A 113,762-nucleotide genomic window follows, 5' to 3' on the forward strand; every position below is an offset into this window, starting at 1 on the left:
GTCGGCCAAACAGCCAACCGAACCGCAAACCCTATTCGCACTAGCCGTCCACGACCTGGAGATATCAATGGCTAAGGAAGAGCTGATCCAGTTCGAAGGACTGGTCACCGAAATCCTCCCCGATGCCCGCTACCGCGTGCAGCTCGACGCCGGACACGAGATCGTTGCCTATACCGCCGGCAAGATGAAGAAGAACCGCATCAAGACGCTCGCGGGCGACCGCGTGACGGTGGAGATGTCGCCCTATGACCTCGAGAAGGGCCGGCTGATTTTCCGCCACAAGGACGAACGTCCCAGCACGCCGGGCGGACCGCCCCGTCCCGGACAGCGCGGCGGCCAATTCCGCCGCCGCTAGTCGGCTGCGGCGCGGGTTCGAATTCCGATCTGTAGATTGATCCGCCGTTGACATCGGCGGATCAAAAAATCGTGCGCGTCCGGATTGTTTCGAACCGTTGCTTCCGATAAAATGAATTAATCGATTTTCGGCCGGACGACATTGGCATCCACCGGTACAGCCGGTTCAGACACGCTGACGACCCTTCCAGAAATTCGATCCTAACCCTGCCCGCGCGAGCGGGCTCCGACATAGTGTTATCTGAGAGGGACTACCCCCGTGAGCATGGGAACCGTGAAGTGGTTTAACGCAACCAAGGGCTATGGCTTCATTCAGCCCGACGATGGCGGCCAGGACGTGTTCGTTCACATCAGCGCCGTGGAGCGCGCCGGCCTCGGCTCGCTCCGCGAGGGCCAGAAGATCTCCTACGAGATCGTGGCCGACCGCCGTTCCGGCAAGTCTGCGGCGGACAACCTGCGCGCTGCGGGCTGAGCCCGCCGGGCGCCGGCCCGATCAGCGAGCCAAAGCAAAAAGGCCGTGCGCAACGCACGGCCTTTTTTTCATGTCACGGGCGGCTGACAGATCTCAACACGTCGACGGCACGTTGTTGTAGGGCACGCAGGTGACCTGACGCGGCCGCGTGTAGGAGAGATCGCTCAGGGTTACGCTCGACTTCAACACGTAGCCGATGGTGGGCGTGTAAGTGTAGTTGGCTTCGCTCAGGATGAGATAGCTCGACGGAATCAAGAGTGCCGGGGGAATCATCGTGGTGACCGTGTCGCCGGCGTTCCGAGCCGAGGTCGCAAGCGTGGCTTGCGTCGCGCCGCTCGCAATCGTGCCGGCCCTGCTCCACTGGACCTTGGCGATGCTGTTGGCGTCGATGTAGATCTGGGAGATCGTGCCCTTCACGAGCGCAGCGTCGTAAGGCATGACGACGGAGATGCTTGCCGTGAACGTATCCTTCATGCCGGCATCATTGAGCGTGGTCGACTGCGAGGTCAAATCGGACAATGTCCGCGCGATCAACGTGATTTTGCGGTCGATCGCCACGGCGGACGAAAATTCCACGGTGCCGAAGAACATCACCAGCATCAGCGGTACGATGATCGCGAATTCGGTCGCCGCCAGGGCGCGCTTGTCGGCGACGAAGCCGCGCACGGAGCGGCGTGCATTCCTCCAGATGTTCGCAATCGCCCGCATCGGTCCGCCCAGATCCATCTGCATCAGAAGGGTTCGTTCTTGAACGCCACCGTCGCCACCATCAGCCGCTTGTTGCTGCATCCCGCGTTGTAGCCGAGGCCGGTGACGATGAGCGGCCATTGATAGAACAGGCGCACCACGACGACCTGGCCGGAGGTTCCGGCACTGTACTGCATCCCGGAGGGATTGAAGGTGCAGGAATTGCCGAAATTGGTGAGGCTGAGCGTCCCGAACGAGCTGGTGCTGACGACGTCGACGTACAGCTTGCTGCAATCGAACAGCGCCGGAATCTTGCTGCAGACGAAGGTCTTGAACGTCGTCTGATCGCATGCAGCGACTGTGTTGGGCGCGGACTGGCAGGCCGCCACCGAGCCGCCCTGCGCCTGAGCCTGGCCGGTTAGAATCGCGCGCGCGGAGTCCTGCGCGATGGTCTCGAGCACCTGGCTGGAGAAGAACATGAGCGCCGTCTCGAGGATCGCGAACAGCAGCGCGAAGAACATCGGTGCGACCAGCGCAAATTCGACGGCTGCGGAGCCGCGGCGGTTGCCGCGAAACCGGAGCAGCGCTTTCCGGAGCGTGAACCTCGTAGGTGCAGGCGATGGCATCTCGTCAAATTCCCCAGCGGCCGGCGATCATCTGCCCGTTCAATACCGGAAACTGATTGTCTAAGTGTTTCAGACGATCCGCTTCCGGCGGACCGCGCCGTTAACACCGCGTTAACCAGCGCCCGCAAGCGGGAGGAAGCACGGCATGCAACGAGGTGCCGCCCTCGAATCGAGCGGCTTGGCGGGATCGAGGCCCGCCCGTGGGCTAGTTTGGCTTGGCAGCCGCGCCGGCACCCGCACCTCCGCTGGCGCTGCTGCTCAGCGTACCGGCCTGGCTCATCGCGTTGTTGAAATAGGTGTCGCTGTCGCCGAGCGTCACGCGGCGCTGGCAAAGCGGCACGCAACTGTAGGACTCCCGCTCGACCCCGCGATAGACGGTGACGAGCCGGTCGCTCGGACCTTCGACCTGGATCTGGCGGTCCACCAGAATCTCGCCGCCGCGGTCGAGCGCGATGAAGTTGGTGGCCCCGTAGCCCTTTCCGGTCACGACGATCATGCCGCCGGGCTGGAGCGTGACGTCGGCGATCAGGGGATTGCCGACCACGATGGTCGCCACCTTGCCGGGCAGCCGCACCAGCTTGGCCTGGTCGACATTGACGGCGATGGTATCGGCGACGGGCTCGGCAAGGCCGGCGGCCGGCGAGGCCAGCACCGCAGCGGCAACCAGAACACAGACGCGCACATGACGGCGCAGCATTTCTTTACGCATACTCTTACCCCCGGGACGTCACAAACCGGCAGAAGCGACGAATACAGCGGAGCCGGTGCCCGACCCGGCTAACCTGCCTTTAATTCGTGAACGTTCCGCAAACTCGCCGCGTATTGTTTGAACGGACGGACATTTGCGGGGCCCGCCCCCTAAAGCGCGATGAGTTTTGGAATCGTCATCGCGCTTTAGGTTGTTGTTTACGCATGATCTTTCCGGAAAACTGCTTCGCCCTTTTTCGGATTATGCTTTAGTGCCGGAACGGATAGGCGAGCTGGCCCCCGATCTCCTTGGGCATGGCCGCTTCGTCCTTGCCGTAGTCCTGCGGCAGCCTGCCCTCCGGCATGCGGAAGGTGCCGAACAGCACGTCCCAGATCGGGAACGTTCCGGCAAAATTGGTGTCGCCGCCCTCTTCGAGGGAGGTGTGGTGCCAGCGATGGAAGACCGGCGTCGCCAGCACGTATTTGAACGGTCCGAAAGTCCAGTTCAGGTTGGCGTGCACAAAGGCTGAGTGGAAGGTGGTGAACGGGCCGACCCAGACCATGACGTTCGGGGAGATGCCTGCCATCAGCAGCACGACGTCGACGCTGATCGTCCCGAGCAAGAGATTGACCGGATGGAAGCGCGCCGCGGAGATCCAGCCGATCTCCTCCGACGAATGATGGATGGCGTGATATTTCCAGAAGCCGCCGTCGTGGAAAAGCCGATGCACCCAGTACAGCATGAAATCGGACAGCACCAGGAACAGCACGGCCTGCAGCCACAGCGGCAGCTGCGCCAGCGGACCGTGGCCATTGTCGTAAAAGGCGATGAGCTCGTCGGCGTCGTGGATGTTGAAGACGACGCTGGCGCCGACGACCAGCAGCCCGATCCGCATGGTGCGGGCGAACACCGGGACGAAGAACCAGTAGCAGATGTCGGTGACGATCTCCCGCTTGCGCCACCACGGCGCACCGGGATTGCAAGCCCAGAAATGCTCCAGCACGGTGAACACCGCCGCGAGCACGAAGGTGACCGGGATCACCTTGACGATGGTCTCGCCGAACATCAAGGCGACTTGCATGGGCAGGCTCGACATCGTCGCCTCTCTCCGCGAATTCCGCTGTAGCTCAAGGCCTACTCCGCGAAATTTAAGGGAGGGTGAAGCACGCGCCGCGTTGGCGGCGCATCCGGAACCGCAACGAATTTGCAGGTGCCGTCTTAAGGCGAAATTCACTCTGGGCAAAAGCATCGCGCCGGACGTGGGATTACCCGGTCGAATTAACTCTCCCGAAAGAGCTCGGCTCTCATGGTCGTCGCGTCAACGACAGCGCCGAACGAGGCGGTCCCCACCCAGACGGAGTTTTGTTCATGAAGAACTTGATTGCGCGTTTCGCGAAGGATGAATCCGGCGCCACCGCCATCGAATACGGCCTGATCGCCGCCGGCATCGCGCTGGCCATCATCACCGTCGTCAACAATCTCGGCACCACGCTGAACGCCAAGTTCAGCTCGATCAGCACCTCGCTGAAGTAAGCGGGTCCACGAACGACGGCAAAAGCCCCGGACCTCCGGGGCGTTTGTTTTTCTGAAGACGGCGAGTTCCAGTGGCGTTGCACGAGTTCAGAACCGATGCCGCGGTCGCGGCGCACGAGGCGGAAGCGGCGCAGGCCGGCTCGCCGGTCTATTGGATCTGCCTTGCGCTGCTGGTTGCGACGATCGCGCTCGCCGCACGTATTGCCAGCTTCTGGTGAAAGCGCGCTCGTGGGCCGAGGCCCGGGCGCGCCCGTGCCGCCGTTGTCGGTTTGTTTAGCATCGCGCGCTAGCATCGCCCGAAGCAGCTCCCGCGACAAACCCAGGCCTCAAGACGCAGCCCATGATTCTCGACCTTGCGCGCCTTCTGCTCTTCCCGGCCCTGATGGCGTTCGCCGCCGCGAGCGATCTCTTCACGATGACGATCTCGAACCGCGTATCGCTGGCGCTGGTGGCGGGCTTCTTCGCGCTCGCCCTCGCCGGGGGCATGGCACCTTACGAGATGCTGAGTCATGTCGGCGCCGGTGCGCTCGTTCTGGTCGTGGCCTTCACCTGCTTCGCCATGGGCTGGGTGGGCGGCGGCGACGCCAAGGTCGCTGCCTCCGTCGCGCTCTGGTTCGGCTTCCCACATCTGATGAACTTCCTGGTCTACGCCTCGCTGTTCGGCGGCGCGCTGACGCTGCTCCTGCTGCAGTTCCGACAATGGCCGCTGCCTTACGGGCTGGCAGGACAGGCCTGGCTCGCACGGCTGCACGCCAAGGAGAGCGGCATTCCCTACGGCATCGCGCTCGCGCTGAGCGCGCTGATGGTCTACCCGGAGACCGAATGGGTGAAGACGATCGACCTCGCTCGCCTCGCGCTGCGCTGAACGCCCCGGGTAAACCCGGCGTTAAGGCGATTTAGATACGCCTCATTAACCATGCTTTGACGAATAGCTGGTCAACTGCCGATCACGGCGGCGGCAGCGTCGCGGCGTATTGTTGGAAAGTTGAAGCGTATGAATAGGGCACGCATTGTCGTCCTGACGGTCGCCATCTGCGCCGGCGGCGTCGCCGCGTACCTGGCGAGCGGCTCCGACAATTCTGCGCCGCCTCCGGTTCCGGTCGCGCAGCTGCCGACCGTCGACGTCCTTGTGGCCAAGAACGACATCGGCCTCGGCCAGACCGTGAAGCCCGAAGACGTGCAATGGCAGACCTGGCCGACCGCGACCGCCAGCGCCACCTTCATCCGACGCAACGAGCGCCCCGACGGTGCGACCCAGGTGACCGGCTCGATCGCGCGCGCGCCTTTCATCCAGGGTGAGCCGATCCGCGACCAGAAGCTGGTCAAGGCCGAAGGTTCCGGCTTCATGGCGGCAATCCTGCCCACCGGCATGCGGGCGATCTCGACCGAGATCTCGCCGGAGACCGGCGCGGGCGGCTTCATCCTGCCCAACGACCGCGTCGACGTCCTGCTCACCCGCCGGCTCAAGAACCCGGATCAGAGCAGCGGCGCTCCCGACATCGTCACCTCCGAGATCATCCTGGCCAATATCCGGGTCCTGGCCATCGACCAGGCACCCAAGGAGAAGGACGGGCAGAACGCGGTGATCGGCAAGACCGTCACCCTCGAGCTCAATCCCGCGCAGACCGCAACGCTCTCCGCGGCTCGTCAGAGCGGCACGCTGTCGCTGGCGCTGCGCAGCATCGTCGACGTCAAGATGAGCGAGATCACGCTCGATGACTCCGCGCAGAAGCGCGACGGTGTCTCGATCATTCGCTACGGCATTCCAAGTCAGACGGCTAAGGCACGATGAAGACAGTCGACATCAAATACAGGGCAGATTCGGCGACGATGCGGACCTCACTGGTCCGCGCCCTGTCGTTTTCGGCCGCCCTCGCGCTGGCGCTCAGCCCGGCGATCGCCCCGGCGGTCGCCGCCGATTACCGCCCTGTGCCGCAGGCCGCGGCGGACGGCCAGATCAACGCGCGTTTCCTCTCGCTCGGCATCGGCAAGTCGGTCGTGATCGACCTGCCGCGCGACATCAAGGACGTGCTGGTCGCCGATCCCAAGATCGCCAATGCGGTGGTCCGCTCCGCACAGCGCGCCTATATCATCGGCGCCGCGGTCGGCCAGACCAATATCGTGTTCTTCGATTCCGCCGGGCAGCAGATCGCGGCCTACGACATCGCGGTGAAGCGCGACCTCAACGGCGTGCGGGCCGCACTGAAGCAGGTTCTGCCCAATTCGGACATCCAGATCGACGGCCTGGGCGACGGTATCGTCCTGTCCGGCACGGCCGCCAACCCTATGGAGGCGCAACAGGCCAACGAGCTCGCTGCGCGCCTGGCCGGCGGCGTCGACAAGGTGGTGAACTCGATCGTGGTGCGCGGCCGCGACCAAGTCATGCTCAAGGTGACCGTTGCCGAAGTCGCGCGTACGATCGTCAAGCAGCTCGGAATCGACCTCACCGCCAACCTCAACTACGGCACATCGGTGGTGAGCTTCAGCAACTCCAACCCGTTCACGGCCCTCGGCCGTAATCTGGTGGATGGCAACAATCTCACTGCGAGTTTCGGCGCGACGCCTTCGGTGCAGGCGACCCTGCGTGCGATGGAGAGCGCGGGCGTGATCAGGACGCTTGCCGAGCCGAACCTGACCGCGATCTCCGGAGAGTCCGCCACCTTTCTCGCCGGCGGCGAATTTCCGGTGCCCGCAGGTTATTCGTGCGATCCCGTCACGCGCGTCTGTACCACTCAGATCAGCTTCAAGAAGTTCGGCATCTCACTCAACTTTACGCCTGTGGTCCTGAGCGAAGGCAAGATCAGCTTGCGGGTGATGACCGAGGTCTCCGAACTGTCCAATGAGAATGCGATCACGCTGTCGCAGGCGGTGACCTCGAACACGGTCAACTCGCTGACGGTACCCTCAATCAAGACACGCCGCGCAGAGACTTCGCTGGAAATTCCGTCCGGCGGCGCGATGGCGATGGCCGGCCTGATCCAGCAGCAGACCAAGCAAGCTGTCAACGGAATGCCGGGGCTGATGCAGCTCCCGATCCTCGGCACGCTGTTCCGCAGCCGCGACTTCGTCAACAATGCAACCGAGTTGGTCGTGATCGTGACGCCCTATGTGGTCCGCGCGGTGGCGCCGAAAGACCTGTCGCGGCCGGATGACGGCTTCGCCCCGCCTGCGGATCCGCAGGCGCAGCTGATCGGCAATATCAACCGGATCTACGGCGTGCCGGGCCGGACCGAACCGGCCAAGAACTACCGCGGCACCTACGGCTTCATTACCGACTGAGGCGGAACGGGGATTTCACGATGATCACGAGACCACCCCAGCTTCGCAAGCGCGCCATCAGCCTCGGTGGCGCGCTCATCGGCCTCGCGCTCGCGGTCGGGGGCTGCCAGCACGACGAAGTCCTCACGGCGTCCATTCCCGACGACTACAAGCAGCGCCATCCGATCGCGGTCGAGGAGCAGAATCGCTCGATCGTCGTCTTCGTGGGTCATGCCCGCGGCGGATTAACCGCGGCCCAACGCGCTGACGTGATGGGCGTGGCATCGGCGTGGTTGCAAGAAGGCACCGGCGCGATTCGCATCGACGTGCCTTCCCATACGCCCAATGCTCGCCCGGTCGCCGATACGATGCGTGAGATCCAGGCGATGCTGGCGGCGGCAGGCGTTCCGCCGCGCGGCGTCAGCCTTCACCCCTACCAGCCGCAAGACAAGCGCTTCCTCCCCCCGATCCGGCTCACCTATTCCCGGATTGCCGCAGTCGCCGGTCCCTGCGGCCTGTGGCCGGAAGACATCGGACCCTCGATGAAGAACAAGCGCTGGTTCGAGAACAAGGACTATTACAATTACGGCTGCGCTTATCAGCGCAACCTCGCGGCCATGGTCGACAATCCGTCGGATCTTGAGCAGCCGCGGCCCGAAACTCCGTCATACACGCCGCGGCGCATCACCGGGTTCGAGAAGTATCGCAAGGGAACGACGACGGCGACCACCTATCCCGAGGCCGACAGGGCCAAACTCAGCGACACCGGCAAATGATCAGTTACGCGCGCCAGACACACGAAGAGCAGCCGGCAGCAGCTCCTCCGCCGGTCGAGGAGCATATTGCGCCTGCGCCGCGCGTCTCGGTTCAGGCCTTCTGCGAAACCGTGGAGACGGCCGCCGCGGTGCAGTCGGCCGGCGAGGATCGCCGTCTCGGCAAGGCTCACCTGAAGATCCAGATGGGCGGCATGGCGGCCGCGATCGAAGCCTACCGCTCGGCTCCCACGCCGAACGTGATCGTGCTCGAGAGCGACGGTCGCAACGACCTGCTGGGCGGACTCGACCAGCTCGCCACCGTCTGCGATGCCGGCACCCGCGTGGTGGTGATCGGCCGCATCAACGACGTCACGCTCTATCGCGAGCTGGTGCGCCGCGGCGTCAGCGATTACGTGCTCGCGCCGGTCGGCGCGATCGACGTCGTACGCTCGATCTGCAACCTGTTCTCGGCCCCCGAAGCCAAGGCAGTCGGCCGCATCATCGCCGTGGTCGGAGCCAAGGGTGGCGTCGGGGCTTCGACCATCTCGCACAACGTCGCGTGGGCGATCGCGCGAGACCTCGCGATGGACGCCGTCGTCGCCGATCTCGACCTCGCCTTCGGCACCGCCGGGCTCGACTACAACCAGGATCCGCCGCAGGGTATCGCCGACGCCGTGTTCTCGCCTGACCGCGTCGACACCGCGTTCATCGACCGCCTGCTGTCGAAATGCACCGACCATCTCAGCCTGCTGGCGGCGCCTGCGACGCTCGACCGGGTCTATGATTTCGGCACTGACGCTTTCGATGCCGTATTCGACACGCTGCGCTCCACCATGCCCTGCATCGTGCTCGACGTTCCGCATCAATGGTCGGGCTGGACCAAGCGCGCCTTGATCGGGGCGGACGACATCCTGATCGTGGCCGCCCCGGACCTCGCCAATCTGCGCAATACCAAGAACCTGTTCGATCTATTGAAGGCCGCCCGCCCCAATGACCGGCCGCCGCTCTACTGCCTGAACCAGGTCGGCGTGCCGAAACGGCCCGAGATCGCCGCCGCGGAGTTCGCCAAGGCAATCGAGAGCCAGCCGGTCGTCTCGATCCCGTTCGAACCGCAGATCTTCGGCTCGGCGGCCAACAACGGCCAGATGATCGCGGAGATCTCCGCCAACCACAAGTCGATCGAGATGTTCCTGCAGATCGCCCAGCGCCTGACCGGCCGCAGCGAGACCAAGAAGCAAAAGTCGTCCCTGCTTTCACCTCTGATTGAGAAGTTGCGGGGAAGATAAGCCGCCGCATGGAGTTGTTAAGTGTTCGGTAAGCGTAGCGGAACAGACACCGACCTTCGGGCGCCCAAGCCCGGCGCCGTGTCGCTCGAGCCTGCCCCGGCTCAGGCGCCGACGGTGTCGCGCGCTCCGCCTCCGCCGGCCGTCGCCTCGCCGCCGCTTGCGCCCGCCAAGGCTCCGCCGCCTCCGACCATGGAGAGCCGGCGTTCGGACAATTATTACGAGGTCAAGGCGACCATCTTCGGCGCGCTGATCGAGGCCATCGACCTCGCCCAGCTCGCCAAGCTCGATTCGGAGTCCGCGCGCGAGGAAATCCGCGACATCGTCAACGAGATCATCGCGATCAAGAACATCGTGATGTCGATCGCCGAGCAGGAGGAGCTGCTCGACGACATCTGCAACGACGTCCTCGGTTACGGCCCGCTCGAGCCGCTATTGTCGCGCGACGACATCGCCGACATCATGGTCAATGGCGCCAACACCGTCTACATCGAGGTCGGCGGCAAGATCCAGCGTACCGGCATCCGCTTCCGCGACAACCAGCAGCTTCTCAACATCTGCCAGCGCATCGTCAGCCAGGTCGGCCGGCGCGTCGACGAATCCTCGCCGATCTGCGACGCGCGCCTCGCCGACGGCTCCCGTGTCAACGCCATCGTGCCGCCGCTGTCGATCGACGGCCCCGCGCTCACCATCCGCAAATTCAAGAAAGACAAGCTGACGCTGGATCAGCTTGTCAAGTTCGGCGCGATCACGCCGGAAGGCGCCGAGATCCTTCAGATCATCGGCCGCGTCCGCTGCAACGTGCTGATTTCCGGCGGTACCGGCTCGGGCAAGACGACCCTGCTCAACTGCCTCACCAACTACATCGAGCACGACGAGCGCGTCATCACTTGCGAGGACGCCGCCGAGCTCCAGCTGCAGCAGCCTCACGTGGTGCGGCTGGAAACCCGTCCGCCCAACATCGAGGGCGAGGGCCAGGTCACGATGCGCGAATTGGTGCGCAACTGCCTGCGTATGCGTCCCGAACGCATCATCGTCGGCGAGGTCCGCGGACCCGAAGCCTTCGACCTGCTGCAGGCCATGAACACCGGCCATGACGGCTCGATGGGCACGCTGCACGCCAACAACCCGCGCGAGGCGCTGTCGCGCTGCGAATCCATGATCACGATGGGCGGCTTTTCCCTTCCGTCGCGAACAATTCGCGAGATGATCTGCGCCTCGATCGACGTCATCATCCAGGCCGCGCGCCTGCGCGACGGCTCCCGCCGCATCACCCACATCACCGAGGTGATGGGCATGGAAGGCGACACCATCATCACCCAGGACATCTTCCTCTACGACATGGTCGGCGAGGACGCCAACGGCAAGATCATCGGCCGGCACCGCTCAACCGGCATCGGCCGTCCGAAGTTCTGGGAACGCGCCCGTTATTACGGCGAGGAGAAGCGCCTCGCCGCGGCGCTCGACGCGGCGGAAGTCGCGCCGAAGACGTGAGCAGATTGGCAGCGCCATGAACATGCAGGTCCTCGCCCTCGCCTTCCTCGCCACCGCAGCAGTTGGTGGCATCGCCTGGGTATTCCTCTATCCGGTGCTGTCTGGGGAGCGAAAGGCGGAAAGCCGCCGTGCCTCGGTCGCGCGCGCCGAAGCGCCCACGGCCCGGCAGGCCGAGAAAACCCAGCGCTCTCGCCGCGAGCAGGTCGAGTCCACGCTGAAGGACCTCGAAGCGCGGCGCGCCCAGGAGAAGAGCGCTCCGCTCAGCGTCCGCCTGTCGCAGGCCGGGCTCGACTGGACGCCGCAGAAGTTCTGGACCTTGTCCGCCGTGGTGGCCGGCGTTTTTTTCGCGGCCGCTATGTTCGCGGGCGGGGGCCTGATCGGCGCCGCCGGTCTTGCCTTTGCCGGCGGCTTCGGCCTGCCGCGCTGGGCACTCGGCTTCCTCAAGAAGCGTCGCGAAACCAAGTTCCTGGCTGCACTGCCCGACGCGGTCGACGTGATCGTCCGCGGCATCAAGGCAGGCCTGCCCTTGTTCGAATCGATCAAGGTCGTAGCCGCCGATTCGCCCGAGCCGCTGCGCAGCGAGTTTCTGGCCATCATCGAGACGCAGGCGATCGGCATGCCGCTGGGCGAGGCCTGCGCGCGGCTTTACGAGCGCATGCCACTGCCGGAAGCCAATTTCTTCGGGATCGTGGTGTCGATCCAGCAGAAATCGGGCGGCAACCTCTCCGAAGCGCTCGGTAACCTGTCCAAGGTGCTGCGCGACCGCAAGAAGATGAAGGAAAAGATCCAGGCGATGTCGATGGAAGCCAAGGCCTCGGCCGGCATCATCGGCTCGCTGCCGCCGATCGTGATGTTCCTGGTCTATCTCACGACGCCGCAATACATCTCGGTGCTTTGGACTCATCCCACCGGCCAGCTGATGCTGGTCGGCTGCGTCGTCTGGATGTCGATCGGCATCCTGGTGATGAAGAAGATGATCAACTTCGATTTCTGACGGTGTCGCATGGTCGAATTCCTCGTCTCGAAACTGCACGACGTCCGTTTCATGACCATGCTGCTCGCGGCGATCGCCGCGAGCGCCACCGTCTATACGCTGGTGATGCCGTTGTTCGCCGGCGAGGGCCTCTCCAAGCGCATGAAGGCGGTGGCGAGCGAGCGTGAACGCATCCGGCAGCGCGAGCGTGAGCGTCTCAACAAGAGCGAGAAGGTTTCACTGCGCCAGACGCCGAAGCAACTCGTCTCCAAGGTGGTCGAGGACTTCAACCTGACCAAGTGGCTCGCGCAGGAGGCTGCGCGGGACAAGCTCATCATGGCGGGTTACCGCGGCCAGGCGCCCTACATCACCTTCCTGTTTGCCCGCATGGTCGCCCCGATCGTGTTCTTGATCGGCTCGGCCCTCTACGTGTTCGTGATCGGAAACATGCAACAGGCGATGCCGATCAAGATCGGCATCTGTATCGGCGCCGCCTATCTCGGCCTCCAGGCGCCGATGCTGTTCCTCAGGAATGCGATCTCCAAGCGCCAGCTCTCGATCAAGCGTGCGTTTCCCGACGCGCTCGATTTGCTCCTGATCTGCATCGAATCGGGCATGTCGGTCGAGATGGCATTCCGGAAAGTTGCGACCGAAATCGTGGGCCAGTCGATCGCGCTGTCGGAGGAGTTCACCCTGACCACGGCCGAGCTGTCCTACCTGCAGGATCGCAAAGTCGCCTATGAGAACCTGGCACGGCGCACCGGGCTCGAGGGCGTCAAGTCGGTGTGTCTGGCGCTGCAACAGGCGGAACGATACGGCACTCCGCTCGGCCATTCCCTGCGCGTCATGGCGCAGGAAAATCGCGACATGCGCATGAACGAGGCCGAGAAGAAGGCGGCCGCGCTGCCGCCGAAGCTCACGGTGCCGATGATCCTGTTTTTCCTGCCTGTGCTGTTCGTGGTCATTCTCGGACCCACCGCCATCAAGGTCACCGAGATGCAATGAGCCGGGCTGGACCGTACGGTCCGCCACCAAGGCCAGGAAGTCAGATGATCAGCCGGGCTGGCTCAGCGAAGCGACCGGCGTCCGCTTCGGCGCGCCGCGCGGGGCCTCGCTACGGCTCAGCATCTCCTTGAGATAGGCGACATTGGCCGCAGCTTGGTCCGGCGGCAGGTCCGCCTTGACGATGGTCTCCGCCTCCGCGAAGCGGCCCTGCAGGCCGACGACCAGGCCGAGGTTCTGCCGGACCCGGGCGCTGGCACGCGGCGAGGCATGCGCCTGCCGCAGCGCCTCTTCCGCCTTCGGCAGCTCTTTCGACAGCATGTAGGACAGGCCGAGGTTGGAGAGCACGCCGGGATCACCCGGTGCGATCTTGAGCGCGCTCGCGTAATAGGATCGCGCCTCCTCATGACGGCCCATCTGGTCGAGCGCGGTGCCCTGCACGGAGAGCAGGCGCCAGTCCGGATTGTCGGGCGAATGCGCCTTCGACAGCACGTCGAAGGCCTGCTGGAAATTGCCGTTGTCGGCGAGTGCGCGGCCGTACTGGGCAAGCAGCGCCTTGTTGCCGGGGTTGGCGATGGTCGCCTGCTCGAGCACGGCGGCGGCCTGGGCGCGCTGGCCGTTGGCGCGCAAGGCCTGTCCATAGGCGAGCGCGGCGTCGGCATCTTTGGGATTGGCGCGGTAGCGCTCGCCATAGGCTTCGACCGCACGCGCCGGATCGGTGGGCGCGCGATCGGCGGAGGCCGCGTCCGCCCGGGGGCCGACCGAGCCCGTCACCTCCGAGAGCTTCGACATCGCCGTGCAGCCGCCGAGGCTCATCGCCACCGTCGCGACCAGCGACGTCGAAGCAAGTAGCCGGGTAAGCCTGATCCGTTGACGCATGACGCTTTGACTCTCGAGCTGCTCGATCGAGCCGAACGTGTCAGCAGTAGAATGTTAACCCTAACGGCCGGTTAACAGCGCTCAGACGCGCTTCTCTCACGCCGGCGATGGTTGCGGCGGCGCTTTGCCGCCGAGGCCGAGATCGGGGCCGAGCGCCTGCACCTGCTGATCCAGCTCCAGCAGCAGTTGCAGCCTCTGCCGCCCCCGCCGCTGAACGTCGACACCTTCAGAAGGCAGCCGCGGCACCTGACGCAGGAAGTCGTTACAATTGATCAGGCCTCTCCCGTAGAGCTCATCGAGCTGAGCGCGATCGATGCCGAGCACGTCAGCGGATTGCTCGATCAATCGGCCGAGCAACGTTTTCACCGCGGCGAGCGCGTCGCTGTCGAATCCCGGCCGGGATCTCGCGGCCTTCTCGAGCTCCGCCCAGGCATGGGCCGAGACCATGTAGGTGTAGAGCGCTATCGCCCAGTTCGGCTCCGCCTCATCGTAAAAGCTGCCACGCATGAACAGCCGGCGGACGATCGCCGCGACCTGGTCGCGTTTCAGTGTGCGGGACGAGGCCGCCTCGATCGCCGACTGGACGGCCGGATCGCGCGAAAAATCCCGCCCCGCCGGCAGCCTGATGACGCCGCCCGGCAGGTTGGAATCGAGCGGCCTGAAGGCCGCATCGTTGCGGAGCCTCGTATAGCGGGTGATCGCGAAGCGGTGCTCGTTGCGGCCGGTATGGGACGCGGGGCCGAATGGACGAGGTTGAAACCGGCATCGTCGCCGGCTTGCCCGGTCGAGGACGGACAGGAGAGCACGTAGATCGTGCGCCAGAACGCCTCACCGCTCTCGCTCGACGTCGCACGCGGATCGGGGATGGAATAGCGGGTCAGCCCCTCGACATGGCGATGACCGTGCAGAACCAGATCGACATTGAGCGAGGTGGCGGCCTCGAGGAAGGTCGCGGGTGCGGCGAGATACATCAGCGGCTCGTCCGGCATGCCTAGAAAGCGCTTTCCTTCGCCGGTGGCCTGCGGCAGTGGGTGATGGTGCAGGGCCAGCACACGCACCAGATTTTCCGCCGGCTCGGCGTAGTCGGCGCGCCCGGCCGAACCGATGCTTCCCGCGACCTCGGCGCTCAGCCGGGCGGAATCGGCGACCATCGCCTTGTAAGCGCTCTCGTCGATCTTGCCGCTCGCGAGCGCCTTCAAGTTGGCGCGATTGGAATCGAGCAGCACCAGGTCGAGGCCTGCCTGACGGTAATAGACATTCTTCGCGGTCCGCGGCAGGTGCAGGTAATCGTAGGCGTCGTGACGGCCCGCACGCTGGTTCGGCCGCTTGACGTCGTGATTGCCTGCCACGGCTTGGATGTCGGTGAACAGCCCCGTCTGCCGGAAGCATGCGATGACGGCGAGCGCCTCGTCGAGCGCGCGCGGCGTTGGGTCGTCCACCAGATCGCCCGTGATCAGCAGGATGCGATCGGGAGCATTCGCGGCAGCCGCCATCTTCTCGCAAATCGCGGCCCTGAGCGTCTCGATGGCCGGAAGCAGCCGGCCCGACCCGTCCAGATGCAGGTCGGAAATCTGCGCAACAACGAACGATCTATCCATTTTGCGCCGCTCATCTGCATATGCTGCGCCGCCCAAACAATGAGAAAAATGCTTCGACGAGCAGATTCAGCCGTATCGACCCAACCTGGGCAGGCACCATGCCGCCGCGTGTCTGCGTTCGGGTTCATGCAGAACAAGCGACACAATCTAAAATGTTCGTCGATAATGCCACAACCGAAGCGCTAGTAAAGCCCTGCGGCCGTGGCGTTGCGAACGGCAGCTCTCGGCGTGAGATACGAGATTTGTCCGCGGACGGTTTCGTCGCGCCCGGTCGATACTCGATGGCAAGCCGCTCGCGGATCTCGTCGAGCGCATCGAACCGCATGCCCACCTTGCGGCGAGTAGCGGCTCGCTGAACGGTGACGGCAAAGCCGATTGCAGCGGCGGCCAAACTCTGCGAAGTCTCGTCCGTTCGCATGACTCGCCTGAACTGACGATCCGGACCCGCCAATGCCTTTCTTCGAGACGTCATCCACCGCCACCCCGATCACCTTCGTCACCAAATCGAGCTGGGATCAGGTCGCCGAAACGCTGCCGCCGGCGCAACGCCAATTCGCGCGTGCCAGCGCCTTCGCCGCCAAGCCGGGCAGCTATCTGGCGCTGCCCGCGACCGACGGCACCATTGCGCAGGTGCTGTTCGGGCTCGAGGAAGAGGATGCAAGATCGCGCGACCTGTTTCGGCCCGGCGCCCTGCCCGGCCTCTTGCCGCCCGGCACCTATCGGTTTGCCAATGCACCGCACGATGCGCGGCTGGCCGCGCTCGCCTTCGCATTGGGTTGCTACCGCTTTGCCCGCTACCGCAAGGCAGATCGCCCCGAGATCCGGCTGGTGCCGCCTGACAGTGTCGACGCGGCCGAGATCGAGCGGATTGCCGATGCGGCAATGCTCGCGCGCGACCTCATCAACACGCCGTCCAACGACATGGGCCCGGATGAGCTCGCCGCAGCTGCGCAAGCGCTCGCCGCCGAGTTCGGCGCGAGCTTTTCCTGCACCGTCGGCGAAGAGCTGGCAAAGAACTTTCCGCTGATCCACGCCGTCGGCATGGCCTCCAGCCGCGCGCCGCGGCTGATCGACATCGTCTGGGGCGATCCTGATCATCCCAAGGTGACGCTGGTCGGCAAGGGCGTCTGTTTCGATACCGGCGGGCTCGACCTGAAGCCGTCGAGCGGCATGCTGATCATGAAGAAGGACATGGGCGGCGCCGCCAACGTGCTGGCGCTGGCGCGCATGGTGATGGATGCGAAGCTGAAGGTGCGGCTGCGCCTGCTGATTCCGGCGGTGGAGAACGCCGTCGCCGGCAATGCCTTCCGCCCGCTCGATATCTTCACCTCGCGCAAAGGCATCACCGTCGAGATCGGCAACACCGACGCCGAAGGCCGCCTCGTGCTCGCCGACGCGCTGGCGCTGGCCGATGAGGAGAAGCCCGATCTGCTGATCGACCTGGGCACGCTGACCGGCGCCGCCCGCGTCGCGCTGGGGCCGGATCTGCCGCCGTTCTACACCCATGATGAGACGCTGGCTGCCGACCTCGCGCGCTGCGCGATGAGGGAGAACGATCCGTTGTGGCGCATGCCGCTGTGGCCGCCTTACGATGCCTGGCTGGACTCCAAGACCGCCACCATCACCAATGCACCCTCGGGCGGTTTCGCCGGCTCGATCACCTGCGCGCTGTTCCTGCAACGCTTCGTCGAGCACGCCAAGAGCTGGCTCCATGTCGACATCTATGGCTGGACGCCGTCGGCGAAGCCGGCGCGGCCCGAGGGCGGCGAATGCCAGGCCGCACGCGCCATCTACGCACTGCTGAGCGAGCGCTATGCCTGATCCAGGACACGACCCGAGGCTGACGCCGGCGCGGGGCGACCTTGCCGCCAAATATCTCGAAGGCAAGGTCGAGGCGCAGCGCTTCGTCGAGGGTGACGAGTTCGAGGTCGTCGAGCCGATCGCGCCCATACGCGAGCAGCCGTCCTCGAACGCGACGTTGATGACCGAAGCGCTGCGCGGCGAACGCGTCACCATCTACGACCGCAACGGCGAGGGTTGGGCCTGGGGCCAGCTCAGTAGCGATGGCTATGTCGGCTGGCTCCCGGATGCGGCGCTCGCAAAACCGTCGGCTGCCGCAACGCACTTGGTCGGCGCACTGCGGACGTTTGCGTTCCCCGGCCCCTCGATCAAGCTGCCGCCGGCCGACACGCTCGTGATGGGATCGAAGCTTGCCGTGGCGCGCGAGGACGGCAGCTTCGCCGTGACGCACGACGGCAGATATCTGCCGAGAACGCATCTCATCCCGCTCGATCATCGCGAGCCGGATTTCGTCGCGGTGGCCGAGCGCTTCGTCGGCACGCCCTATCTCTGGGGCGGCAAGAGCAGCTTTGGCATCGATTGCTCCGGCCTCGTCCAGGTCTCGCTGACATCAGCCGGGATCGGCTGCCCGCGCGACAGCGACATGCAGCTCGCCGGTCTCGGCCGCACGCTGGAGCCGCATGAGCGGAGCAGCTTGCAGCGCGGCGATCTGATCTTCTGGAAAGGTCATGTCGCCATCGTGCGCGACGCCACCACCATGGTTCACGCCAATGCGCATCACATGGCAACGGTGATCGAGCCGATCGAGCCGGCGATCGCGCGGATCAAGGCGGCCGGCAGCGAGGTCGTCGCGATCAAGCGGCTCTGACGGAGCGCTACGTCGCCACCGCCCCGTTCCCGGCCGTCTCCAGCCGGAACGCGGCCGCGAACAGCGCTCGGGTATAATCCGTCTTCGGATTCCTGAACAATTCGGCCGCCTGCCCCTCCTCGACGACCTTGCCGCCGCGCATCACGATGAGGTGGCTGGCGAGCGAGGCGACGACGCGCAAATCGTGCGAAATGAACATGTAGGTGAGCTCGCGCTTGCGCTGGAGCTCGCGCAACAGATCGACCATCTGCGCCTGGAACAGCATGTCGAGCGCGCTGGTCGGCTCGTCCAGCACGACGAAATCAGGCTCCAGCACGATCGCGCGCGCGATCGAGATGCGCTGACGCTGGCCGCCGGAGAATTCGTGCGGATAGCGGAAGCGCGTCTCCGGATTGAGTCCGACATCCTCGAGTGCCTTGACCACGCGCGCCTCGCGTTCCTCGCGCGAGAGCGCCGGCTGATGCACGGACAGGCCCTCGGCGATGATGTCGGCGACCGACATGCGCGGTGAGAGCGAGCCGAACGGATCCTGAAACACGATCTGCATGTCGCGCCGGAAGGGACGCATCTCCTTGAAGCGCAGGCCCTGGATGTCGTTCCCTAAGAACACGATGCGTCCGTTCGAGGAGATCAGCCGCAGCAGCGCCAGCCCCAGCGTAGTCTTGCCCGAGCCGGATTCGCCGACGACGCCGAGCGTCTCGCCCTTGCGCACGGCGACGCTGACACCGTCGACCGCCTTGATGTGACCGACCGTCTTGCGCATCAGGCCGCGCTTGATCGGGAACCAGACTTTTAGGTCATTGGCCGACATCACCACCGGCGCATTCGGCTGCGGCGGCGCCGGATCGGGCTTGGGCTCCGCCGCGAGCAGGTCGCGTGTATAGGGATGTTTCGGGGTCTTGAAGACCTGCTCGACCGGACCCTGCTCGACGATCACGCCGCCCTTCATGACACAGACGATGTCGGCGATCCGGCGCACGATGCCGAGATCGTGGGTGATGAACAGCAGGCTCATGCCGAGCCGCGCGCGGATCTCGGCGAGCAGCGCCAGGATCTGCGCCTGCACCGTGACGTCGAGCGCCGTGGTCGGCTCGTCCGCGATCAGAAGATCCGGCTCGTTGGCGAGCGCCATCGCGATCATCACGCGCTGGCGCTGGCCGCCGGAGAGCTGGTGCGGATAGCTGTTCAGCCGCGTCTCTGGATCGGGAATGCCGACCTGGGTCAAGAGCTCCAGCGTTCGCTTGCGGGCCTGCGCATTGCTGGTCGGATTGTGCAGCTGGATGATCTCGCCGATCTGCGCCTCGATCGTGTGCAGCGGATTGAGCGAGGTCATCGGCTCCTGGAAGATGATGGAGATGTCGCTGCCCCTGATCTCCCGCATCTGCTGCTCGGACTGGTCGATCAACTCCTGGCCCTTGAAGCGGATGCTGCCGGAGGGATGGGAGGCATTCGGATACGGCAGCAGCTTCAGGATCGAGAGTGCGCTGACCGACTTGCCGGAGCCGGACTCGCCGACCAGCGCGACGCATTCGCCGCGCTTGATCTGGAACGAGACCTTGTCGACCGCGAGCGTGGTGGCGCCGCCCTGGTGAAAGGCCACCGAGAGGTCGCGAACGGCGAGCAGGGGCTGGTTGATCGCATCCATGGCCTTACCTGAACGTCTTACGCGGGTCGAAGGCGTCGCGCACGGCTTCACCGATGAAGATCAACAGCGAGAGCATGATCGCGACCGAGAAGAAGCCGGAGAAGCCGAGCCACGGTGCCTGCACATTGGCCTTGGCCTGCGAGAGCAATTCGCCGAGCGAGGGCGATCCCGGTGGCAGGCCGAAGCCGAGGAAATCGAGCGCCGTCAGCGTCATCACCGAGCTCGAAACGATGAACGGCAGGAACGTCATGGTCGCGACCATCGCGTTAGGGAGCAGGTGGCGGAACATGATCAGAGGATTGGAGACGCCGAGCGCACGTGCCGCCTGGACGTATTCGAAATTGCGCCCGCGCAGGAATTCGGCCCGCACGAGGCCAACCAGCGAGACCCAGGAGAACAGCAGCAAGATGCCGAGTAGCACGAAGAAACCGGGCACCAGCACCGAGGACAGGATCAGGAGAAGATACAGCGATGGAATCGCGGTCCAGATCTCGATGAAACGCTGGAAGATCAGATCGACCCAACCGCCGAAATAGCCCTGCACCGCACCCGCCGCGATGCCGATGACCGACGAAACGATGGTGAGGCAAAGGCCGAACAGCACCGAGATGCGGAAGCCGTAGATCAGCCGCGCCACCACGTCGCGGCCCTGATCGTCGGTGCCGAGCCAATTGTATTCGAGATCGCGGCAGCTCTTCAGTCCCTTCTTCTCCACCACCGGCTTGCACTGCTTCTCCGTCAGCATCCAGGTCGGCGGCGACGGCGCCGGCGTCGGCAGATCGAGATTGTGAGTGTCATAGGAGTAACGGATCAGCGGCCAGACGACGCTGCCGCCCTTGTCCTTGATCAGCTTCTGCAAGTACGGGTCGCGGTAATCGGCCGCCGTCTCGAAATCGCCGCCGAACGTCGTCTCCGAATAGGTCACGAAGGCCGGCCAATATAGCCGACCGTCGAACTTGATCAGGAAGGGCCGATCGTTCGCGATCAGCTCGGCGAACAGCGAGATCACGAACAGGCCGATGAAGATCCAGAAGGACCAGTAGCCGCGGTGGTTCGCCTTGAAGTTCTGCCACCGCCGCCGGTTAAGCGGCGATGGAGCGAACGGCTTGCGCGTGATCGGAACGGCATCGCCGAGCGGCGACTTCGCTGTGGTCTCGATCGGCGTCGGCGCGGTGATCGTCATCAGACCTCCCGCGCTTCGAAATCGATCCGGGGGTCGATCCACATATAGGTCAGGTCGGAGATCAGGTTGATCACGAGGCCGACCAGCGAGAAGATGTAGAGCGTGCCGAACACCACGGGATAATCGCGATTGAGCACGCTCTCGAAGCTGAGCAGTCCGAGCCCGTCCAGCGAGAAGATGGTCTCGATCAGCAGCGAGCCGGAAAAGAAGGCGTGGATGAAAGTGCCGGGGAAGCCGGCGATCACGATCAGCATCGCGTTGCGGAAGACGTGGCCATAGAGCACCCGGTTCTCGCTGCAGCCCTTGGCGCGGGCGGTCATGACGTATTGCTTGCGGATCTCATCCAGGAACGAATTCTTGGTCAGGAACGTCATGGTGGTGAAGGCACCTAGCCCCATGGCGATAAGTGGCAACGTCAGATGCCAGAAATAATCGATGATCTTCCAATACCAGGGAAACTGCGACCAGCCGTCCGAGGTCAGTCCGCGCAGCGGGAACCAGTTGAAGAAGGAGCCGCCGGCAAACAGGATGATGAGGAGAATGGCGAACAGAAAACCGGGGATGGCATAGCCGAGCACGAGCACCGTCGAGGTCCAGGTGTCGAACCGCGCCCCGTCGTTCACGGCCTTGCGAATGCCGAGCGGGATCGAGATCAGGTAGGTCAGAAGTGTTAGCCAGAGGCCAAGCGAGATCGAGACCGGCAGCTTTTCCTTGATGAGCTGGAGCACGCTGACGTCGCGAAAATAGCTCTTGCCGAAATCGAAGCGGGCGAAGTTCCACACCATCAGCAGGAAGCGTTCCGGCGCCGGCTTGTCGAAGCCGAACTGCACTTCCAGCTTCTTGATGAAATCGGGGTCGAGGCCCTGCGCGCCGCGATATTTCGAGTTGACGGAATCGCCGCCCGCACCGACCTGCCCCGGCGCGCGCTGCGCAAAATCGCTGCCGCCCGATATGCGCGAGGTGCCGCCGGTGTCGGCGCCCGAGAGCTGCGCGATCACGCGTTCAACCGGGCCGCCGGGCGCGAATTGCACCACGACGAAGGACACGAAGAGGATCCCAAGCAGGGTCGGAATCATTAGCAGGAGGCGGCGGGCGATATAGGCGCTCATGGCTATTTTGCCTGCTCGAGCTTGGCCGCCTTGGCGGGCTCATACCACCAGATGTCGGGCGCGCCGACGCCGTTGGCATAGCGCGGCAGCTTGGGCGGATGTCCGAACTGATCCCAATAAGCCAGCCGGTGCGTCTTGTTGTACCATTGCGGCACCCAATACCGGCCGGCGCGGAACAGGCGATCGAAGGCGCGGCAGGCGACGGTCAGGTCTTCGCGGCTGTCGGCCGCCATGATCTTCTCGATCATGGCGTCGATCGCCGGACTGGCGACGCCAGCCAGATTGTACGAGCCCTTGGTGTTTGCGACCTGCGAGGAGAAGAACGCGCGCATGGCATCGCCTGGCGTCGCCGACATGCTGAAGCGCTGGATGGTCATGTCGAAATCGAAATCTTCCTGCCGGGCTTTGTGCTGCACGGCATCGACAAGGCGCACGCTCGCTTCGATGCCAAGCGTCGCGAGATTCTTGATGTAAGGCGCGTGGTGCGGCTGGAACGAGGGCTCATCCAGCAGGAACTCGATCTTGAACAATTCGCCGTTCGGCAGCACCCGCTTGCCGTCCTTGATGGGCACGCCGGCCTCGGTCAGCAATTGCTGCGCCTTGCGGAGCAGGCTGCGGTCCTGTCCGGAGCCGTCGGAGGCCGGCGGCGTGAACGGCGCCGCGAACACCTCGTCAGGAACCTGGCCGCGAAACGGCTCCAGCAGCTTCAGCTCTTCCGGCGAAGGCGGCGCATTGCCGGCCATCAGGTCCGAGTTCTGGAACGGCGACACCGTGCGGGCATAGGCGCCGTACATGATTGTCTTGTTGGTCCATTCGAAATCGAAAGCGTTGATCAGGGCCTCGCGCACGCGGGGGTCTTTGAATTTGTCGCGCCGCGTATTGATGAACCAGCCTTGCGCGCCGGAGGGCGTATCGTCGGGCACGACCTCCATCTTGACTCGGCCTTCCTTCACCGCGGGGAAGTCATAGCGCGTCGCCCAGATGCGCGAAGTGAACTCCTCGCGATAAAGATAGCTCTTGCCGGTAAAGCCCTCGAAGGCGACGTCGCGGTCGCGGTAGAATTCATAGCGGACGACATCGAAATTATAGCTGCCGCGGCAGGGCGGCAGATCAGCGGCCCACCAGTCCTTCACGCGCTCGAACTCGATGTAGCGATTGACCTCGAACCTGCCGACCCTGTACGGGCCCGAGCCGAGCGGAATCTCCAGCGACGATTCATCGAACGGGCGGGAGGCGTAGTACGCCTTCGAGAAGATCGGCAGGCTGGCGACATAGAGCGGCACGTCGCGTGCACGCCCCTTGGCGAAGGTGACGACGAGCGTCGCATCGTCGAGGGCTTCGGCACTGACCATGTCGCGCATCTGCACGGTGATCAGCGGATGCCCCTTGGTCTTCAGAGTCGTCAGCGAATAGGCTGCATCGTGGGCGGTGAGCCTGGTCCCGTCGTGGAATTTCGCCTCGGGTCGCATCGCGAAGCGGTAGACCAGCTTGTCCGGCGATATCTGCACGGATTTGGCCGCCAACCCGTACATTGCGTCGGGCTCGTCAGCTGCGCGGATCATCAGCGGCGAGAACGTCATACCCATACCTTGTGCGCCGTCGCCTTTCAGGATGAAGGCGTTGAGCGAGTTGAAGGTCTGGTAGGACTGATTGTAGGCCCGCACCGACGGGATCAGCGAGAACGTGCCGCCTTTCGGCGCGTCGACATTGACGTAATCGAAATGACGGAAGTCGGCGGGATATTTGAGATCGCCGAATGCCGACATGCCGTGCGCCTCGGTCGCCGCTTCCGATGCTCGCGCGCTGCGCAGCAGCGGCGGGCCGACGGACGCCCCGAGGGCGCCGCCAACACCCAGGACCAGCACATGGCGGCGTGACATCTGCGTCATGCGGGGATTGTCCTTCACGATTTCTTTGCGATCCGTGCCGCCTTGTCTGCGTCGTACCACCAGATGAACGGGAAGCCGGACAGACCATACCTGGGCAATTCCGTCGGCCGGCCGAAGCGATCCCAGCGCGCGGTGCGCACCTTGTTGTAGGTCCATTGCGGCACGACGTAGTGATTCCACAGCAGCACGCGGTCGAGGGCCTTGGTGGCCGCGACGAGATCGTCGCGATCAGTGGCGTAGATCACGCGCTCGATCAGCTTGTCGATGGCCGGATTCTTGATGCCGGCGATGTTGCGCGACCCGGCGATGTCGGCCGATTTGGAGGACCAGAACTCGCGCTGCTCGTTGCCCGGCGATTGTGACTCGCCCCAGGAGTTCGTCACGATGTCGAAGTCCCACTCGCGCGTCCTGTTCTCATACTGGGTCGGATCGACCGTCCGAACGCTCACCGCAATGCCGAGCCGCTCCAGCGACGGCTTGTAGAACAGCGTAATTCGTTCGAAGCTGGGATCCGAGTTGAGCAATTCCAGCGAGAACTGCGCACCGGTCTTGACGTCGACCAGCTTGCGATCTCGCACCTCGTAGCCGGCTTCCTTGAACAGGCGCAGCGCCTCACGCAAATTGTCGCGCACCGCCTCCGGACTCCCCCCGACCGGATTGGTGTAGGGCGTCGTGAAGACCTCGGGCGGTACCTGGGCGCGGACGGTCTCGAGAATTTCGAGCTCCTTACCCTGCGGCAATCCCGTTGCCATCAGCTCCTCGATGCCGTCGAAATAGCTGCTGATGCGCTTGTACTGACCGTAGAAGATCTGCTTGTTCATCTCCTCGAAGTCGAACGCGTAGTTGAGCGCACGACGCACGCGCGGATCGCTGAACTTGGCGCGGCGCAGGTTCGGCACGAAGGCCTGCATCACGCCCGAGCTGCGATTGACGAATTCCTCGAGGATCACCCGCTTTTCGGTCACGGCTGGGAAATCATAGGCGGTCGCCCAACTCTTCGCGCTGTTCTCGGTGCGCCAATCGACCTGGTCGGCCTTGAAGGCCTCGATCGCAACGGTGCCGTCGCGAAAATATTCGTAGCGCAGCTCATCGAAATTATTGCGGCCCACATTGATGGGAAGATCGCGGCCCCAATAGTCCTTGACGCGCTCCAGCGCGATCGAGCGTCCTGCGACGAATTCCTTGACCTTGTAAGGGCCCGAGCCGAGCGGCACTTCCAGCGTGGTGGTGGCGATATCGCGCTTGCGGCCCTGCGCGTCCGTCCCGTCCCACCAATGTTTCGGAAGGACGATCAGCTGTCCCACGATCAGCGGCAGCTCGCGGTTGCCGGGTGCGTCGAACACGAACTTCACGTCACGCTCGCCGACCTTCTCGGCCTTCACCACATGGCTGTAATAGGCCGAGTACATCGGATGGTTCTTCTTGAAGGAATCGAGCGAGAAGATCACGTCCTCCGGCGTAACAGGCTTGCCGTCATGCCATTTCGCCTGCGGCCGCAGGCGATAGGTGACGAAGGAAAAATCGTCGGGATGGCTGACCGCTTCGGCCAGCGCGCCGTATTCGGTCGAGACCTCGTCGAGCGACTGCGTCAGGAGCGATTCATAGATGAACGCGACGGCACCGGCGACCTGGCCCTTCACACCGGAGACGACGATGTTGAAATTGTCGAACGTGCCGACGGCGATCTGGCGCGCGACACCGCCTTTGGGGGCGTCCGGATTGACGTAGTCGAAGCGCTTGAAGTCGGCGGGGTACTTGACCTTTCCGAACAGCGACAGCGCGTGGCGCCAAGGCAACCCGCCGGAAGGCAGCTCAGTTGCTGATTGCGCATGCGCCACGCCGACGGGAACGCCCGCGACGGAGCCAAGGGCTGGAAGCGCTGCGGCTGCAGTGCCGGTGAGCAGGAGATCGCGTCGGGTAATGGCCAAATCAACATCCCTGTCTTGAAGGAGGCTACTCCTTTAAGTTCCCAATATAGGCGAGGTTTCGACCGAATATGTTGCTTTTTCCTCATCTTGGAAGCCCGGCCGGCCTATCGGATGCGGCCAAACGCCCCGATAACGTCGCCGCGAGGCCCGGATAAGGAAACGGCCAGACTTTTCAGCCTGGCCGTATTCGAGCGCCGGTTCTTGGGACCTTATTTTGACGCCGTCGGCAGCGGCTGAGGTTTCTCCGACTGCGAATTCAGATAGGCGATGATATCGGCACGCTCGGAATCCTTGGCAACACCGGCAAAGCCCATCGCGGTGCCCGGAATGAAGCCCTTCGGATTGGCGAGGAACTTGTTGAGGTCGTCGAAGCTCCAGTTGCCACCCTTGGCCTTTATGGCGGCCGAGAAGTTGAAGCCACCACGGCCCTGGCCCTTGGGCTCGCCAACGACGCCATAGAGGTTCGGACCGACTCGGTTCGGGCCGCCCTTCTCGAAGGTGTGGCAGGCGCCACACTTCTTGGCGGCCGCGGCGCCCTTGTCGACGGAGGCGGTTTGGAGCAGCTTTTCGATCGGTTCGGACGATGCGGCGGCAGCGGCGCCCTCCTTGCCGGAGCCGGCATCTTGCTTGACCGCGATCTCGAAGCCCGGCTTTTCCGGCATCTTGGGAGAGAACAGCGCGCTCGCGGTGAAGCTCGTCACCAGCAGGAAGAGACAGGTGCCGAACACGGCGCCGAGAATCTTGTTGAGTTCGAAAGAGTCCATTTCCGGCCAGGCCCCACCGCAAGAAGGAAACAGCGGCCCGGATGGCCGCAGGACGAGCCTCGGAGAATCAAACGTTCCTTATTGTTTCCCCGAGTTTTGCCATTGAGATATCGGTTTGCCCGGGGTCTGGCAACCCGTATAAGCGATCCGGCTTCAGGCCCGTCCCCACCCCATGTCCCGGTGCGGAAAACGCTCCGTTTTCAGGCTCTTGACCTCAGACCTTTGAACCCGATGATCGATCCCCGCATCCTGGTGCTGATCCCGGCTCGCATGGCCGCCACCCGTCTGCCCGGCAAGCCGCTCGCCGATATCGCGGGATTGCCGATGATCGTGCATGTGCTGCGCCGTGCCGAGGCCGCCGCAATCGGCAGGGTCGCGGTGGCCACCGACACCGACGAGATCGCCTCGGTCGTGACCGCCCATGGCGGCGAGGCCGTGATGACCCGCGGCGACCACCCCTCCGGCTCCGACCGCATCCACGAGGCCATGCAGAAGCTCGATCCCGAGGGCAAGGCCGAGATCGTGGTCAATGTCCAAGGGGATTTCCCGACCATTACGATCGACAACATCCGCGAGGTGCTGCCGCCGCTGCAAGACCCGGCCGTGGACATCGCGACGCTGGCCTCGCGGATCCACACCGAGGAAGAGGATCTCGCCCCAAGCGTGGTGAAGGCGATCGGAACCTCGGTTGGCGGCAGGCGGATGCGCGCACTTTATTTCACCCGCGCGACCGCCCCGACCGGCGACGGACCGCGTTATCACCATATCGGCCTCTATGCCTTTCGCCGCGCCGCGCTGGAGCGCTACGTCTCTCTTCCGCCGTCTCCGCTGGAATTGCAGGAGAAGCTCGAGCAGCTCCGGGCGCTTGAGGCCGGAATGCGCATCGATTTCACCATCGTCGACACCGTGCCCCGCGGGGTCGATACGCCGGCGGACCTCGAGACCGCGCGCAGCATCCTTTCCAAATCCTGAGCCGCTGCTACAAGGCCGAGCATGAGCAAGATGAAGATCGCATTCCAGGGCGAGCCTGGCGCCAATTCCCACATCGCCATCGTCGAGGCCTATCCCGACGCCGAACCGATGCCCTGCGCCACATTCGAAGACGCGCTGTCGGCGATCTCGTCGGGCGAGGCCGATCTCGGCATGATCCCGATCGAGAATTCGGTCGCCGGCCGCGTCGCCGACATCCATCACCTCCTGCCGGCGTCCGGCCTCTTCATCGTCGGCGAATGGTTTCTGCCGGTCCGGCATCAGCTGATGGCCGTGAAGGGCACCAAGCTCGAAGACATCAAGAGCGTCGAGAGCCATGTGCATGCGCTCGGCCAGTGCCGGCGCATCATCCGCAAGCTCGGCATCAAGCCGATCGTGCATGCCGATACCGCCGGCAGCGCCCGCGACATCTCGGAGCGCAAGGACAAGACGGTGGCCGCGATCGCCTCGCGCCTTGCTGCAAAGATCTACGGTCTCGACATCCTCGCCGAGGACATCGAGGACGAGGCCCACAACACCACTCGCTTCGTGGTGCTGGCGCGCGAGCCGAAATGGGCGCCCCAAGGCACCGGGCCGCTCGTCACGACTTTTGTTTTCCGGGTGCGCAATTTGCCGGCGGCGCTCTACAAGGCGCTCGGCGGCTTCGCCACCAATGGCGTCAACATGACCAAGCTCGAGAGCTACATGGTCGACGGCAATTTCTTCGCCACGCAGTTCTATGCCGACGTCGACGGCCATCCCGATGACAAGGGCCTCGCCTTCGCCATCGAGGAGCTGAAATTCTTCTCGCGCGAATTCCGCATCGTCGGCGTATATCCGGGCCATCCGTTCCGCGCCACGTTCAGCGAAGTGCAGGATTGATCCCTCACCCTCCCCTGGAGGGGTCCGGGACGAGCGCAGCTCGCCCGTGGGTCGCTACGCATGGAGCGCAGCGCAATGCGTAGCGGGGTGGGTGACGGTCTCTCCACGTCGAATACTGCCCGAGTGGAGAGATCACCCCGCTCGCGCTGCGCGCAATCGACCCGCCCCCTCCAGGGGAGGGTAAGCTACCCCGCCGCTCTGAGCCCGAATGCCTCCGCCAATAGCGAATACGACTTCTTTCGCGCCGCGTGGTCATATACCGCCGTGATCACCATCAGCTCGTCCGGCTTGCTTGCGTAGATCAGCGGCTGCAGCTTCTTCTGCACCGTCGCGGGACTGCCGACGAACAGGCGCGAGCGGTTGCGCAGGATCGAGGTGCGCTCGGCGTCCGTATACGGATAGGCCATCGCCTCCTCGACGCTCGGCAGCGGCAGATATTGACCGCGGTCGCGGCGAAGACGGTTGAGGTCGAAGGACGAGGCGAGCCTTTCGGCCTCCTCGTCGGTATCGGCCGCAATGACGGCGACCGCGAGAATGGCATGTGGGCTCGCACGCCAGGCCGAGGGTTGAAAGCGATTGCGGTAATGCACCATCGCATCGATCGCGTCGTGGGACGCGAAATGATGGGCGAAGGCGAAGCCCATGCCGACCTGGGCGGCCAATTCCGAGGAATAATCGCTGGAGCCGAGCAGCCAGATAGGCGGCAGTCTGGTGTCGTCGGGCATTGCGACGACGTTGTTGTAGGGGTGCCCCGCGGGGAATTCGCGCGTCTCCCACAGGATCAACTCGTGCAGCCGCTCCAGGAAATCGTCGCCCTCGCGGCGGTCGAGCCGGCTCCTGAGCGCGTAAGCCGTCGCACCGTCGGTGCCCGGCGCGCGGCCGAGACCGAGATCGATCCGGCCCGGAAATAGCGCCTCCAGCATCTTGAAGCGCTCAGCGACGACCAGCGGCGCATGGTTGGGCAGCATCACCCCGCCGGAACCGACGCGGAGGTGCTTCGTCACCGCCGCGATCTGGCCGATCATCAGGTCGGGCGCGGGGCTCGCGACGGAGGCGAGATTGTGATGCTCGGCGAGCCAGTAGCGGACATAGCCGAGGCCATCGACGTGACGCGCCAAATCGATGCTGTTGCGCAGCGCCGCGGCGGGCTTGGTGCCTGATGTGACGACGGAGAGGTCGAGGACGGAGAGCGGGATCATGGCGGCTTAACGTAATGGAGGCGGTCGCGGCGACAATGGGCCGGCTGCGCAGGCCTGACGTGTACGGACGGGCTGGCACGCCAGCGGCTGGAGTTGGGACAAGCGCCGCTACTTTGCAGACGATTTTGGTCTGCCCACCAAGAAAATCGTTCATAAAAGATGGCTCACGAGAGATAATATCTGAAAATTCAATACATTATGTCATGCAGCGCGCTTCCCACCCAAAACATGATTCGCAAGAATGACCCGCCAAACTACACCTGAATGGGCAACTTCCCATGCATGATGGGCTGTCGATCAAGGGACCTTTGCCGTATTTTAGCTCTCCGAGGCTAGACCCCGATTGCCGGCCTGACATTGGAGTGAGTGGCGCCATGACTGACCTGACGACGCCTGCGACAGCCGACCGGCAGGACAGGCACCTGAAGCGGCCCGCGATCTCCTTCGAGTTCTTTCCGCCGAAGACGGAAGAGATGGAGCGCAATCTCTGGGAGACCATCAACCGGCTGGCCCCGCTCGAGCCGAAGTTCGTCTCGGTGACCTATGGCGCCGGCGGCTCGACTCGCGAGCGCACCCATTCGACCATCACGCGCATCCTGAAAGAGACCGCGCTGCTGCCGGCGGCGCACCTGACCTGCGTCGGTGCTTCGCGCGGCGAGATCGACGAGATCGTCGACCGTTATCACGAGGTCGGCGTCCGCCACATCGTGGCCTTGCGCGGCGATCCCGTCGGCGGCATCGGCACGCCCTATTCGAGCCATCCCGAGGGTTATCAGAGCTCGGCCGCGCTCGTCGCCGGCATCAAGAAGCGGCACGGCGACATCGAGGTCTCGGTCTCTGCCTATCCCGAGAAGCACCCCGAAGCGCGCGACTTTGATGCCGATATCGACACGCTCAAGGCCAAGGTCGATGCGGGTGCGACGCGCGCGATCACGCAGGTGTTCTTCGACAACGATCTCTACTTCCGCTATCTCGACCGCGTGCGTGCGCGCGGCATCGACATCCCGATCGTGCCCGGCATCATGCCCATGCACAATTTCAAGCAGGCGCGCAATTTCGTGACCCGTGCCGGCACCACGGTGCCCGACTGGTTCGCGGCGAAGTTCGAGGGCCTCGATGACGATGCCGAGACGCGCAAGCTGGTGGCCGCGACCGTTGCGGCCGGCCAGGTGCAGAAGCTCGCCAAGCACGGCGTCGACACCTTCCATTTCTACACCATGAACCGCGCCGATCTCGTGTTCGCGATCAGCCATTTGCTCGGCATTCGCGCCAAGAGCGCGCAGAAGGCGGCTTAAGAGAAAATGACCGTGACCATCTCTCCGAAGCGAACTGCCCTGCTGAACGCTGCGCGCGAACGCATCCTGGTGCTCGACGGCGCCATGGGCACGATGATCCAGAATCTGCAGCTCGACGAGAAAGCCTTCCGCGGCGAGCGCTTCAAGAACTTCCATCGCGACCTGCGCGGCAACAACGATTTGTTGATCCTGACGCAGCCGCAGGCGATCGAGGATATCCACGCCGCCTATTTGCGCGCCGGCGCCGACATCGTCGCGACCAACACGTTCTCGACGACCTCGATCGCGCAGGCCGATTACGACCTCACCGACATCGTCTACGAGATGGCGCGTGAAGGCGCCCGCCTCGCCGGCAATGCCGCACGGCGCGTCGCGGCCGAGGACGGCAAGCCGCGCTTCGTCGCCGGCGCCATCGGGCCGACCAACCGCACCGCCTCGATCTCGCCCGATGTGTCCAATCCCGGCTACCGCGCCGTCACCTTCGACGATCTGCGCAAGTCCTATGGCGAGCAGATCCGCGGCCTGATCGACGGCGGCGTCGACCTCCTGCTGGTCGAGACCATCTTCGACACGCTCAACGCCAAGGCGGCGCTCTATGCGATCGCCGAGATCACCGAAGAGCTCGGCATCGACGTGCCGGTGATGGTGTCGGGCACCATCACCGACAAGTCCGGCCGCCTGCTGTCGGGCCAGATGCCGGAAGCGTTCTGGAATTCGGTGCGGCATGCCAAGCCCGTTGCCATCGGCTTCAACTGCGCGCTCGGCGCGGAAGACCTGCGCGCGCATATCGCCGATATCGGCCGCGTCGCCGACACGCTGGTCTGCGCCTATCCCAATGCCGGCTTGCCGAACGAGTTCGGCCAGTATGACGAGACGCCCGAATACATGGCGCGGCTGATCGGCGAGTTCGCGCGTGATGGCCTCGTCAACATCGTCGGCGGCTGCTGCGGCACCACGCCGGACCATATCGCGGCGATTGCCGCGGCAGTGGCGCCGCACAAGCCGCGCCTCGTGCCGGAGATCACCCCGCGCCTGCGGCTTTCCGGACTCGAGCCGTTCGTGCTGACGGACGCGATTCCCTTCGTCAATGTCGGCGAGCGCACCAACGTCACGGGCTCGGCCCGCTTCCGCAAGCTGATCACATCAGGCGATTACACCGCCGCGCTGCAGGTCGCGCGCGACCAGGTCGAGAACGGCGCCCAGATCATCGACGTCAACATGGACGAGGGCCTGCTCGATTCCGAAGCGGCCATGGTGACGTTCCTCAATCTCCTCGCCGCCGAGCCCGACATCGCGCGCGTGCCTGTCATGGTCGATTCCTCGAAATTCTCGGTGATCGAGGCCGGCCTGAAATGCGTGCAGGGCAAGCCGGTCGTCAACTCGATCTCGATGAAGGAAGGCGAAGAGAAGTTCATCCTTGAGGCCAAGATCGCCCGCCGCCACGGCGCGGCCGTTGTCGTGATGGCATTCGACGAGGTCGGCCAGGCCGACACGTTCGCGCGCAAGACCGAGATCTGCAAGCGTGCCTACGACATCCTGGTCAACAAGGTCGACTTCCCGCCTGAGGACATCATCTTCGATCCGAACATCTTCGCAATCGCGACCGGCATCGAGGAGCACAACAATTACGGCGTCGACTTCATCGAGGCGACGCGCTGGATCCGCCAGAACCTGCCGGGCGCGCATGTCTCGGGCGGCGTCTCCAATTTGTCGTTCTCGTTCCGCGCCAACGAGCCGGTGCGCGAGGCCATGCACTCGGTGTTCCTGTATCACGCCATCAAGGCCGGGATGGACATGGGCATCGTCAATGCCGGACAGATGATCGTCTATGACGACATAGATCCCGAATTGCGCCAGACCTGCGAGGACGTCGTCCTCAACCGCGATCCCGGCGCGTCCGAGCGCCTGCTCGCTCTCGCCGAAAAATTCCGCGGCAAGAAGACCGAAGGCAAGGAAGCCGATCTCGCCTGGCGCGAATGGCCGGTGGAGAAGCGGCTGTCGCATTCGCTGGTGCATGGCATCACCGAGTTCATCGAGCAGGACACTGAAGAAGCCCGCAAGAAATCCTCGCGCCCGCTCGACGTCATCGAGGGCCCGCTGATGGCCGGCATGAACGTCGTCGGCGATCTCTTCGGCGACGGCAAGATGTTTTTGCCGCAGGTGGTGAAGTCCGCGCGCGTGATGAAGCAGGCCGTCGCTTACCTCATGCCGTTCATGGAGGAGGAGAAGGCGCGCAACCTTGCGAGCGGCATCGGCACCGAGGGCTCCTCGTCCGCCGGCAAGATCGTGCTCGCGACGGTCAAGGGCGACGTCCACGACATCGGCAAGAACATCGTCGGCATCGTGCTCCAGTGCAACAATTTCGAGGTCATCGATCTCGGCGTGATGGTGCCGGCCGCCAAGATCGTCGAGACGGTGAAGGCGGAGAAGGCCGACATCGTCGGGCTGTCAGGCCTGATCACGCCCTCGCTCGACGAGATGGCGTTCTTCGCCGGCGAGTTGCAGCGCGAAGGCTTGAGGCTGCCGCTGCTGATCGGCGGCGCCACCACCAGCCGCGTGCATACGGCCGTCAAGATCGACCCGAGCTATCGCGCCGGTCCCGTCGTGCATGTGAACGACGCCAGCCGCGCGGTCGGCGTCGCCTCCGCGCTGCTGTCGCCGGAGAAGCGCGAGGCCTATGCGGCCGAGGTGCGGGCCGAATACGCAAAGATCTCGGAGGCGCATCTGCGCGCGCAGGCCGACAAGAAGCGGCTGAAGCTCGCTGATGCCCGCGCCAACCGCGTGCCGGTCGATTTTGCCAAGAGCAAGCCGGTGAAGCCGACTTTCCTTGGCACCAAGAGCTTCGACGATTACGATCTCGCCGAGCTCGTCGACTGCATCGACTGGACGCCGTTCTTCCAGACCTGGGAGCTCGCCGGACGCTTCCCCGCCATCCTCGACGATTCCAAGGTCGGCGAGGTCGCGCGCTCGCTCTATGACGATGCGCGCAAGATGCTCGACACGATCGTCAAGGAGAAGTGGTTCCGGGCGCGGGCGACGATCGGCTTCTGGCCGGCGAACGCGCAAGGCGACGACATCGTGCTCTATGCCGACGATAACAGGACCAAGAGCATCGCGACACTGCACACGCTGCGCCAGCAGCTGGAGAAGCGCGAGGGCCGCTTCAATGCGGCGCTCTCCGACTTCATCGCCCCTGCCGGCCTGCCCGATTACATCGGCGGCTTCGTCGTCACCGCAGGGATCGGCGAGGATGCCGTGGCTGACCGCTTCAAGATGGCGAACGACGACTACTCCTCGATCCTGTGCAAGGCGCTGGCCGACCGCCTCGCCGAGGCCTTTGCCGAACGCATGCACGCCCGCGTCCGCCGCGAGTTCTGGGCCTATGCACCGGATGAGGCGCTCTCCAACGAGGAGCTGATCCTGGAGAAGTACTCCGGAATCCGCCCCGCGCCCGGCTATCCCGCGCAGCCCGATCATACCGAGAAGGCGACGCTGTTCGAGCTGCTCGACGCGGAAGCCACCGCCGGGGTGAAGCTGACGGAGAGCTTTGCGATGTGGCCGGGCTCGTCCGTCTCCGGGCTCTATTTTGCCAGCCCCGAAAGCTATTATTTCGGCGTCGGCAAGATCGAGCGCGACCAGGTCGAGGACTACGCCGCGCGCAAGGGCATGAGCGTGGCCGAAGCCGAGCGCTGGCTCGCGCCGGTGCTGAACTACATCCCGTCGCAGGACAAGCCCTTCGCCGCCACGCCGGCGAACGACGAAATGCCGAAAGACCTCGCCTCGCATCCGCCGGGCTGCACTTGCGCGGTGCACTTGGTCTGGCAGAAGAAGCGCGCCGGCGCGGGGTAGACGCCGCCGAAACACAAACGTGAAAAACAACCCCATGCACAGTAGCGATGGGGTTGAAAAGGCTTGACGTTTTCTGACTTGCCGAAAACACGGTTGCGGCGTCGGGCAAAACAGGGGTATTATTGCATCATCGACTGCGGTGGCCGTCCGATACTCTCGCCAGGCCCCGCGCTGTCATTCCGGGGCGCGCCTCTTGGCGCGAGCCCGGAATCCATTGCTCCACATCATCCGCTGCACGATGGATTCCGGGCTCGCGCTTCGCGCGCCCCGGAATGACAGAGCGCTTCACCCCTTTGGCGGGGCCAGCGGCTGCGCGATCTCGTTGAACGGGGCCAGCGCCTCGCAGCGCTCGCTATGGGCCGCGAGCGCCGGATAGCGCGCGGCATCGAACAGCTGCGGATGCGCTTCGCGGGTGAAGCGGACGACACAGGCGACGGCAACGTCGGCGTGGCCGATGCGGTCGCCCAGCCAATACGGCGTCGTCACCTTGGCGCGCTCGGCCTCGAGCACTTTCAGCACGTCCGCGATCTGCGCCTGGCAACGCTCGACCCACAGCGCGAGCTGCTCCTTCCGCAGCACGCGCTCGTAGAGCAGGCTCACCGCCTTGTCGCCGAGGCCGGAAGCGAGCGCGCAGATGCGCAAATGCTTGCGCCGCTCGATGCCGCCGCGCGGCAGCATGGCCTTGTCCGCGCCGACGAGGTCATCGAGATAATCGAGGATGATCATGCTCTCGATCAGGGCCTCGCCGTCGTCGAGCACCAGCGTCGGCACGCGGCGGAGCGGATTGTACGGCGCGATCTTGTCGGCATCGCCGAAGGTCGACCATGGCCTGTGCTCGAAGGCGAGCCCGTAGAGCCGCAGCGCAATCGCGACGCGGCGGACGAAGGGGGAATCATATTGGCCGATCAGGAACATGGTTCTCGCTCTTCTCGATCATTGAACACGACAGGGCCGATCAGTCTCCACGACCAGCTCGGCGCGGCGCAACAAAAATCTCGGAAAGGGAGCATTGCGCCGGCCGCAACGACGCCCGCGATGGCCTTGCGCTCAAAGGCCGTCCTGGATCGAGCGCTTGATCGCGGCGATGGCGGTCTCGTTGCGCTTGTACATCGTCCATTGCTTGATCCGCTTGGCGCGCACCAGCTTGGCCGCCGTCAGCACCCGCATGTGCTCACTCACCGTCGGCGCGCTGACCCCGAGCTTCTCGGCGATCAGCAATCCGCAGACACCGTCCTCGACCAGGTCGCCATCTTCCTGCTCGCGAAAATGCCGCCGTGGATCCCGCAGCCATTCCAGGATCTGCAGGCGGCGTTCGTTGGCGAGCGCGCGCAATGCGACGGCAAATTTCATTTAGCCATTTTGCTAATTACCTAATTGATGTCAACGCTTCTTTGCGCTATCCTGGACGGCATCATGACAGCGACAATGGACATCACACGGGAGCGGATTGCGGCGACCGAGCCGGTCATCCGTCCGCATATCAGGCGCACGCCGCTTGTTCAGGCCGACCTCGCCGATTTCGGCCTGCCGGCCGCGCCGGTCACGTTCAAGCTCGAGATGCTGCAGCATTCCGGATCGTTCAAGGCGCGCGGCGCCTTCGCCAATCTGCTGCTGCGGCAGGTGCCGCAGTCGGGTGTGGTCGCCGCATCCGGCGGCAATCACGGCGCGGCCGTCGCCTATGCCGCGCAGCGGCTCGGCATTCCCGCCACGATCTTCGTGCCCGACATCACCTCGCCGGCCAAGGCCGAGCGCATCAAGGCTTATGGCGCCAAGCTCGTGATCGCGGGCAGCCGCTACGCCGATGCGCTCGCCGCGAGCGAGGCGCATGTCACGCAGACCGGCGCGCTGGCCGTCCATGCCTACGATCAGGCCGAAACCCTGCTCGGCCAGGGCAGCGTCGGATTGGAATTGGAGCAGGATGCGCCCGGCATCGACACGCTGCTGGTGGCGGTCGGCGGCGGAGGGCTGATCGGCGGCATTGCGGCATGGTACGCCGGCAGGACACGCATCGTCGCGGTCGAGCCGGAGCAATCGCCAACCCTGCACGCCGCGTTCGCGGCAGGCGCGCCGGTCGATGCGCCGGCCGGCGGCATCGCCGCCGACAGCCTTGCGCCGCGCCGCGTCGGCGAGCTGATGTTTCCGGTCGCGCGAGCCCATGTCGAGCGCGTCGTCCTGGTCAGCGACGATGCGATCCGGCAGGCCCAGGCCGCGCTGTGGTCGCATTTGCGCCTCGTCGCCGAGCCCGGCGGCGCCGCCGCCTTTGCCGCGGTGCTCTCCGGCCGCTATCGTCCGTCGCCGGGCGAGCGTATCGCGGTTCTGGTCTGCGGGGCGAATACGACGGCGGTGAATTTCGATAGCTGAGCGGGAATGACATGACGGGACCGCGCGGACTGATCCTGATGGCGATCCTGCTGCCGATGATCGGCGCCGCCCAAGCGCAGGATGGACCGATCGGCTTTCTGACACCGTCGAAAAACATCGCCTGCCAGTTCTTCACCGACAACGGTCAGGGCGTGCTCCGCTGCGACATCATGAACATGGACGCGCGCCCGCGCCGGCCGGCCGATTGCGAGCTCGACTGGGGCCATGCCTTTGAGATGAGCGCGCAGGGCGCCGCCGGCCGCATTTGCGCTGGCGATACCGTGATGGACCCCTCGCTGCCGGTGCTGGCCTATGGCGAGGTGTGGCAGCGCGGGGGATTTACCTGCCGGTCGGAGCAGACGGGATTGACGTGCTTCAACGCAATGCAGCGGGGGTTTTCGCTGGCAAGGGGGAGGCAGGAGGTGTTTTGAGGAAGCTCGACCAGAACGACAAGAATGCCGACCAGAAGCCATCGCTCAGTATCTTGGGCGTCTACTCGTTCAGCGCGGACAAGGCCGCCTATGCCCGCTTCATCCGGGAGCTGATCGATTCCCACGATCCGCCTAATTTCAGCGAAGAAGTAAAGGATATCCTCCGTAACGGCGGCAGGGGTGACGAGATCGTGCCGTTGACTCCTGAAGAGCGGCAGGATTGGGAAGGCGAGCTGCGTTTCTATATGGACGACGCCGCGGTTCTCGAGGTGCTGGTGAAGAATCCGGACCCACGATTTAATCCCCATGACTTTGCTCAGATTGACCCGTCCAACCCCAAGGACCACTCGGAGATGGCGTGGAACGAGATGTTCCTGACGGCAGACGGCGAGACGGAGATTGAGACCGACTACAAGCAAAGGCTGCCTGCGGCGAAGCAATATCGCGTGGTATTCGTCATCCATCGCTGGGTGCCTAGCCTCCCACTGCTTTCCAGCTACGGAGAGCTTCAGGCTCCTCCCGTGCAGCCGCTTCCGGAGCGATTATGGTGTCTTGCTTCCTATGACCTTCCGGAGCCGAGTGCTGGTGCAATCCAGTAGTCCGTAGCGCACAATCCGAATGGGTCGGCCCGTTACCCCATCCACGGCCGCCAATTGGAAGATTGACAGCAGCGCAGCACTCCGTCCTTAGCGCAGCGGAGCGATCCAGAATCTCTCCGTACAGACATTCTGGATTGCTTCGTCGCAAGGGCTCCTCGCAATGACGGTGAGGAGGCAGCCGCGCACTATTCGATGATCGGCACATGCTTCGCTGCATCGCGCGGTGCCGTACCGTCGAGGCGCGGATCATCGGCGATTTCGATCTGGCGGCGGAAGGGGCGGAAGCCGGAGCGCTGGTAGAAGGCGACGGCGGCGGGATGGTCGAGGGTGCAGGTGTGGACCCAGACGCGGCGGATGTCGCGTGACCAGGCGCGCTCCAGCGCGCGGTTCATCAGGAAGCGGGCGGCGCCGGTGCCGATCAAGCCAGACGTGACGCCGAAATAAGTCAGCTCGCACTGGCCGGGCTCGCGGAAGTCGAGCTCGAGCAGACCTTCGTCGCGGCCGTCAGCGACCAGGGCATAGACTTCGATGCCGGGCGCTCGAATGATCGCGGCGAGTTCGGCGTCGGTCATGCGGGCGCGCGAGAACCACAGCCAGCCCTCGCCGACGCGGCGGAAGAGATCGCGGTACCAGGGAAGCGCGGGGGCATCGACCTTGCGCAGGGTCCAGGCGCCGGGCGGATCGTCGCGGCTCGCGGGCGGTGCAGTCATCTCCAGATGGGTGACGATTGCGGCGATCTTGCCGTTCGGGACGTCGGAATAGCCGTCGGGGACGATCATGTTTCGTTTCTTCTTTTGTTAGCGGTTTGCGGGCGGCGCCGTTGGAGGCACCACAGCAGCGCCACACTCCGTCATTGCGAGCGCAGCGAAGCAATCCAGGATCTTTCCGCAGAGGCAGTCTGGATTGCTTCGTCGCAAGAGCTCCTCGCAATGACGGTGTAGAGGCGGTGGTGTAGCCCGGATGGAGCGCAGCGCAATCCGGGATTTGTGCCACCATCGACAGCGGACCCGGATTACGCTGCGCTCCATCCGGGCTACGACATTTGCCGCTACCCCTCCCCCTCGTCGCTCGCCAGCACGCCCTTTACCGCGCGCGCCCAGCCGGCGAGCTTCCGCTCGCGCGTGGCCTGGCTCATGTTCGGCTTGAAGCGGTGCTCGAGGCGCCAATTGTCGGCGAATTTGGTCGGCTCGGGATAGACGCCCGCCTGGAGGCCGGCGAGGTAGGCGGCGCCCAGCGCCGTGGTCTCCTGGATTACCGGGCGGTCGACCGGCGCATCCAGCAAATCGGCGAGGCGCTGCATGGTCCAGTCGGAGGCGGTCATGCCGCCGTCGACGCGGAGCACGACGCTGGCGGTTTCCGAGCTCGGCCAGTCCGCGCGCATCGCGGCCCAGAGGTCGAAGGTCTGGTAGCAGACGCTTTCCAGCGCGGCATGGGCGAGCTCGGCGGGGCCGGTGTTGCGGGTGAGGCCGAACAGCGCGCCGCGGACGCGCGGATTCCAATAGGGCGCGCCCATGCCGACGAAGGCGGGGACCAGGTAGACGCTCTGCATGGAGTCCGACTGATCGGCAAGCGGTCCGGTTTCGGCGGCATGCTTGATGATGCCGAGGCCGTCGCGCAGCCATTGCACAGCGGAGCCGGCGACGAAGATCGAGCCTTCCAGCGCGTAGGTGCGTTTGCCATCGAGCTGATAGGCGACGGTGGTGAGCAGCTTGTTCTTGGAGACGACGGGCGTGGTGCCGGTGTTGAGCAGCGCGAAACAACCGGTGCCGTAGGTCGACTTCATCATGCCCGGGCGGAAGCAGGCCTGGCCGATGGTGGCGGCCTGCTGGTCGCCGGCGATGCCGGCGATGACGATGGGGCCGCCGAACAGGTCCGGCGTGCTCTCGCCGAAGCGGGCGGAGGAATCCTTCACCTCGGGCAGCATCGAGCGAGGCACGCCGATGATCTCCAGCAGCTCGTCGTCCCACGCGCCGGTGTGGATGTTGAACAGCAGCGTGCGTGAGGCGTTGGTGGCGTCGGTGGCGTGCACCTTGCCGCCGGTGAGGCGCCAGAGCAGATAGCAATCGATGGTGCCGAACATCAATTCGCCGCGCGCGGCGCGCGCGCGGGCGCCGGGGACGTGGTCGAGGATCCAGGCGACTTTGGTTCCGGAGAAATAGGGATCGATGATCAGGCCGGTCTTCTCAGAGATCACGGGCTCGCGGCCTTCTGCCTTGAGCTTGGCGCAGATGTCGGCGGTGCGGCGGTCCTGCCAGACAATGGCGCGGTGCACGGCCTGGCCGGTGGCGCGGTCCCACACCACGGTGGTCTCGCGCTGGTTGGTGATGCCGATCGCGGCGATGTCCTTTGCGGTGATCCCGGCATGCTCGATCGCTTCGCGGCAGACCATCACGGTCGAGGTCCAGATGTCCTCCGGCTCGTGCTCGACCCAGCCGGAGGCCGGAAAATGCTGCGGAAACTCGGCCTGCGCCTTCGCCGCGATGGAAATATCGCCGCGAAACACGATCGCGCGCGAAGAGGTGGTGCCCTGGTCGATGGCGAGGACGAAAGACATGGCGGCTTACCTTGGCGTTTTCTTTGGGCGTCTTCCCTGGAGGGGTCATTGTGTCGCGCCAAAGGGAGCGGATTAGGGCGGCAAGGTCAAGGTTTGGATCAGTGGGGGCCGCTGCCCTTCCTTCTCCCCTTGTGGGAGAAGGTGGCATAGGCGGCCGTCGGCCGCCGTTCTCAAGAACGCCGAAGCAAGGCTTCGGCTACGGCGCCGGATGAGGGGTATGCTTCGGCGAACACAGCCGCAAAAGAGTCACGTGCGGAGGGATACCCCTCACCCGTCTCGCCGCTTCGCCATAGCCGATGCGAAGCATCGGCGTTCTTGAGAACGGCGGCCGAAGGCCGCCTATGCCACCCTCTCCCGCAAGGGGAGAGGGGAAGAACCCTACACCGCCGCCGTCGTCACGCCGCCGTCGATGACGATGGTTTGGCCGGTCATGAAGCTCGAGGCGTCGGAGGCGAGGTAGGCGACGGCGCCGGCGATTTCGTCGGGCTCGCCGATGCGGCGGAGCGGCGTGGTGGCGGTGCGGCGCTTCAGATTGGCTTCGTCTTCCCAGAGCGCGCGGGCGAAGTCGGTCTTGACCAGGCCGGGCGCGATGCAGTTGACGCGGACGCCTTTCGGACCCCATTCGCCGGCGAGCGAACGGCACAGCGCGAAGTCGGCGGCCTTGGAGATGCCGTAGGCGCCAATCACGGTGGAGCCGCGCAGGCCCCCGATCGAGGAGATGATGATCACCGAGCCCTTGCCGCGCTCGGCCATTTGCGGGATCGCGAGCGCGGAGAGCCAGATGTTGCTCTTGACGTTCGAACCCATGATCTTGTCGAAGGCTTCGTCGGTGATTTCGAGCAGCGGGCCGTAATAGGGATTCACGGCGGCGTTGCAGACGAGAATGTCGATCTTGCCGTAATGCTTCGTCGCGCCCGCGATCAGCGCCTCGACCTCGTTCTTGCGCGCGATGTTGCAGGGAATGACGATGGCATCGCCGCCAGCGGCATTGATGCCGTCGGCGACTTCCTTGCAAGCGTCGGCCTTGCGCGAGGAGACAACCACCTTGGCGCCTAACTTGGCGAGCAACTCGGCGGAGGAGCGGCCGATGCCGCGGCTGGAGCCGGTGACCACGGCGACCTTGCCGGTGAGATCGAACGGGGTGTTCTTCATTGTTGTTGCCTCCTCCTGGTCATTCCGGGGCGCGCATAGCGCGAACTACGATGCGCAATTGCGCATCTGAGAATCCATTTCACCGCACGTATTGCCGCCCGATGGATCCCGGGCTCGCGCTTCGCGCGCCCCGGGATGACAGGTCAGATCAACCCGCCCGCATCCGCGACGCGGCGCTGGTGGTAGTCGGTGTCGCCAAAGGTGTTCTCGATCATGGTGAGGCGCTTGAAGTAGTGGCCGATCTTGGCCTCCATGGTCATGCCGATGCCGCCGTGGAGCTGGATCGACTGCTGGCCGACGAATTTCAGCGACTTGCCGATCTGCACCTTGGCCGCGGCGATCGCGTTGCTGCGCTCCTTGGCGTCCTCGAAGTCGTTCGCCATGGTCGCGAACATCGACATCGAGCGCGCCTGCTCGGTGGCGACGAACATGTCGGAGGCGCGGTGCTGCAGCGACTGGAACGAGCCGATCGCGACGCCGAACTGTTTGCGCGTCTTGATGTACTCGACCGTGGTCTTGAGCGATTCGTCCATCAGGCCGACCGCCTCGGCGCAGAGCGCGACGCGGGCTTCGTCCACCACGCGCTCGATCAGCGCGAGCGAATCCTCGGGGTTGCCGAGCACGGCGTCGGGACCGACCTCGACACCGGTGAAGGTGATGTCGGCGGCGTGCAGGCCGTCCTGGGTCGGATAGGACTTTTTCGCGACGCCCTTGGCATTGGCCGGAACCAGAAACACGCCGATGCCTGACTTGTCGCGGCGGTCGCCCTTGGTGCGCGCGGTGACGATCAGGGTATCCGCGTTCTCGCCGTTCAGCACGACGAACTTCTCGCCGTCGATCACGTAGGCATCGCCCTTCTTCTTCGCGGTCGTGGCGACGTCGAACAGATCGTAGCGCGAGTTCTTCTCGAGCTGGGCGAAGGCCAGCGTCTTGCTGCCGTCGATGATGCCGGGCACGTGCGCGGCCTTCTGCGCATCGGTGCCGGCATGACGCAGGAAGCCGCCGCCGATCACCACCGTCGCCAGATAGGGCTCGAGCACCAGCGCCTTCCCGAGCGCTTCCATCACGATCATGGTCTCGACACCGCCGCCGCCGAAGCCGCCGTCAGCCTCGCTGAAGGGCAGGCCCAAAAGTCCCTGCTCGGCGAGCTTGAGCCAGACCGTTTTGCTCCAGCCGCCCTTCTCCGCCATGTACTTCTTGCGCTGCTCGAAATCGTAGGAATCGGTCAGCAGGCCGTCGATGCTTTCCTTGAGAAGCCGCTGCTCCTCGGACAGATCAAAATCCATTTCTTTGGTTCCTCGTACCCGGACTTATTTGACTTCGTCATTCCGGGATGGCCCGAAGGGCCAGGCCCGGAATCCATTTCGCCTCAGCGTATGGGCCCGATGGATTCCGGGTTCGCGACTTCGTCGCGCCCCGGAATGACGGTGGAAAGATTGCCCTCCCCGCGGTCGCGGAGAGGTGGCAGATCACAGCCCCAGCACCGCCTTGGCGATGATGTTGCGCTGGATCTCGTTGGAGCCGCCGTAGATCGAGACCTTGCGGTTGTTGAAGTAGCTCGGCGCGATCTGGGCGGTCCAGTCCATGGCTTCGTTCGAGCCATCGTCGCCGTGCACGTCGTAGGGCGCGGCGAACGGGCCGATCACTTCCATCAGCAGCTCGGTGGTGGTCTGCTGGATCTCCGAGCCCTTGATCTTCAGCACCGAGGAGGCCGGATTGGGCTTGCCCTTGCCGTGCTTGCCTTCGTCGGCGACGACGCGCAGCTGGGTGAGCTCGAGCGCCTTCAGCTCGATCTCGCAGGCCGCCAGTTTCTCGCGGAAGGCGGGATCCTGGATGATCGGCTTGCCGGCGGATTCGACCTTCGAGGCCAGATCCTTGATGCGGCGGATGCGCTCCTTGGAGACGCCGACGCGGGCGATGCCGGTGCGCTCATTGCCGAGCAGGAACTTGGCGTAGTCCCAACCCTTGTTCTCCTCGCCGATCAGGTTCTCGTAGGGAACCTCGACGTCATCGAAGAAGACCTCGTTGACCTCACGGCCGCCGTCGATGGTCTGGATCGGGCGAACGGTGACGCCCTTCGACTTCATCGAGAACACGATGAAGGAGATGCCCATCTGCTTCTTGGCGTTGTTGTCGGTGCGGCAGAGGCAGAAGATCATGTCGGCGTGCTGGGCGAGCGTGGTCCAGGTCTTCTGGCCGTTGATGATCCATTTGTCGCCACGGCGCTCGGCCTTGGTCTTGAGCGAGGCGAGGTCGGAGCCGGAGCCGGGCTCGGAAAAGCCCTGGCACCACCAATCGTCGACATTGGCGATGCGCGGAAGATATTTCTTCTTCTGCTCCTCGTTGCCGAAGGTGTAGATGACGGGGCCGACCATGCTGACGCCGAAGGCGAGCGGCTGCGGCGCCGGATAGGACTGCAGCTCCTCGTTGAAGATGTAGTGCTGCACGCTGGTCCAGCCGGTGCCGCCATATTCCTTCGGCCAATGGCTGACGCCCCAGCCCTTCTTGTTGAGGATGCGCCACCACGTCACCATCTCGTCCTTGGAGAGGTGACGGCCCTCGACCAGCTTGCGCCGCGTATCCGGCGGCACGTTGTCGCGGAAGAACTGCCGCACTTCGTCGCGAAACGCCTGCTCTTCTCTAGTGAATGCGAGATCCATTGGATCCTCCTGTGAAACGTTACTTCATTTTCGTCATTGCGGGGGCATCGGCAGCGCGAATCCCGGACGACGGTTTCTGCTGCTGGCGCAATTCGTGGCGCGACAATTTGCCGACCGGCGTGCGCGGCAGGTCGTCAACGAACTCGACCGCGGCCGGCAATTCGTGCTTGCCGAGCTTGCCGGCAAGCTGCGCGCGCAATTCGTCGAGCGTGAACGGCTTTGCCTCGGGCCTCAATTTGATGAAAGCCTTGGCTGCCTCGCCGCGATAGGGATCGGGAATGCCGAGCACGATCACCTCATGCACGCCCGGAATGGTGTAGATCGCCTGCTCGATCATCTGCGGGTAGACGTTGAAGCCGCCGGAGATGATCATGTCCTTCTTGCGGTCGACCAGGAAGAAATAGCCGTCGGCATCGACATAGCCGATGTCGCCGGTGAGAAAGCGGCCATCGACGAAGGCTTCCGTGGATCCCTCCGGCTTGTTCCAGTAGCCCTTGGTGACGTTCGGGCCCTTGATGCGGATCTCGCCGATCTCACCCGGTGGCAGCACGCGCCTGGGATCGTCGAGCGCGACGACGTCGAGCTCGATGCCGGGCAGCGTCAGGCCGATCGAGCCCGGTTTCTCGGGGCCCTCGGGCGGATGGCCGGTGCCGGGCGAGCAAGTCTCGGTCATGCCCCAACCGCTCTTCAGCTTCTTGCCGACCTTGCGCTCGAAGAAGCTCGCGATCTCCACCGGCAGCGGCGCGCCGCCGGAGCCGATGGTGACCAGCGAGGAGAAGTCGCGTTTGTCGAGATCGGGCAGCGCGGCGATCGCGATCCACATCGTCGGCACGCCTGGGAAATACGTCGCACGCTTGACCTCGATGTCGCGCATCACGGCTTCGACGTCGAAGCGCTGATGCAGCGAGATCAGATTGCCGCGGCGGAGCGAGGACAGCAGCACCACCGTGAGCGCGTAGATGTGGAACAGCGGCAGCACGCAGATCACGCGCTCGATTGTCTCGCCGCGGGCGGCGCGGGCCGGCCTGCCCCAGACGTCGTAGATCGACACCGCCGAGGTGAGATTGCCGTGCGTGAGCATCGCGCCCTTCGGCAGGCCGGTGGTGCCGCCGGTATATTGCAGCAGCGCGACGTCGTCGGCCGCAACGACTGGCCATTGCGCAGGCGCGGTGGCGCCCTCGACGAACGCCTTGAAGGTAACGATGCGGGGATCGTCAGGGATCGCCGCCTGCGGCGTGCCGACCTTGCCCCAATGATCGTCCTCGCAGACGACGAGCTTGTCTATCAGGCCCTTCTCCAGGAATTTCAGCGCGGTCGGCAGCAGGGCCTGGAGGTTGGAGGTGACGAGCAGGCGCGAGCCGGAATCGGTGATCTTGTGCGTCAGCGCGATCTCCCCGTCGAGCGGCGACAGATGCGCGACGCGGCCCCCGGCCTTCAGCGCGCCGAAGAAGCTGACGGGGTGATCCGGCGTGTTGCCGAGGAACAGCGCGACCGAGCTGTTCCTGCCGATGCCTTCGCGCAGGAACGCTGCGGCGGCGCGATCGGCCAAGCTTGCGAGCTCGGTGTAGCTGATGGGCCGGTCGCGGAATTCCAGCGCGGTGCGCGGGCCGAAATCGGCGGCGGCCTTTGCGAGAAGGTCCGGCAGCGTGCCCTGGACGATGGGGTCGTCCCACCGCACGCCCTCGGGATAAAACTGTTCGCCGGGATGGGTCATTTTCCTGATTGCTCGAGCGAACAACTAACACAGACCGTCATTCCGGGGCGCGACGAAGTCGCGAGCCCGGAATCCATAACCACCAGCTGGGGTTATGGATTCCGGGCCTGCGCCTTGCGGCGCATCCCGGAATGACGAAGGTTGGGACGAAGCCCCGATCACGCTGCTTTAGACTCCGCAGCCAGCGAGGCGAACGTCTTGCCCTCCGCGGCGAGCTTCTTCAGCAGCGGGGCGGGCTCGAGGCTGGGGTCGTTGGTCTCCTTGGCGTAGAAGGCGAGGCGATCGGCGATGTGCTTGAGGCCGACGCTGTCGGCCCAGTACATCGGGCCGCCGCGGTAGATCGGCCAGCCATAGCCGTAGAGCCAGACCACGTCGATGTCGCTGGGACGGGCGGCGATGCCCTCCTCCAGGATCTTCGCACCCTCGTTGATCATCGGATACATCATCCGCTCGAGGATCTCCTCGTCGCTCACGACGCGCTTCTTGCGGCCGAGACGAGCTAAGGTCTCGTCGATCAGCTTCTCGACATCAGGATCGGGCAGCGGTGCACGGGAGCCCGCTTCGTACTTGTAGTAACCCTTGCCGGTCTTCTGGCCGAAGCGACCGGCTTCGCACAGCGCGTCCGCGATCTCGGACTTGATGCCGCGGTCTTTCCGCGAGCGCCAGCCGATGTCGAGGCCGGCGAGATCGCTCATCGCGAACGGGCCCATCGGCATGCCGAACTTGGTGACGACGGCATCGACCTGCTGCGGCAGCGCGCCCTCGAACAGCAGCTTCTCGGACTGCTTGCCGCGCTGGGCCAGCATTCGGTTGCCGACGAAGCCGTCGCAGACGCCGACCACGGCCGGCACCTTCGCGATTTTTCGCGCGATGGTCACCGCAGTCACCAGCGCATCCGGCGCGGTCTTGTCGGCGCGCACGATCTCGCACAGCTTCATGACGTTCGCCGGCGAGAAGAAGTGCATGCCGAGCACGTCCTGCGGACGCTTGGTCGACTTCGCGATCTCGTCGATATTGAGATACGAGGTGTTGGAGGCGAGCACGGCGCCCGGCTTGGCGTACTGGTCGAGCTTGCCGAACACCTCCTTCTTGACCGCCATGGTCTCGAACACGGCCTCGATGACGAGATCGGCATCGCCGACATTCTCGATGCCGACGACGCCGTTGATCAGCGCCATGCGCTTGGCGGGCGCATCGGCCGGGATGCCGCCGCGCGCGGCGGTCGCTTCCCAGTTCTTCTGCATCACGCCCATGCCGCGCTTGAGCTGCTCCTCGCCGGTCTCGATCAGGGTGACGGGAATGCCGGCATTGGCGAAGGACATCGCGATGCCGCCGCCCATGGTGCCGGCACCGAGAATGGCGACGCGGTTCACCGGCCGCGGCTTGGTGCCTTCAGGAACGCCGGCGATCTTGTTGGCCTCGCGCTCGGCGAAGAAGGCGTAGCGCTGCGCCTTGGACTGGTCGCTGGCGACGAGCTTGAGGAAGCCCTCGCGCTCCTTCTTCAGGCCTTCGTCGAACGGCAGGTCGATGGCGTAGCCGACGGCATCGGCGGCGGCGAACGGCGCCTCGAGGCCGCGCGACTTCTTGGTCATGGCCGCGACCGCATTGGTAAAGATCGAGCGGTCGGCCTTGGCGGCTGCGAGCTTGGAATCGTCGTCGCGCAGGCGGCGCAGCGGGCGCTTCTCCGCGAGCAGCTTGCGCACGAAGGCCTCGCCGCCGGAGGCCGGACCCTCGACGATCTCCTCGATCAGGCCGTTCTTCAGCGCCTCCGCCGCCCCGATCGGGTCGCCGCCGACGATCATCTTGACCGCAAGCTCCGGGCCCACCGCACGGGGCAGGCGCTGGGTGCCACCGGCGCCGGGCAGAAGTCCGAGCTTCACCTCGGGCAGGCCGAGCTTGGCCTCTTTCACCGCGACGCGGAAATGGCAGGCCAGCGCGACCTCGAGGCCGCCGCCGAGCGCGGTGCCGTGGATCGCGGCAACGACCGGCTTGGGCGAGTTTTCGATCTCGGACAGCACGTCGTTGAGCGCGGGCGGCTTCGGCGGCTTGCCGAACTCGGTGATGTCGGCACCGGCAATGAACGTGCGGCCGGCGCAGGTCAGCACGATGCCCTTGATGGCGGGATCGGCGATCGCGGCTTTGATGCACTCGAGGATGCCGCCGCGGACTGCGGCACTCAGCGCATTGACCGGCGGGCTGTTGACCGTGACGATCCCGACTTCATCATGACGCTCAAGCTTGACCACTTCGCTCACGGTGTCCCTCCTTGGTGGGGATTTACATTTATTCGATTTCGCATTGCGGAATTTAATTCCGCATCTTGACGGCAGGGTTATTTTGAAGCACGGACGTTGTCAACGACTCCGCGCAAGAAGCAGATCAGGGATGAAGCGTACAGGAAAGAAGACCGCGACCGATCGGAATTTCGTCGTCGCGCTTTCCCGCGGACTGGAAGTATTGCGCGCGTTCCAACCCAATGACGGCCTGCTGGGCAATCAGGAGATTGCGTCCCGCACCAATCTGCCCAAGCCCACCGTGTCGCGACTGACCTACACGCTGACCAAGCTTGGCTATCTGACGCCGGTTCCCCGCTTCGAGAAGTACCAGCTCGCCCCGGCAGCGATGTCGCTCGGCTACGCGGCGCTGGCCAATCTGGGCGTTCGGCATTTGTCCGAGCCGTTCCGCGAAGAGGTGATGCGCGCGACCGGCGGCGCCGTCGCCGTCGGCGGCCGTGACCGCCACAGCATGATCTATTTCGGGCAGAGCCGCGGCAGCGAGACCGTCGGCGTTCAACTTGACGTCGGCTCGCGCGTGCCGATTGCAACCAGCGCGATGGGCCGCGCCTATTTCTGGGCACTCGATGACGAAGGTCGCGCCGAAGTGTCGCGCATCCTGCGCGAACATTACGGCAGCCGCTGGCCGAAGATGCGCGAGGGCTTGGAACGTTCCGGCGAGACGGTCGCGAAATACGGCTTTGCGATTTCGGTCGGCGATTGGCACGACGACATCGGCGCCGCCGGCGTCGCGCTCAAGCTCAACGACGGAACCGGGCCTTACGCATTCAATTGCGGCGCGCCCGCATTCCGTTTCACGGAAGAGCGTTTGATCAACGACATTGGACCGCGTCTCTTAGCGATGGTAAGGAACATCGAGGCGGCGCTCGGGGGTCTGATGCCGCATTCAAAAAAAGACATCAGCAAAAAGCTGAAATCAGGAGGAAAAGTTGCGCGTGTGGCCGAGGGATTCAGATAGCCTTTGTCATCATCGGGAGCGGCTCGCATCGCCCCATCGCTCACTGAACGACGTGAGCGAGACGAGATGACGCAGGCACAGCTCGCGCAGGGTACATCGCCCCTGCTCGCGGTTCGCGACGTCAGCGTCGTGTTCGGCGGCATCGTCGCGCTCAACGGCGTGTCCTTCGACATGCACAAGGGAGCCATCCTCGGATTGATCGGCCCGAACGGCGCCGGCAAGACCACGCTCTTCAACTGCCTGTCGCGGCTGTACCAGCCGTCGTCCGGCGACATCTTGATGGACGGCGTGAGCATCCTGACGCGGCCGCCGCACCGGATCGCCGAGATCGGCATCGGCCGCACCTTCCAGAACGTGGCGCTGTTTCCGAACCTTTCGGTGATGGACAACGTCCGCGTCGGCGCCCATTCGAAGACCTCGAGCGACATTATCAGCGATTCCCTGAAGCTTGCCTGGGTCCGGCGCAGCGAGACCAGCATCAACAAGAAGGTGCACGAGATCCTTGCTTACCTCGACCTCGAGGACGTCGCCCATACCGTCGTATCCGGCCTACCGTTCGGTACGCAGAAGCGGGTCGAGCTGGCGCGTGCGCTGGCGGCCGATCCGAAGATCCTGCTGCTCGACGAACCCGCCGGCGGCCTCAACCACGAGGAAGTTCATGTGCTCGGCGATCTCATCCGCAAAATCCGCGACGAGCGCCATATGACCGTGCTCCTGGTCGAGCATCACATGGGCCTCGTGATGTCGATCGCCGACCACGTTGTCGCGCTGAATTTCGGCAAGAAGCTCGCGGAAGGCACGCCCGCCCAGGTGCAGGCGGACCCGGACGTCATCAAGGCCTATCTCGGGAGCAAGGATCAATGACGCCACTGCTCAACGTCAAGGACCTGCGCGCTTATTACGGCCAGGTCCAGGCGCTCCATGGCCTGTCCTTCTCGCTCAACGAGGGCTCGCTCGTGACGCTGCTGGGCGCCAACGGCGCCGGCAAGACCACCACACTGCGCGCGATCTGCAACATGGTGCGCTCCACCGGCGGCGTCGAGTTCGAAGGCAAGCCGCTGAACAACCGTTCGACCGAGAGCATCGTGCGGTTCGGCATCGCCCACGTGCCGCAGGGCCGCGGCACCTTTACCAACATGACGGTGGAGGAGAATCTCCAGCTCGGGGCCATTACCCGCAAGGACCGCGCCGGCATCGTCTCCGACATCGAGCGCATGTACGCGCATTTCCCAGTGTTGAAGCAGCGCCATACCCAGCAGGCCGGCACGCTCTCCGGCGGCGAGCAGCAGATGCTCGCGGTCGCCCGCGCGCTGATGCTGCGACCGCGGCTGATGCTGCTCGACGAGCCCTCCTTCGGCCTCGCGCCGCTGGTGGTGCGCGACCTGTTCGGCATCCTCGGCAAGATCAACCGCGAGGACAAGGTCTCGATCCTGGTGGTCGAGCAGAACGCCCAGCTCGCGCTCGAGCTCGCCGACCAGGCCTATGTGATCGAGACCGGGCGCATCGTGATGTCGGGCAAGGCCAAGGACATCGCGAACAACGAAGAAATCCGCAAATCCTATCTGGGTTACTGAGGGAGCCGGCACAATGGAGCTGTTCACCAACCAGGTCCTGGCCGGCATCGCCACGGGGGCGATCTATGCCTGCATGGCGCTCGCCGTGGTCATGATCTACCAGGCCATCGACCATCTCAACTTCGCGCAAGGCGAGATGGCGATGTTCTCGACCTTCATCTCATGGCAGCTGATGCAGTGGGGCGTGTCTTATTGGGCTGCCTTCCTGATCACGCTGGCATTTTCTTTCGTTGCCGGCATCGCGATCGAGCGCATCCTGTTCAAGCCGCTCGTCAAGGCGCCGGTGCTCACCAACGTCGCCGGCTTCATCGCGTTGTTTGCGATCATCAACTCCTCGGCGGGCCTGATCTGGGACTTCACGATCAAGCAATATCCGACCCCGTTCGGCTCCGCACCGTTCCTCGGCAGCCAGCTGATCTCGACGCACCAGGCCGGCATGATCGGCGTCACCGTGGCGCTGCTGCTCGCGCTCTATTTCTTCTTCCAGTACACGCGCATCGGCCTTGCGATGCGAGCCGCAGCGTCGGTGCCCGAATCGGCCCGCCTCGTCGGCATCAACACGAGCTGGATGATCGCGCTCGGCTGGGGCATGGCGACCGCGATTGGCTCGATCGCCGGCATGCTGATCGCACCTGTCGTATTCCTCGAGCCGAACATGATGGGCGGCGTGCTGATCTACGGCTTCGCCGCGGCGGTGCTCGGCGGGCTGTCGAGCCCGTTCGGCGCCGTGGTCGGCGGCTTCCTGGTCGGCGTGTTCGAGAATCTCGCCGGTACCTACATCCCCGGCGTCGGCAATGAGCTGAAACTCCCGATCGCGCTCGCGCTGATCATCTCCGTCCTGGTCGTCAAACCCGCTGGTCTGTTCGGCCGGCATATCGTCAAGCGAGTTTGATCATGAGCGCAGCAGAAGAAGTCGTCGCCGAGGGCCACGAGGCGGTCGAGGCGGTTCCGAAGCGGGCCATGACGCTGGGCACCGGCACCTCGCTGGTGGTGCTGGCGGCGCTGTTGATCGTGCCGATGTTCGTCAAGAACTTCATCATCTTCCAGATGACGATGCTCCTGATCTACGGGCTCGCGGTGCTGGCGCTGAACATCCTGACCGGCGGAAGCGGCCAGTTCTCGCTCGGCCAGAGCGCGTTCTACGCCGTCGGCGCCTATGTGTCCGCGGTCCTGATGGAGCATGCCAACGTCAACTACGCGCTGACCATTCCGATCTCCGCCGTGATTTGCTTCGGATTCGGTTACCTGTTCGGCAAGCCGGCGCTGCGGCTGTCGGGCATCTATCTCGCGCTCGCGACCTTTGCGCTCGCGACCGCGATGCCGCAGTTGCTCAAGCTGAACTTCCTCGAGCACTGGACCGGCGGCGTGCAGGGCCTCGTCGTCACCAAGCCGGACGCACCGTTCGGCTTGCCGATGTCGCAGGACATGTGGCTGTACTACTTCACGCTCGCCGTGACGGTCGCGATCTACATCTTCTCGGTGAACCTGTTGCGTTCCCGCTCGGGCCGCGCCTTCATGGCGATCCGCGACAACGAGATCGCGGCCTCCTCGATGGGAGTCAACGTCGCGCTGTACAAGACGCTGGCTTTCGGCGTGTCCGCCGGCATCACCGGCGTTGCCGGCTCGCTCGGCGCCATCGCGGTGCAGTTCGTCGCGCCCGACAGCTACACCATCACGCTCGCGATCTCGCTGTTCCTCGGCATGGTGGTCGGCGGCGTCGGCTGGCTGCCCGGCTCGTTCGTCGGTGCGGCCTTCATCATCTTCGTGCCGAACATGGCGGAGAGCATCTCCAAGGGCCTCTCCGGCGCGGTATTCGGCGTGCTGCTGTTCCTCGTCATCTACCTCGTGCCGCACGGCGCAAGGCAGGTCGCGATCCTGGGCCAGCAACTCGTCGGCAAGCTCAGGAAGAACTGAAGACCCGTTGAATTAACCAAGGAGACCGAATTGTATTTTGGAAGAACACTGCGAGCCGCCGCGCTGATCACGGCAACGGCGGCCATCACTCTCACCTCCGGCGCTGCACTCGCCCAAAAGAAATACGACACCGGCGCGTCCGATACCGAGATCAAGATCGGCAACATCATGCCGTACAGCGGTCCGGCGTCGGCCTATGGCATCATCGGCAAGACCGAAGAAGCCTATTTCAAGATGATCAACGACAAGGGCGGCATCAACGGCCGCAAGATCAACTTCGTCACCTATGACGACGGCTATTCGCCGCCGAAGGCCGTCGAGCAGGTCCGCAAGCTGGTCGAGAGCGACGAGGTGCTGGTCGTTTTCAATCCGCTCGGCACGCCCTCGAACAGTGCGATCCAGAAGTATCTCAACTCCAAGAAGATCCCGCAGCTCTTCGTCGCGACCGGCGCCACCAAGTGGAACGACCCGAAGAACTTCCCCTGGACCATGGGCTGGCAGCCCTCCTACCAGAGCGAAGCGCAGATCTACGCGAAGTGGCTGATGAAGGAGAAGCCGGACGCCAAGATCGCGATCCTCTACCAGAACGACGATTTCGGCAAAGACTACCTCAAGGGCACCAAGGACGGCCTCGGCGCCAAGGCCTCGTCCATGATCGTCATGGAGGAGAGCTACGAGGTCTCCGAGCCGTCGATCGACGGCCATATCGTCAAGATCAAGGCCGCCAATCCCGACGTGCTGCTGATCTACACCACGCCGAAGTTCGCGGCCCAGACCATCAAGAAGACCGCCGAGCTCAGCTGGAAGCCGCTCCAGATCCTCACCAACGTGTCGATCTCGGTCGGCAGCGTGATGAAGCCGGCTGGCTTCGAGAACGCGCAGGGCGTGCTGTCGGCCGCCTACGCCAAGGACTCCACGGATCCGCAATGGGCCAACGACCCAGGCATGAAGAAGTGGAACGAGTTCGTCGACAAGTACATGCCGGGTGCCGACAAGTCGGACACCAGCATGGTCTACGGCTATGGCGCCGCGTCGACGCTGGCCAAGGTGCTGGAGATGTGCGGCGACGATCTCACTCGCGCCAACATCATGAAGCAGGCCGCCTCGTTGAAGGACTTTGCCCCGGATACGCTGCTGCCCGGCGTCAAGATCAACACCAGCGCCACCGACTTCGCTCCGATCGCGCAGCTGCAGATGATGCGCTTCAAGGGCGAGAAGTGGGAACTGTTCGGCGAGATCATCAGCGGTGACGTCGCCTCCGAGTGACGCGTGACGCGATGATCGAGGACGAGGAGCCCCCGCGGACAGTCGCGGGGGCTTTTTGTTGACGACAGGCGCCAATCTTGTTCAATGCGATCGATCCATCCCGGGGTAGGAGAGCAATGGCCGCCGTTCGTTCCCAGGTTGCGACGCTCTGGGCCGCGCTTGCCTTGTGCACTGCAATGAGCGGCGAGGCGCTGGCGCAGAAGAAATACGACAGCGGCGCGTCCGATACCGAGATCAAGATCGGTAACATCATGCCCTACAGCGGTCCGGCCTCCGGCTATGCTGCGATCGGCAGGACCGAGGAAGCCTACTTCAACAAGATCAATGCCGAGGGCGGCATCAACGGCCGCAAGATCAGATTCATCTCCTATGACGACGGCTATTCGCCGCCGAAGACGGTGGAACAGGCGCGAAAACTGGTCGAGAGCGACAACGTGCTGCTGATCTTCGGCTCGCTCGGCACCTCCACCAACAGCGCCATCCGCAAGTACATGAACGAGAAGAAGGTGCCGCAATTGTTCGTGGCGAGCGGCGCCTCGAAATGGAACGACCCCAAGCAATATCCCTGGACCATGGGCTGGCAGCCGAGCTACGTCAGCGAGGCCCGGATCTATGCCAAATACATCATGAAGGAGAAGCCAAACGGAAAGATCGGCGTGCTCTACCAGAACGACGATTTCGGCAAGGACTATCTAAACGGGTTGAAGGAGGGCCTCGGCGCCAAGGCTTCGATGATCGTGCGGGAGGAAGCCTACGACACGTCCGATCCCGCAATCGACGAGCGAGTCGTGAAGCTGAAGGCGGCCGGCGCCGATATCTTCATCAGCCTCACCAACCAGAAATTCGCCGCGCAGGGAATCAAGAAAGCCGCGGAGATCAACTGGCATCCGATGCACATCATCTCCAACGTCTCGGCTTCGGTCAGCGGCGTATTGGAGCCGGCGGGCATTGAAGTCTCGCAAGGCATCCTGTCGGCGACCTACACCAAGGACGGCTCCGACCCGCAGTGGAATGCCGACGACGGCATGAAGAAGTTCTACAGTTTCCTCGCGCAATACGAGCCCAGGGCCAACAAGCTCGATGCCGGCGTCGTGTACGGCTATGCCGCCGCACAGACCATCGTGAAGGTGCTGCAGATGTGCGGCGACGATCTCACCCGCGAGAACGTCATGAAGCAGGCCGCCAGCCTGAAGGACTTCGCACCCGACACGCTGCTGCCAGGCATCAAGATCAACACCGCGCCCGACGATTTCGCCCCGATCGAGCAGCTGCAGATGATGCGCTTCAAGGGCAGGAAATGGGAGCTGTTCGGCGACATCATCTCGAGCGAGATGAGCCACTGAACGACGCAATTCAAAATAGCCGCCTTCTCGTAAAGCAACTCAAGCGGTGAGTTTGCCCCGCAAAAAGAATCTCACGCGCCGGAATATTCAGCACCGCCTTCGACGAGATCGCCGCCTGCGCGAGGCCCGTGCAGGCGTTCTTCTTGCTGACGGCCGTGGATAGGTATTGAATGCGTGACGGAGCGACGCGCAACGATCGCTCCCAATAAGAACAAACGACACATTCAATCCTGTCCAGGGAGATCAAAATGCCTGCAATGCATGTGCGATTGGGGGCCTTCTCGGCTGCCCTCGTGCTAGCTGCCACGCTGTCCACGACAGCGCTCGCGCAGAAGAAATACGACACCGGCGCATCCGACACGGAGATCAAGATCGGCAACATCATGCCCTATAGCGGTCCCGCGTCCGCCTACGGCGTGATCGGCAAGACCGAAGAGGCCTATTTCCGCAAGATCAACGCAGAAGGCGGCATTAACGGCCGCAAGATCAACTTCATCACCTATGACGACGCCTATTCCCCGCCGAAGACCGTGGAGCAGGCGCGCAAGCTGGTCGAGAGCGACGAGGTGCTGCTGATCTTCAACTCGCTCGGCACCCCGCCGAACTCGGCGATCCAGAAGTACATGAACCAGAAGAAGGTTCCGCAGCTGTTCGTCGCCACCGGCGCCACGAAGTGGAACGACCCGCAGACCTTCCCGTGGACGATGGGCTGGCAACCCAACTACCAGATCGAGTCGATCATCTACGCCAAGTACATCCTGAAGAACCATCCGAACGCCAAGATCGCCGTGCTCTACCAGAACGACGATTACGGCAAGGACTATCTGAAGGGGTTCAAGGACGGGCTCGGAGCCAAGGCCGCCTCGATGATCGTCATCGAGGACAGCTACGAAGTCTCCGAGCCGACCATTGACTCCCACATCGTCAAGATGAAGTCGACCAACGCCGACGTGTTCTTCAACATCACGACGCCGAAATTCGCGGCACAGGCGATCAAGAAGAACGCCGAGATCGGCTGGAAGCCGCTGCACTTCCTCAACAACGTCTCGGCCTCGATCGGCAGCGTAATCAAGCCGGCCGGATTCGAGAACGCGCAGGACATCATCTCGTCGCAATATTTCAAGGATCCGACCGACGCGCAGTGGAAAAACGACAAGGCGATGATCGCCTGGAACGAATTTCTGGATAAGTACTATCCGGAAGCGAACCGCGCCGATGCCTCGGTAATGTACGGCTACATCGTCGCCCAAGGCCTCGTTCACGTGCTCAAGGCATGCGGCGACAATCTGACCCGCGACAACATCATGAAGCAGGCCGCCAACATCAAGGACTTCGAGCCGGCGGGCCTGTTGCCGGGCATCAAGGTCAACACCTCGGCCACCGACTTCGCGCCGCTGTCGCAGCTGCAACTGATCCGGTTCAAGGGCGAGCATTGGGTGCCATTTGGCGAGGTGCTGAGCGGCGACGTCGGCGGCTGACCATTAACCACTTGCTCAAGATGTAGCCAAATCGAGTAAAGACGCAGCCCCTGCGGCCATGCCGCAGGGGCTTTTCCTTGAAGCGTTCAGGCAAATCGTATTGAATTGCGGCCGCGTCGCGAAGAAAAACGAGACAAGAAAAGGGACGCACACACAAAGAAAAACAGGGAGATTGGAATGCCTGCTGTCACCGGCAAGCTTGCGGCCGCATCATTGGCGCTCGCGCTCATAGCGGCCTCGGCCTCAACCGCAACGGCCCAGAAGAAATACGATACCGGTGCGACCGACACCGAGATCAAGATCGGCAACATCATGCCCTACAGCGGACCGGCCTCCGCCTACGGCATCATCGGTCGCACCGAAGCCGCCTATTTCAAGAAGATCAACGAAGAGGGCGGCATCAACGGCCGCAAGATCAATTTCGTCTCATACGACGACGCCTACTCGCCGCCGAAGACGGTGGAGCAGGCGCGCAAGTTGGTCGAGAGCGACGAGGTGCTGCTCGTCTTCAACTCGCTCGGCACGCCGCCGAACTCCGCGATCCAGAAATACATGAACTCGAAGAAGGTGCCGCAGCTGTTCGTCGCCACCGGCGCTACCAAGTGGAACGATCCGCAGAACTTCCCGTGGACCATGGGCTGGCAACCCAACTACCAGAGCGAGACGCAGATCTACGCGAAATACATCCTCAAGGCCATGCCGAACGCCAAGATCGGCGTGCTCTACCAGAACGACGATTACGGCAAGGATTACCTGAAGGGCCTGAAGGACGGCTTGGGGGCCAAGGCCGCGAGCATGATCGTGCTGGAGGAAAGCTACGAGACGTCGGAGCCGACCATCGACAACCACATCGTCAAGCTGAAAGCCACCGGCGCCGACGTCTTTATCAACATCACCACGCCGAAGTTCGCGGCGCAGGCGATCAAGAAGATCTCCGAGATCGGCTGGAAGCCGACCCACTTCCTCAACAACGTCTCGGCCTCGGTCGGCAGCGTGATCAAGCCCGCCGGCTTCGAGAATTCGCAGGACATCATCTCGGCCGCCTATCTGAAGGACGTCTCCGATCCGCAGTGGAAGGACGACGCCGGCATGAAGGCGTTCCTGGAGTTCATGACGAAGTACTTCCCCGAGGGCGACAAGCTCGACGGCGGCACCATCGTCGGCTACGGCGTCGCGCAGACGCTGGTCGAAGTGCTGAAGAAATGCGGCGACAATCTCACGCGCGAGAACGTCATGAAGCAGGCGGCGAGCCTGAAGGACTTCCGCACCGAAGTGCTGCTGCCCGGCATCAAGATCAGTACCGGGCCGAACGACTTCGCACCGATCAGCTCGCTGCAGCTGATGAAGTTCAAGGGCGACAAGTGGGACCTGTTCGGCGAGGTGATCAGCGCCGACGCCGGGGGCTAGAAGCTTCAAAGCCCAGACGACGAGCCCCCTGCGCTGATCGCGCAGGGGGCTTTTGCTTGTGTAGCAATTATGATCACGCGATTGCACAATCGAATGACGGCGAAGGCGCTTACGCTTTGGCACACGATGCGGTAGGCAGATGGCGGCGACCTCCTCGCCGCCAGTCCAGTCTGCGCAAGGCCATTGTCCATGACCGACCGACGCCCCCTGCTCCGCGCGCTCTACGACGCGGCCGTCGCCGCCGCCCATCCCGAAATGGTGCTGGCCCCTCACCTGCGACCTGCGCCCAGGGGGCGCGTGATCTGCCTCGCGGCCGGCAAGGGCGCCGGCGCGATGGCCGCAGCCGCGGAGCGGCATTATCTCGATGCGCTGGGATTGGCGCCGGAGCGCCTCGTCGGCATCGCCACCACGCGCCACGGCTACGGCGTGCCGACGCGCAGCATTCGCGTGGTCGAGGCCGGTCATCCCGTGCCTGACGAAGCCGGCCTGAAGGGCGCGGCCGACACGCTCGCACTCGCGGGCGAGGCCGGGCCGGACGATCTCCTGCTGGTGCTGCTCACCGGCGGCGGCTCGGCCAACTGGATCGCGCCGGTGGACGGCATCAGCTTCGCGCAGAAGCAGGCGGTCAACAAGGCGCTGCTGCGCTCGGGCGCGCCGATCGGCGAGATGAACGTCGTGCGCAAGCACCTGTCGCGGATCAAGGGCGGCCGCCTCGCCCGCGCTGGCGGCAACGCCGCGGAGATCGTGACGCTCGCGATCTCCGACGTGCCGCATGACGATCCGTCCGCGATCGCCTCCGGCCCCACCGTGCCCGATCCGAGCACGCTGGCGGATGCGCGCGCGATCGTGGCGAAATACAGGCTCGACATCGACGATGCGGTGCGCCGCGCGCTCGACGATCCCAACAACGAGAGCTGCAAGCCGGGCGACGCCGCCTTTGCGCGCGCCTCGTTCGAGCTGATCGCGCGGCCCAAGCAGTCGCTGGACGCGGCGGTGAAGCTTGCGCGCGAGGCCGGCTACGAGACCATCGATCTCGGCGCCGATCTCGAAGGCGAGGCGCGCGAGGTCGCCGTCGATCACGCCAGGCTGGCGCTTCAGGCACGCAGCCAGGGCAAGCGCGTCGCGATTCTCTCCGGCGGCGAGCTCACGGTCACCGTGCGCGGCAACGGGCGCGGCGGGCCGAACCAGGAATACGCGCTGGCGCTGGCTTCGCTCTTGAAGGACACTTCCGGCATCGCGGCGCTGGCCGGCGACACCGACGGCGCCGATGGCGGCGCCGGCCACCCGACCGACCCCGCCGGCGCGCTGATCGATGCGGCGACGTTCGCGAAGATGAAGGCGCTGGGGCTCGAGCCGCAGGCCTATCTCGCCAACAACGACGCCACCACGTTTTTCGAGGCGACCGGCGACCTGCTACAGCCTGGACCGACGCTGACCAACGTGAACGACATCAGGGTGATTTTGGTGGATTGACGTTCGCTTACCCTCCCCTGGAGGGTAAGAGTCAAAACTCGTTGGCGATCTTCGCGAGCATCCCGATCAGGGCTTCGCGGTTGGCCTGGCCGAGCAGGTCGTTCAGCCGGGCCTCGTGCTTGGTGGCGACGAGCTTCTTGGCGCGCGCCAGCACGGCCTTGCCCTTGTCGGTCAAGACCAGGATGTGCGAGCGGCGGTCGTTGGTGGAGCGGATCCGCGCGCAGAGGTCGCGGCTCTCCAGATTGTCGAGCATGGCTACGAAGTTCGGCCTGAGGATGCCGAGCGTGGAGGCGATCTCGGTCTGGTTACGGCCGGGGTTCTTCTCGACCAGCAGCAGCACCGAGAACTGCGCCGGCGTCAGCTGGAGCGAGGCCATGCAGCGCAGAAAATTCTCGAACACCTTGAGCTGCGCACGTTTCAGGACATAGCCGAGCTGCTCGGAAAGCTCGCCGAGCTGGAGGGCCTCCGCCTGCGGCTCGCCTGCCTCCTTGCGGCCCTTGGCCGCGTCGGCCGGTTTGTCGGAGGACTTTTCAGCGGTTTTGGAAACGGTCATCGCCTCGTGCTCGTAATCCCGCTAAATTCCGGGGCGGGTCGTTCCCACCCTTGAAGTTATATTTGATAATTGTTATGGACCATACCAAATATCGCCTGCGTTTTTCAATGGCTGTGAGCGGACCGTCCACCGCAATCGAGGGGACCGGTCCGGATTAGGGGGAGCGTCCGGTCTTGAATACCACCATCATGCTGTTCCTGGTGCAGGACGGCATCACCAATGGCGCGATCTATGCGCTGCTCGGCCTGGCGCTGGTGCTGGTGTTCGCCGTCACCCGCGTCATCCTCATTCCCCAGGGCGAATTCGTCACCTACGGCGCGCTGACCTATGCCTCGCTGGCCGCCGGCCAGATGCCGGGCACGGCAAAGCTGGCGCTGGCGCTCGGCATCGGCGCCTTCGTCTTCGACCTGTTCGTGGCGCGCAAGGCGCTGCACGGGCGGCTGGTCGTCCGCAGCTTCATCGCCAACGTCGTGCTGCCCGCGATCGTGTTGGCGCTGACCCTGTCCCTCGCCGCGCAGAAGGCGCCGGTCGCGGTCTGCATCGCGCTGTCGCTGGTGATCGTGGCGATGATCGGCCTCTATCTCTATCGCATCGCCTTCCAGCCGCTGGCGCACACTTCGGTGCTGGTACTGCTGATCGCCTCGGTCGGCGTCCACCTCGCGCTGCAGGGCCTCGGCCTGTTGTTCTTCGGCGCCGAAGGCCAGCGCGGGCCTGCCGTGCTGTCCGGCGCCTTCACCGCCGGCGCATTGCGCTTCACCGGCCAGAGCATCACCGTCTATGCCATCACCATCGCCTTCATCGTCGCCCTCTGGCTGTTCTTCGGCCTGACGCTCTACGGCAAGGCGCTGCGCGCGACCGCGGTCAACCGGCTTGGGGCGCGGCTTGCCGGCATCCGCACCACGCTGTCGGGCCAGATCGCCTTCCTACTGGCCTCCGTGATCGGCGCGCTCTCGGGCATCCTGATCGTGCCGATCACGACACTGTATTACGACTCCGGCTTCCTGATCGGGCTGAAGGGCTTCGTCGCCGCGATCATCGGCGGCCTCGTCAGCTATCCCCTCACCGCCGTCGCGGCGCTGGTGGTCGGCATCGTCGAGGCGTTCTCGTCCTTCTATGCCTCCAACTACAAGGAGGTGATCGTCTTCATGCTGCTGATCCCCGTGCTGCTGCTGCGCTCGCTCGCCGCGCCCGCGGTCGAGGAAGAGAAGGACTGAGCCCGATGCAGAGCCGGCTTCCCATCCTCGTCTTCGCGATCCTCATGGCGGCGATCCCGCTCATCCCGGGCGTGCCCCCGTTCTGGATCGTGCTGCTCGACAATATCGGCCTTGCCGCGCTGGTCGCGATGGGCCTCGTGCTGCTGACCGGCGTCGGCGGCCTCACCTCGTTCGGGCAGGCCGCCTTCGTCGGTTTCGGTGCCTACACCACCGCCGTGCTGACGACGGCCTATGGCCTGTCGCCCTGGCTGACGCTGCCGCTGTCGCTCGTGGTCAGCGGCTCGCTCGCGGTGCTGCTCGGGCTGATCACCGTGCGCCTCTCCGGCCATTACCTGCCGCTCGGCACGCTCGCCTGGGGGCTTGGGCTGTTCTACCTGTTCAGCAAGCTGGAGTTTCTCGGACGCAACGACGGCATCTCGGCGATCCCGCCGCTGTCGATCGGTACCTTCAAGATGCTCTCGCCCGGCTCGATCTATTACGCGATCTGGGTCGCCGTGATCCTCTCGGCCCTGCTGACGATGAACCTCTTGGACTCCCGCACCGGCCGCGCCATCCGCGCGCTGCGCCGCGGCCATGTCGCCGCCGAAGCGTTCGGCGTCCACACGCCGCGCGCAAAGCTCCTGGTGTTCATCCACGCCGCGGTGCTCGCGGGCCTGTCCGGGTGGCTCTACGCCCATCTCCAGCGCGCCGTGAACCCGACGCCGTTCGGCGCGCATATGGGCATCGAATATCTCTTCATCGCGGTGGTCGGCGGCGCCGGCTATGTCTGGGGCGGCGTGCTGGGCGCGGCGATTGTCGTGATCCTGAAAGAGGTGCTGCAGAGCTATCTGCCGCTGATCCTGCCGGGCTCCGGCCAGGTCGAGACCATCGTGTTCGGCATCATGCTGGTGGCGCTGCTGCAGCTTGCGCCCGGCGGCCTCTGGCCCTGGCTGATGTCGTTCTTGCCCGAGCGCACCGACGGCAGGAAGCCGGACACCTCGCTGAAGCTGGAGCATCGCACCCGCGCGCCTGCCGAGACCGGCGTCCTGCTTCAGGTCGAGAAGGCGCGAAAGCAGTTTGGCGGCGTGGTCGCGGTGAACAACGTGTCCTTCGACGTGCAGGCCCGCGAGATCGTCGCGCTGATCGGCCCGAACGGCGCCGGCAAGAGCACGACCTTCAACCTGATCACCGGCGTGCTGTCGGCAACCTCGGGCTCGATCTCGGTGCTCGGCAGGAAGGTCGACAACGCGCCGCCGCAGGAGATCGTCAAGCTCGGTATCAGCAGGACCTTCCAGCACGTCAAGCTCGTCCCCGACATGACCGTGCTGGAGAACGTCGCGATTGGCGCACATTTGCGCGGCCATTCCGGCCCAATCTCCTCGATGCTGCGGCTCGACCGCGCTGACGAGGCCAAGCTGCTCGCAGAGGCCGCCCGCCAGATCGAGCGCGTCGGCCTCGCCGAGCAGATGCACCAGCTGGCAGGCTCGCTCTCGCTCGGCCAGCAGCGCATCGTCGAGATCGCCCGCGCGCTCTGCGTCGATCCGATGCTGCTGCTGCTGGACGAGCCGGCAGCCGGACTGCGCCACATGGAAAAGCAGCGGCTGGCAACACTGCTCCGCGAGCTGCGCGACGGCGGGATGTCCGTCCTTTTGGTCGAGCACGACATGGGCTTCGTGATGAACCTTGCCGACCGCATCGTGGTGCTCGATTTCGGCACCAAGATCGCGGAGGGCACGCCGGCGACGATCAAGACCAATCCCGAAGTGATCAAGGCCTATCTCGGAGTGGCGGCATGAGCACGCTGTTGTCCGTCACCGACGCGCATGTCGCCTATGGCAAGGTCGAGGCGGTGCGTTCGGTCTCGCTCGAGGTGGGCGCCAACGAGATCGTCACCATCGTCGGCGCCAACGGCGCCGGCAAGACCACGCTGCTCTCGGCCATCATGGGCATCCTGCCGCTGAAGGGCCGCGTCGCCTTTGCCGGGCAGGATCTCGCCCGCCTCGACATCGAGGACCGCGTCGCGATGGGGCTCGGTCTCGTTCCCGAGCATCGCGAATTGTTCGTGACCATGAATGTCGAGGACAATCTCGAGCTGGGCGCGTTCCGGATCGAGCGCAGCAAGGCCAAAGCCTCGATGGAGCGGGTCTATGCGCTGTTTCCGCGGCTCAAGGAGCGGCGCAAGCAGCTCGCCGGCACGCTCTCCGGCGGCGAGCAGCAGATGCTCGCGATGGGCCGCGCGCTGATGGGCGAGCCGAAGCTCCTGATGCTGGACGAGCCGAGCCTGGGCCTTGCCCCGATCATCGTCGCCGACATTTTCCGCATCGTCACCGAGCTCCGCGCCGCCGGCGTCTCCGTGCTGCTGGTCGAGCAGAACGCGCAGGCCGCGCTGAAGATCGCGGACCACGCCTACGTCATGGAGCTCGGCGAGTTCGTGCTCAGCGGCAAGGCCAGCGACATCGCCGCCAACGAACGGGTGGCCGCGAGCTATCTCGGCTTCCAGCACGAAGGCGAAAGTGCGATTTAGCGATTCAGCGCTCTTCTTCCCTTCTCCCCTTGTGGGAGAAGGTGGCGCGAAGCGCCGGATGAGGGGTTCTCTCCGCGCGTGAGACCGTCCGAGAGGATAGAACCCCTCACCCGGCTTCGATGCTTCGCATCGAATCCACCCTCTCCCACAAGGCGAGAGGGTGCACCGCGCAGCCTGCTTCAGCTTTCGTTAGAGGCTAAGCTCGCCGCCTACCCCTTCAGCGCCGCAACCTGCGCCTCCAGCTCTGCGATCCTCGCATCTCTCGCGGCGAGCGCGGCCGCGACATCGGCTGCATCAAACTTCTGCGGGATGTGCTGCGGGCAGTTGGTGTCCCAGGCTGCGATCTTGAAGAGGATCACCTGCTCGGGCCGGGCGCGGTAGTCTATCGGCATCAATGACGTGGTCAGGGCTTCGTCGTCCTCGACCACGCGCGCCTCGCCCCAGATCTTCACCCGGCGGCGGTGGGCGTAGTCCATCACGAAGATGTAGGCCTTGGGATTCTCCGAGAGATTTCCTTGCGTGATGAACTGCTGGTTGCCGGCGTAGTCGGCGAAGGCGAGCGTCTGCTTGTCCAGCATCTTGAGAAAGCCCTTCGGGCCGCCGCGGTGCTGGATGTAGGGCTGGCCGTCGGCTGAAGCCGTGGCGAAATAGAAGCTGTTGGCGTCGGCCAGGAACGCGGCGAGATTGTCGTCGACCTCGGTGCGCCAGCCGCGCTGCTCGCTGCGCGCATAGGCCTCGCGCGAGCCCTTGCGCGCCTGGATCGTCTTCACCGCCGGCGAAAAGGCCACGTCGCTGGCATAGGTGTGAACTGCCGTCATCGGAACATCTCCTGAAATTCCGGCGCATTGCTGCGTCTTCCGCGCCTAATCTGGACCTTTCGGCGTCTAAAACAATTGAGCAGCTTGACACTTCATCATTGCGATTTATGCAATAATGTCCATGGACCGCCTGGAAGCCATGCACGTCTTCGTCACGGTCGCCGACCTGCGCGGCTTCGCGCCGGCCGCGCGCAAACTGCGGCTGTCGCCGTCGGCGGTGACGCGGATGATCGCGGCGCTGGAGGAGCATCTCGGCGCGCGGCTGCTGCAGCGGACCACGCGGCAGGTGGCGCTGACCGACGTCGGCACGCGGTACCTGGAGCGCGCGCGGCGCATCCTCGCCGACGTCGAGGAGGCCGACGGCTCGGCGCGGGAGGAGCGCAACCGGCCGAGCGGGCGTCTCGTCGTGTCCGCGCCGGTCGGCTTCGGCCGCCTGCATGTCGGACCGGTCATGACCGCCTATCTCAAGCGCTATCCCGAGGTCGCCGCCGAACTCAGGCTGTCCGACCATCTCGTCAACCTCGTCGAGGACGCCGTCGATGCCGCGGTGCGGATCGGCCATCTCGCCGATTCCTCGCTTGTGGCGCGCCAGGTCGGCGAGATGCGGCGGATCGTGGTGGCCGCGCCCGGTTATCTCAAGCGCAACGGCGAGCCGAAGACGCCGGAAGCGCTCGCCACGCACCAGACCATCCAGTTCGGCCCCTGGTCCGAATGGCGTTTCCTGCGCGACGGCCGCGATATCGGGCTGCCGCTGTCGCCTCGCTTCATCAGCAACAGCGCCGACGCCGCCCTGCAATATGCCGAGGCCGGCGGCGGCGTAACGCGGGTGCTGGCCTATCAGGCCGCCGAGGGCCTGAAGCGCGGGCGCCTGAAGATCGTGCTGGCGCAATACGAGCAGCCGGCGTTGCCGATCCACATCGTCTACCCGACCTCGCGCCTGCTCTCGGCCAAGGTGCGCGCGTTCGTCGACCTCGTGGTGGAGACGGCGGAGTGGAGGTTTGGGTGATCTTTTCCGTCATGGCCGGGCTTGCCCCGGGCATGACGACGGAGAGAGTTGGGCCTCACCCCTTCTTCGGCACTACCCGAAACGTGCCGCTGGCCCGCGCGATCACGGCGTCGTCCGCCTTCACCAGGCACTGCGCGAAGCAGATCGTGTTCCCGGTCTTGATCGCCTCGCCCTCGACCGCCAGCCATTGGCCGATCTCGGCGGCGCCGACATAGTCGACCGACAGCGAGATGGTGACGAATGACGTGGTCCAGCCCGTCGCCTGGGCGCAGCTGTAGCCCATGGCGGCGTCAGCGAGCGCCGCGATCAGCCCGCCATGGATCAATCCGCGGGCGTTGGTGTGCGGCGTCGCCAGGCGCAGTCCGACGGTGACGCCCTTATCGGTCTTCTTCGAATAGAGCGGCTCCCAGGGATCGGTCAGCGGCGCTTTGCGGAAATGTGGCTCGTAGCCGGCGGGGATGTCGGTGCGGGTCATGGCGGTCTCGCTTCATTGTCTCGGCTGCATTGGAAGCGAATGACGCGAGGAATGCATCACCTACAAAGCTTTAAACGGAATTTGTGCAGATGTTTGAAACGAGCCCCGCCATCGCCGCAACGGCCCGACGATTGCGACCTTTGTCCGCAATACATGCTGCTTCCGATCCTGTTAGGCTTTGGCCGCAGCCTGCTTGTGGCAAAGGCTCGCAGGCGATAATTATACCATATAACGTTTGCGCAAAGGGAGAGCGGTGGTCGCCCGAGCAGCGACAAATCCATGCAACATGACTGACGTAGATGGCGCGACACGGCGGGCCTCAGTTCCGGCTTGAACGCGCTGGCGAATTAGATAACATGTTAATTAACGAGACCGGGCCAACGAAGCCCGCCGTCGCAAAAGGGAGAGACGCGTGATGAGGAAAGCCTGTCTGGCCTTGCTGCTGGCAGCAAGCGTGAGCCCCGCGCTCGCGCAGGACAAGACATTTGACCTGAAGGTCTCGCACTGGGTGCCGGCATCGCATCCGCTGCAGAAATCGCTGGAAGACTGGGTGGCTGCGGTGAACAAGGATTCCGGCGGCACCATTACCGGCAAGGTGTTTCCGGCCCAGCAGCTCGGCAAGGCCTTCGACCATTACGACATGGCGCGCGACGGCATCGCCGACGTCACCTATGTCAATCCCGGCTACCAGCCCGGCCGCTTCCCGATCATCGGCGCCGGGGAATTGCCGTTCCTGATCTCGGATGCCAAGGGCGGCTCGATGGGGCTCGACGCGTGGTATCGCAAATTTGCCGAGAAGGAGATGAAGGACGTCAAATACTGCCTCGCCTTCGTCCACTCGCCCTCCTCGTTCCATTCCCGCACCAAGAAGATCGTCAACCCCGAGGACGTGAAGGGCATGAAGATCCGCCCGGCGCACGCTACCATGGCGAACTTCGTCACCTCGCTTGGCGGCACCAATGTGCAGTCCTCGGCGCCGGAAGTGCGCGACATCATCGAGCGCGGCGTCGCCGACGGCGTCACCTTCCCCTGGGGCTCACTGGTGCTGTTCGGCATCGACAAGGTGACCAAGTACGACATGGAGGCGCCGCTCTACACCACGACCTTCGTGTTCGTGATCAACAAGGACAAGTACAATGCGATGTCCGACAAGCAGAAGGCCGCGATCGACAAGAACTGCACGGTCGAGATGGCAGGCGCGGTCGGCGAGCATTGGGGCAAGTTCGAGGACGCCGGCATCGCCAAGGTGAAGGCGGAATCCAGCCATGAGGTCTACAAGCTGACGCCCGAGCAGATCGCGGCTTGGAAGAAGGCCGCCGAGCCGCTGGTCAAGACCTGGGGCGACGGCGCCAAGAAGGCCGGTGCCGATCCCGACGCCGCGCTCGCGGATCTCAAGGCCTCGCTGAAGAAATACAACGCGCTGGCGGAGTGACGCGGTGGCGAAGGAAACGCGGCGGCGGGATTGGTCCTGCCGCCGTTGCCTTGCAAGCTGAGAGCAGGTGAGGAGCGCACCGTGTCTCTTCCCCCTCTCCCCGCTTGCGGGGAGAGGGTTGGGGTGAGGGGGAGTCTCCGCAGGGACGGTGACAATCGGACGCGTGGATAGTCCCCCTCACCCGCCACGCTTCGCGTGTCGGCCTCTCCCCGCAAGCGGGGAGAGGCGAAGTGCCGCCGCCAGAGCCGAGAATGAGAATAGCAGTGCTTAGGAAACACCCATGAAGCGCTCCTGGATGGATCGCGTGATCGACTCGATCGAATGGATCGCGGCCGGCTTCGTCGGCATCGTCGCGCTCGACATCTTCCTGTCGGTGCTCTTGCGCAACACGCTGAACTATTCGATCCCCGACAGCTTCGACATCGGCCGAATGCTGCTCGGCATCCTCATCTTCTGGGGCATCGCGGCAACCTCCTATCGCGGCACCCACATCACGGTCGACCTGGTCTGGGGCAATGTCGGGCCGCGCCATCAGCGCTGGATCGACGTGTTCGCGACCCTGGTGCTGCTGTTCGTCGTCACCGTGCAGACCTGGACGCTGTTCGACAAGGTCCGGCTGACCTACAACGACAACGTTCAGACCTTCGACCTGCACATGCCGACATGGCCGTTCTTCCTCGTCGCGTGGATCGGCGACGTCTGCGCCGTGCTGCTGATCGCGATCCGCACGTACCGGCTGATCTTCCACCCCGAAGACATGCATGAACCCAAGATCAAGGTGACGGAGTAACCATGAGTACCGACGCCGTCGCCGTCATCGGCTTCGTCGCCCTGTTCGCCCTGATGCTGCTGCGCGTGCCGGTCGGCATGGCCATGGGCCTCGTCGGCGTGTGCGGCTTCAGCTATCTCGTGGGCTCGACACCGGCCCTGAAGATGGTCGGTCAGGTCACCATGCGCACCGTGACCGACTACACCTTCGGCGTCATCCCGATGTTCCTGCTGATGGGCTCCTTCGTCAGCAATTCCGGCATGAGCCGCGAGCTATTCCGCGCCGCCAACGGCTTCGTCGGACATTTGCGCGGCGGACTCGGCATTGCCACCGTTGGCGCCTGCGGCGGCTTTGCCGCGATCTGCGGGTCCTCGGTCGCGACCGCGGCGACCTTCTCCGCCGTCGCCTATCCCGAGATGCGGCGCTTCGGCTATCCGCAATCCTTCGCCACCGGCGTGATCGCGGCCGGCGGCACGCTGGGCGCGATGCTGCCGCCATCCACTGTTCTTGCGGTCTACGGCATCATCACCGAGCAGGACATCGGCAAGCTGTTCATCGCCGGCATCATCCCGGGCCTGCTCGCGATGACCATGTACATGATCACGATCTCCCTGATCGGCTATTTCCGCCCCGAGTTCCTGCCCAAGGGCAAGGTGACGCCGTGGCGCGAGCGCTTTGCCGGATTGAAGGAGATCTGGGCACCGGTGCTGCTGTTCATCTTCGTCATCGGCGGCCTCTACGGCCTGCCCTTCCTGCCGCGCTTCACGCCGACCGAGGCCGGCGGCGTCGGCGCGACCGGGGCCTTCATCATCGGCGTGCTGACCGGCCGGCTCGACCGCGAGAAGGTGCTGGCCTCGCTGCTGCAGGCGACGCGCACCGCGGCTGCGGTGTTCACCGTGCTGATCGGCGCGCTGATCTTCGGCTATTTCCTCACGGTGACGCAGACGCCGCAGAAGGTGACGGAATTCCTCACCGGGCTCGGCCTCGGCCCCTACGGCGTGCTGGCGCTGATCATGGTGATGTATCTCGTGCTCGGCTGCCTGATGGATGCCATGGCGATGATCATCCTGACCGTGCCGATCATCTTCCCGGTGATCATGCATCTGGGGTTCGATCCGATCTGGTTCGGCATCATCATCGTCGTGACCGTCGAGCTCGGCCTGATCACTCCGCCGGTGGGCATGAACGTCTTCGTCATAAAAAGCGTGGTGAAGGACGTCTCCTTCTCCACCATCTTCAAGGGCGTAAGCCCGTTCGTGGCAACGGACCTCGTGCGCCTCGTGATCCTGATCGCCTTCCCGCTGCTGGCAACCTGGCTGCCGACGCGGATGATGGCGCATTAGAGGTGACAAGATTGAATGCCGCACGGCGTGGCTGCTTCCCCTCTCCCCTTGTGGGAGAGGGTGGCTCGCCGCGATAGCGGCGAGACGGGTGAGGGATCTCTCTCCGCGAGCACGCTTGTGGAGATAGACCCCTCATCCGGCGCTTCGCGCCACCTTCTCCCACAAGGGGAGAAGGGAAGGCTCGTCGATAATTGGAGGCAGAGATGACCACCCCGACCCTCGAAACAAGATACGTTTTCACCATCACCGCGCGGATCGGCGACGTCGTGACCGCGGGCGAGACCGGGATCGGCGTCCGCCGCATCATTCCGATCATCGGCGGCGAGGTGACGGGCGCGGTCAGCGGAAAGGTGCTCCCCTTCGGCGCCGATTTCCAGACCATCCGGCCCAACGAGTTGATCGATCTCGAAGCGAAATACGCCTTCGAGACCGACGACGGTGCGACCGTCTACGTCGAGAACAAGGGTATGCGCTTCGGCCCGGTCGAGCTGTTGCACAAGCTCAAGCGCGGCGAGCCGGTCGATCCGAAGCTGATCTATTTCCGCACCGTGCCGAAGTTCGAGACCGGGCACGAGACGTACCGCTGGCTGATGGAGCACATCTTCGTGGCGTCAGCGGCGCGCCATGCGGATCGCGTCGTGATCGACGTGCATCAGGTGATGTGAGGGAGAGGCCGTAGGGCCTCTAGCCGGATCGCGCCGGACGATGCTGCGCATCGCCGGGAGCGACCCGGATGAGGTGAAGACGCCTACAACGTCTCTTGCTTATGCCCGCAGTTCTTGCAGGCGAACTTGACGCGGGTCTGGCCCTTCTCCGCCTGCACCCGGTTCGGCGCTCCGCACTTGCCGCAGACAGCCTCGATGCGGGTCGTGCCCTGCTTGACCACGATGGTCTTCTTTTCCATCGATTCGCGGATCAGGCGCTCGGCCTCCTCGCGCAGGGATTGTTTCGACAAAGCTCGTCTCCGCCTCTGGAAAGCGCGAGAGCCATATCGCACCTGCACGCGAAGCACAATGCACCCTGCCTGCCGCGCGCGCCCCTGTCGCCCCAGAGCGCGCGCTGCGACCGTTCGCCTTACGCCGCCTTGGAGACCTCCATCAGCAGCCGCTCGGCCTTGGCATCTTCGATGCGGTTCACGAGGCGGCTGCTCTCATGATTGTCGCGCACGGTCTTGGTCAGGGTGACGCAGGTCTGGATCATCATCACGATGCCCATGGTGAGATAACCCTTCATCCAGAGGTCGATCGGCAGGAAGAAGATGCCGATGGCGACGAGGAAGGCGGAAGCTGCGAAGGACGCGTAGGTGAAGCTCACCCAGGCGCCGCTGTGGGGCTGGCCATTCTGGTTCATGATGGTCTCCTGTCGATTGGAATGATGATTGCGTTCGGATTGGAACTTGAGATCAGCCCGCCGGCATGCGCCTGGACTTCAAGCGCGCCAGCACATCGTCGGCGGTCGTCTTGAGCCGCGGGCCGAAGCCCTGCTCGGCGAGTCGTTCGGCGGTGGCGAGCGGGCCGGTGGCCGCGTCGAGCTCGACCAGGGCATCGTCGGCCGCCTGAGCCTCCATCTGCCGCTCGCGCAGACGCCTCAGCGTCCCCTCCGCCTCCGGCAATGTCGGTTCATAGGGGCGCGCGGCCTCGATGCCGCTGCGGCGAAGCGAGCGCACCGCTTCCGAGGCGCGGGCGATCCGGCGACCGCGATCGAGCTCGGTGATGCGGGCCTGCGCGTTGGCGACGTGGCGCTTCAGCCTGATGATCTCGGTCGCGAACAGCGCGCGCGCCGTCATGGCCGCATCGCGATCGGCCTCCAGCGCCGCAATGGCTTCGGCGGCCTCCTTGGCGAGGTCCTCGCGGCCGCCATCCAGCGCCGCAACGGCACGGGTCTCGAGATCGGCGATACGCGCATTCGTGGCCTCGAGCTTGCGGCCTTCCTGCTGGTCCTGCGCGATTGCCAGCGCCAGCGTGCGCTTGCTGCGCTCGACGGCTGCGGCTGCATCGCGCATCTGCTGATCCAGGATCAGAAGGGCGGTGCGATCTTCCAGTTCCTCGCCCGCAGCGGCGACGCTGCCGCGGAAGAGGGTCACGACGGTCTTGAACATTGGTTGCTCCCTGTCTATGAGCGTTGCTCACAGATGGTTTGTAGCAGGAACCCTGAACATCGTTCAATATTATTTTGAGCGACGCTCAAGAATTTGGTTAAGAATGACTAAGGCCTTGGAACGGCGAGAGAAATTGCGTGCGGCCCTGATCCAAGCGGCCGAACAGATGATCGCCGAGCGGGGGCTGGCGGGTCTCAAGACCCGCGATTTGGCCCGCGAGATCGGCTGCGCCAATGGCGCGGTCTACAATCTCGTGGCTGATGTCGACGAGCTGATCCTGCGGGTCGGCTCGCGCACGCTGCTCCGGCTCGACGAGGCGCTGACTCTCGCAACGAATGCCGGCGAGCCATCGCCACGGGAATCCCTGGTCCGCATTGCCCTCGCCTATTGCGATTTCGCCGCCGAAAACCTCCAGCTCTGGCGCGCGCTGTTCGAGCACCGGATGGAGACGGGCAAGCTGGTGCCGGATTGGTCCGTGCACGACCAGATGCAGCTGTTCCGTCATATCTACCAGCCGCTGGCCGCACTGTTTCCTGGGCGCAGCCCGGAGGAACTCGGCATCACCGCACGCAGCCTGTTCTCGGCCGTGCATGGCATGGTGGCGCTCGGGCTGGAGCAGAAGCTGGTGGCCGTGCCGCTGCCGGCGCTGCGCAAGGAGATCACGGGCCTCGTGCGCGCGATGATCGACGGGCTGATCGCGCACGACGTGAAAGGAGCGGCGGCGGCTGACTAAAATTTCACCTGTCGCATCGCCAGTCGCGCGCTTAGCCTTCGAGCCGTCCCTCACCTCTCGGAGCACCTCATGCCCCTCCTCATCCGCGGCGGCACCGTCGTCAATCACGATCATTCGCGCCGCGCGGACGTGCTGATCGACGGCGAGACCATCGTCGCGATCGGCGCCTCGCTCGATGCCCCGACAGGTAGCGAGATCATCGACGCAGGCGGCGCCTACGTCATTCCGGGCGGGATCGATCCGCACACCCATCTCGAAATGCCGTTCATGGGCACCGTCACCGCCGACGACTTCGAATCCGGAACCAAGGCGGCGCTGAGCGGCGGCACCACCATGGTGGTGGATTTCTGCCTGCCCGATCCCGGCCAATCCATGCTCGCGGCGTATCAGGAGTGGCGGCACAAATCCGAGAAGGCGGCCAGCGACTACGGCTTCCACATGGCGGTGACGTCGTGGTCGAAGCAGATCCATGACGAGATGGAGATCGTGGTCAGGACCTACGGCATCAACACCTTCAAGCATTTCATGGCCTACAAGGGCGCGCTGATGGTGAACGACGACGAGCTCTACAACTCGTTCGCGCGTTGCGCCCATCTCGGCGCCATGCCTGTCGTCCATGCCGAGAACGGCGACGTCGTCGCCCTGATGCAGGACGCGCTGATTGCGCGCGGCGTCACCGGCCCGGAAGGCCACGCCTATTCACGGCCGCCGGAGGTCGAGGGCGAAGCCACCAACCGCGCCATCATGATCGCGGACATGACGGGCACGCCGGTCTATATCGTCCACACCAGCTGCCGCGAGGCGCATGAGGCCATCGCTCGCGCGCGGGCCAGTGGAAAGCGGGTCTATGGCGAACCGCTGATCCAGCATCTGCTGCTCGATGCCGGCGAATACCGGAACAAGGACTGGGACCATTCCGCACAGCGCGTGATGTCGCCGCCGTTCCGCGACAAACAGCATCAGGACAGCCTCTGGGCCGGGCTGCAAGCCGGCTCGCTCCAGGTGGTTGCGACCGATCATTGCGCCTTCACCACCGAGCAGAAGCGGTTCGGGCGCGGCGATTTCAGGAAGATCCCGAACGGCACCGGCGGCCTCGAAGATCGCCTGGCGCTGCTCTGGACCGCGGGCGTCGCCACGGGGCGGCTGACCAAAGAGGAATTCGTCGCGGTGACCTCGGCGAACATCGCCCGCATCCTCAACATCTATCCGCGCAAGGGCGCGGTCGTCATAGGCTCGGATGCCGACATCGTGGTGTGGGATCCCAAGCAGAGCAAGACCATCAGTGCCAAACGGCAGATGAGCCGGATCGATTACAACGTGTTCGAGGGCTTTGCCTGCACGGGTGGTGCGGCCGCGACCCTGTCGCGCGGCCGTATCGTCTGGACGGATGGTGATCTGCGCGCCGAGGCCGGCGATGGACGATACGTCGAACGTCCCGCCTTTTCGCCGGTGCATGTGGCAAATTCGACCTGGAAGGAACTGACGGCTCCGCGCGCCGTCGCGCGCAGTGCGGTGACGCCGTAGCCATCGCGCTCCCTGGCAGACGTCCGGCCTCAATCTCGGAGAGACTTAGGAACGAACGGCTGGAGGTCTCGTTGTCGCGCATATTTCCCTCCAGCACGCGAGTCCCTCCATGTATCACCACGTCAAGAAGCTGATGTTCACCGTGCGCGTCGACGAACCCGATCCGCGCTTCGGCAATATGCTCCTCGAGCAGTTCGGCGGCGCCAACGGCGAACTTGCGGCTGCGATGCAATATTCGATTCAAGGGTTGAATTGCGAGGATCCCGACCGCAAGGACCTCTTGATGGATATCGGCACCGAGGAGCTCAGCCATCTCGAGGTCGTCGGTTGCCTCGCCCGGATGCATCTTGCGCCCTCGCGCAACGACCGCCAGGCGGCGGAGGCCGATCCGCTGATCGCGATTGCCGGCGGAGGCGGCGTCAATCTGTTCAACTCGCAAGGCAATCCCTGGACCGCCGACTATCTCAAGATCACCGGTGAGCTCGACGTCGATCTCCGCAGCAACATCGCCGCCGAAGCGCGTGCCAAGATCGTCTACGAGCGACTGATCAATTTCTGCGACGATGCCGGCAGCAAGGACGCGCTGCAATTCCTGATGACGCGCGAGATCACGCATATGAAGGCGTTCGCGCGCGCGCTCGAGAGCCTGTCGAAGCCGGCCTTCAGCATCGGCCGGATTGCCCCGACGCCCGGCCTCGTCAACCAGTACTTCAACGATTCCACCGGTAGCGGCGACCACGGCGAAATCGATACCCGCGGTCCCTGGAACGAGGGCGAGGACTGGGTGTTCACAGAATCGCCTGCGCTGCAATCCTCCGATCCCGGCGCTGCCCCGTCGATCGTCGCGGAGAGCTCACCGCCTGTCGACGAGGCGGGCCTGACCGATCTGCTGCTGCATGAGCTGCGTGACATCCTCCATGCCGAGAAGCAGCTGACCAAGGCGCTCCCGAAGATGGCGCAGGCCGCCCGCTTCGATCAGTTGCGCGAGCTGTTCGAGCAGCATCTGGCCGAGACCGAAAATCAGGTCGAGCGCATCAACGAGTGCTTCGAGCTGCTCGGCGAGAACGCTCGCGCCAAGCCTTGCAAGGGCATGATGGGCCTGATCGAGGAAGGCCAGGAGGTCATGAAGGAAAGCCAAGAGAAGGAGGATGCAGCCGCCGACCTCGCGCTGATCTCTGCGGCGCAACGTGTCGAGCATTACGAGATGGCCGGCTACGCCACCGCGCGCAACCTCGCGCAGCAGCTGCGCCACAGCGCGATCGTCGCCCTGCTCTCCAAATCTCTCGCCGAGGAAGAGAATGCCGATCTCCTGCTCAACCAGGTCGCGCGATCGCTGATGTCGGTGGCGAAGATGCCCGCCGCGCTGGAGCAGGCCGAGTAGTCCGCGCCGACGCGCAACACCTATCGATCCAAGCCGCCTCGCCTTGTCGCGGGGCGGCTTGGGGCTTCCTGGCTCTGGCATACAGCTTGCCTCTCGATGCCGGACAATTCCGGAACGGGAGGCACTCTTGAGCATTTCACCCCTCGATTTGAACCGCCGGAGCGTCATGCTCGGCGGCCTCGGTGTCGCCGGTACGGCAGCCTTTGCTCCACGCCTCGCTGGGGCGCAGGGACGCAGCGAAACTCTGCTGGTGGTGCAGGAGCTGGGACCGAATTCGCTGGACATGCAGGGCGTCGGCTCCAACCAGACCGTGAACGGCCTGTCCTGGAATTGCTACGACCGCCTGCTCACCTACGCCGCCAAGACACTGCCGGACGGCACGTTGTCGTATGACCGCGAGAAGCTCGCGCCCGAGCTCGCCGAGAGCTGGGAGGTCGCCGCCGACGGCATGTCCTGCACCTTCAAGCTTCGCAAGGACGCAAAATTCCACGACGGCACGCCTGTGACCGCCAAGGACGTCAAATGGTCGTTTGACCGCGCCGTGAAGGTCGGCGGCTTTCCGACCTTCCAGATGTCGGCGGGATCGCTGGAGAAGCCGGAGCAGTTCGTGGTGGTCGACGACCACACTTTCCGTATCGACTATGTCCGCAATGACAAGATGCTGCTGTTCAACGTGGCCGTCGTCGTGCCCTTCATCATCAATTCCGAGCTCGCCAGGAAGAACGCGACGCCGGAAGATCCGTGGGCGCTGGCCTGGCTGAAGAACAACGAGGCCGGCGGCGGCGCCTACAAGATCGAGAGCTGGAAGCCGGGTAGCGAGACCGTGCTGACGCGCTTCGACGACTGGAAGAGCGGGCCGCTGCCGAAGGTCAAGCGCGTGATTGCCCGCGACGTTCCCTCCGCCGGCACGCGCCGTGCCATGCTGGAGCGGGGCGATGCGGATATTTCCAGCGGCTTTGCCCCGCGCGATTTCGAGCAGATCATCAAGGAGGGCAAGGTCAAGGTCTCGGGCGTGCCGATCCCGAACGCGCTGTGGTACGTCGCGCTGAACACCGCCAAGCCGCCGTTCGACAATGTCAAGCTGCGCCAGGCCATCGCCTGGGCCATGCCGTACGAGCAGATTCAGACCAGCGCCTTCTTCGGCCGCGCCGTTCCCATGTATGGCGGCACCGCCGAAGTCTCAAAGCCGGTGTGGCCGCAACCGTTTCCTTACGTCACCGATCTCGACAAGGCCAAGGCTCTGCTGAAGGAAGCGGGTTTCGAATCCGGCCTGGAGACGATGCTGTCGCTGGACGCCGGCACCGCCACCGTCGGCGAGCCGACCGCGATCCTGATCCAGGAGAATCTCGCCAAGATCGGCATCAAGGCGGCAATCGAAAAGATTCCCGGCGCGAACTGGCGCACGACGCTGAACAAGAAGGAGCTGCCGCTCGCGCTCAACCGCTTCAGCGGCTGGCTCGATTATCCCGAATATTACTTCTACTGGAATTTCCACGGCAACAACTCGATCTTCAACATCTCCTCATACAAGAACAAGGAGATAGACGCCCTGATCGACAAGGCGCGCTTCACCACCGATGCCGCCGAATACGACAGGACGGTGAAGGATTTCATCGCGCTCTGTATGCGCGACGTCCCCGTGGTTCCGCTCAACCAGCCGATCCACGACGTTGCCATGCAAAAGGGCATCTCCGGCTACGAATTCTGGTTTCACCGTGAACCGGACTACCGCCAGTTCGCGAAGGGCTAGTTCTGCCGGGCGACGCTGATGGCGCGTGAGGCAGCTCGTGCCTGCATGGTCGAAAAGCCGCGCTCCAGGCGCGCGGTGCTCGCATGCAGCATCGCCGCGTCGAGCCTGCCCTGTCGCGATCCTTCCAGGGCGCAGGCAAAGACACGGTAGAACTGCGCTCCGTCATAGGCGACCAGCAGCAGATCGACGCCGGCATTGATCGCCTCGACCACGGCCTTGCAGACGTCGTTCTGGTAGATCGCGCCCATGATGAGATCGTCGGTCATCACCACGCCCTGGTAACCCCACGTCCCACGAATGATCCCATCGACGACGCGCTTCGAATGCGAGGCGGCGCGATCGGGATCGACGGCTGTGAGCGTGACGTGGCCGACCATGAGGGCGCTGCGCGAATGCGACAGCACCTCGCGGAACGGGAGCCAGTCGGTTGCCTCCAGCTCCTTCACCGGCGTGTCGAGATTGGCGCTGAAGTGATGCGTGTCGGCGCGCACGCGGCCGATGCCGGGAAAATGCTTGAGCGTGGCGCCGACGCCCGTCTCTTCCAGCCCGCGCACATAGGCGCTCGCGATGGTGCTGACGACGGCGGGATCGCTCGCAATCGCGCGCTGGCCGATCAGCGTGTGAAAATCGAGGCGGTTGCGCCGCGCCGGCGGCTTGAGGTCGAGCACCGGCGCAAGATTGAGGTTGACGCCGACGTGGGCGAGCTCGCGGCCGTGGATGCGGCCGAACTCCTCGGCCTTGGCCTGCTGCTCATCGGAAGCCAGTCCCGTGAGCGTCGCCAGCGCCGGCACTTTCGTCAGCGGCGGCGCAAGATGCCCGACGATGCCGCCCTCCTGATCGGCGGCGACGATCAGCGGCGGCAGGCCGGCTGCGCGCCTGAGATCCTGCAGCGCCGCGATCTCGGCCCGCAGCGTCTCGATGGCACGGCCGCGGATGTTGTGCCGGGTGACATAGACGCCGCCGATCAGGCCCTGCCTGGCGAGACGCGCGACCTCGGGAAAGGAGGAATAGCCGACCATGAAGTGCGGCCCGAGCTGCCGCGCTTCGGCGGCGCCGGCGCCGAGAACGTCATGCTTGCGCAGCTCGAACTTCAGATGCGCGGCGGACATCAAGACAGGCGGCACGCACCAGAGCACGACGAGCGCCTTGCCGGCGAAGGTGCGCCAGTGACCTCCGCGCAGCAGAAGAGCGACGATTGCGATGCTTGCGACGACAAGGGAGATGTTTCCGGCGCCACGCAGCACGAGCAGATAGGGATCGTTCTTGTTCGCGGCGACAAATGCAGCGAGCGGCGCGGCGAGCCAGAGCAGGGCGAGACCGATGCGGTTGAGCAATTGCATGATGCACCAGGTGCGATGGGCGATGAATGTTTCGCACCTAGCAAAGCGAATCGCGCTGCGCGAGAGGCAAAAGCGCGCCTGCACGAAAACTGCAAGAAACTCCTGAAGCCGTGCAGACGATGATCCCGCCGTCTGCACAAGTGCCGTTCAGAATTCGTGATGCCACCATTCACGGAGACTTTCTGGACATGACGAGCCTGGCTTCGACGACGGATATCCAACCGATCAGGCCTTCTGCACTGTCGGCCAAGCTCGCAATGGCGCTGCTGCTGGCCGGGCTCGCCGACTGGCTGTTCTACGGTCAGCGGATCGGGCTGTCGCTGACGCTGTTTGCGGGTGCTGTTCAATCACGCGGCCGTGGACTGGCGGCGCGCGGCGATCAGCGGCGCGATCCTCGTGCTCGGCCTTGTGCCGGCCATGGAAGAGCTCAACACGCTATCGTTCCTGATCCTCGTCGCGTCGCTGACGATTGCGCTGTTGCTTGCAACCAATCCCGATACGACCGGGCTCACCGACCGCGCCCGCGCGCTGTGCAATTTCCTCCTGCTCGGTCCCTTCAGGTTCTTCCTCGATGCGCCCCAAGCCTTCAACATGTCGGCCTTCACCCGCGGCATCGCGCTCTGGCTGATGCCCGCGGCGCTCAGCACCGTCTTCATCGCATTGTTCGCCGCCGCAAATCCGGTGATCGAGCAATGGGTGTCGCTGCTCAATCCCAAGGTCATGCTCGACTATGTCAACATGTGGCGCGTCCTGTTCTGGACCTTGATGCTGGCTCTGGTCTGGCCGTTCATCCATGTGCGCTGGCGGCGCAGGGCGGTCGTCGCCGCCGCCGTGGCCGAGGGCCCCGTGCCACCGCCGCTGCCGCCCATGGTCTCGGCGGAATTTCTCGGCCCCTCCACCATCCTGCGCTCGCTGATCCTGTTCAACCTGCTGTTCGCGGCACAGTCCATTCTCGACGGCATCTATCTCTGGGGTCACGTGGCGCTGCCCGACAACATGACTTATGCGACCTACGCCCATCGCGGCGCCTATCCGCTGATCGCGACCGCCCTCCTCGCCGCTGCCTTCGTGCTGGTGGCGATGCGTCCGGGCGGGCCGGCCGAGAAATCGAAGGTGATCCGGCCGCTGGTCTATCTCTGGGTCGGACAGAACGTGCTGCTGGTCGTCTCCTCCATCCGCCGGCTCGATCTCTATGTCGACATCTACATGCTGACCTATTGGCGGATTGCAGCGTTCGTCTGGATGGGACTGGTAGCGATCGGCCTGATCCTGATCGTCGCGCGCATCGTGCTCGACAGGTCCAATCAATGGCTGATCGGCGCCAATCTCGCCGCATTGGCGATCGTGCTCTATGGCTGCTCGCTCGTGAACTTCGACGCCTTCATCGCCGACTACAATGTCGTCCACAGCCGGGAAGTTTCGGGAAAAGGCGTGCAGATCGACATCGACTATCTCCTGACGCTCGGGCCGCAGGCGGTGCCAGCCATCGACAAGGCGATCGCGCTACGGCCCGCCGTCAAAGAGGGCTGCCTTGTGTCACGCCGCGACCGCCTTGTAGAACAGCAGCGTCAGGACCTGGCTTGGCGAAGCTGGGGCTTTCGCAACTGGCGACTCCAGCGCAGGCTGGACGCCGAGGCGAAAGCTCAGGCCGGCAGCCAGCCGGCGAGTTGACGAGGACACGGAGAGTTTCTTGGCGCATCGCATTCTCATCGTCGACGACGAAGGCCACATCCGCGAGGTCATCCGCGTCGCCCTGAAGAAGGCCGGCATGGACGTGATCGAGGCCCGCGACGGCAAGGAGGCGCTTCTCCGCTTTGCCGCCGACAGGCCCGATCTCATCGTGCTGGACATCGGCATGCCCGAGTTCGACGGCCTCGACGTCTGCCGCGAGATTCGCAAAGGCTCCGACGTGCCGATCCTGTTCCTGTCGGCGCGCGACGAGGAGATCGACCGTATCCTGGGCCTCGAGATCGGCGGCGACGACTACGTCACGAAGCCGTTCAGCCCGCGCGAGCTGGTGGCGCGGGTCAATGTCATCCTGCGCCGCCTCAGCCCGCGCAACGGCGAGGCCAAGGCCGGGCCCACCGCGCTGACGCAAGGCGGGCTGTTGATCGATCCCGAGCAGCACGTCGCGTCCTTTGCCGGCACGCCGCTGAAGCTGACCGCGATCGAGTTCGGCATCCTGCGCGCATTCCTGACCCGGCCGACGTCGGTATTCAACCGCGAGCAGCTGATGCGGGCCGCCTACCAGCTCAACATCCAGGTTTCCGACCGCACCATCGACAGCCATATCCGCAACATCCGCGCCAAGCTGGCGGCGCTTTCCTGCGACAACGTGATCGAGACCATCCACGGCGTCGGCTTCAAGCTCGGCCGCTGCGAGAAAGAGGCATGAGCGCTGCGCCCGACAAATGGCGTCCGTCGCTCACGCTCGTGATCTTCACGGTGCTGGCGACGGTCGGCATATTGCCGCTGGTCGGCCTGTTCTTCTTCCGACTCTACGACAACCAGCTGATCCGCCAGACCCAGGCCGAGCTGATCGCACAGAGCCGCGTGCTGGCGACGATCTATGCGCAGGAGGTCGCGGCCCGGCTCGACAGCGGCCTCGTGCTCGGCGCCGAGGTGCCGCCGGGCGTGCTGCCCGATCCCGGTGACCAGGTCACGCCGATCCGCCCCGCGCTCGACCTCACCGCGAACGATCTGTTGCGGCGGCGGCCCGACGCATTGCCCGCGCCCGGGCAGGCGCAAGCAGCCTATGTCGAGATCGGGGCCAGGCTGACGCCGATCATCCGCGAGACCCAGAAGGTGACATTGGCCGGCTTTCGCATCCTCGATCCGCAAGGCGTGGTGATTGCCGGGCGGCAGGAGGTCGGGCAGTCGCTCGCCCATATCGAGGAGGTCGCGGACGCCCTGCACGGGCAATACCGCGCGACTTTACGCAACCGCGTGCCGGACAAGCCGCCGCCGCCGATCTATTCCTTCAGCCGCGGCCTCGGCGTGCACGTGTTTTCGGCGATGCCCGTCATCGTCAACAACCGCGTCGCCGGCGTGATCTACACGACGCGCACGCCGAGCAACATTTTCGACCATCTCTATCAGGAGCGGGCCAAGTTCGTGCTGGCCGGCCTTGCCGTCATCCTCGGCACCATCGCGATCGGCCTCGTGTTCTCACGCACCATCACGCTGCCGATGCGCGAGCTGATCGACCGCGCCGCCCGAATCGGCCGCGGCGACCGGGAGGCGTTCCAACCGCTGAAGCATTACGGCACGCGCGAGTTCGCCCAGCTCTCGCACAGCTTCCTCGGCATGGCCGAGCAGCTGGCGCGGCGCTCCGACTATATCGCGACCTTTTCGGCCCATCTCACCCACGAGCTGAAATCGCCGCTGACCTCGATCAAGGGCGCGGCCGAGCTGCTGCAGGATTCGGTTCAGGGCAAGGCCGAGGGCCTGACGCCGGCCGAGCAGAACACCTTCATCGCCAACATCCTGTCGGATACCCAGCGGCTGGAGGCGATGGCGCAGCGGCTGCGGGAGCTCGCCCGCGCCGAGAGCCTGCCGCAGAACGAGCGCACCGAGCTGGCACCCGTGATCGCCGATCTCAGAAGCCGGTTTCCGGCAAGCGCGATCGAGGCCAGCGGCAGCCTCGACCGGGCGATCGGAATGTCCTCGGAGAAGGCGCTGATCGTGCTGTCGCACATCGCCGACAATGCGGTGCGGCACAAGGCCGGCACGATCAGGCTGGAGGCGGTCGACGCACGGACGACCGTGCTTGTGACGGTCAGCAATGACGGCGAGCCGATCTCGGCGCCGAACCGCGACAGGATCTTCGATGCGTTCTTCACCACCCGCCGCGACCAGGGCGGCACCGGGATGGGGCTGGCGATCGCGCGCGCGGTGATGGCGAGCCATGGCGGCTCGATCAGGCTTAAGCCGACCGACGAGGGCGCAGCCTTCGAGCTCCAGTTTCCGGTTGCCTAGATCGCAAAGACCCAGACGGCGACGATGGTGCCGATGGTGGCGAGACCGGCGATAGTCCAGCCGGCGGCGTATTCCAACTCAGGATGACCGGTCGCCCGCATGATCTCAACCGGATCGGCGGTATGCTTCTCTGCCATAACAGCCTCGCACGTTTCTTCCCGCGTCATAGATAAGTCGCATCAGACGCCAACAGGTTCCATCACGGAAATGCGAGGCATGACGCAGCTAAGTTTGTTCGCCGACCCGCAGGAAGGCCCGACCGGCCTTCACTACACGGACGATTTTATCGATCATGCCGCCGAGCAGGATCTGATCGGCCGCATCGCAGCATTGCCGCTCCAGCGCTTTCAGTTCGGCGCGTTCGAGGGCAACCGCCGGGTGGCGTCGTTCGGCTATCGCTATGACTACACGCTGCAGCGTCTCGCCGAGGCCGATCCGATCCCGGACTGGGTGCGGCCGGTCGCGCGCCAGGTCGAGGCCTGGGCCGGGCTGCCGGAGGCCGGCGTCCGGCAGGTGCTGTGCACCGAATACGAGGTCGGCGTCGGCATCGGCTGGCATCGCGACAAGCCGCATTTCGACAAGGTGCTCGGCCTGTCGCTGGGCTCGCCGTGCGCTTTCCGTTTCCGCCGCCGCAACGGCGCCAAGTGGGAGCGCCATACGCTCACTGCCCTGCCGCGCTCGCTCTACATGATGGACGGCGAGGCGCGGTCGCAGTGGGAGCACAGCATCCCCCCGGTCGCGGCGCGGCGCTATTCCATCACCTTCCGGACGATGAAGCGGGCCTGACGGACCAGGCCAAAACAAAAGGTGCGAAAACAACCCCATGCACAGTAGAAAGCCGTTTCAGGCGCGAGCCTCGGCGGCGCTGGACAACGGCCTGACGGATCGGGATAAACGGCGGCTGCGCATCCAAGGTGCCGCGAATTCGCCTCAAGGCCGGCTGACTAATGAGATGAATTGAAAAGACGGGCCAGATCAGCGAGCCGATATGGAGCCCCGCAAGGCCGCCACATCCATGAAGAATTATCTGACATTTTTCCTGTTTCTGACCATGACCACGGCCTTCGCGCACGGACCCGTGCCGGGCCGGCTCCGGCCGCCCTCGGGTCTCGTGCAGGCGGGCCTCACCGATTCCGACACCACCGCAGGCGGCACCGCACGGCTATGCGAGCAGGTCACCTTCTCGCGCGGCCTGCGCTATGGCGAGAGCGAGGCCAATGTGCTCGATGTCGCGACCAGCGCAACCAAGGCCGACACGCCGCGGCCGGTGCTGCTGTTCGTGACGGGAGATACCTTCACCGGCGACCGCGGAGCGCCGGAGCTGTCGCGCCAGATCCAGGACCAGGCGATGTGCTTTGCCGCGCGCAACGGCATGATCGGGGTCCGCGTCGATTATCGCCTGGCGCCCGCGGCGACCTGGCCGGCCGGCGCGACCGATGTGGCCGCGGCGCTGTCCTGGGTTCATGGCAATATCGACCTCTTCAACGGCGATGCCCGCGAGATCGTCGCGGTCGGCTACGGCGCCGGCGCCTTCCACGTCGCGACCATGCTGGCGCATCCCGAGCTGCAGACCGCCGGCGCCGACGTCGCGGGCGTGGTGCTGGTGTCCGGGATCTACCGCGTCGGCAAGGACGCGAGCGACAGCGAGAAGGCCTATCTCGGCGGTGACGCCACCCAGTACGACAAGCGCTCGGTATTCCCCGGCATCCTCAATGTCGACGTGCCGATCGTGCTGGCCTGGGCCGCGGATGATTCCGCCGGCCTCGTGGCGCAGGGCGAGACGCTAAAGAAGACGCTGTGCGGCGCCGGCCATTGCCCGCGCAGCACGCTGCTGCGCAGCCGCGACGGCATCGCGAACGCCTTCGGCCTCGATGGTTCCGGCGACAGCCTCGCGGAGCCGACGCTGCTGCTGGTGCGTCAGCTGGAAGCGCGAGGGTTGCCGTAACGCGTTGCGGCAGCACGCCTGCCGCATTCATCGAAGCGCGACAGCCACACGATTGCCAAACGCTTGACCTAGATCAAGCGGCCTTGGTGGGGATTGAGCCGACCTCGTTGGGGGCCAACCACAAGGCATCGAACATGCGCGTCATCGGCAGGATGCTGTTCGTTTCCGTGATTGCCATCGCATCGCTGGGCGCGATGTCGCGGCAGCAGCACTCGGATCAACCCGCAAGCGATGAGGAAATCCGCATCGGCAATGTTATGCCGTATTCGGGGCCGCTCTCGGAATTCGGCGCGATCGGCCAGGCGGAAGCGGCCTATTTCGACATGGTCAACGCGCGCGGCGGCATCAATGGCCGCAAGATCCGCTTCATCACCCGCGACGACAATTCCGATCCGGCGACCGCGCTGGAGCTGACGCGCAAGCTGGTCGAGAAGGACGGCGTGCACCTGATGTTCGGCTCGTTCGGCACGCCCGGCAATCTCGCCACGCGCTGGTACCTGAACGAGAAGAAGATCCCGCAACTGTTCGTCGCCTCCGGCGACGAAGAGCTGAGCCAGCCGAGCGCGTATCCCTGGACCATGGGCTGGCAGCCGTCGTTCCGGTCGGAGGGGCGCATCTATGCCAACTACATCCAGGCCTCTTACCCGAGGAAGAAGATCGTCGTGCTCTGGCAGAACGACCAGTTCGGGCGCATGCTCTACAAGGGTATCCAGGAAGGCCTCGGCGATCTCAATCGTCACGTCCTGGTCGACATCGCCTTCGACCTTGCCGACGAGCATCTCGACGGGCACGTCTCGATCCTCAAGCGCGCCGGCGCCGACATCTTCGTCTTCCTCGGCGTGCCCTCGACCGCATCCAAGGTGATCAAGCTGGCAGCGTCCCTGAATTGGCGTCCCGTCTTCATCGTCAACGATGCCTCCGCCTCGATCGCCAACGCGATGGCGCCCGCGGGGCTGGAAAACTCTGCCGGCGTGATTTCGGCGGCCTTTTTGAAGGATCCGAGCGATCCCGCCTGGAAGGACGATCCCGGCATGAAGGACTGGTTCGCCTTCATGGACAAATACCATCGGGTCGAAAGCACCAACAACAGTGCGGCCGTCTATGGCTACGCCGCGGCCGAGGCGCTGACGCAGGTGCTGAAGCAATGCGGCGACGATTTTTCACGCGACAACATCATGCGCCAGGCGGCCTCGCTCAGGGACTATCAGCCTTCGGTCGCATTGCCCAACATCAGGATGAACACCTCGCCCAACCGCTACCTGCCGATCAGGCAGATGCGGCTGGTGCAGTTCGACGGGCGGTCGTGGCAGCCGTTTGGGGATGTGATCGAGACGGCGTTCACGGAAGGGGCGGCAAGGTGAGGTCACTTACCCTCCCCTGGAGGGGTCCGGGACGAGCGTAGCTCGCCCGTAGGTCGCTACGCATGTAGCGAAGCGGAATGCGTAGCGGGGTGGGGTGACGGTCTCTCCACATCCGACACCGCCCGAGGGGAGAGATCACCCCACCCCGCTCGCGCTACGCGCGATCGACCCTCCCCTTCCAGGGAGGGTAAGAAGCTCCCCTCACGCCGGCTTGAGCGAGGCCAGCGCGTTCTCCAGCAGCGAGCGCACGCGTGCGGCGTCGCCTGATTTCACCACGGCGGGATCGAGATAGAGCTCGAGGCCCGGCGCGCGTTCGGTGATGATGCCGCTGTTCTCCGCAGCTTTGTCACTCAGTGCATCCACCGAATAGGGGATCACCTCGCGGCTGATGCCCTTCATCGTGATCGCCGGCAGCGCATGCGCGCGGACGATGTCGCTGACGAGGGCGAAGGTCTCGTAGCTCAAGACGATGCCGCCGGGCTCAGCGATCGATTGCAGGCGCGCGGCGAGGTTCGCCTCCGCACCGATGATGGTGTAGTCCATACGGTCGGCGCTCCCGAAATTGCCGACATTGCAATAGCCCGAGTTGATGCCCATGCGCGAGCGGAACGGCTGCTCGATGCCGGACGCCCGCCATTTCGCATTGAGCTCGGCAAGGCGCTGCTGCATGCGCCAGGCCATCTGCAGACAGGCCTGTGCATCGGCGCGATCGCCCTTGGTCTCGGGGTCGCCGAAGAAGATCAGCATGGCATCGCCAATGAACTTGTCGATGGTGCCGCCATATTCGTGGGCGATCGCCGACATTTCCGTGAAATATTCGTTGAGGAGCTGGGTCAGCTGCTCCGGCTGCAGCCGCTCGGCGGTGGCGGTGAAGTTCTGGATGTCGGAGAAGAAGATGGTGAGCTTCTTGCGCTCGGTGTGGATGGTGACGTCCTTCTGGCCCGAGAAGATGCTCTTGTAGACCTGCGGCGGGATGTAGCGCGAGATCTTCATCGACAGCGAGGCCAGGAAGTCGTTGGCGGATTCGAGCTCCTTGTTCATGTTCTTGATGCGGCGCGCCTGACGTCGCTGCAATGACAGGAACGCCAGTCCGCTCCCGGCGGCGATCACGAAATAGGCCAGCAGGAACTTGAACGAGAAGATGTTGGCGGCGATCGGCTGGGCGATGATCACCTCCTGGATGCCGCGGACATCCCCCACCTTCCAGTCCTTCTTCGGGCTCTCGGGGTGGCTGTTGTGGCAGCTGACGCAGGCCGGACCCATCGTGACGGGCGCAACCAGGCGGACCTTGTCGTTGAACAGCGAGGTCTCGGTCTCCACGATCTTCTGCTCGGGATCCCGGCGCAGCGCATCGAGCGCGTCCTTCTCGAACTTGTCGAGCTGGTGCGGAGCGCGGTTCTGGAACGGGAAGTCCGAGACGAAGCGATAGGTGATGTTCTCCTGCTGGGCGCCGATCACCCGGCCGAGCTCCAGCGACAGCGTCGCCGGGATCGGGATCGCGCCGGGCACGGATTCGTAGTTGTGAACGACCTTGGTGCTGCCGTTCGGATTGGCCAGCACGCGGCCGACCACGTTGGAGGCGTAGTAGCTGCGCACGCTCGTGATCACCGAGTTGAGATCGATCGCCTGCCGGCGCAGCGCCGTCTTGCTGAGCTCGGTCAGGTCCAGCCACACCGCGACCGGCAGGGCGAGCAGGAGGAAGACGATCACGGCGCCGGTGAGAATGCCACTCTTGCGCTGTTGTTCGGAGATCTCTTGTTTCACCCTGTGGCTCCGTTCTGTGCGATTTTGTCGCAAATCCTTCCAGAATCCGAGACAATGCATGCGGCGGCACAGAGCCAAGAATTGCCGGCCGGCGCAACCCCATTTTATGGTGGTCGCAGCAAGCGCCTTTTCGTTTGATCACGGATGCTTAAGATCGGCGCCGACCTGCATCCGCTCCGCCGGGAGAGAGCCATGACCGAGACCGTCCGCATCAAGCGCTTCCAGGCACGTCCCGTGATCGTGCCGATGAACCTGCCGCTCCAGACCGCGACCGGGGCGGTCGCCAAGGCACCGCTGGTGCTGATCGACTGCGAGACCGACCACGGCGCGGTGGGTCATTCCTATCTGTTCTCGCTCACGCCCTCGGCCTTGAAGCCGCTGGCGGCGATGGTCACGGAAATGTCGGACCTCGTCGCCGGCGACGAGCTGCTGCCGTTCGAGATCGAGCGCAAGCTGAGCCAGCGCTTCACGCTGCTGGGCCTCGCCGGCCTGCAGCGGCTGGCGCAATCCGGCATCGACATGGCGGCATGGGACGCGCTGGCGCGCTCGCGCGGCCTGCCGCTCGCCCGCCTGCTCGGCGGCACGCCGAAGCCGGTGCGCGCCTACAACTCGAAGGGGCTCGGCATCATGCCGGCAGGCGCCGCGGTGGAGGAAGCCCACAAGCTGCTGGCCGAGGGGTTTCACGCCGCAAAGATCCGCGTCGGCCGACGCGATGCGCGGGAGGATCTCGCCGTCGTGCGCGCGGTGCGCAAGGCCGTCGGCGACGAGGTCACGCTGATGTGCGACTACAACCAGGCGCTGACGGTCACCGAAGCGATCCGCCGCGGTGAGATGCTCGACGACGAGGGCCTCAGCTGGATCGAGGAGCCGATCCGCCACGACGATCATGCCGGCTGCGCCCGCATTGCCGACGCGCTGCAGACGCCGGTCCAGATCGGCGAGAATTTTGACAGCGCGTTTTCCATGCAAGCCGCGCTCTCGGCAGAGGCCTGCGACTACGTGATGCCTGATGTCCAGCGCATCGGCGGCGTCACCGGCTGGCTCCGCGCCGCTTCGCTTGCCCATGCTGCCGGCATCGAGATGTCGTCGCACCTGTTCTCTGAAGTCAGCGCGCATCTGCTCTGCGTGACGCCGACCGCGCATTGGCTGGAATATGTCGACTGGGCCGACGCGGTGCTGGCAACGCGGCTGCAGATCAAGGACGGCTTTGCGCTGCCGAGCGAGGAGCCGGGCAACGGGATCGCGTGGGACGAAGCGGCGGTGAAGAAGTATCTGGTGGAGTGACGGGTCTCTCATCTCGCCATCGCAAGCACACGATCTCGTCCCTCGTTGCGAAAGCATGCGACACGGATTAACGATCCGCCATGACCACTTGGCGCCCACATCCCGGTATCCGCGTCGTCGCGATCGGCCTGCATTGGCGCGGCGGGCGGCTGCTGGCGGCCGAGGTGCGCGACGATGCGGGGCGGATCAAGGGGGTGCGCCCGCTCGGCGGCGAGATCGAGTTCGGCGAGAGCTGGCGCGCGGCCTTGGTGCGGGAATTCAACGAAGAGCTCGGCATCGACGTCGGCATCGTGGGTGAGCCCTTGATGCTGGAGAACATCTTTGTGCACGAGGGATCGACCGGGCACGAGGTGATGTACATCGCAGAGGTCGCGTTTCCGGATGGCGCATTCGCCGGCCGGGAGCGCATCGACTTCCGCGAGGACAATGGAGAGCAGATCGTCGCGCGGTGGTTCGACCTTGCCGATCTCGACCTGGACGGCGGGCCGAAGCTCTATCCGACCGGACTGAAGGACTTGCTGCTGCAGCCTGCGCGTCGTGCATCAACGGAAGAGTGATGCGTGATCCATGTCGAGACGCCGACGACGTCAGTTGACAAGCATGGCGCTCTCAAGCAAAATTTCGAAAGGTTGATACCGCCGGCCGCTTGCGCCCTTCGGGGTATGGTGAAGTGTATCGGACCGCCGCCCGCTTCCTTTGCTCACGCGAACGGGTCAGTAACGCAAGCCCTGACATTCTCCGTTCATGTTGCAAAGGAACAGAGTATGCGCGATTTCCGCGACGCCAAAGCCATGGCGCAGACGCTCCGAGAATCCCTCAACGCCCGATCGGTCTCCCTCACCGTCAGCGAGAGCCTCGAGCTCATCGCGAGGTTATTCGGGCTGGCCGATTGGAATGTCCTGGCGGCCCGAATCCGTTCTGCGGAGCAGGCCGGCTCGGGCCGCAGCAACGAGGAAAGCACCAAGACCGATGCTGCGGATCAGCTCCGCTCGAGAGCCAAAGAAACTCAGTTGCCGCAGGCGGTGCTGGATCGTTATGCCGGAACATACCAATTCCATAGCGCCGTCTTCACCGTGACGCGTGAACAGGATCATCTGTCCGGACGGCTGAGCGGTCAAAGCTCGGCGCAATATTACGCGGTGGGCGAAACGGAATTCGCCGCGCGGGAGATCGATGTCGAGCTACGGTTTACCCTCGGGCCGGATGGGGTGCCTACCGCCGTGATCCTGCGCCAGCACGGCAACGATCACACCATGCCACGCATCGACACGAGCACGGCGCAAGAGCTCCAACGCGCGATCGAGTCTCGTATGAGCAGCCGGTCCGCCAATCCCGGGACCGCGGCCGCGCTTCGCCGTCTGATCGAGAGCGTCGCATCGGGCCAGCCCAATTACGGCGAGATGAGCGCCGACTTGGCCGATGCGACACGCAAGCAATTGCCGCGCCTGCAGCCGGGCCTTGCCGAAATGGGTCCGATCACCTCGATCGAATTCCTCGGTGTGAACGCACAAGGACAGGACGTCTATTCCGTCTGGCATCAGGGTGGCGGAGCCTCGCACTGGCACATCGCGCTCGGCAACGACGGCACGATCATCTCGGCCTTCGTCACGCCGGGGCCATGAGCTCGGTCAGGCTACCACACCTCCGCGCCGGGAATTTTCTTCCGCACCGCCATCCGCTGGATCCAGATGCAGCGGCGGACGGACCTGCTGGAGCGGCCGACGGCGGAGATCCCCTCGCCGGCCTGAAGCAGCGGCGCCACGTTCTGGCGCAAGCTGCGGCAGCGCTGGAGCTCGGCTTGCCAGTCGACGATCGCGGCGTCGGCGCGCGGCGCCATCAGCGCCAGCATCGCCATGGCGAGACAGATCGTCCGCATCGCTCCTCTCACTGGGATCCGCCTCCATCCCGGCGGTAGCGGAAATCGCAATGAGAGGCGCCCTGCATGATGGTCTGCGTGCGCGTGAGCCTGACGTCGGGACCGAACCCCTCCGCGGTCGCAAAGTCCGCGGTGCAGATCAGCAGGAAGCCGAGTTCGGGCTCGCCCAGGGTCTTGTAGAACTCGGCATAGGCGCAGCGCGTCACGTCGAACGCGAAGGCGTCCGCCGTCTGTTCGATCACGTCATAAGCGAGCGCATCGTCGCGGGCATAAGTTTTGAAGGCCGACGACACGGCCTTGCCGAGATTGCTCTCGTTCTTGGCCTTCCAGAACGCCTCGCCGAAGCCGCGATAGAGATCGCCGAGCGCCTTGCGCACCAGCGCATTGGCGCGCGCCTCGCCGAGCTCGGCCTGCAACGTCTTGATCAGCGGCACCAGCACCTGCGCCTGGATCTTCGCTTGCTCGATGACGGACACGGTCATGGGCGGCCTCGTGTCGGAGATGTCATTGTAGCCCGGATGGAGTGCAGGGTCATCCGGGACAGCGGCCGGGAAACTGCGGCCGGATTGCGCGTCGCTGCAACGGGCTAGAAGCTTTCGAGCAAGCCGCACCAGTCCGTCTTCGCTCTTCGAGCTACGCCGGACACGCTTCGCCGCAATCTTCCAGGCTGTGCCACGCGAAGCCGAAGGCGAAGCGTGGTGGGCACGACAGGGATCGAACCTGTGACCCCTACCATGTCAAGGTAGTGCTCTCCCGCTGAGCTACGTGCCCTAAAGTCCACTTGTGTCGGGTGGGGTCCCTATAACGGCTCAGGGGAGCCGGCGCAAGGACGGAAGGGGGCCGATTCAGGCCGCCAGCATCTTGTTCACTTCGCTGACCAATTCGCGCAGATGCACCGGCTTGGACAGGACCTTGGCGTTCTTGGGGGCGTCCGAATCCGAGTTCAGGGCGACCGCGGCAAAGCCAGTGATGAACATGATCTTGATGTCGGGGTCGAGTTCCGAGGCTCGGCGGGCGAGCTCGATGCCGTCCATTTCCGGCATCACGATATCGGTCAACAGCATCTCGAACGGCTCTTCCCGCAGCCGCTGATAGGCGGCCATGCCGTTGTCGTGGGACGAGACCTGAAAACCGGCGTTTTCCAGCGCCTTGACCAGGAAACGGCGCATGTCGTTGTCGTCTTCGGCGAGCAGGATCTTTGGCATGGCAGGAAACGTCGAATCCCCAGAGGATATCAGCAGAGGTCACTAAGCCCGACAGAGGGTAAATTTGGGGTGAAAATCTTAACCCTGCGCCGGCCCCGCTGCCGGCTCTTTGTGGACCGGAACGAGGTCCAGATCAATCGAGCCGGACCGGCGCGTCCCCATCCCGATGCCTGCACGGTTAAGACGTGTTCCAAGGGGCCATGACATCTTTTCGCTTGGCAGAATGGTTGCGATTCCGGACAATGACGACACATAAGAGCCGCGAGATCGGCCGAATCATTGGACCCGGAGCTTGTCCGGATCGTGCGGCACGAAGGGACGAAGCCTGAGAAGATGACCCGCTTTGACGGCGACATGTCGCCAGCCTTCGAGATCTTCGAGCCTGCCGAATGGCGCGCGCCCGTCATCTTCAACTCGCCGCATTCCGGCTCGACCTATCCTGAAGAATTCCTGGCGGCGTCGCGGATCGACCTGCCCACGCTGCGACGGTCGGAAGATTCGTTCATGGATGAGCTGATCGGCCATCTGAGCGCGCGCGGCTTTCCGACGGTGCGGGTCAACTTTCCCCGCTCCTATGTCGACGTCAACCGCGAGCCCTATGAGCTCGACCCGCGCATGTTCACCGGCCGGCTGCCGAGCTTCGCCAACACGCGCTCGATGCGGGTCGCCGGCGGCCTCGGCACCATTCCGCGCGTGGTGGGGGACGGCCAGGAGATCTATCGCGACCGCCTCCTGGTCGACGATGCGCTGGGACGGATCGAGACGCTGTACAAGCCCTACCATCGCGCGCTGCGCCGGCTGATCAACAAGGTGCACCAGATGTTCGGCACGGTGGTGCTGGTCGACTGCCACTCGATGCCGTCGGTCGGCGTCAGCAGGGACGAGCCGCGCCGGCCCGACGTCGTGATCGGCGATCGCTACGGCACCAGCTGCACGCCGCTCTTGCCCGATCGCGTCGAGGAGACCATGAGCGGGCTCGGCTATTCGATCGGCCGCAACAAGCCCTATGCCGGCGGCTTCATCACCGAGCATTACGGCAATCCCGCGAGCGGCCTGCACGCCGTGCAACTCGAGCTCAACCGCGCGATCTACATGGACGAGCGGCGGCGCGAGCGCAGCGCTCGCTTTGCGCAAGTGGCCTCCGACTTCGGCGTTCTCGCCGACGTGCTGGCGACCACGATTCCGTTCGCCGATCTCGGCCCGTTCCAGGCCGCGGCGGAATAGGACGCAGCTTCTTCTCTGAAACGACGAGGCCTTGCGCGCGACTGCGTTTTCGCTTCGCAAGCTTGCGCGCCCCAAATGAAAACGGCGGGGCTCAGAAAAAAGGGCCGCTCGCGAATGACGCAAGCGGCCCAAGTCTAGGGAGGAAACGCCCAAGGAGGGCAGCGGTAACGCGAGGCGCTACCGCACCGCAACAATATGCGACCGCGCCGCACAAAGTGCAAGGGCTTTTGCGCGGTTTCCCATGCAAATCGCACATGGCTCAGTTGCTTCTATGGAAACCCAGATTCAGTTTCTTTGATAAGGGAATTCAATGGGTTGATAGTCATTTGCATACGAACAAGGCAAGGTCGGAACTAAGATTTCAACTCCATGATCGATATTTGGCCAGCAGATGACTGGAATGGGGCAGCCCGCCCCGGCATCCAAAATACCAGGGAGCAACATCAAGACAGCGCTGCACGCGGCAGTCGAATTGAGCTAGGCAGGAGGCAAGCTCTCCAACTTCGCTTCGAGGATTTCGCCTGTGACGGTGATCGACTTCTCCGCCTTCATCGGTCGGCTCGCCACCGCCTCCGGCGAAACCATCCTGCCGTTCTTCCGCACCTCGCTGTCGATCGACGACAAGAGCAAGACCAAGGATTTCGACCCGGTGACGGAGGCCGACCGCGCCGCGGAGGCGGTGATGCGGCGGCTGATCAAGGCCAACTTCCCCCAGCACGGCATCGTCGGCGAGGAATTCGGCAACGAGCGCGAGGACGCCGACTATGTCTGGGTGCTCGACCCCATCGACGGCACCAAATCCTTCATCGGCGGCTTTCCGATCTGGGGCACGCTGATCGCGCTGTTGCACAAGGGCACGCCGGTGTTCGGCATGATGCACCAGCCCTTCATCGGCGAGCGCTTTTCCGGCGACAACGGTTCGGCCAATTATAAAGGGCCGTCGGGCGAGCGCCGGCTCCAGGTCCGCCGCTGCGCTTCGCTGTCGGAGGCCACGACCTACACCACCAGCCCGCTGCTGATGAACGAGCGCGACCGCGCCATCTTCGGCCACATCGAGAAGAGCGCGCGGCTGTCGCGCTATGGCGGCGACTGCTACTCCTATTGCATGCTTGCCGCGGGCCACGTCGACCTCGTGGTCGAGACCGAGCTGAAGCCCTATGACATCGCGGCACTGATCCCGATCGTGACCGGCGCCGGCGGCGTCGTCACCACCTGGGAAGGCAAGCCGGCCCAGGGCGGCGGCCGCATCATCGCCGCTGGCGACGCGCGGGTGCACGAGGCAGCGTTGAAGCTTTTGAACCAGTAGCGCGCGGGCGGAGGGCTTGCATCACCGACGCGGGAGCGGAGATGGCGAAGTAGGTGTCTTACCCTCCCCTGGAGGGCCAGGGCTATCGCATATGAGATGCCGCTATGGCAGCGTCATGGCCGGGCTTGTCCCGGCCATCCACGCCTTTCCACGCGGCACAAAGAACGTGGATGCCCGGGGCAAGCCCGGGCATGACGACCTCTGCAAAATTCAATTGCGATTGACCCTCCAGGGGAGGGTAACAGCTCCTCACACCGCCTCGGCTCGCAAATGCTCCACCAGCAGCTTGGCCGGCTTCGGCAGCGCCTTGAAGCTGCGCGCGCAGATCACGAGGCGGCGGTTGGCGAAGGCATCGCGCAGGCGGACCATGGCGAGCGGCATGGTCCTGGCACAGCGGCGGGCGGCGGCTTCGGGCACCAGCGCCACGCCGACATCGGCCGCGACCATCTGGCAGATCGCGTCGAAGTCGCGCAGGCGCGCGCGGAAATGCGGCCGCATGCCGAGCCGCGCAGCGTGCTTCGAGATGTGCATCTGAAGCGCGGTGGCGCTGGTGAGGCCGACGAAGTCGCAAGCCCCCGCCTCCTGAAAGTCGATCTGGCGGCGGCCGGCGAACGGGCCGCGTTTCGACGTCACCAGCGTCAGGCGATCCTCGCTGAAGGGAAAGCGTTCGATATGCTCGGGCAGCGCGTGCTCGGCGGCGAAGCCGAGATCGGCGGCGCCTGCGGTGATCGCCGCCGCGATATCGGTGCTCTCGCGCTCCTCGATGTCGACGGCGACGTCGCGATGCTCGCGCAGGAAGCCGGCGAGCGCCTTCGGCAGATGCTCCGACAGGCCCGACGTGTTGGCGAGAAAATGCACGCTGGCGCGCACGCCGCTGGCAAAGCCGGCGAGATCGCCGCGCATGGCGTCGATCTGATGGATCACGAGCCTGGCATGATCGAGCAGGCTCTCGCCGGCCGCGGTCAACTCGACGCCGCGGCGGCCGCGCTTGAGCAGCGCGACGCCGAGCGTATCCTCGAGCCCCTTGATGCGCGCGCTGGCCGAGGCCAGCGCGAGGTGCGAGCGCTCCGCGCCGCGGGTGATGCTGCGCTGGTCGGCGACCGCGATGAAGAGCTGGAGATCGACCAGGTCGAAGCGCATGCGATGTCTCCCTTGAGCCTTCGTTGAGGCCGAAGGCTCTCTCCGTAACCTCCAGATTGTGCGCCGGCGCGGCTTCGGTCAATGTGCAGACATGATCGACCCGCTGCTCATCCTCATCGCCGCCGTGTTCCTCCTCGCCGGATTCGTCAAGGGCGTGGTCGGGCTCGGCCTGCCGACGGTGTCGATGGGCCTGCTCGCCGTGAGCATGGCGCCGAGCCGCGCCATCGCCATCGTCATCGTTCCCGCCATCGTCACCAACATCTGGCAGACCTTCGTCGGCCCGCATTTGCGCGACATCCTGCGGCGGCTGTGGCCGCTGATGATCGGCACCGTGGTCGGCTGCTGGCTCAATGCCGGCGCGCTGACCGGGCCGCATGCTCGCTACGGCACGATCGTGCTGGGCGCCCTGCTCGTCGTCTACGCCGTGATCGGACTGAACAAGTTCCACTTCCGCGTCGCGCCCGAGAACGAGAAATGGGTCGGCGGCGTGGTCGGCGTCATCACCGGGGTGATCTCGGCCTCAACAGGCGTGCAGGTGATCCCGTCGATGCCGTTCATGCAGGCGATCGGCATGGAAAAGGACGAGCTGGTGCAGGCGCTTGGGGTGTTTTTCACCACCGCAACGCTGGCGCTCGCCTTCAACCTGACCGCGGTCGGATTGCTCACGCCCGCCAATGTCGTGCCGGGCGCGATCGGACTCGCCATGGCCTTTGCCGGCATGTTCATCGGCCAATCGGTGCGGGCGCGGATGCCCGCGGAGGCGTTTCGCCGCTGGTTCCTGATCGCGATGATCCTGCTCGGCCTTTACCTGGCCGGCAGCGCGCTGGCGAAAGAATTCGCTTAAGCGCCTTACGATTTCGGCCCGTAGCCCGGCACCCATTTTTCGTGCTGGGGCAGGTCGTCCTGGATTGTCCACCACGACGCGCGCGACGAGGTGAAAACGTGGAGGCGAGGCCGGACTTCCGGGTCGTCATCGAGCAGGCCAGCGGGAATGCTGACGGTCGGGAGATAGCTCGCCTTGCCCGGCGTCGGGCAGCCGCAGGTCCTGCAACGATAGCGGATACTGCCCGGCGAGGATTCGTAAGATGCCGTCATGTCCTCGCCCGCCACGAAGCGAAACTTGTCCGCATCGACATGCGCGTAGGTGGCGAAGGCCGCGCCGCTCAGCTTGCGGCAATTGACGCAATGGCAGTGCGTCAACGCGCGCACCTTCTCGATCTCGAACCGCACCGTGCCACACAGACAGCTTCCACGGATCATCGAAACCTCCCGAGCGCAGCCTCGATCGGACCGCTTCTCATTCACTAGAAGGAGCTACCGTGTCTCCAGCATGGCGACGCGGATGCCGAGATAGATGAAGAGGCCGCCGAGCGCGCGGTTGACCCAGGCGATCGCGCCCTCGGACTGCCGCAGCCGGTAGGCGGCTCTGGCGGCGAACGCCGCCAGCACCAGGCACCACAGCGTCCCCGTAAAGATGAAGATCAGGCCGAGCGTCAGGAAGGCGAGCGGCTTGTGCGGGGCATCCGCTGCGACAAATTGCGGCAGAAAGGCGAGGAAGAACAGCGCGACCTTGGGATTGAGCGCGTTGGTGAAGACGCCCTGGAGGAAGACCCGCTGCAATGAGCTCCGCGCCGGCTCGTCGATGCTTGCAGCCAGCGCCGGGCGCGACCACAGCATCTGAAGACCGGTCACGACGAGATAGGCCGCGCCGACCAGCTTCAGGATCGAAAAGGCCGTGGACGAGGCCATCAGCAGAGCCGAAAGCCCGATCGCCGCGCCCGCGACATGGACGAAGCAGCCGCAACTGATGCCCAGGGCGGCAGCGGCGCCGCCCCGCCAGCCCATCTGCATGCTGCGGCCGATCACATAGACCGAATCCGGCCCCGGCGTGATGTTGAGCACCACGCCCGAGAGGATGAAAAGCCCGATCTCGTGAATGCCCAGCATGAAGGTCCTCCGCTGCCGTCCTGGCGGTCCTGGTTCCGCTTAGTCGGTTCGCCCGTTCCCGTCCACCGCCGGGATTGCGCAGGATTTACCTCGAATTTGCAATGCGGATCATGCTTCCGCTGCGGCGCATCTGCTCTATAAAGGTGGGGTTCTTGAAATGCGGGATTCGCGGCAAACGCCACGCTGTGGCCGGTCATCTGGTCCCTTGGAGCTTTGAGGATATGGAAAGACGTCTGGCCGCCATCGTCTGCGCCGATGTCGCCGGCTATTCGCGCATGATGGGCAGCGACGAGGCCGGCACCCATGCCGCCTTCAAGGCCCATCGCGCCGCGATCCATCCCATCATCCTCAATCACGGCGGCCGCGTCGTGAAGAACACCGGCGACGGCTTCCTGCTGGAATTCGCCTCGATCGTCGGCGCCGCCGAGGCGGCGATCGCGATGCAGACGCTGATGGCCGAACGCAACCGCCATCTGCCGGCCGACCGCGCCATGCAGTTCCGGCTCGGCATCCACATGGGCGACGTCATCGCCGACGAGGACGAGGTCTTCGGCGACGATGTCAACATCGCCGTCCGCCTGGAATCGGTGGCGAGCCCCGGCGGCTTCGCGATCTCGGCCAAGGCCTACCGGGAGGCGAGCAAGCATCTCACCGTGCCGCTGACCGATGCCGGCAACCATCGCTTCAAGAACATCAAGGATGCGATCGGGGTCTTTACCTGGACGCCCGAGGGCGCGCCGGCGCTTGCCCCCGAGCTCCGTGAGGCCTCGGCGCTGTCGCAGCAGTACCGCACGGCCATCGTCGGCGTGCTGCCCTTCGCCAATCTCAGCGACGCCCAGGACGAATATTTCTCCGACGGCCTCACCGAGGACCTGATCCACGCGCTGTCGCTGCAATCCTTCTACCGGGTGCTGAGCCGCAACTCGACCTTCGCCTTCAAGGGCAAGAACGTGGGCACCCGGCTGATCGCGCGCGAGATCGACGCCACCTATCTGATCCAGGGCTCGGTGCGGCGCGCCGGCGCCAAGATCCGCGTCACCGCCGAGCTGATCGCGCCGGAGACCGGCGAGCAGCTCTGGACCGGCCGCTACGACCGCGACATCGGCGATTTGTTCGCGATGCAGGACGAGATCACAACCAATTTGTCCGCCGCCATCGCCACCGAGATCGTCCGTGCCGAGGCCTCGGCGCCGGCGCGGCTCTCGACCGACGTCACCGCCTGGGACCGCTTCCTCAAGGGGCTGTCGCATTACTATCGGCAAACCAAGGAAGATCTGGCCGTCGCGGTCGACCTATTCCGCGAGGCCATCGGGCTCGATCCCAAGCTGTCGATCGCGCATGCCTATCTCGCCACGATCCAGATCCAGAGCATTCAGTTCGGCTGGGTCAAGGGCACGCGCGAGATGTGGGCCGAGGCGATGAGCCTCGCCGAAACCAGCGTCCGGCTCGATCCGCGCTCCTCCTTCGCGTTCTCGATCCTGACTTGGGCGCACGCGTTGGAGGGTCATCACGAGGCGGCAATGGACGCCGCCAAGCGCGCGGTCGCGCTCAACCCTTACGACAATGGCGCGCGCGGCGTGCTCGGCATCTGCCATTTCATGATCGGCGAGCACCGCCAGGCGATCGAGCTGTTCTCGATGGCGTCGCAGCGCGACAACAGCGACCCGCGCTATCAATGGGCGGCGCTGAACGCGTTCAGTCATTATCTTCTGCGCCAATATGACGCGACGCTGTCATGGGCGCGAGAGCAGCTCTACATCAACCCGAATCACATGCAGGCGCTGGCGATCCGCGCCGCGGCGTTGGCGCAGCTCGGGCGAAGCGACGAGGCCAGCGAAGCTGCCCGCGTGCTGATGGCAAATTATCCAACGCTGAATGTCGACAGGCACTTGCGCAACTTCCACTGGAAGCGGCCCGAGGACATCGCCCATTATCGCGAGGGGCTGCTGAAGGCCGGCGTGCCGCTCGGCAAGCTGACGCTGGTCCAGAGCGACGTCAAACGGGCCGCCGAATCCTGAACGAAGGGGGCCGCAGGCCCGACGTGGTTCCGGTGCGACCGCCTGCTCGTTGTTGACACGACAGTGAAATGGGCCACACTCGTCACACGCTGAAGTAGTATATCGTGCTGTCGGTTTGTTAGGACTTTCCGCGCTCTAACAACGCGCCTGCTTTTTCAAGATTCGCTGCTTTCAGGATTTGGGCCATGCATCACCCCGCTTCGAAGCCGCCCTTCGATCCCTCGATTCCAGTCTCGCCGAACAATCCCTGCCCGTTCCTGCGCGGCCTCGTCGGCGAAGGCTTCGTCGAGGGCGGCACCGTCCCGCTCAACACGCTGTCGCAGACCATCGCCAATGCGACCGGTGAGACGGGGCTGAAGAAGGTCTCGGCCCGCATCCAGGTCCGCGGCGTCGCGATGATCGCCAACGGCGTCAAGCACATTCTGAAGAGCATCTTTTCGGGCGCGCAGCTCGACGCGCTGCGCGGCGGCCCGCTGGACAAGCGCGGCGCCGGCTCGCGCATCCTCGGCGTCGACGGCAAGATCGACGAGGACGAGATCGCGCGGCTCGCGAGCTTCGGCCGGAACTACACCGACCCGAACACCGGCAGCAGCGAGCCCGGCCTCAACGCCGCGGAAATCAAGACCTTCATGCGTGACAACCTCGAGCGCGCCGGCAGCGCCGCTCGCTGGTACTACCCGCTGCTGATGAAGTTCGAATGGCCCATCCTTTTGAAGATCATCGGCAAGGGCAAGCAGGGCGAAGAGCGCTATCTCAGCGTGGCCGACGTGCGCACGCTGTTCGAACAGCGCCAATTCCCCGACCGCATCAATCAGCGGATCGTATCGCAGCCGCTGCTGTCGTCCTGCCAGCTCCGCTTTCGCTGGGCGGTCGCGCTCACGGCGTTCGTCATCGGCCTCGGCCTCGTCGCCCTGGTCGCGGTCGCCGAATTCCCCAACCAGGTTCGTGCCATGCTGCCGCAGAAGGGCGTGCTGGTGAATCTCCTGCCGCCGCCCCTGCCGGCGATGCCCGAAACCAAGGCTGCCTATTGGCTCGAGCAAAACTGGTCGCTCAAGGACCGACATTGGTTCCACCACGCCAGCCAGGGCACCGCGACGTTCCCGGTGCCCTATGAGTGGTTCGTGGCGCTGGAGCAGCCGCAGCTCCACCTGTTCTCCAAACCGGGCCTGATCAAGGACAGCGCCTATCTCGAACGCTTCGGCTTCATCCCGAGCCCGCAGACGATCCAGACCGACACGGCGACGCTGCGCCGCTTCGGCTACGCCAATGTCTACGAGACCACGCAAGCGTCGGACTGGTCGACGCGCTGGACGCCGGCGGAGAACGTTGACGGCCTGCCGGTCGGCTTCGCGCGCATGACCGGCGTGGTCGATCCCGCGACGAGCCGCCGCGAGGACGACATGATCGGACTGACCTGCGCCGCCTGTCATACCGGCCAGATCCATTACCAGGGCATCGACGTCCGTTTCGACGGCGGCCCGGCGATGACCGACCTGAAGAAGCTCGAGCTCGCGACCGGCCTGTCGATCGCCTACACGCTGTACGTCCCGTTCCGCTTCCAGCGTTTCGCCGATCGCGTGCTCGGCCCCGACGCCAGCAAGGCGGACCGCGCCGCGCTCAAGCAGAAGCTGAGCACGATCGGCAGCTTCCTGATCGACTGGGCCAAGACTTACGAGAAGACGATCGAAGGCAAGACGACCTGGGACGGCAAGCAGCAGCAGGACACCGAGGAAGGGTTCGGCCGGCTCGATGCCCTCAACCGCATCGGCAACCAGGTGTTTTCGCAGGACCTCGCAATGAGCGGGGTCAAGGGATTCGAGAAGAACCTGCACGCCCAGGACGCGCCGGTCAGCTACCCCGCGATCTGGACGGTGCCCTGGTTCAAATTCGCCCAGTACGACGCCTCGATCGAGCAGCCGCTGATCCGCAACGCCGGCGAAGCCCTCGGCGTGACGGCGCTGCTCAATTTGTCCGATGCCTATCCGCAGGACAGGCTGTGGCGCTCCTCGGTGAACATCAGGACGCTCGGCTGGATCGAGGACATGCTGAGAGGCCCCGATCCATTCAAGGCGGCTGATGGTCCGAAGTTCGGCGGTCTGCTCGCACCGAAATGGCCCTCGCACATCCTCGGCGATGCTTGGAAGCTGAAGCCCGATCGGGTCGAACGCGGCCGCGCCATCTACGCGGAGATGTGCTCCGGATGCCATCTGCCTGACATCAACACCCCGGCCTTCTGGTCGTCGAAGCGCTGGGAGCCGAGCGGCGACAGCAAGGTGCTGAATGCGGTGACGATCCCGCTCGACGAGATCAAGACCGATCCCGAGCAGTCCCTCGTTCTCAGCAAGCGGACCGTCGACGTGCCCGGCTTTCTGAAAGTCAACACGGCTGACCTGCAGACGTGGTGGCAGTGCGAGATCCCGACCGCCAGCAAATCGCCCAACGAGATGGTCTATGCACTCGGGCTCATGACGGTGGTCGATCTCGTCGCCCGCAAATGGATGGACGACGAGAAGATCCCGGAGGCCGAACGGGCGCAAATGTGGAATATGGCGCGCAAGAACTGTCTCAATCCGGCGCCCGATCCGCGCTATCGCGCGCGGCCCTTGAACGGCATCTGGGCCACTGCGCCTTACCTGCACAACGGCTCGGTGCCTTCGCTGTACTGGCTGCTGAAGCCGCAGAACGAGCGTCCGCAAAAATTCTGCATGGGCCGCCGCGACTACGACCCCGACACCGTCGGTTTCGCAGTCGCCGCCGACGAGCGCTGCAAGACCGGTGAAACGGAGTTCTCTGCGACTGCTACCGACGGCAAGCCGATCCAGGGCAACAGCGTGCTCGGCCATTCCTTCGAGCGCAAGGACGGTGAGTCGAAGCGCCCCGGCGTCATCGGCCGCATGTTCAAGGACGACGCCGAACGCTACGACCTGATCGAGTATCTGAAGACGCTGTAAAGAATCTTGCTTCGTCATTGCGAGCGCAGCGAAGCAATCCAGGCTGTCGCCGCGGAGATAGCCTGGATTGCTTCGTCGCAAGAGCTCCTCGCAATGACGGAGAATGAGGACGCTCCTCGACTCCGATTCTCATCGTCCTCGTGGAGGCTCCCGATCTCTTCTCACTTGAACAGCGGCGTGCCCGGCACGAAGGCGTCGAAGGCGGCCCAGAACTGCGCGCGGTAGCGGTCCTGCTCCTGGAGGATCTCGTGCTTGGCACCGGCGATCACGAGATGGGAGCCGGCGCGCAAATGATAGGCGAATTCCTCGATCGCCGCGGTCGAGACCACGGTATCGTTGGAGGCCGCCAGCATCAGGATCGGCTGGCGGATCTGGGAGGGGTAGTTCACGCGCTTGAAGGTGTGCATCGCGCGGAAGGCGGTATCGGCCCAGGCGACCGTCGGCGAGGCTAGGCCAAGCGTCGGGTCTTCCTCCAGGATCGCGGCGTTGCGCGCATAGCGGACGGGATCGCTGGTCAAGGGATTGTTGATGAAGGGTTCGAGCCCGGTGAGGCGGTCGCTGCCGCCGGGAACGTAGCGGCCGCCCTGCCCGAGCAGGCGCATCGTCTTGAGCAGCGCACGCACCGGCAGCGAGGTGGTGCGCCCGGGCAGGTCGATCATCGGCGCAGACAGCACCATGCGGTCGAACCAGCGCTTGCCGGCATGGGCCACCCGCAGCAGCACCGTGCCGCCCATGGAATGGGCGAGCGCGAAGAATGGCGGCGGGCAATCCGGCAGCACCACCTGCTGCACGAAGGTCTCGACGTCGATTTCGAAATCGGCGAAGTCGCGCACATAGCCCTTGCGCGGATCGCGCAGGCGGCGCGACGAATGGCCCTGCCCGCGCCAGTCGATCATCGCCACCGCAAAGCCGCGGTCGCGCAGGTCGCGCACGGTCTCGAAATATTTCTCGATCTGCTCGCTGCGCCCGGTGAAGACGCAGACCGTGCCCTTACGGTTCGCCGGCGGCGCCCAGCGCGCAAAGCGCAGCTCGACGCCATCAGGGGTCTTGATGGTGCCGCTGACGACGTTTTCGGGGACCGGATTGGCGGGAATCGAGACCAGCGTCATTGGGCGTGCTTGGGCGGGAAGTGCTGCAAATCAAGGGGCCAAAGCGCCGAAAAGGCGCCTGTCCCGCCCTCTTGAACGCCGTCTCGTTCCACCCATATCACCTTCGTGCAGGCCGCTACCAGTGTTTCGGAACCGGAACATCAGGCTGCACACAGACTAAAGCCCGGCCCGATTGGCGGGCGGGTTACCAACAGTCGCTCAATGGAGGACTTGACCATGCGTAGCTACGATCTCACTCCGTTCTATCGTTCCACCGTCGGCTTCGACCGTCTCTTCAACCTGCTCGACCAGGCCAGCTCCGACGGCAGCCCCGGTTATCCCCCCTACAACATCGAGCGCACCGGCGAGAACGCCTACCGCATCACCGTTGCGGTCTCGGGCTTTGCCAAGGATGAGCTCTCCATCGTCGCCAAGGAAAACACGCTGACGATCAAGGGCGAGAAAGTCGCGAACGAGAACTCGAAATCCGAAGTGCTCTACCGCGGCATCGCCGCGCGTGCCTTCGAGCGCGCCTTCCAGCTTGCCGACTTCGTGCAGGTGAAGGACGCCTCGCTCGAGAACGGGCTGCTTCACGTCGACCTCGTCCGCGAGATTCCCGAGGCCAAGAAGCCGCGCCAGATCGCGATCAACGCCGGCGCCAAGGCGCAGGTGATCGAGAACTCCGCCGCGCAGGCCGCCTGAGCCAGGCGACCAAACCCAGCGACGTCCAGGTTGCGAAAACGCCCCGGTGCCCCGGGGCGTTTTTTTCGTTGCAATGCATCACAGAGCAGTGATGGCGTAACACCGTCGCCTCGCTCTCCGTCCTTTGGGCATCGAACCAAAAACACGGAGAAGATCATGTCACTCTGGCGCAGCCTTTTCGTCGCCGCGAGCCTTTTGGCCGCTCCTCTCAACCTCGCTCATGCCCAGACACCGCAGACGGTCAAAGCGAAGAACGTCGTGTTGGTGCACGGCGCCTGGGCCGACGGCTCGAGCTGGTCGGAGGTGATCCCGATCCTGCAGGCTGCAGGCCTGCATGTGACCGCCGTGCAGAATCCGCTGTCCTCGCTCAGCGACTCCGTCGAGGCGACCAAGCGGGCGCTGGCCGAGCAGGACGGGCCGACGGTGCTGGTCGCGCATTCCTGGGGCGGCACCGTGATCAGCCAGGTCGGCACCGACCCGAAGGTCACCGGCCTCGTCTACGTCGCCGCACGCGCGCCCGATGCGAACGAGGATTTCGTGGCGTTGTCGAAGCAGTTTCCGGCCGGGCCGGCGCGCGCCGGCATCGTCGAGCGCGACGGCTACACCAAGCTCTCGGAAGAGGCCTTCCTGAAGTACTTCGCCAACGGCGTGAAGCCGGCGCAGGCCAAGGAGCTCTACGCCGTGCAATGGCCGACGGCGGCCTCGATCTTCGCCGGCCGCACCACGGAGGCGGCCTGGCGCTCCAAGCCGAGCTGGTACGCGGTGTCGAAGAACGACTACACCATCAACCCCGATTTCGAGCGCTTCCTCGCCAAGCGCATGAACGCCACCACGATCGAGCTCGATGCCGGCCACCTCTCGCTGGTGTCGCATCCGAAGGAGGTGGCGAATCTGATCCTGGATGCGGCGGGCTATCCGCGGAGCTGAGGCGCAGTCAGTTCACGCAAAAGCGCCCGAGAGATTCTCGGGCGCTTTCCGTTTGCTGAGGCCTAATCCAGCCCCAGTGCGGCTGGCATCTCCTGCGTCGGCAGGATGGTCGGAGCCGGCCGGGCCTGACCGACGGTTGGTGCGATTGCTTGCGGGGCGGCCTCGGCCGGCTTGGCTTGCACCACGGCGGCCTGCTGCGCCGGCTGGGCCTGCACTGCCTGAGCCTGCTGCGCAGTGGGCGCGGCCGGCTTCGCGGCGACCGGCGTCTCAGCGCGCCGCGGGGCGGCCTTCGGCAGCGGCACGGCGCGGCTTGCCACATGCGGGATCGACGCCGGCGGGCGCGGCGGGCCGCCGCGGACCACGGTCGGCGGCAGTGCGGTTTGCGGCCCGTAGGGCGCGACCGCGCGCTCGTCATAGGCGGGCGCCATGCCATAGGCGTCAGGGGCGGGCATGAAGCGGATGATCCGCCCGTCGCGGGCGTCGATCACCAGCCGGCCATCGTCGCCGTTTCTGTCGATCACCGCGATGGTGTAGACGCCGCCGCGCAGGCGCGGAATGCCGAGCGGCGAGAAGCCGTTTTCGCGCAGCACGGCGTAAACCTCGGTCGGCGGCAACAAGGCCAGCGCAGGGCCGCGCTCCTCGTAGCCATAACCGTAGCGCGGCGGCGGGGCGGCTTCCGGCGGCGCATAGGGCCCGTCGAAATCCGAGACCGCGATGACGGCCCCTCTGGCGATACCGCTCGCGGGAACCTGGGCCTGCCCCGCACTGGCACCCAGCGCCAGCACGGCGGCGGCCACACATCCTGTGAAAAACTTCATGATCCAGACGCTCCTGTCAGGCCCTCCGGTGGCCGCCCTCTTTCGCTTCTCGCGGCGTGGCGCGCCTTCCGAAGGGTTGATCCGAAGCTTCATTTGGGATTTCGGCGCCGCCGGGGCCGGATCAGGGCGTGTTTGCCTCAAAACCGGGGCTGCGCAACTTTTGGAAAGCGATCGATTGACTTCTGCGGAATCGGGACTTCCGCGCGCTTGTGTGCTAGACAAAAATTTGGCAAGGTGATGGTTAGGACAGGAAGACTGTCTCAATTTTGCCTGCGGTTCCGGCATAGGGATTGCAGCGAGAACTGGTGCTCTCGAGCGCCGGCAAGGTACCAGGCAAAGCCGTTCTCGGGGACGAAGAACGCCTAGGCCTGAATTTAAGAAAATGCGGCTCGCAGAGGACGAGCGGTGGCCCAGGAGCGGGTGCCGCGGGACGCCCAAGGTGCGCCGAAGATGGCGGTGAGGCAGCTTGCCGCATGGAGAGGACAGGAACAATGAACGGGTCGCAATTCGAGCGCGCAAACATCGTGGCAGAAGAGCTGTCGGCGACGGTCGCCTCGAAAACGACCGATCCGATCACCTCACCGATTCAAGAGCACAATTCGCGCCCCAAAGCCGAAGGCCTGTACGATCCGAGCCTGGAGAAGGACTCTTGCGGCGTCGGCTTCATCGCCAACATCAAGGGCAAGAAGTCGCACGAGATCGTCTCGGACGCGCTGAGCATCCTCTGCAACCTCGAGCATCGCGGCGCCGTCGGCGCCGACCCGCGCGCGGGTGACGGCGCCGGCATTCTGGTGCAGATCCCGCACGCCTTCTTCAGCCGTAAGGCCTCCGAACTCGGCTTCAAGTTGCCGGCGCCCGGCGAATACGCCATCGGCGCGTTGTTCATGCCGCGCGACACCGCCTGGCGCAACGTCATCAAGAGCATCGTCGCCGACCAGATCAAGGAAGAGGGCCTGACCCTGCTCGGCTGGCGCGACGTGCCGACCGACAATTCCTCGCTGGGCGTCACCGTGAAGCCGACCGAGCCCGCCTGCATGCAGGTGTTCATCGGCCGCAACGGCACCGCCAAGACCGAGGACGAGTTCGAGCGCCGGCTCTACATCCTGCGCAAGTCGATCTCGCAGGCGATCTACCAACGCCGCGACCGCGGCCTCGCCGGCTATTACCCGTGCTCGATGTCCTGCCGCACCGTGATCTACAAGGGCATGTTCCTCGCCGACCAGCTCGGCAAGTACTATCCCGATCTGCACGAGAAGGACTTCGAGAGCGCGCTGGCGCTCGTGCACCAGCGCTTCTCGACCAACACCTTCCCGGCCTGGTCGCTGGCGCATCCCTACCGCATGATCGCGCATAACGGCGAGATCAACACGCTGCGCGGCAACGTCAACTGGATGGCGGCGCGCCAGGCCTCGGTCAGCTCCGAGCTCTACGGCAAGGACATCAACCGGCTTTGGCCGATCTCCTATGAAGGACAGTCGGACACCGCCTGCTTCGACAACGCGCTCGAATTCCTGGTGCAGGGCGGCTACTCGCTGCCGCACGCCGTGATGATGATGATTCCGGAGGCGTGGGCCGGCAATCCGCTGATGGATGAGAAGCGCCGCGCCTTCTACGAATATCATGCCGCGCTGATGGAGCCGTGGGACGGCCCCGCGGCGATCGCCTTCACCGACGGCCGCCAGATCGGCGCCACCCTCGACCGCAACGGCCTCCGGCCCGCGCGCTATCTCGTCACCAAGGACGATCGCATCGTCATGGCGTCCGAGATGGGCGTGCTGACGATCCCAGAGGACCAGATCATCACCAAGTGGCGGCTGCAGCCGGGCAAGATGCTGCTGGTCGACCTCGAGCAAGGCCGCCTAATCCCGGACGACGAGATCAAGGCTTCGCTCGCCGCCAGCCATCCCTACAAGGAGTGGCTGGAGCGGACCCAGATCGTGCTGGAAGACCTGCCGAAGGTGCCGACCACGGGCGTGCGCTCAAACCTGTCGCTGCTCGACCGCCAGCAGGCGTTCGGCTACAGCCAGGAAGACATCACCCTCCTGATGACGCCGATGGCGGCCACGGGCGAAGAAGCCGCAGGCTCGATGGGCAACGACACGCCGATCTCGGCGCTGTCGGACAAGGCCAAGCCGCTGTTCACCTACTTCAAGCAGAACTTCGCGCAGGTCACCAACCCGCCGATCGACCCGATCCGCGAAGAGCTGGTGATGAGCCTGGTCTCGATCATCGGGCCGCGGCCGAACCTGTTCGACCTGCAGGGCATGGCCACGACCAAGCGCCTCGAAGTGCGCCAGCCGATCCTGACCGACGCGGACCTGGAAAAGATCCGCTCGATCTCGGAGGTGGCGGAGTCGCACTTCAAGTCGCGCACGCTGGACACCACCTTCCACGCCGGTCTCGGCGCGGCGGGCATGGACCAGGTGCTCGACGAGCTCTGCGCGCGCGCCGAAAGCGCGGTGCGCGAGGGCGTCAACATCATCATCCTGTCCGACCGCATGGTCGGCACCGACCGCGTGCCGATCCCATCGCTGCTCGCCTGCGCCGCCGTGCATCATCACCTGATCCGCACCGGCCTGCGCACCTCGGTCGGCCTCGTCGTCGAATCCGGCGAGCCGCGCGAAGTGCATCACTTCGCCTGCCTTGCCGGCTACGGCGCCGAAGCGATCAATCCGTACCTCGCGTTCGAGACCATCACCGCGATGAAGGACCGCCTGCCCGGCTCGCTCGACGACTATGAGATCGTCAAGCGCTACATCAAGTCGATCGGCAAGGGCCTGCTCAAGGTGATGTCCAAGATGGGCATCTCGACCTATCAGTCCTATTGCGGCGCGCAGATCTTCGACGCGGTCGGCCTCAAGGCCGACTTCGTCGCCAAGTTCTTCGCCGGCACGCACACCCGCGTCGAGGGCGTCGGCCTTGGCGAAATCGCCGAGGAAGCCGTGCGCCGTCATGCCGACGCGTTCGGCGAGGCGCAGGTCTACAAGACCGCGCTCGATGTCGGCGGCGAATATGCCTATCGCAGCCGCGGCGAGGACCATGCCTGGACCGCGGAGTCGGTGTCGCTGCTGCAGCACGCCGCGCGCGGCAATTCGCAGGAGCGCTACCGCGCCTTCGCCAAGATCCTCAACGAGCAGTCGGAGCGCCTTTTGACGCTGCGCGGCCTGTTCCGGATCAAGAACGCGGAGGAAGAGAAGCGCAAGCCTGTGCCGCTCGACCAGGTCGAGCCGGCCAAGGAGATCGTCAAGCGTTTCGCCACGGGTGCGATGAGCTTCGGCTCGATCTCGCGCGAGGCGCACACCACGCTCGCGATCGCCATGAACCGGATCGGCGGAAAGTCGAACACCGGCGAAGGCGGCGAGGAAGCCGACCGCTTCAAGCCGATGCCGAACGGCGATTCCATGCGTTCGGCGATCAAGCAAGTCGCCTCGGGCCGCTTCGGCGTCACCACGGAGTATCTCGTCAACTCCGACATGATGCAGATCAAGATGGCACAGGGCGCCAAGCCCGGCGAAGGCGGCCAGCTGCCCGGCCACAAGGTCGACGCGACCATCGCAAGAGTCCGGCACTCGACGCCGGGCGTCGGCCTGATCTCGCCGCCGCCGCACCACGACATCTACTCGATCGAGGACCTGGCGCAGCTCATCTACGACCTCAAGAACGTCAACCCGACGGGTGACGTCTCGGTCAAGCTCGTCTCGGAGATCGGCGTCGGCACTGTGGCCGCAGGCGTTGCCAAGGCGCGTGCCGACCATGTCACCATCGCGGGCTTCGAGGGCGGCACGGGTGCTTCGCCGCTGACCTCGATCAAGCATGCGGGATCGCCGTGGGAAATCGGGCTCGCCGAAACCCACCAGACCCTGGTGCGCGAGCGGCTGCGCAGCCGCATCGTGGTCCAGGTCGACGGCGGCTTCCGCACCGGCCGTGACGTCGCGATCGGCGCGCTGCTGGGCGCCGACGAGTTCGGCTTCGCCACCGCGCCGCTGATTGCGGCCGGCTGCATCATGATGCGCAAGTGCCATCTCAACACCTGCCCGGTCGGCGTCGCGACCCAGGACCCTGTCCTGCGCAAGCGCTTCACCGGCCAGCCCGAGCACGTGATCAACTACTTCTTCTTCGTCGCGGAGGAAGTCCGCGAGATCATGGCTTCGCTCGGCTTCCGCACTTTCAACGAGATGGTCGGCCAGGTGCAGCTGCTCGACCAGACCAAGCTGGTCGCGCATTGGAAGGCCAAGGGGCTCGACTTCTCCAAGCTCTTCGTCAAGCAGAAGGAAGAGAAGGGCCAGAAGATCTATCACTCCGAGCGCCAGAACCATCATCTGGAGGCGGTGCTCGACCGTACGCTGATCGAGAAGGCGCAAGCAGCGCTCGACCGCGGCGCGCCGGTGAAGATCGAGGCCGCCATCAACAGCACCAACCGCTCCGCAGGCGCGATGCTGTCCGGCGCGGTGGCCAAGATCTACGGCCATGCCGGCCTGCCGCACGACACCATCCATGTCAGCCTCAAGGGCACCGCGGGCCAGGCCTTCGGCGCCTGGCTCGCCCACGGCGTCACCTTCGAGCTCGAAGGTGAAGGCAACGACTATGTCGGCAAGGGCCTCTCAGGCGGCAAGATCATCGTCAAGCCGCCGAGGAACTCGGCCATCGTGCCGGAAGAGAGCATCATCGTCGGCAACACCGTGATGTACGGCGCGATCGAGGGCGAGTGCTACTTCCGCGGCATCGCCGGCGAGCGTTTTGCCGTGCGTAACTCGGGCGCGGTCGCCGTGGTCGAGGGCGCGGGCGATCATTGCTGCGAATACATGACCGGCGGCATCGTGGTCGTGCTCGGCAAGACCGGGCGCAACTTCGCGGCCGGCATGTCCGGCGGTATCGCCTACGTGCTCGACGAGGCCGGCGACTTCGACAAGCTGTGCAACCTCAGCATGGTCGAGCTCGAGCCGGTGCTGTCGGAGGAGCTGATCAACGCCGGCACCTATCACCATGCCGGCGACCTCGAGGCGCATGGCCGGGTCGACGTGTTCAGGAACCTGCTCGCCTCCGACGTCGAGCGGCTGCACGTCCTGATCTCGCGCCACGCCAAAGCCACCGGCTCCAAGCGCGCCGCCGACATCCTTGCCAATTGGAAGGACTGGCTGCCCAAATTCCGCAAGGTGATGCCGGTCGAGTACCGGCGCGCGCTGCGCGAGATGGCGGCCAACGCGGACGCCGAGCCGAAAATCGCGATCGGGGCGTAAGGCATTACACCTCGTCATTGCGAGCGAAGCGGAGCAATCCAGAATCTCTCCGCGGAAAAAAGACTGGATTGCTTCGTCGCTTCGCTCCTCGCAATGACGGTGAGGAAACAACAAGACGAATTTAAGCGGCAGGGACTTCGGGTTTAATGGGCAAGATCACGGGTTTTCTGGAAATCGAACGGCACGACCGCAAGTACATCCCGGTCGCCGAGCGCGTGAAGCATTACAAGGAATTCGTCGTTCCGCTCTCCGAGAAGGAGGTGCGCGACCAGGCCGCGCGCTGCATGAATTGCGGCATTCCCTATTGCCACGGCACCGGCTCGGTCGCGCCGGGCACGCCGGGCTGTCCGGTCAACAACCAGATTCCCGACTGGAACGACCTCGTCTACCAGGGCAATTGGGAAGAAGCCTCGCGCAACCTGCATTCGACCAACAATTTCCCGGAGTTCACGGGGCGCATTTGCCCGGCGCCGTGCGAGGCGTCCTGCACGCTCAACATCGACGACAACCCCGTCACCATCAAGACCATCGAATGCGCGATCGTCGATCGCGCCTGGGACAATGGCTGGCTCCAGCCGGAAGTCGCGACTGTGAAGACCGGCAAGAAAGTCGCGGTGATCGGCTCGGGTCCGGCCGGCATGGCCTGTGCGCAGCAGCTGGCGCGCGCCGGCCACGACGTCCACCTCTACGAGAAGTACGCCAAGGCCGGCGGCCTGCTGCGCTACGGCATCCCCGACTTCAAGATGGAGAAGGGCGTCATTGACCGCCGCGTGGCGCAGATGGAAGCCGAAGGCGTCACCTTCCACTACAACAGCCATGTCGGCGCTGAGGGCAACGTCGATCCGCGCGAGATGCTCAACGAGTACGACGCCGTGGCGCTGACCGGCGGTGCGGAAGCCCCGCGCGACCTGCCGATCCCCGGCCGCGAGCTCGCCGGCATCCACTACGCCATGGACTTCCTGCCGCAGCAGAACCGCCGCGTCTCCGAGGAGCCGCTCGGCGGCGTCCAGGAAATCCTGGCCGGCGGCAAACATGTCGTCGTCATCGGCGGCGGCGACACCGGTTCGGACTGCATCGGCACCTCGCTGCGCCAGGGCGCGCTGTCGGTGACCCAACTCGAGATCATGCCCGCTCCCCCTGAGCGCGAGAACAAGGGCCTGACCTGGCCGAACTGGCCGCTGAAGATGCGGACCTCCTCGAGCCAGGCCGAAGGCGCGGTGCGCGAATACGCCGTGCTGACCCAGAAGTTCTCGGGCGAGAACGGCCAGGTCAAGAAGCTGCACTGCGTCCGCGTCGACGACAAGTTCAAGCCGATTGCCGGCACCGAGTTCGAGCTCGATGCCGAGCTGGTCCTGCTCGCGATGGGCTTCGTCCATCCCGTGCACGAGGGCCTGCTCAAGCTGCTCGCGGTCGAGCTCGACCCGCGCGGCAACGTCAAGGCCAACACGTTGGACTACCAGACCTCGCGCCCCAACGTGTTCACCGCCGGCGACATGCGGCGTGGGCAATCGCTCGTCGTGTGGGCGATCCGCGAGGGCCGGCTGTGCGCGCGGTCGATCGATACGTTCCTTATGGGGAAGACGGATTTGCCGCGCTGAGATGTCATTCCGGGGCGCGCGAAGCGCGAGCTATGGTGCGCAATTGCGCACCTGAGAATCCATTCATCACCAACCCAGACGCCCGATGGATTCCGGGCTCGCGCCAAGTGGCGCGCCCCGGAATGACAATTGGAGAGAGCCGTGCCTTTCGGCTTCGTCTCGTGCGACGCGCTAACAAGCGCCTCAATTCTGCAGCCTCACCCCGAGCAGCACCACCGTGCCCTGCGAGCTCGAGCCCGGCTGGCTCGAATTCAGGATGTCGTGGCGCAGCGTGCCCTTGACCCAGATGTTGCG

103 protein-coding genes, 1 tRNA gene and 1 pseudogene (2 of these 105 cut by a window edge) are annotated in these 113,762 nt (G+C 64.6%); 62 read left to right on the forward strand and 43 right to left on the reverse strand.

The annotated features are described in order from the left end of the window. The 3 genes from I6F16_RS14240 to I6F16_RS14250 all read left to right on the forward strand — a co-directional run. Positions 1-44, forward strand: the end of a protein-coding gene (locus I6F16_RS14240) for a DEAD/DEAH box helicase (RefSeq protein WP_225111677.1). Its footprint begins 1,540 nt before the window's first position; the window shows 44 of its 1,584 coding nt (coding positions 1,541-1,584); its start codon lies off the left edge, out of view; it ends in the stop codon at positions 42-44. 23 nt (positions 45-67) lie between these two features. Next, complete coding sequence (infA, locus tag I6F16_RS14245) at positions 68-355, forward strand: translation initiation factor IF-1 (RefSeq protein ID WP_035998101.1); 288 nt, start codon at positions 68-70, stop codon at positions 353-355. A gap of 258 nt (positions 356-613) precedes the next feature. Further along, the gene (locus tag I6F16_RS14250) at positions 614-826 is read left to right on the forward strand and encodes a cold-shock protein (RefSeq protein ID WP_035998097.1); all 213 of its coding nucleotides are present in this window, start codon (positions 614-616) and stop codon (positions 824-826) included. Positions 827-919: 93 nt separating this feature from the next. Here I6F16_RS14250 and I6F16_RS14255 read toward each other — a convergent pair whose 3' ends face one another. From I6F16_RS14255 to I6F16_RS14270, 4 genes are all read right to left on the reverse strand, one after another. After that, positions 920-1,552 (reverse strand): TadE/TadG family type IV pilus assembly protein, encoded by a 633-nt coding sequence (locus I6F16_RS14255; protein ID WP_225111711.1) that lies wholly within the window; start codon positions 1,550-1,552, stop codon positions 920-922. Positions 1,553-1,557: 5 nt separating this feature from the next. Further along, positions 1,558-2,139, reverse strand: coding sequence for a TadE/TadG family type IV pilus assembly protein (locus tag I6F16_RS14260; RefSeq protein WP_035998094.1), 582 nt, complete (start codon positions 2,137-2,139; stop codon positions 1,558-1,560). Positions 2,140-2,344: 205 nt separating this feature from the next. After that, on the reverse strand, positions 2,345-2,848 hold the full coding sequence (locus tag I6F16_RS14265) for a pilus assembly protein N-terminal domain-containing protein (RefSeq protein WP_057028157.1): 504 nt from the start codon (positions 2,846-2,848) through the stop codon (positions 2,345-2,347). A gap of 247 nt (positions 2,849-3,095) precedes the next feature. Further along, positions 3,096-3,923, reverse strand: coding sequence for a sterol desaturase family protein (locus I6F16_RS14270; RefSeq protein WP_225111676.1), 828 nt, complete (start codon positions 3,921-3,923; stop codon positions 3,096-3,098). A 272-nt stretch (positions 3,924-4,195) separates the two neighbouring features. Between I6F16_RS14270 and I6F16_RS14275 the strand changes: the two genes are divergently transcribed. The 10 genes from I6F16_RS14275 (at position 4,196) to I6F16_RS14320 (ending at position 13,128) form a co-directional block, all read left to right on the forward strand. Beyond that, positions 4,196-4,360, forward strand: a complete 165-nt coding sequence (locus I6F16_RS14275; RefSeq protein WP_025033956.1) for a Flp family type IVb pilin — start codon at positions 4,196-4,198, stop codon at positions 4,358-4,360. A 77-nt stretch (positions 4,361-4,437) separates the two neighbouring features. Further along, positions 4,438-4,578, forward strand: a complete 141-nt coding sequence (locus tag I6F16_RS14280) for a hypothetical protein (protein ID WP_225111714.1) — start codon at positions 4,438-4,440, stop codon at positions 4,576-4,578. A gap of 122 nt (positions 4,579-4,700) precedes the next feature. Then, on the forward strand, positions 4,701-5,225 hold the full coding sequence (locus I6F16_RS14285; protein ID WP_225111675.1) for a prepilin peptidase: 525 nt from the start codon (positions 4,701-4,703) through the stop codon (positions 5,223-5,225). A gap of 129 nt (positions 5,226-5,354) precedes the next feature. Further along, positions 5,355-6,152: a Flp pilus assembly protein CpaB gene (cpaB, locus tag I6F16_RS14290; RefSeq protein ID WP_036021604.1), complete on the forward strand. Its 798-nt coding sequence runs from the start codon at positions 5,355-5,357 to the stop codon at positions 6,150-6,152. Continuing rightward, positions 6,149-7,639, forward strand: coding sequence for a type II and III secretion system protein family protein (locus I6F16_RS14295; protein WP_225111674.1), 1,491 nt, complete (start codon positions 6,149-6,151; stop codon positions 7,637-7,639). Before cpaB ends, I6F16_RS14295 begins: the two co-directional genes overlap by 4 nt. 20 nt (positions 7,640-7,659) lie before the next feature. Continuing rightward, positions 7,660-8,394, forward strand: a complete 735-nt coding sequence (locus tag I6F16_RS14300) for a CpaD family pilus assembly protein (RefSeq protein ID WP_225111673.1) — start codon at positions 7,660-7,662, stop codon at positions 8,392-8,394. Continuing rightward, positions 8,391-9,659, forward strand: coding sequence for an AAA family ATPase (locus I6F16_RS14305; RefSeq protein WP_035998070.1), 1,269 nt, complete (start codon positions 8,391-8,393; stop codon positions 9,657-9,659). The genes I6F16_RS14300 and I6F16_RS14305 overlap by 4 nt, the downstream gene beginning before the upstream one ends. Before the next feature lie 21 nt (positions 9,660-9,680). Further along, positions 9,681-11,150 (forward strand): CpaF family protein, encoded by a 1,470-nt coding sequence (locus I6F16_RS14310; protein ID WP_036036829.1) that lies wholly within the window; start codon positions 9,681-9,683, stop codon positions 11,148-11,150. Between the two features lie 16 nt (positions 11,151-11,166). Further along, a complete protein-coding gene (locus tag I6F16_RS14315; RefSeq protein ID WP_225173826.1) occupies positions 11,167-12,144 on the forward strand; it encodes a type II secretion system F family protein in 978 nt (325 codons plus the stop codon). 9 nt (positions 12,145-12,153) lie between these two features. Continuing rightward, positions 12,154-13,128: a type II secretion system F family protein gene (locus tag I6F16_RS14320; protein ID WP_036021591.1), complete on the forward strand. Its 975-nt coding sequence runs from the start codon at positions 12,154-12,156 to the stop codon at positions 13,126-13,128. A gap of 48 nt (positions 13,129-13,176) precedes the next feature. Here I6F16_RS14320 and I6F16_RS14325 read toward each other — a convergent pair whose 3' ends face one another. The 4 genes from I6F16_RS14325 to I6F16_RS14340 all read right to left on the reverse strand — a co-directional run bounded on the left by I6F16_RS14325 (position 13,177) and on the right by I6F16_RS14340 (position 15,993). Next, positions 13,177-14,004 carry a tetratricopeptide repeat protein gene (locus I6F16_RS14325; RefSeq protein ID WP_036021589.1) on the reverse strand — a complete coding sequence of 276 codons (828 nt, stop codon included), beginning with the start codon at positions 14,002-14,004 and terminating at the stop codon, positions 13,177-13,179. A gap of 96 nt (positions 14,005-14,100) precedes the next feature. Beyond that, positions 14,101-14,511, reverse strand: coding sequence for a hypothetical protein (locus tag I6F16_RS14330; RefSeq protein WP_225111672.1), 411 nt, complete (start codon positions 14,509-14,511; stop codon positions 14,101-14,103). A gap of 38 nt (positions 14,512-14,549) precedes the next feature. After that, a complete protein-coding gene (locus I6F16_RS14335) occupies positions 14,550-15,602 on the reverse strand; it encodes a metallophosphoesterase (RefSeq protein WP_225173827.1) in 1,053 nt (350 codons plus the stop codon). Positions 15,603-15,726: 124 nt separating this feature from the next. After that, positions 15,727-15,993 (reverse strand): hypothetical protein, encoded by a 267-nt coding sequence (locus I6F16_RS14340; protein WP_146207666.1) that lies wholly within the window; start codon positions 15,991-15,993, stop codon positions 15,727-15,729. Between the two features lie 59 nt (positions 15,994-16,052). Here I6F16_RS14340 and I6F16_RS14345 point away from each other — a divergent pair, with 59 nt between their 5' ends. Then, positions 16,053-17,423 (forward strand): leucyl aminopeptidase family protein, encoded by a 1,371-nt coding sequence (locus tag I6F16_RS14345; protein ID WP_225111669.1) that lies wholly within the window; start codon positions 16,053-16,055, stop codon positions 17,421-17,423. Further along, the gene (locus I6F16_RS14350) at positions 17,416-18,270 is read left to right on the forward strand and encodes an NlpC/P60 family protein (RefSeq protein WP_035998042.1); all 855 of its coding nucleotides are present in this window, start codon (positions 17,416-17,418) and stop codon (positions 18,268-18,270) included. The genes I6F16_RS14345 and I6F16_RS14350 overlap by 8 nt, the downstream gene beginning before the upstream one ends. 7 nt (positions 18,271-18,277) lie before the next feature. Here I6F16_RS14350 and I6F16_RS14355 read toward each other — a convergent pair whose 3' ends face one another. The 6 genes from I6F16_RS14355 to I6F16_RS14380 all read right to left on the reverse strand — a co-directional run bounded on the left by I6F16_RS14355 (position 18,278) and on the right by I6F16_RS14380 (position 26,788). Then, a complete protein-coding gene (locus tag I6F16_RS14355) occupies positions 18,278-19,915 on the reverse strand; it encodes an ABC transporter ATP-binding protein (RefSeq protein ID WP_192893079.1) in 1,638 nt (545 codons plus the stop codon). A gap of 4 nt (positions 19,916-19,919) precedes the next feature. After that, entirely contained in the window at positions 19,920-21,098 is a 1,179-nt protein-coding gene (locus I6F16_RS14360) for an ABC transporter permease (protein WP_036036808.1), read from the reverse strand. Next, positions 21,098-22,207, reverse strand: a complete 1,110-nt coding sequence (locus I6F16_RS14365) for a microcin C ABC transporter permease YejB (RefSeq protein ID WP_035998032.1) — start codon at positions 22,205-22,207, stop codon at positions 21,098-21,100. The genes I6F16_RS14360 and I6F16_RS14365 overlap by 1 nt, the downstream gene beginning before the upstream one ends. Positions 22,208-22,209: 2 nt before the next feature. Then, positions 22,210-24,096 (reverse strand): extracellular solute-binding protein, encoded by a 1,887-nt coding sequence (locus I6F16_RS14370; RefSeq protein ID WP_225111668.1) that lies wholly within the window; start codon positions 24,094-24,096, stop codon positions 22,210-22,212. A gap of 14 nt (positions 24,097-24,110) precedes the next feature. Beyond that, on the reverse strand, positions 24,111-26,024 hold the full coding sequence (locus tag I6F16_RS14375; protein ID WP_225111667.1) for an extracellular solute-binding protein: 1,914 nt from the start codon (positions 26,022-26,024) through the stop codon (positions 24,111-24,113). Positions 26,025-26,233: 209 nt separating this feature from the next. Continuing rightward, positions 26,234-26,788, reverse strand: a complete 555-nt coding sequence (locus I6F16_RS14380) for a cytochrome c family protein (protein WP_225111666.1) — start codon at positions 26,786-26,788, stop codon at positions 26,234-26,236. A gap of 231 nt (positions 26,789-27,019) precedes the next feature. On the opposite strand from I6F16_RS14380, the gene I6F16_RS14385 reads away from it, so the two are divergent. Next, a complete protein-coding gene (locus I6F16_RS14385; protein WP_035998024.1) occupies positions 27,020-27,760 on the forward strand; it encodes a 3-deoxy-manno-octulosonate cytidylyltransferase in 741 nt (246 codons plus the stop codon). 21 nt (positions 27,761-27,781) lie between these two features. Next, complete coding sequence (locus I6F16_RS14390) at positions 27,782-28,639, forward strand: prephenate dehydratase (protein WP_035998021.1); 858 nt, start codon at positions 27,782-27,784, stop codon at positions 28,637-28,639. 185 nt (positions 28,640-28,824) lie between these two features. On the opposite strand, the gene I6F16_RS14395 is transcribed toward I6F16_RS14390, so the two are convergent. After that, a complete protein-coding gene (locus tag I6F16_RS14395) occupies positions 28,825-29,838 on the reverse strand; it encodes an LLM class flavin-dependent oxidoreductase (protein ID WP_036021573.1) in 1,014 nt (337 codons plus the stop codon). Positions 29,839-30,212: 374 nt separating this feature from the next. On the opposite strand from I6F16_RS14395, the gene metF reads away from it, so the two are divergent. Both metF and metH read left to right on the forward strand, forming a co-directional pair. Beyond that, positions 30,213-31,133, forward strand: a complete 921-nt coding sequence (metF, locus tag I6F16_RS14400; protein ID WP_225111665.1) for a methylenetetrahydrofolate reductase [NAD(P)H] — start codon at positions 30,213-30,215, stop codon at positions 31,131-31,133. Between the two features lie 6 nt (positions 31,134-31,139). Continuing rightward, a complete protein-coding gene (metH, locus tag I6F16_RS14405) occupies positions 31,140-34,982 on the forward strand; it encodes a methionine synthase (protein WP_225111664.1) in 3,843 nt (1,280 codons plus the stop codon). Between the two features lie 285 nt (positions 34,983-35,267). Here the strand turns inward: metH and I6F16_RS14410 are convergent, their stop codons facing one another. Both I6F16_RS14410 and I6F16_RS14415 read right to left on the reverse strand, forming a co-directional pair. Beyond that, positions 35,268-35,897: a glutathione S-transferase family protein gene (locus I6F16_RS14410; protein WP_225111663.1), complete on the reverse strand. Its 630-nt coding sequence runs from the start codon at positions 35,895-35,897 to the stop codon at positions 35,268-35,270. Between the two features lie 132 nt (positions 35,898-36,029). Then, entirely contained in the window at positions 36,030-36,332 is a 303-nt protein-coding gene (locus I6F16_RS14415; protein ID WP_036036790.1) for a winged helix-turn-helix domain-containing protein, read from the reverse strand. Positions 36,333-36,359: 27 nt separating this feature from the next. On the opposite strand from I6F16_RS14415, the gene I6F16_RS14420 reads away from it, so the two are divergent. From I6F16_RS14420 to I6F16_RS14430, 3 genes are read left to right on the forward strand one after another with little or no spacing between them, the layout of a single operon-like run. Further along, complete coding sequence (locus I6F16_RS14420; protein ID WP_225111662.1) at positions 36,360-37,343, forward strand: threonine/serine dehydratase; 984 nt, start codon at positions 36,360-36,362, stop codon at positions 37,341-37,343. Between the two features lie 38 nt (positions 37,344-37,381). Further along, the gene (locus I6F16_RS14425) at positions 37,382-37,774 is read left to right on the forward strand and encodes a DUF6636 domain-containing protein (protein ID WP_225111661.1); all 393 of its coding nucleotides are present in this window, start codon (positions 37,382-37,384) and stop codon (positions 37,772-37,774) included. Then, complete coding sequence (locus I6F16_RS14430; RefSeq protein ID WP_036021535.1) at positions 37,771-38,373, forward strand: hypothetical protein; 603 nt, start codon at positions 37,771-37,773, stop codon at positions 38,371-38,373. Before I6F16_RS14425 ends, I6F16_RS14430 begins: the two co-directional genes overlap by 4 nt. Positions 38,374-38,558: 185 nt before the next feature. Here the strand turns inward: I6F16_RS14430 and I6F16_RS14435 are convergent, their stop codons facing one another. The 7 genes from I6F16_RS14435 to I6F16_RS14465 all read right to left on the reverse strand — a co-directional run bounded on the left by I6F16_RS14435 (position 38,559) and on the right by I6F16_RS14465 (position 48,708). After that, positions 38,559-39,152, reverse strand: coding sequence for a GNAT family N-acetyltransferase (locus I6F16_RS14435; protein ID WP_225111660.1), 594 nt, complete (start codon positions 39,150-39,152; stop codon positions 38,559-38,561). A gap of 269 nt (positions 39,153-39,421) precedes the next feature. Further along, entirely contained in the window at positions 39,422-40,927 is a 1,506-nt protein-coding gene (gene glpK, locus I6F16_RS14440) for a glycerol kinase GlpK (protein WP_035997987.1), read from the reverse strand. Positions 40,928-41,305: 378 nt separating this feature from the next. After that, entirely contained in the window at positions 41,306-42,079 is a 774-nt protein-coding gene (locus tag I6F16_RS14445) for an SDR family oxidoreductase (RefSeq protein ID WP_109142412.1), read from the reverse strand. A 143-nt stretch (positions 42,080-42,222) separates the two neighbouring features. Then, complete coding sequence (pimD, locus tag I6F16_RS14450; protein WP_036021529.1) at positions 42,223-43,365, reverse strand: pimeloyl-CoA dehydrogenase small subunit; 1,143 nt, start codon at positions 43,363-43,365, stop codon at positions 42,223-42,225. 183 nt (positions 43,366-43,548) lie between these two features. Next, positions 43,549-44,739 (reverse strand): pimeloyl-CoA dehydrogenase large subunit, encoded by a 1,191-nt coding sequence (gene pimC, locus I6F16_RS14455; RefSeq protein WP_035997966.1) that lies wholly within the window; start codon positions 44,737-44,739, stop codon positions 43,549-43,551. A gap of 19 nt (positions 44,740-44,758) precedes the next feature. Next, the gene (gene pimA / locus I6F16_RS14460; protein ID WP_225111659.1) at positions 44,759-46,453 is read right to left on the reverse strand and encodes a dicarboxylate--CoA ligase PimA; all 1,695 of its coding nucleotides are present in this window, start codon (positions 46,451-46,453) and stop codon (positions 44,759-44,761) included. Positions 46,454-46,611: 158 nt separating this feature from the next. Further along, positions 46,612-48,708, reverse strand: coding sequence for a 3-hydroxyacyl-CoA dehydrogenase NAD-binding domain-containing protein (locus I6F16_RS14465; protein WP_225111658.1), 2,097 nt, complete (start codon positions 48,706-48,708; stop codon positions 46,612-46,614). A gap of 130 nt (positions 48,709-48,838) precedes the next feature. Here I6F16_RS14465 and I6F16_RS14470 point away from each other — a divergent pair, with 130 nt between their 5' ends. The 10 genes from I6F16_RS14470 to I6F16_RS14515 all read left to right on the forward strand — a co-directional run bounded on the left by I6F16_RS14470 (position 48,839) and on the right by I6F16_RS14515 (position 60,160). Then, positions 48,839-49,705, forward strand: coding sequence for an IclR family transcriptional regulator (locus I6F16_RS14470; protein ID WP_035997958.1), 867 nt, complete (start codon positions 48,839-48,841; stop codon positions 49,703-49,705). A 66-nt stretch (positions 49,706-49,771) separates the two neighbouring features. Then, positions 49,772-50,569, forward strand: coding sequence for an ABC transporter ATP-binding protein (locus tag I6F16_RS14475; protein ID WP_035997955.1), 798 nt, complete (start codon positions 49,772-49,774; stop codon positions 50,567-50,569). After that, a complete protein-coding gene (locus tag I6F16_RS14480; RefSeq protein ID WP_035997952.1) occupies positions 50,566-51,279 on the forward strand; it encodes an ABC transporter ATP-binding protein in 714 nt (237 codons plus the stop codon). Before I6F16_RS14475 ends, I6F16_RS14480 begins: the two co-directional genes overlap by 4 nt. Positions 51,280-51,292: 13 nt before the next feature. Next, on the forward strand, positions 51,293-52,171 hold the full coding sequence (locus I6F16_RS14485; protein WP_035997949.1) for a branched-chain amino acid ABC transporter permease: 879 nt from the start codon (positions 51,293-51,295) through the stop codon (positions 52,169-52,171). 2 nt (positions 52,172-52,173) lie between these two features. Continuing rightward, positions 52,174-53,193 carry a branched-chain amino acid ABC transporter permease gene (locus tag I6F16_RS14490; protein WP_036021517.1) on the forward strand — a complete coding sequence of 340 codons (1,020 nt, stop codon included), beginning with the start codon at positions 52,174-52,176 and terminating at the stop codon, positions 53,191-53,193. Positions 53,194-53,223: 30 nt separating this feature from the next. After that, positions 53,224-54,459, forward strand: coding sequence for an ABC transporter substrate-binding protein (locus tag I6F16_RS14495; RefSeq protein ID WP_036021515.1), 1,236 nt, complete (start codon positions 53,224-53,226; stop codon positions 54,457-54,459). A gap of 116 nt (positions 54,460-54,575) precedes the next feature. Next, a complete protein-coding gene (locus I6F16_RS14500; protein WP_225111657.1) occupies positions 54,576-55,802 on the forward strand; it encodes an ABC transporter substrate-binding protein in 1,227 nt (408 codons plus the stop codon). Between the two features lie 248 nt (positions 55,803-56,050). Then, positions 56,051-57,280: an ABC transporter substrate-binding protein gene (locus I6F16_RS14505; protein WP_225111656.1), complete on the forward strand. Its 1,230-nt coding sequence runs from the start codon at positions 56,051-56,053 to the stop codon at positions 57,278-57,280. A 177-nt stretch (positions 57,281-57,457) separates the two neighbouring features. Continuing rightward, positions 57,458-58,687 carry an ABC transporter substrate-binding protein gene (locus I6F16_RS14510; RefSeq protein WP_035997932.1) on the forward strand — a complete coding sequence of 410 codons (1,230 nt, stop codon included), beginning with the start codon at positions 57,458-57,460 and terminating at the stop codon, positions 58,685-58,687. Positions 58,688-58,876: 189 nt separating this feature from the next. Then, positions 58,877-60,160 (forward strand): glycerate kinase, encoded by a 1,284-nt coding sequence (locus I6F16_RS14515; RefSeq protein WP_225111655.1) that lies wholly within the window; start codon positions 58,877-58,879, stop codon positions 60,158-60,160. A 31-nt stretch (positions 60,161-60,191) separates the two neighbouring features. On the opposite strand, the gene I6F16_RS14520 is transcribed toward I6F16_RS14515, so the two are convergent. Continuing rightward, on the reverse strand, positions 60,192-60,713 hold the full coding sequence (locus tag I6F16_RS14520; RefSeq protein WP_057028185.1) for a MarR family transcriptional regulator: 522 nt from the start codon (positions 60,711-60,713) through the stop codon (positions 60,192-60,194). A gap of 173 nt (positions 60,714-60,886) precedes the next feature. Between I6F16_RS14520 and I6F16_RS14525 the strand changes: the two genes are divergently transcribed. From I6F16_RS14525 to I6F16_RS14535, 3 genes are read left to right on the forward strand one after another with little or no spacing between them, the layout of a single operon-like run. Further along, positions 60,887-61,927: a branched-chain amino acid ABC transporter permease gene (locus I6F16_RS14525; protein ID WP_225111654.1), complete on the forward strand. Its 1,041-nt coding sequence runs from the start codon at positions 60,887-60,889 to the stop codon at positions 61,925-61,927. Between the two features lie 5 nt (positions 61,928-61,932). After that, complete coding sequence (locus tag I6F16_RS14530) at positions 61,933-63,702, forward strand: branched-chain amino acid ABC transporter ATP-binding protein/permease (RefSeq protein WP_225111653.1); 1,770 nt, start codon at positions 61,933-61,935, stop codon at positions 63,700-63,702. After that, positions 63,699-64,430 carry an ABC transporter ATP-binding protein gene (locus I6F16_RS14535; protein ID WP_225111652.1) on the forward strand — a complete coding sequence of 244 codons (732 nt, stop codon included), beginning with the start codon at positions 63,699-63,701 and terminating at the stop codon, positions 64,428-64,430. The genes I6F16_RS14530 and I6F16_RS14535 overlap by 4 nt, the downstream gene beginning before the upstream one ends. A 209-nt stretch (positions 64,431-64,639) precedes the next feature. On the opposite strand, the gene I6F16_RS14540 is transcribed toward I6F16_RS14535, so the two are convergent. Next, positions 64,640-65,248 carry a pyridoxamine 5'-phosphate oxidase family protein gene (locus I6F16_RS14540; RefSeq protein ID WP_225111651.1) on the reverse strand — a complete coding sequence of 203 codons (609 nt, stop codon included), beginning with the start codon at positions 65,246-65,248 and terminating at the stop codon, positions 64,640-64,642. A gap of 121 nt (positions 65,249-65,369) precedes the next feature. Between I6F16_RS14540 and I6F16_RS14545 the strand changes: the two genes are divergently transcribed. Continuing rightward, complete coding sequence (locus tag I6F16_RS14545) at positions 65,370-66,254, forward strand: LysR family transcriptional regulator (RefSeq protein WP_225111710.1); 885 nt, start codon at positions 65,370-65,372, stop codon at positions 66,252-66,254. Positions 66,255-66,309: 55 nt separating this feature from the next. Here the strand turns inward: I6F16_RS14545 and I6F16_RS14550 are convergent, their stop codons facing one another. Next, positions 66,310-66,729, reverse strand: coding sequence for a PaaI family thioesterase (locus I6F16_RS14550; RefSeq protein ID WP_035997915.1), 420 nt, complete (start codon positions 66,727-66,729; stop codon positions 66,310-66,312). Positions 66,730-67,144: 415 nt separating this feature from the next. Between I6F16_RS14550 and I6F16_RS14555 the strand changes: the two genes are divergently transcribed. From I6F16_RS14555 to I6F16_RS14570, 4 genes are all read left to right on the forward strand, one after another. Next, the gene (locus tag I6F16_RS14555; RefSeq protein ID WP_036021503.1) at positions 67,145-68,161 is read left to right on the forward strand and encodes a TRAP transporter substrate-binding protein; all 1,017 of its coding nucleotides are present in this window, start codon (positions 67,145-67,147) and stop codon (positions 68,159-68,161) included. Positions 68,162-68,441: 280 nt separating this feature from the next. Next, a complete protein-coding gene (locus I6F16_RS14560) occupies positions 68,442-68,951 on the forward strand; it encodes a TRAP transporter small permease (RefSeq protein ID WP_035997911.1) in 510 nt (169 codons plus the stop codon). Between the two features lie 2 nt (positions 68,952-68,953). Further along, a complete protein-coding gene (locus I6F16_RS14565) occupies positions 68,954-70,273 on the forward strand; it encodes a TRAP transporter permease (RefSeq protein ID WP_035997903.1) in 1,320 nt (439 codons plus the stop codon). 203 nt (positions 70,274-70,476) lie between these two features. Further along, positions 70,477-70,938: a DUF3237 domain-containing protein gene (locus I6F16_RS14570; protein WP_035997901.1), complete on the forward strand. Its 462-nt coding sequence runs from the start codon at positions 70,477-70,479 to the stop codon at positions 70,936-70,938. 83 nt (positions 70,939-71,021) lie between these two features. On the opposite strand, the gene I6F16_RS14575 is transcribed toward I6F16_RS14570, so the two are convergent. The 3 genes from I6F16_RS14575 to I6F16_RS14585 form a co-directional block, all read right to left on the reverse strand. After that, positions 71,022-71,228 carry a hypothetical protein gene (locus I6F16_RS14575; RefSeq protein ID WP_025033895.1) on the reverse strand — a complete coding sequence of 69 codons (207 nt, stop codon included), beginning with the start codon at positions 71,226-71,228 and terminating at the stop codon, positions 71,022-71,024. A gap of 119 nt (positions 71,229-71,347) precedes the next feature. Continuing rightward, positions 71,348-71,623 (reverse strand): YiaA/YiaB family inner membrane protein, encoded by a 276-nt coding sequence (locus tag I6F16_RS14580; RefSeq protein WP_035997898.1) that lies wholly within the window; start codon positions 71,621-71,623, stop codon positions 71,348-71,350. A gap of 52 nt (positions 71,624-71,675) precedes the next feature. Continuing rightward, positions 71,676-72,371: a PspA/IM30 family protein gene (locus tag I6F16_RS14585; RefSeq protein ID WP_225173828.1), complete on the reverse strand. Its 696-nt coding sequence runs from the start codon at positions 72,369-72,371 to the stop codon at positions 71,676-71,678. A gap of 103 nt (positions 72,372-72,474) precedes the next feature. Between I6F16_RS14585 and I6F16_RS14590 the strand changes: the two genes are divergently transcribed. The 4 genes from I6F16_RS14590 to I6F16_RS14605 all read left to right on the forward strand — a co-directional run bounded on the left by I6F16_RS14590 (position 72,475) and on the right by I6F16_RS14605 (position 77,759). Continuing rightward, positions 72,475-73,104, forward strand: coding sequence for a TetR/AcrR family transcriptional regulator (locus I6F16_RS14590; RefSeq protein ID WP_082641425.1), 630 nt, complete (start codon positions 72,475-72,477; stop codon positions 73,102-73,104). 69 nt (positions 73,105-73,173) lie between these two features. Continuing rightward, complete coding sequence (gene hydA, locus I6F16_RS14595) at positions 73,174-74,628, forward strand: dihydropyrimidinase (RefSeq protein ID WP_225111649.1); 1,455 nt, start codon at positions 73,174-73,176, stop codon at positions 74,626-74,628. Positions 74,629-74,737: 109 nt separating this feature from the next. After that, entirely contained in the window at positions 74,738-76,009 is a 1,272-nt protein-coding gene (locus I6F16_RS14600; RefSeq protein WP_225173829.1) for a DUF892 family protein, read from the forward strand. A gap of 127 nt (positions 76,010-76,136) precedes the next feature. Further along, positions 76,137-77,759: an ABC transporter substrate-binding protein gene (locus tag I6F16_RS14605; protein ID WP_225149296.1), complete on the forward strand. Its 1,623-nt coding sequence runs from the start codon at positions 76,137-76,139 to the stop codon at positions 77,757-77,759. Here I6F16_RS14605 and I6F16_RS14610 read toward each other — a convergent pair. Beyond that, the gene (locus I6F16_RS14610; RefSeq protein WP_225149297.1) at positions 77,756-79,099 is read right to left on the reverse strand and encodes a glycoside hydrolase family 3 N-terminal domain-containing protein; all 1,344 of its coding nucleotides are present in this window, start codon (positions 79,097-79,099) and stop codon (positions 77,756-77,758) included. The genes I6F16_RS14605 and I6F16_RS14610 overlap by 4 nt on opposite strands. Positions 79,100-79,287: 188 nt before the next feature. Here I6F16_RS14610 and I6F16_RS14615 point away from each other — a divergent pair. From I6F16_RS14615 to I6F16_RS14625, 3 genes and pseudogenes are all read left to right on the forward strand, one after another. Next, positions 79,288-80,770, forward strand: a pseudogene (locus I6F16_RS14615) (DUF4173 domain-containing protein). Between the two features lie 19 nt (positions 80,771-80,789). Further along, positions 80,790-81,494, forward strand: coding sequence for a response regulator transcription factor (locus I6F16_RS14620; RefSeq protein WP_036021446.1), 705 nt, complete (start codon positions 80,790-80,792; stop codon positions 81,492-81,494). After that, positions 81,491-83,077, forward strand: coding sequence for an ATP-binding protein (locus tag I6F16_RS14625; protein WP_036021443.1), 1,587 nt, complete (start codon positions 81,491-81,493; stop codon positions 83,075-83,077). Before I6F16_RS14620 ends, I6F16_RS14625 begins: the two co-directional genes overlap by 4 nt. On the opposite strand, the gene I6F16_RS14630 is transcribed toward I6F16_RS14625, so the two are convergent. After that, entirely contained in the window at positions 83,074-83,214 is a 141-nt protein-coding gene (locus I6F16_RS14630; protein WP_167361649.1) for a hypothetical protein, read from the reverse strand. The genes I6F16_RS14625 and I6F16_RS14630 overlap by 4 nt on opposite strands. 79 nt (positions 83,215-83,293) lie before the next feature. Between I6F16_RS14630 and I6F16_RS14635 the strand changes: the two genes are divergently transcribed. The 3 genes from I6F16_RS14635 (at position 83,294) to I6F16_RS14645 (ending at position 86,383) form a co-directional block, all read left to right on the forward strand. Then, positions 83,294-83,863 (forward strand): alpha-ketoglutarate-dependent dioxygenase AlkB, encoded by a 570-nt coding sequence (locus tag I6F16_RS14635; RefSeq protein WP_074447687.1) that lies wholly within the window; start codon positions 83,294-83,296, stop codon positions 83,861-83,863. 229 nt (positions 83,864-84,092) lie between these two features. Continuing rightward, entirely contained in the window at positions 84,093-85,022 is a 930-nt protein-coding gene (locus tag I6F16_RS14640) for an alpha/beta hydrolase (protein WP_036021440.1), read from the forward strand. Positions 85,023-85,156: 134 nt separating this feature from the next. After that, a complete protein-coding gene (locus I6F16_RS14645) occupies positions 85,157-86,383 on the forward strand; it encodes an ABC transporter substrate-binding protein (protein WP_036021438.1) in 1,227 nt (408 codons plus the stop codon). A 201-nt stretch (positions 86,384-86,584) separates the two neighbouring features. On the opposite strand, the gene I6F16_RS14650 is transcribed toward I6F16_RS14645, so the two are convergent. Beyond that, entirely contained in the window at positions 86,585-88,147 is a 1,563-nt protein-coding gene (locus I6F16_RS14650) for an adenylate/guanylate cyclase domain-containing protein (protein WP_035997835.1), read from the reverse strand. Between the two features lie 192 nt (positions 88,148-88,339). Here I6F16_RS14650 and I6F16_RS14655 point away from each other — a divergent pair, with 192 nt between their 5' ends. The 3 genes from I6F16_RS14655 (at position 88,340) to I6F16_RS14665 (ending at position 91,053) form a co-directional block, all read left to right on the forward strand. Then, positions 88,340-89,431: an enolase C-terminal domain-like protein gene (locus I6F16_RS14655; RefSeq protein WP_036021436.1), complete on the forward strand. Its 1,092-nt coding sequence runs from the start codon at positions 88,340-88,342 to the stop codon at positions 89,429-89,431. Between the two features lie 80 nt (positions 89,432-89,511). Then, positions 89,512-89,988, forward strand: coding sequence for an NUDIX hydrolase (locus I6F16_RS14660; RefSeq protein WP_035997832.1), 477 nt, complete (start codon positions 89,512-89,514; stop codon positions 89,986-89,988). 207 nt (positions 89,989-90,195) lie between these two features. After that, positions 90,196-91,053, forward strand: coding sequence for a glyoxalase superfamily protein (locus tag I6F16_RS14665; RefSeq protein WP_225173830.1), 858 nt, complete (start codon positions 90,196-90,198; stop codon positions 91,051-91,053). An 11-nt stretch (positions 91,054-91,064) separates the two neighbouring features. On the opposite strand, the gene I6F16_RS14670 is transcribed toward I6F16_RS14665, so the two are convergent. The 4 genes from I6F16_RS14670 to I6F16_RS14685 all read right to left on the reverse strand — a co-directional run bounded on the left by I6F16_RS14670 (position 91,065) and on the right by I6F16_RS14685 (position 92,512). Further along, on the reverse strand, positions 91,065-91,307 hold the full coding sequence (locus I6F16_RS14670) for a hypothetical protein (protein WP_035997826.1): 243 nt from the start codon (positions 91,305-91,307) through the stop codon (positions 91,065-91,067). Positions 91,308-91,315: 8 nt separating this feature from the next. Further along, complete coding sequence (locus I6F16_RS14675) at positions 91,316-91,789, reverse strand: L-2-amino-thiazoline-4-carboxylic acid hydrolase (RefSeq protein WP_225111640.1); 474 nt, start codon at positions 91,787-91,789, stop codon at positions 91,316-91,318. Between the two features lie 214 nt (positions 91,790-92,003). Further along, positions 92,004-92,078, reverse strand: a tRNA-Val gene (locus tag I6F16_RS14680). A 74-nt stretch (positions 92,079-92,152) separates the two neighbouring features. Further along, entirely contained in the window at positions 92,153-92,512 is a 360-nt protein-coding gene (locus I6F16_RS14685; protein ID WP_007597092.1) for a response regulator, read from the reverse strand. 333 nt (positions 92,513-92,845) lie between these two features. Here I6F16_RS14685 and I6F16_RS14690 point away from each other — a divergent pair, with 333 nt between their 5' ends. Continuing rightward, positions 92,846-93,736, forward strand: a complete 891-nt coding sequence (locus I6F16_RS14690; RefSeq protein ID WP_036021434.1) for an N-formylglutamate amidohydrolase — start codon at positions 92,846-92,848, stop codon at positions 93,734-93,736. A gap of 523 nt (positions 93,737-94,259) precedes the next feature. Beyond that, positions 94,260-95,042 carry a histidinol-phosphatase gene (hisN, locus tag I6F16_RS14695; RefSeq protein WP_035997821.1) on the forward strand — a complete coding sequence of 261 codons (783 nt, stop codon included), beginning with the start codon at positions 94,260-94,262 and terminating at the stop codon, positions 95,040-95,042. Positions 95,043-95,291: 249 nt separating this feature from the next. Here the strand turns inward: hisN and I6F16_RS14700 are convergent, their stop codons facing one another. Next, positions 95,292-96,182 carry a LysR substrate-binding domain-containing protein gene (locus I6F16_RS14700; protein WP_225111639.1) on the reverse strand — a complete coding sequence of 297 codons (891 nt, stop codon included), beginning with the start codon at positions 96,180-96,182 and terminating at the stop codon, positions 95,292-95,294. A gap of 91 nt (positions 96,183-96,273) precedes the next feature. On the opposite strand from I6F16_RS14700, the gene I6F16_RS14705 reads away from it, so the two are divergent. Continuing rightward, positions 96,274-97,026, forward strand: a complete 753-nt coding sequence (locus tag I6F16_RS14705) for a sulfite exporter TauE/SafE family protein (RefSeq protein ID WP_036021408.1) — start codon at positions 96,274-96,276, stop codon at positions 97,024-97,026. 5 nt (positions 97,027-97,031) lie between these two features. Here I6F16_RS14705 and I6F16_RS14710 read toward each other — a convergent pair whose 3' ends face one another. Continuing rightward, positions 97,032-97,442, reverse strand: coding sequence for a GFA family protein (locus tag I6F16_RS14710; protein WP_036021404.1), 411 nt, complete (start codon positions 97,440-97,442; stop codon positions 97,032-97,034). A 54-nt stretch (positions 97,443-97,496) separates the two neighbouring features. Beyond that, positions 97,497-98,129, reverse strand: coding sequence for a LysE family translocator (locus I6F16_RS14715; protein ID WP_225111638.1), 633 nt, complete (start codon positions 98,127-98,129; stop codon positions 97,497-97,499). Positions 98,130-98,350: 221 nt separating this feature from the next. On the opposite strand from I6F16_RS14715, the gene I6F16_RS14720 reads away from it, so the two are divergent. Both I6F16_RS14720 and I6F16_RS14725 read left to right on the forward strand, forming a co-directional pair. Next, positions 98,351-100,147: a tetratricopeptide repeat protein gene (locus I6F16_RS14720; protein ID WP_225111637.1), complete on the forward strand. Its 1,797-nt coding sequence runs from the start codon at positions 98,351-98,353 to the stop codon at positions 100,145-100,147. A gap of 185 nt (positions 100,148-100,332) precedes the next feature. Continuing rightward, on the forward strand, positions 100,333-103,098 hold the full coding sequence (locus I6F16_RS14725; RefSeq protein ID WP_225111636.1) for a di-heme-cytochrome C peroxidase: 2,766 nt from the start codon (positions 100,333-100,335) through the stop codon (positions 103,096-103,098). Positions 103,099-103,259: 161 nt separating this feature from the next. Here I6F16_RS14725 and I6F16_RS14730 read toward each other — a convergent pair whose 3' ends face one another. Beyond that, positions 103,260-104,207, reverse strand: a complete 948-nt coding sequence (locus I6F16_RS14730) for an alpha/beta hydrolase (RefSeq protein WP_035997802.1) — start codon at positions 104,205-104,207, stop codon at positions 103,260-103,262. A 216-nt stretch (positions 104,208-104,423) separates the two neighbouring features. Here I6F16_RS14730 and I6F16_RS14735 point away from each other — a divergent pair, with 216 nt between their 5' ends. Together I6F16_RS14735 and I6F16_RS14740 are read left to right on the forward strand one after the other, a co-directional pair. Next, on the forward strand, positions 104,424-104,888 hold the full coding sequence (locus I6F16_RS14735; protein ID WP_035997846.1) for an Hsp20 family protein: 465 nt from the start codon (positions 104,424-104,426) through the stop codon (positions 104,886-104,888). Positions 104,889-105,044: 156 nt separating this feature from the next. Next, entirely contained in the window at positions 105,045-105,815 is a 771-nt protein-coding gene (locus I6F16_RS14740; RefSeq protein WP_036021395.1) for an alpha/beta hydrolase, read from the forward strand. Between the two features lie 62 nt (positions 105,816-105,877). On the opposite strand, the gene I6F16_RS14745 is transcribed toward I6F16_RS14740, so the two are convergent. After that, positions 105,878-106,633: a hypothetical protein gene (locus I6F16_RS14745; protein WP_225111635.1), complete on the reverse strand. Its 756-nt coding sequence runs from the start codon at positions 106,631-106,633 to the stop codon at positions 105,878-105,880. 491 nt (positions 106,634-107,124) lie between these two features. Here I6F16_RS14745 and gltB point away from each other — a divergent pair, with 491 nt between their 5' ends. After that, positions 107,125-111,870, forward strand: coding sequence for a glutamate synthase large subunit (gene gltB, locus I6F16_RS14750; RefSeq protein WP_225111634.1), 4,746 nt, complete (start codon positions 107,125-107,127; stop codon positions 111,868-111,870). Positions 111,871-112,016: 146 nt separating this feature from the next. Then, a complete protein-coding gene (locus I6F16_RS14755; RefSeq protein ID WP_225111633.1) occupies positions 112,017-113,468 on the forward strand; it encodes a glutamate synthase subunit beta in 1,452 nt (483 codons plus the stop codon). Positions 113,469-113,651: 183 nt separating this feature from the next. Here I6F16_RS14755 and I6F16_RS14760 read toward each other — a convergent pair whose 3' ends face one another. Further along, positions 113,652-113,762, reverse strand: the final stretch of a protein-coding gene (locus I6F16_RS14760; protein ID WP_225111632.1) for an outer membrane beta-barrel protein. Its footprint extends 1,632 nt past the window's final position; the window shows 111 of its 1,743 coding nt (coding positions 1,633-1,743); the start codon falls outside the window, past its right edge; its stop codon occupies positions 113,652-113,654.

It is taken from the genome of Bradyrhizobium sp. IC4060 (assembly GCF_020193715.1).
GTDB lineage: Bacteria > Pseudomonadota > Alphaproteobacteria > Rhizobiales > Xanthobacteraceae > Bradyrhizobium > Bradyrhizobium yuanmingense.

Bases quoted from the DNA above. Each gene is read 5' to 3' on its own strand.
- I6F16_RS14665 (WP_225173830.1), top strand. From the start codon at position 90,196: ATGCGCGATTTCCGCGACGCCAAAGCCATGGCGCAGACGCTCCGAGAA.
- I6F16_RS14555 (WP_036021503.1), top strand. From the start codon at position 67,145: ATGAGGAAAGCCTGTCTGGCCTTGCTGCTGGCAGCAAGCGTGAGCCCC.
- I6F16_RS14285 (WP_225111675.1), top strand. From the start codon at position 4,701: ATGATTCTCGACCTTGCGCGCCTTCTGCTCTTCCCGGCCCTGATGGCG.
- I6F16_RS14735 (WP_035997846.1), top strand. From the start codon at position 104,424: ATGCGTAGCTACGATCTCACTCCGTTCTATCGTTCCACCGTCGGCTTC.
- I6F16_RS14260 (WP_035998094.1), bottom strand. From the start codon at position 2,139: ATGCCATCGCCTGCACCTACGAGGTTCACGCTCCGGAAAGCGCTGCTC.
- I6F16_RS14345 (WP_225111669.1), top strand. From the start codon at position 16,053: ATGCCTTTCTTCGAGACGTCATCCACCGCCACCCCGATCACCTTCGTC.
- I6F16_RS14275 (WP_025033956.1), top strand. From the start codon at position 4,196: ATGAAGAACTTGATTGCGCGTTTCGCGAAGGATGAATCCGGCGCCACC.
- I6F16_RS14370 (WP_225111668.1), bottom strand. From the start codon at position 24,096: ATGACGCAGATGTCACGCCGCCATGTGCTGGTCCTGGGTGTTGGCGGC.
- I6F16_RS14395 (WP_036021573.1), bottom strand. From the start codon at position 29,838: ATGATCCCGCTCTCCGTCCTCGACCTCTCCGTCGTCACATCAGGCACC.
- I6F16_RS14660 (WP_035997832.1), top strand. From the start codon at position 89,512: ATGACCACTTGGCGCCCACATCCCGGTATCCGCGTCGTCGCGATCGGC.
- I6F16_RS14385 (WP_035998024.1), top strand. From the start codon at position 27,020: ATGATCGATCCCCGCATCCTGGTGCTGATCCCGGCTCGCATGGCCGCC.
- I6F16_RS14530 (WP_225111653.1), top strand. From the start codon at position 61,933: ATGCAGAGCCGGCTTCCCATCCTCGTCTTCGCGATCCTCATGGCGGCG.
- I6F16_RS14710 (WP_036021404.1), bottom strand. From the start codon at position 97,442: ATGATCCGTGGAAGCTGTCTGTGTGGCACGGTGCGGTTCGAGATCGAG.
- I6F16_RS14705 (WP_036021408.1), top strand. From the start codon at position 96,274: ATGATCGACCCGCTGCTCATCCTCATCGCCGCCGTGTTCCTCCTCGCC.
- I6F16_RS14320 (WP_036021591.1), top strand. From the start codon at position 12,154: ATGGTCGAATTCCTCGTCTCGAAACTGCACGACGTCCGTTTCATGACC.
- I6F16_RS14435 (WP_225111660.1), bottom strand. From the start codon at position 39,152: ATGATCGTCCCCGACGGCTATTCCGACGTCCCGAACGGCAAGATCGCC.
- I6F16_RS14305 (WP_035998070.1), top strand. From the start codon at position 8,391: ATGATCAGTTACGCGCGCCAGACACACGAAGAGCAGCCGGCAGCAGCT.
- I6F16_RS14390 (WP_035998021.1), top strand. From the start codon at position 27,782: ATGAGCAAGATGAAGATCGCATTCCAGGGCGAGCCTGGCGCCAATTCC.
- I6F16_RS14625 (WP_036021443.1), top strand. From the start codon at position 81,491: ATGAGCGCTGCGCCCGACAAATGGCGTCCGTCGCTCACGCTCGTGATC.
- I6F16_RS14300 (WP_225111673.1), top strand. From the start codon at position 7,660: ATGATCACGAGACCACCCCAGCTTCGCAAGCGCGCCATCAGCCTCGGT.
- I6F16_RS14325 (WP_036021589.1), bottom strand. From the start codon at position 14,004: ATGCGTCAACGGATCAGGCTTACCCGGCTACTTGCTTCGACGTCGCTG.
- I6F16_RS14715 (WP_225111638.1), bottom strand. From the start codon at position 98,129: ATGCTGGGCATTCACGAGATCGGGCTTTTCATCCTCTCGGGCGTGGTG.
- gltB (WP_225111634.1), top strand. From the start codon at position 107,125: ATGAACGGGTCGCAATTCGAGCGCGCAAACATCGTGGCAGAAGAGCTG.
- I6F16_RS14580 (WP_035997898.1), bottom strand. From the start codon at position 71,623: ATGAACCAGAATGGCCAGCCCCACAGCGGCGCCTGGGTGAGCTTCACC.
- I6F16_RS14630 (WP_167361649.1), bottom strand. From the start codon at position 83,214: ATGGCAGAGAAGCATACCGCCGATCCGGTTGAGATCATGCGGGCGACC.
- I6F16_RS14420 (WP_225111662.1), top strand. From the start codon at position 36,360: ATGTCAACGCTTCTTTGCGCTATCCTGGACGGCATCATGACAGCGACA.
- I6F16_RS14410 (WP_225111663.1), bottom strand. From the start codon at position 35,897: ATGTTCCTGATCGGCCAATATGATTCCCCCTTCGTCCGCCGCGTCGCG.
- I6F16_RS14365 (WP_035998032.1), bottom strand. From the start codon at position 22,207: ATGAGCGCCTATATCGCCCGCCGCCTCCTGCTAATGATTCCGACCCTG.
- I6F16_RS14335 (WP_225173827.1), bottom strand. From the start codon at position 15,602: ATGGATAGATCGTTCGTTGTTGCGCAGATTTCCGACCTGCATCTGGAC.
- metH (WP_225111664.1), top strand. From the start codon at position 31,140: ATGACCGTGACCATCTCTCCGAAGCGAACTGCCCTGCTGAACGCTGCG.
- glpK (WP_035997987.1), bottom strand. From the start codon at position 40,927: ATGTCTTTCGTCCTCGCCATCGACCAGGGCACCACCTCTTCGCGCGCG.
- I6F16_RS14485 (WP_035997949.1), top strand. From the start codon at position 51,293: ATGGAGCTGTTCACCAACCAGGTCCTGGCCGGCATCGCCACGGGGGCG.
- I6F16_RS14480 (WP_035997952.1), top strand. From the start codon at position 50,566: ATGACGCCACTGCTCAACGTCAAGGACCTGCGCGCTTATTACGGCCAG.
- I6F16_RS14350 (WP_035998042.1), top strand. From the start codon at position 17,416: ATGCCTGATCCAGGACACGACCCGAGGCTGACGCCGGCGCGGGGCGAC.
- I6F16_RS14740 (WP_036021395.1), top strand. From the start codon at position 105,045: ATGTCACTCTGGCGCAGCCTTTTCGTCGCCGCGAGCCTTTTGGCCGCT.
- I6F16_RS14470 (WP_035997958.1), top strand. From the start codon at position 48,839: ATGAAGCGTACAGGAAAGAAGACCGCGACCGATCGGAATTTCGTCGTC.
- I6F16_RS14645 (WP_036021438.1), top strand. From the start codon at position 85,157: ATGCGCGTCATCGGCAGGATGCTGTTCGTTTCCGTGATTGCCATCGCA.
- I6F16_RS14635 (WP_074447687.1), top strand. From the start codon at position 83,294: ATGACGCAGCTAAGTTTGTTCGCCGACCCGCAGGAAGGCCCGACCGGC.
- I6F16_RS14670 (WP_035997826.1), bottom strand. From the start codon at position 91,307: ATGCGGACGATCTGTCTCGCCATGGCGATGCTGGCGCTGATGGCGCCG.
- I6F16_RS14520 (WP_057028185.1), bottom strand. From the start codon at position 60,713: ATGACCGTTTCCAAAACCGCTGAAAAGTCCTCCGACAAACCGGCCGAC.
- I6F16_RS14690 (WP_036021434.1), top strand. From the start codon at position 92,846: ATGACCCGCTTTGACGGCGACATGTCGCCAGCCTTCGAGATCTTCGAG.
- I6F16_RS14700 (WP_225111639.1), bottom strand. From the start codon at position 96,182: ATGCGCTTCGACCTGGTCGATCTCCAGCTCTTCATCGCGGTCGCCGAC.
- pimC (WP_035997966.1), bottom strand. From the start codon at position 44,739: ATGGATCTCGCATTCACTAGAGAAGAGCAGGCGTTTCGCGACGAAGTG.
- I6F16_RS14730 (WP_035997802.1), bottom strand. From the start codon at position 104,207: ATGACGCTGGTCTCGATTCCCGCCAATCCGGTCCCCGAAAACGTCGTC.
- pimA (WP_225111659.1), bottom strand. From the start codon at position 46,453: ATGACCCATCCCGGCGAACAGTTTTATCCCGAGGGCGTGCGGTGGGAC.
- I6F16_RS14505 (WP_225111656.1), top strand. From the start codon at position 56,051: ATGCCTGCAATGCATGTGCGATTGGGGGCCTTCTCGGCTGCCCTCGTG.
- I6F16_RS14360 (WP_036036808.1), bottom strand. From the start codon at position 21,098: ATGACGATCACCGCGCCGACGCCGATCGAGACCACAGCGAAGTCGCCG.
- I6F16_RS14655 (WP_036021436.1), top strand. From the start codon at position 88,340: ATGACCGAGACCGTCCGCATCAAGCGCTTCCAGGCACGTCCCGTGATC.
- I6F16_RS14570 (WP_035997901.1), top strand. From the start codon at position 70,477: ATGACCACCCCGACCCTCGAAACAAGATACGTTTTCACCATCACCGCG.
- I6F16_RS14490 (WP_036021517.1), top strand. From the start codon at position 52,174: ATGAGCGCAGCAGAAGAAGTCGTCGCCGAGGGCCACGAGGCGGTCGAG.
- I6F16_RS14510 (WP_035997932.1), top strand. From the start codon at position 57,458: ATGCCTGCTGTCACCGGCAAGCTTGCGGCCGCATCATTGGCGCTCGCG.
- I6F16_RS14755 (WP_225111633.1), top strand. From the start codon at position 112,017: ATGGGCAAGATCACGGGTTTTCTGGAAATCGAACGGCACGACCGCAAG.
- I6F16_RS14380 (WP_225111666.1), bottom strand. From the start codon at position 26,788: ATGGACTCTTTCGAACTCAACAAGATTCTCGGCGCCGTGTTCGGCACC.
- I6F16_RS14515 (WP_225111655.1), top strand. From the start codon at position 58,877: ATGACCGACCGACGCCCCCTGCTCCGCGCGCTCTACGACGCGGCCGTC.
- I6F16_RS14425 (WP_225111661.1), top strand. From the start codon at position 37,382: ATGGCGATCCTGCTGCCGATGATCGGCGCCGCCCAAGCGCAGGATGGA.
- I6F16_RS14725 (WP_225111636.1), top strand. From the start codon at position 100,333: ATGCATCACCCCGCTTCGAAGCCGCCCTTCGATCCCTCGATTCCAGTC.
- I6F16_RS14565 (WP_035997903.1), top strand. From the start codon at position 68,954: ATGAGTACCGACGCCGTCGCCGTCATCGGCTTCGTCGCCCTGTTCGCC.
- I6F16_RS14500 (WP_225111657.1), top strand. From the start codon at position 54,576: ATGGCCGCCGTTCGTTCCCAGGTTGCGACGCTCTGGGCCGCGCTTGCC.
- I6F16_RS14600 (WP_225173829.1), top strand. From the start codon at position 74,738: ATGTATCACCACGTCAAGAAGCTGATGTTCACCGTGCGCGTCGACGAA.
- I6F16_RS14295 (WP_225111674.1), top strand. From the start codon at position 6,149: ATGAAGACAGTCGACATCAAATACAGGGCAGATTCGGCGACGATGCGG.
- I6F16_RS14330 (WP_225111672.1), bottom strand. From the start codon at position 14,511: ATGCGTGGCAGCTTTTACGATGAGGCGGAGCCGAACTGGGCGATAGCG.
- I6F16_RS14445 (WP_109142412.1), bottom strand. From the start codon at position 42,079: ATGAAGAACACCCCGTTCGATCTCACCGGCAAGGTCGCCGTGGTCACC.
- I6F16_RS14415 (WP_036036790.1), bottom strand. From the start codon at position 36,332: ATGAAATTTGCCGTCGCATTGCGCGCGCTCGCCAACGAACGCCGCCTG.
- I6F16_RS14545 (WP_225111710.1), top strand. From the start codon at position 65,370: ATGGACCGCCTGGAAGCCATGCACGTCTTCGTCACGGTCGCCGACCTG.
- I6F16_RS14535 (WP_225111652.1), top strand. From the start codon at position 63,699: ATGAGCACGCTGTTGTCCGTCACCGACGCGCATGTCGCCTATGGCAAG.
- metF (WP_225111665.1), top strand. From the start codon at position 30,213: ATGACTGACCTGACGACGCCTGCGACAGCCGACCGGCAGGACAGGCAC.
- infA (WP_035998101.1), top strand. From the start codon at position 68: ATGGCTAAGGAAGAGCTGATCCAGTTCGAAGGACTGGTCACCGAAATC.
- I6F16_RS14675 (WP_225111640.1), bottom strand. From the start codon at position 91,789: ATGACCGTGTCCGTCATCGAGCAAGCGAAGATCCAGGCGCAGGTGCTG.
- I6F16_RS14265 (WP_057028157.1), bottom strand. From the start codon at position 2,848: ATGCGTAAAGAAATGCTGCGCCGTCATGTGCGCGTCTGTGTTCTGGTT.
- cpaB (WP_036021604.1), top strand. From the start codon at position 5,355: ATGAATAGGGCACGCATTGTCGTCCTGACGGTCGCCATCTGCGCCGGC.
- I6F16_RS14540 (WP_225111651.1), bottom strand. From the start codon at position 65,248: ATGACGGCAGTTCACACCTATGCCAGCGACGTGGCCTTTTCGCCGGCG.
- hydA (WP_225111649.1), top strand. From the start codon at position 73,174: ATGCCCCTCCTCATCCGCGGCGGCACCGTCGTCAATCACGATCATTCG.
- I6F16_RS14315 (WP_225173826.1), top strand. From the start codon at position 11,167: ATGAACATGCAGGTCCTCGCCCTCGCCTTCCTCGCCACCGCAGCAGTT.
- I6F16_RS14355 (WP_192893079.1), bottom strand. From the start codon at position 19,915: ATGGATGCGATCAACCAGCCCCTGCTCGCCGTTCGCGACCTCTCGGTG.
- I6F16_RS14590 (WP_082641425.1), top strand. From the start codon at position 72,475: ATGACTAAGGCCTTGGAACGGCGAGAGAAATTGCGTGCGGCCCTGATC.
- I6F16_RS14685 (WP_007597092.1), bottom strand. From the start codon at position 92,512: ATGCCAAAGATCCTGCTCGCCGAAGACGACAACGACATGCGCCGTTTC.
- pimD (WP_036021529.1), bottom strand. From the start codon at position 43,365: ATGGATTTTGATCTGTCCGAGGAGCAGCGGCTTCTCAAGGAAAGCATC.
- I6F16_RS14585 (WP_225173828.1), bottom strand. From the start codon at position 72,371: ATGTTCAAGACCGTCGTGACCCTCTTCCGCGGCAGCGTCGCCGCTGCG.
- I6F16_RS14720 (WP_225111637.1), top strand. From the start codon at position 98,351: ATGGAAAGACGTCTGGCCGCCATCGTCTGCGCCGATGTCGCCGGCTAT.
- I6F16_RS14640 (WP_036021440.1), top strand. From the start codon at position 84,093: ATGAAGAATTATCTGACATTTTTCCTGTTTCTGACCATGACCACGGCC.
- I6F16_RS14745 (WP_225111635.1), bottom strand. From the start codon at position 106,633: ATGAAGTTTTTCACAGGATGTGTGGCCGCCGCCGTGCTGGCGCTGGGT.
- I6F16_RS14560 (WP_035997911.1), top strand. From the start codon at position 68,442: ATGAAGCGCTCCTGGATGGATCGCGTGATCGACTCGATCGAATGGATC.
- I6F16_RS14610 (WP_225149297.1), bottom strand. From the start codon at position 79,099: ATGCAATTGCTCAACCGCATCGGTCTCGCCCTGCTCTGGCTCGCCGCG.
- I6F16_RS14255 (WP_225111711.1), bottom strand. From the start codon at position 1,552: ATGGATCTGGGCGGACCGATGCGGGCGATTGCGAACATCTGGAGGAAT.
- I6F16_RS14475 (WP_035997955.1), top strand. From the start codon at position 49,772: ATGACGCAGGCACAGCTCGCGCAGGGTACATCGCCCCTGCTCGCGGTT.
- I6F16_RS14550 (WP_035997915.1), bottom strand. From the start codon at position 66,729: ATGACCCGCACCGACATCCCCGCCGGCTACGAGCCACATTTCCGCAAA.
- I6F16_RS14270 (WP_225111676.1), bottom strand. From the start codon at position 3,923: ATGTCGAGCCTGCCCATGCAAGTCGCCTTGATGTTCGGCGAGACCATC.